At 71.0% G+C, this 97,637-nt stretch carries 91 protein-coding genes and 3 pseudogenes (1 of these 94 cut by a window edge); 48 read left to right on the top strand and 46 right to left on the bottom strand.

What is annotated here, in order from left to right:
• Nucleotides 1–206: pseudogene (locus tag CRP55_RS56220) on the bottom strand (helix-turn-helix domain-containing protein); the annotation flags it as partial.
• A 281-nt stretch (nucleotides 207–487) separates the two neighbouring features.
• On the opposite strand from CRP55_RS56220, the gene CRP55_RS53035 reads away from it, so the two are divergent.
• Both CRP55_RS53035 and CRP55_RS15930 read left to right on the top strand, forming a co-directional pair.
• Nucleotides 488–1,198 (top strand): hypothetical protein, encoded by a 711-nt coding sequence (locus tag CRP55_RS53035; RefSeq protein ID WP_179855162.1) that lies wholly within the window; start codon nucleotides 488–490, stop codon nucleotides 1,196–1,198.
• Between the two features lie 70 nt (nucleotides 1,199–1,268).
• On the top strand, nucleotides 1,269–2,378 hold the full coding sequence (locus CRP55_RS15930) for a GDSL-type esterase/lipase family protein (RefSeq protein ID WP_179855190.1): 1,110 nt from the start codon (nucleotides 1,269–1,271) through the stop codon (nucleotides 2,376–2,378).
• Here the strand turns inward: CRP55_RS15930 and CRP55_RS15925 are convergent.
• Nucleotides 2,342–3,289, bottom strand: coding sequence for a hypothetical protein (locus CRP55_RS15925; protein WP_143234641.1), 948 nt, complete (start codon nucleotides 3,287–3,289; stop codon nucleotides 2,342–2,344). The two genes, CRP55_RS15930 and CRP55_RS15925, sit on opposite strands and share 37 nt — an antisense overlap.
• A gap of 66 nt (nucleotides 3,290–3,355) precedes the next feature.
• Here CRP55_RS15925 and CRP55_RS52120 point away from each other — a divergent pair, with 66 nt between their 5' ends.
• Both CRP55_RS52120 and CRP55_RS15915 read left to right on the top strand, forming a co-directional pair.
• Entirely contained in the window at nucleotides 3,356–3,667 is a 312-nt protein-coding gene (locus tag CRP55_RS52120; RefSeq protein ID WP_143234639.1) for a hypothetical protein, read from the top strand.
• A gap of 81 nt (nucleotides 3,668–3,748) precedes the next feature.
• Nucleotides 3,749–4,543 carry a ThuA domain-containing protein gene (locus CRP55_RS15915; protein WP_097320700.1) on the top strand — a complete coding sequence of 265 codons (795 nt, stop codon included), beginning with the start codon at nucleotides 3,749–3,751 and terminating at the stop codon, nucleotides 4,541–4,543.
• Here CRP55_RS15915 and CRP55_RS15910 read toward each other — a convergent pair.
• The 5 genes from CRP55_RS15910 to ppk2 form a co-directional block, all read right to left on the bottom strand.
• A complete protein-coding gene (locus tag CRP55_RS15910) occupies nucleotides 4,533–5,732 on the bottom strand; it encodes an ABC transporter ATP-binding protein (RefSeq protein ID WP_097320699.1) in 1,200 nt (399 codons plus the stop codon). The genes CRP55_RS15915 and CRP55_RS15910 overlap by 11 nt on opposite strands.
• Nucleotides 5,733–5,749: 17 nt before the next feature.
• Nucleotides 5,750–6,586 carry a carbohydrate ABC transporter permease gene (locus tag CRP55_RS15905; RefSeq protein ID WP_097320698.1) on the bottom strand — a complete coding sequence of 279 codons (837 nt, stop codon included), beginning with the start codon at nucleotides 6,584–6,586 and terminating at the stop codon, nucleotides 5,750–5,752.
• The gene (locus CRP55_RS15900; protein ID WP_097320697.1) at nucleotides 6,586–7,518 is read right to left on the bottom strand and encodes a carbohydrate ABC transporter permease; all 933 of its coding nucleotides are present in this window, start codon (nucleotides 7,516–7,518) and stop codon (nucleotides 6,586–6,588) included. The genes CRP55_RS15905 and CRP55_RS15900 overlap by 1 nt, the downstream gene beginning before the upstream one ends.
• Before the next feature lie 18 nt (nucleotides 7,519–7,536).
• Complete coding sequence (locus CRP55_RS15895) at nucleotides 7,537–8,844, bottom strand: extracellular solute-binding protein (protein WP_097320695.1); 1,308 nt, start codon at nucleotides 8,842–8,844, stop codon at nucleotides 7,537–7,539.
• Nucleotides 8,845–8,922: 78 nt separating this feature from the next.
• The gene (gene ppk2, locus CRP55_RS15890; protein WP_097320694.1) at nucleotides 8,923–9,732 is read right to left on the bottom strand and encodes a polyphosphate kinase 2; all 810 of its coding nucleotides are present in this window, start codon (nucleotides 9,730–9,732) and stop codon (nucleotides 8,923–8,925) included.
• 216 nt (nucleotides 9,733–9,948) lie between these two features.
• Between ppk2 and CRP55_RS15885 the strand changes: the two genes are divergently transcribed.
• Nucleotides 9,949–10,812 carry a WD40 repeat domain-containing protein gene (locus CRP55_RS15885; protein WP_143234637.1) on the top strand — a complete coding sequence of 288 codons (864 nt, stop codon included), beginning with the start codon at nucleotides 9,949–9,951 and terminating at the stop codon, nucleotides 10,810–10,812.
• Here CRP55_RS15885 and CRP55_RS15880 read toward each other — a convergent pair.
• Both CRP55_RS15880 and CRP55_RS15875 read right to left on the bottom strand, forming a co-directional pair.
• Entirely contained in the window at nucleotides 10,809–11,276 is a 468-nt protein-coding gene (locus CRP55_RS15880; protein ID WP_097320690.1) for a hypothetical protein, read from the bottom strand. The genes CRP55_RS15885 and CRP55_RS15880 overlap by 4 nt on opposite strands.
• 105 nt (nucleotides 11,277–11,381) lie before the next feature.
• Nucleotides 11,382–12,473: a Fic family protein gene (locus CRP55_RS15875; protein ID WP_097320688.1), complete on the bottom strand. Its 1,092-nt coding sequence runs from the start codon at nucleotides 12,471–12,473 to the stop codon at nucleotides 11,382–11,384.
• Between the two features lie 100 nt (nucleotides 12,474–12,573).
• Here CRP55_RS15875 and hemF point away from each other — a divergent pair, with 100 nt between their 5' ends.
• Both hemF and CRP55_RS15865 read left to right on the top strand, forming a co-directional pair.
• The gene (gene hemF / locus CRP55_RS15870; protein WP_097320687.1) at nucleotides 12,574–13,488 is read left to right on the top strand and encodes an oxygen-dependent coproporphyrinogen oxidase; all 915 of its coding nucleotides are present in this window, start codon (nucleotides 12,574–12,576) and stop codon (nucleotides 13,486–13,488) included.
• The gene (locus CRP55_RS15865; RefSeq protein ID WP_097320685.1) at nucleotides 13,481–14,227 is read left to right on the top strand and encodes a phosphotransferase family protein; all 747 of its coding nucleotides are present in this window, start codon (nucleotides 13,481–13,483) and stop codon (nucleotides 14,225–14,227) included. The genes hemF and CRP55_RS15865 overlap by 8 nt, the downstream gene beginning before the upstream one ends.
• On the opposite strand, the gene CRP55_RS15860 is transcribed toward CRP55_RS15865, so the two are convergent.
• On the bottom strand, nucleotides 14,132–14,887 hold the full coding sequence (locus CRP55_RS15860; protein ID WP_097320683.1) for a GntR family transcriptional regulator: 756 nt from the start codon (nucleotides 14,885–14,887) through the stop codon (nucleotides 14,132–14,134). The genes CRP55_RS15865 and CRP55_RS15860 overlap by 96 nt on opposite strands.
• Before the next feature lie 87 nt (nucleotides 14,888–14,974).
• On the opposite strand from CRP55_RS15860, the gene CRP55_RS15855 reads away from it, so the two are divergent.
• The 12 genes from CRP55_RS15855 to CRP55_RS15800 all read left to right on the top strand — a co-directional run bounded on the left by CRP55_RS15855 (nucleotide 14,975) and on the right by CRP55_RS15800 (nucleotide 23,830).
• Nucleotides 14,975–15,742 carry an FAD binding domain-containing protein gene (locus CRP55_RS15855; RefSeq protein WP_097320682.1) on the top strand — a complete coding sequence of 256 codons (768 nt, stop codon included), beginning with the start codon at nucleotides 14,975–14,977 and terminating at the stop codon, nucleotides 15,740–15,742.
• Nucleotides 15,743–15,759: 17 nt separating this feature from the next.
• Nucleotides 15,760–16,227, top strand: coding sequence for a (2Fe-2S)-binding protein (locus CRP55_RS15850; protein ID WP_218854503.1), 468 nt, complete (start codon nucleotides 15,760–15,762; stop codon nucleotides 16,225–16,227).
• Nucleotides 16,227–17,609 (top strand): xanthine dehydrogenase family protein molybdopterin-binding subunit, encoded by a 1,383-nt coding sequence (locus tag CRP55_RS55630; RefSeq protein WP_097320679.1) that lies wholly within the window; start codon nucleotides 16,227–16,229, stop codon nucleotides 17,607–17,609. The genes CRP55_RS15850 and CRP55_RS55630 overlap by 1 nt, the downstream gene beginning before the upstream one ends.
• Nucleotides 17,610–17,611: 2 nt before the next feature.
• A complete protein-coding gene (locus tag CRP55_RS55625) occupies nucleotides 17,612–18,616 on the top strand; it encodes a xanthine dehydrogenase family protein molybdopterin-binding subunit (protein ID WP_097320677.1) in 1,005 nt (334 codons plus the stop codon).
• Nucleotides 18,613–19,479: an AAA family ATPase gene (locus CRP55_RS15835; protein ID WP_097320675.1), complete on the top strand. Its 867-nt coding sequence runs from the start codon at nucleotides 18,613–18,615 to the stop codon at nucleotides 19,477–19,479. The genes CRP55_RS55625 and CRP55_RS15835 overlap by 4 nt, the downstream gene beginning before the upstream one ends.
• On the top strand, nucleotides 19,466–20,548 hold the full coding sequence (locus CRP55_RS15830; protein ID WP_097320674.1) for a vWA domain-containing protein: 1,083 nt from the start codon (nucleotides 19,466–19,468) through the stop codon (nucleotides 20,546–20,548). Before CRP55_RS15835 ends, CRP55_RS15830 begins: the two co-directional genes overlap by 14 nt.
• Nucleotides 20,535–21,449, top strand: a complete 915-nt coding sequence (locus tag CRP55_RS15825; RefSeq protein ID WP_097320673.1) for an amidohydrolase family protein — start codon at nucleotides 20,535–20,537, stop codon at nucleotides 21,447–21,449. The genes CRP55_RS15830 and CRP55_RS15825 overlap by 14 nt, the downstream gene beginning before the upstream one ends.
• Nucleotides 21,446–21,718 carry a YciI family protein gene (locus tag CRP55_RS15820; RefSeq protein WP_097320671.1) on the top strand — a complete coding sequence of 91 codons (273 nt, stop codon included), beginning with the start codon at nucleotides 21,446–21,448 and terminating at the stop codon, nucleotides 21,716–21,718. Before CRP55_RS15825 ends, CRP55_RS15820 begins: the two co-directional genes overlap by 4 nt.
• Nucleotides 21,719–21,782: 64 nt before the next feature.
• Entirely contained in the window at nucleotides 21,783–22,430 is a 648-nt protein-coding gene (locus CRP55_RS15815) for a PilZ domain-containing protein (protein WP_097320669.1), read from the top strand.
• A gap of 20 nt (nucleotides 22,431–22,450) precedes the next feature.
• Nucleotides 22,451–22,708, top strand: coding sequence for a type II toxin-antitoxin system Phd/YefM family antitoxin (locus CRP55_RS15810; RefSeq protein ID WP_218854500.1), 258 nt, complete (start codon nucleotides 22,451–22,453; stop codon nucleotides 22,706–22,708).
• Nucleotides 22,709–23,240: 532 nt separating this feature from the next.
• The gene (locus CRP55_RS55620; RefSeq protein WP_281260788.1) at nucleotides 23,241–23,375 is read left to right on the top strand and encodes a hypothetical protein; all 135 of its coding nucleotides are present in this window, start codon (nucleotides 23,241–23,243) and stop codon (nucleotides 23,373–23,375) included.
• Between the two features lie 26 nt (nucleotides 23,376–23,401).
• Nucleotides 23,402–23,830: a hypothetical protein gene (locus tag CRP55_RS15800; protein WP_179855189.1), complete on the top strand. Its 429-nt coding sequence runs from the start codon at nucleotides 23,402–23,404 to the stop codon at nucleotides 23,828–23,830.
• 24 nt (nucleotides 23,831–23,854) lie between these two features.
• On the opposite strand, the gene CRP55_RS55615 is transcribed toward CRP55_RS15800, so the two are convergent.
• The 7 genes from CRP55_RS55615 to CRP55_RS54565 all read right to left on the bottom strand — a co-directional run bounded on the left by CRP55_RS55615 (nucleotide 23,855) and on the right by CRP55_RS54565 (nucleotide 32,370).
• The gene (locus tag CRP55_RS55615) at nucleotides 23,855–23,980 is read right to left on the bottom strand and encodes a hypothetical protein (RefSeq protein WP_281260787.1); all 126 of its coding nucleotides are present in this window, start codon (nucleotides 23,978–23,980) and stop codon (nucleotides 23,855–23,857) included.
• A gap of 84 nt (nucleotides 23,981–24,064) precedes the next feature.
• The gene (gene fmdA / locus CRP55_RS15795) at nucleotides 24,065–25,318 is read right to left on the bottom strand and encodes a formamidase (RefSeq protein WP_097320665.1); all 1,254 of its coding nucleotides are present in this window, start codon (nucleotides 25,316–25,318) and stop codon (nucleotides 24,065–24,067) included.
• 9 nt (nucleotides 25,319–25,327) lie between these two features.
• Complete coding sequence (locus tag CRP55_RS52115; RefSeq protein WP_143234635.1) at nucleotides 25,328–25,552, bottom strand: FmdB family zinc ribbon protein; 225 nt, start codon at nucleotides 25,550–25,552, stop codon at nucleotides 25,328–25,330.
• Nucleotides 25,553–25,569: 17 nt separating this feature from the next.
• Nucleotides 25,570–26,865 carry an outer membrane protein assembly factor BamB family protein gene (locus tag CRP55_RS15790; RefSeq protein ID WP_097320663.1) on the bottom strand — a complete coding sequence of 432 codons (1,296 nt, stop codon included), beginning with the start codon at nucleotides 26,863–26,865 and terminating at the stop codon, nucleotides 25,570–25,572.
• A gap of 27 nt (nucleotides 26,866–26,892) precedes the next feature.
• On the bottom strand, nucleotides 26,893–29,166 hold the full coding sequence (locus tag CRP55_RS15785) for a putative bifunctional diguanylate cyclase/phosphodiesterase (RefSeq protein ID WP_097320661.1): 2,274 nt from the start codon (nucleotides 29,164–29,166) through the stop codon (nucleotides 26,893–26,895).
• Nucleotides 29,167–29,232: 66 nt separating this feature from the next.
• Nucleotides 29,233–31,101: a thiol-activated cytolysin family protein gene (locus tag CRP55_RS15780; RefSeq protein WP_097320659.1), complete on the bottom strand. Its 1,869-nt coding sequence runs from the start codon at nucleotides 31,099–31,101 to the stop codon at nucleotides 29,233–29,235.
• Nucleotides 31,102–31,185: 84 nt separating this feature from the next.
• Nucleotides 31,186–32,370, bottom strand: a complete 1,185-nt coding sequence (locus CRP55_RS54565) for a serine/threonine-protein kinase (RefSeq protein ID WP_245923014.1) — start codon at nucleotides 32,368–32,370, stop codon at nucleotides 31,186–31,188.
• Between the two features lie 46 nt (nucleotides 32,371–32,416).
• Here CRP55_RS54565 and CRP55_RS15770 point away from each other — a divergent pair, with 46 nt between their 5' ends.
• Entirely contained in the window at nucleotides 32,417–32,767 is a 351-nt protein-coding gene (locus CRP55_RS15770; RefSeq protein ID WP_097320657.1) for a sigma-70 family RNA polymerase sigma factor, read from the top strand.
• Nucleotides 32,760–33,509, top strand: a complete 750-nt coding sequence (locus tag CRP55_RS15765) for a hypothetical protein (RefSeq protein WP_097320655.1) — start codon at nucleotides 32,760–32,762, stop codon at nucleotides 33,507–33,509. The genes CRP55_RS15770 and CRP55_RS15765 overlap by 8 nt, the downstream gene beginning before the upstream one ends.
• A 27-nt stretch (nucleotides 33,510–33,536) precedes the next feature.
• On the opposite strand, the gene CRP55_RS53025 is transcribed toward CRP55_RS15765, so the two are convergent.
• The 3 genes from CRP55_RS53025 to CRP55_RS15755 are packed head-to-tail and all read right to left on the bottom strand — an operon-like array spanning nucleotide 33,537 to nucleotide 40,072.
• A complete protein-coding gene (locus tag CRP55_RS53025; protein WP_179855187.1) occupies nucleotides 33,537–33,689 on the bottom strand; it encodes a hypothetical protein in 153 nt (50 codons plus the stop codon).
• A 56-nt stretch (nucleotides 33,690–33,745) separates the two neighbouring features.
• The gene (locus CRP55_RS15760) at nucleotides 33,746–37,066 is read right to left on the bottom strand and encodes a CHAT domain-containing protein (RefSeq protein WP_097320653.1); all 3,321 of its coding nucleotides are present in this window, start codon (nucleotides 37,064–37,066) and stop codon (nucleotides 33,746–33,748) included.
• A 48-nt stretch (nucleotides 37,067–37,114) separates the two neighbouring features.
• Nucleotides 37,115–40,072, bottom strand: coding sequence for a helix-turn-helix transcriptional regulator (locus CRP55_RS15755; protein ID WP_179855186.1), 2,958 nt, complete (start codon nucleotides 40,070–40,072; stop codon nucleotides 37,115–37,117).
• A 163-nt stretch (nucleotides 40,073–40,235) separates the two neighbouring features.
• Here CRP55_RS15755 and CRP55_RS15750 point away from each other — a divergent pair, with 163 nt between their 5' ends.
• Entirely contained in the window at nucleotides 40,236–40,502 is a 267-nt protein-coding gene (locus CRP55_RS15750) for a hypothetical protein (RefSeq protein ID WP_097320651.1), read from the top strand.
• Here the strand turns inward: CRP55_RS15750 and CRP55_RS15745 are convergent.
• Nucleotides 40,475–43,792, bottom strand: a complete 3,318-nt coding sequence (locus tag CRP55_RS15745; protein WP_097320649.1) for a caspase family protein — start codon at nucleotides 43,790–43,792, stop codon at nucleotides 40,475–40,477. The genes CRP55_RS15750 and CRP55_RS15745 overlap by 28 nt on opposite strands.
• Before the next feature lie 250 nt (nucleotides 43,793–44,042).
• On the opposite strand from CRP55_RS15745, the gene CRP55_RS15740 reads away from it, so the two are divergent.
• Nucleotides 44,043–45,182: a helix-turn-helix transcriptional regulator gene (locus tag CRP55_RS15740; RefSeq protein ID WP_097320647.1), complete on the top strand. Its 1,140-nt coding sequence runs from the start codon at nucleotides 44,043–44,045 to the stop codon at nucleotides 45,180–45,182.
• Nucleotides 45,183–45,189: 7 nt separating this feature from the next.
• Here CRP55_RS15740 and CRP55_RS15735 read toward each other — a convergent pair whose 3' ends face one another.
• From CRP55_RS15735 to CRP55_RS15725, 4 genes are all read right to left on the bottom strand, one after another.
• Nucleotides 45,190–45,873, bottom strand: coding sequence for a cysteine peptidase family C39 domain-containing protein (locus CRP55_RS15735; RefSeq protein WP_143234633.1), 684 nt, complete (start codon nucleotides 45,871–45,873; stop codon nucleotides 45,190–45,192).
• Nucleotides 45,874–45,916: 43 nt separating this feature from the next.
• The gene (locus tag CRP55_RS53020; protein WP_179855185.1) at nucleotides 45,917–46,081 is read right to left on the bottom strand and encodes a hypothetical protein; all 165 of its coding nucleotides are present in this window, start codon (nucleotides 46,079–46,081) and stop codon (nucleotides 45,917–45,919) included.
• Nucleotides 46,048–46,386 carry a hypothetical protein gene (locus CRP55_RS15730; protein ID WP_097320644.1) on the bottom strand — a complete coding sequence of 113 codons (339 nt, stop codon included), beginning with the start codon at nucleotides 46,384–46,386 and terminating at the stop codon, nucleotides 46,048–46,050. Before CRP55_RS15730 ends, CRP55_RS53020 begins: the two co-directional genes overlap by 34 nt.
• 179 nt (nucleotides 46,387–46,565) lie before the next feature.
• The gene (locus tag CRP55_RS15725; RefSeq protein WP_097320642.1) at nucleotides 46,566–47,837 is read right to left on the bottom strand and encodes an alpha-hydroxy-acid oxidizing protein; all 1,272 of its coding nucleotides are present in this window, start codon (nucleotides 47,835–47,837) and stop codon (nucleotides 46,566–46,568) included.
• A gap of 65 nt (nucleotides 47,838–47,902) precedes the next feature.
• Between CRP55_RS15725 and CRP55_RS53015 the strand changes: the two genes are divergently transcribed.
• From CRP55_RS53015 to CRP55_RS15710, 4 genes are all read left to right on the top strand, one after another.
• Entirely contained in the window at nucleotides 47,903–48,076 is a 174-nt protein-coding gene (locus CRP55_RS53015) for a hypothetical protein (protein ID WP_179855184.1), read from the top strand.
• Nucleotides 48,077–48,223: 147 nt separating this feature from the next.
• Nucleotides 48,224–48,745 (top strand): GNAT family N-acetyltransferase, encoded by a 522-nt coding sequence (locus CRP55_RS15720; RefSeq protein ID WP_097320639.1) that lies wholly within the window; start codon nucleotides 48,224–48,226, stop codon nucleotides 48,743–48,745.
• 64 nt (nucleotides 48,746–48,809) lie between these two features.
• Nucleotides 48,810–49,784, top strand: a complete 975-nt coding sequence (locus CRP55_RS15715) for an RNA polymerase subunit sigma-70 (RefSeq protein ID WP_097320636.1) — start codon at nucleotides 48,810–48,812, stop codon at nucleotides 49,782–49,784.
• A 5-nt stretch (nucleotides 49,785–49,789) separates the two neighbouring features.
• Entirely contained in the window at nucleotides 49,790–50,179 is a 390-nt protein-coding gene (locus tag CRP55_RS15710) for a DUF6069 family protein (RefSeq protein ID WP_245923013.1), read from the top strand.
• Here CRP55_RS15710 and CRP55_RS15705 read toward each other — a convergent pair.
• On the bottom strand, nucleotides 50,142–50,597 hold the full coding sequence (locus CRP55_RS15705) for a hypothetical protein (protein ID WP_097320633.1): 456 nt from the start codon (nucleotides 50,595–50,597) through the stop codon (nucleotides 50,142–50,144). The two genes, CRP55_RS15710 and CRP55_RS15705, sit on opposite strands and share 38 nt — an antisense overlap.
• 272 nt (nucleotides 50,598–50,869) lie before the next feature.
• Here CRP55_RS15705 and CRP55_RS15695 point away from each other — a divergent pair, with 272 nt between their 5' ends.
• Complete coding sequence (locus CRP55_RS15695; RefSeq protein WP_097320631.1) at nucleotides 50,870–51,082, top strand: hypothetical protein; 213 nt, start codon at nucleotides 50,870–50,872, stop codon at nucleotides 51,080–51,082.
• Here CRP55_RS15695 and CRP55_RS15690 read toward each other — a convergent pair.
• Nucleotides 51,079–52,452, bottom strand: coding sequence for an alpha/beta hydrolase family protein (locus tag CRP55_RS15690; RefSeq protein ID WP_097320630.1), 1,374 nt, complete (start codon nucleotides 52,450–52,452; stop codon nucleotides 51,079–51,081). The two genes, CRP55_RS15695 and CRP55_RS15690, sit on opposite strands and share 4 nt — an antisense overlap.
• Nucleotides 52,453–52,579: 127 nt before the next feature.
• On the opposite strand from CRP55_RS15690, the gene CRP55_RS15685 reads away from it, so the two are divergent.
• Both CRP55_RS15685 and CRP55_RS15680 read left to right on the top strand, forming a co-directional pair.
• Nucleotides 52,580–54,271: a long-chain-fatty-acid--CoA ligase gene (locus tag CRP55_RS15685; RefSeq protein WP_097320629.1), complete on the top strand. Its 1,692-nt coding sequence runs from the start codon at nucleotides 52,580–52,582 to the stop codon at nucleotides 54,269–54,271.
• Between the two features lie 11 nt (nucleotides 54,272–54,282).
• Nucleotides 54,283–55,350, top strand: a complete 1,068-nt coding sequence (locus CRP55_RS15680) for a magnesium and cobalt transport protein CorA (RefSeq protein ID WP_097320627.1) — start codon at nucleotides 54,283–54,285, stop codon at nucleotides 55,348–55,350.
• On the opposite strand, the gene CRP55_RS53905 is transcribed toward CRP55_RS15680, so the two are convergent.
• On the bottom strand, nucleotides 55,301–56,743 hold the full coding sequence (locus CRP55_RS53905; RefSeq protein ID WP_218854497.1) for an Lrp/AsnC family transcriptional regulator: 1,443 nt from the start codon (nucleotides 56,741–56,743) through the stop codon (nucleotides 55,301–55,303). The genes CRP55_RS15680 and CRP55_RS53905 overlap by 50 nt on opposite strands.
• A gap of 56 nt (nucleotides 56,744–56,799) precedes the next feature.
• On the opposite strand from CRP55_RS53905, the gene CRP55_RS15670 reads away from it, so the two are divergent.
• Nucleotides 56,800–57,795: an amidohydrolase family protein gene (locus CRP55_RS15670; protein WP_097320625.1), complete on the top strand. Its 996-nt coding sequence runs from the start codon at nucleotides 56,800–56,802 to the stop codon at nucleotides 57,793–57,795.
• Between the two features lie 422 nt (nucleotides 57,796–58,217).
• A complete protein-coding gene (locus tag CRP55_RS15665; protein ID WP_097320623.1) occupies nucleotides 58,218–58,535 on the top strand; it encodes a helix-turn-helix domain-containing protein in 318 nt (105 codons plus the stop codon).
• A gap of 5 nt (nucleotides 58,536–58,540) precedes the next feature.
• On the opposite strand, the gene CRP55_RS15660 is transcribed toward CRP55_RS15665, so the two are convergent.
• Nucleotides 58,541–58,792, bottom strand: coding sequence for a hypothetical protein (locus CRP55_RS15660; protein WP_097320771.1), 252 nt, complete (start codon nucleotides 58,790–58,792; stop codon nucleotides 58,541–58,543).
• A 58-nt stretch (nucleotides 58,793–58,850) separates the two neighbouring features.
• Complete coding sequence (locus tag CRP55_RS15655) at nucleotides 58,851–59,957, bottom strand: endonuclease (RefSeq protein ID WP_097320770.1); 1,107 nt, start codon at nucleotides 59,955–59,957, stop codon at nucleotides 58,851–58,853.
• A 178-nt stretch (nucleotides 59,958–60,135) separates the two neighbouring features.
• Between CRP55_RS15655 and CRP55_RS15650 the strand changes: the two genes are divergently transcribed.
• A complete protein-coding gene (locus CRP55_RS15650) occupies nucleotides 60,136–60,444 on the top strand; it encodes a hypothetical protein (protein ID WP_097320622.1) in 309 nt (102 codons plus the stop codon).
• Here CRP55_RS15650 and CRP55_RS15645 read toward each other — a convergent pair.
• Together CRP55_RS15645 and CRP55_RS15640 are read right to left on the bottom strand one after the other, a co-directional pair.
• Nucleotides 60,438–60,656 carry a sigma factor-like helix-turn-helix DNA-binding protein gene (locus CRP55_RS15645; protein ID WP_097320620.1) on the bottom strand — a complete coding sequence of 73 codons (219 nt, stop codon included), beginning with the start codon at nucleotides 60,654–60,656 and terminating at the stop codon, nucleotides 60,438–60,440. The two genes, CRP55_RS15650 and CRP55_RS15645, sit on opposite strands and share 7 nt — an antisense overlap.
• A gap of 63 nt (nucleotides 60,657–60,719) precedes the next feature.
• Entirely contained in the window at nucleotides 60,720–64,010 is a 3,291-nt protein-coding gene (locus CRP55_RS15640) for a TIR domain-containing protein (protein ID WP_179855183.1), read from the bottom strand.
• A 126-nt stretch (nucleotides 64,011–64,136) separates the two neighbouring features.
• On the opposite strand from CRP55_RS15640, the gene CRP55_RS15635 reads away from it, so the two are divergent.
• The gene (locus CRP55_RS15635) at nucleotides 64,137–64,610 is read left to right on the top strand and encodes a TIR domain-containing protein (protein ID WP_245923012.1); all 474 of its coding nucleotides are present in this window, start codon (nucleotides 64,137–64,139) and stop codon (nucleotides 64,608–64,610) included.
• On the opposite strand, the gene CRP55_RS15630 is transcribed toward CRP55_RS15635, so the two are convergent.
• The 10 genes from CRP55_RS15630 to CRP55_RS15585 all read right to left on the bottom strand — a co-directional run bounded on the left by CRP55_RS15630 (nucleotide 64,611) and on the right by CRP55_RS15585 (nucleotide 76,783).
• Nucleotides 64,611–67,454: an AfsR/SARP family transcriptional regulator gene (locus CRP55_RS15630; RefSeq protein WP_097320616.1), complete on the bottom strand. Its 2,844-nt coding sequence runs from the start codon at nucleotides 67,452–67,454 to the stop codon at nucleotides 64,611–64,613.
• 202 nt (nucleotides 67,455–67,656) lie between these two features.
• The gene (locus CRP55_RS15625) at nucleotides 67,657–68,718 is read right to left on the bottom strand and encodes an LLM class flavin-dependent oxidoreductase (protein ID WP_097320613.1); all 1,062 of its coding nucleotides are present in this window, start codon (nucleotides 68,716–68,718) and stop codon (nucleotides 67,657–67,659) included.
• Nucleotides 68,715–69,746: an aldo/keto reductase gene (locus CRP55_RS15620; RefSeq protein ID WP_438865793.1), complete on the bottom strand. Its 1,032-nt coding sequence runs from the start codon at nucleotides 69,744–69,746 to the stop codon at nucleotides 68,715–68,717. The genes CRP55_RS15625 and CRP55_RS15620 overlap by 4 nt, the downstream gene beginning before the upstream one ends.
• Before the next feature lie 2 nt (nucleotides 69,747–69,748).
• Nucleotides 69,749–71,077, bottom strand: a complete 1,329-nt coding sequence (locus CRP55_RS15615; protein WP_097320609.1) for an LLM class flavin-dependent oxidoreductase — start codon at nucleotides 71,075–71,077, stop codon at nucleotides 69,749–69,751.
• Nucleotides 71,074–72,306: an LLM class flavin-dependent oxidoreductase gene (locus CRP55_RS15610; RefSeq protein WP_097320608.1), complete on the bottom strand. Its 1,233-nt coding sequence runs from the start codon at nucleotides 72,304–72,306 to the stop codon at nucleotides 71,074–71,076. The genes CRP55_RS15615 and CRP55_RS15610 overlap by 4 nt, the downstream gene beginning before the upstream one ends.
• Nucleotides 72,303–73,043, bottom strand: a complete 741-nt coding sequence (locus tag CRP55_RS15605) for an ABC transporter ATP-binding protein (protein ID WP_097320607.1) — start codon at nucleotides 73,041–73,043, stop codon at nucleotides 72,303–72,305. Before CRP55_RS15605 ends, CRP55_RS15610 begins: the two co-directional genes overlap by 4 nt.
• Nucleotides 73,019–73,858 (bottom strand): ABC transporter permease, encoded by an 840-nt coding sequence (locus tag CRP55_RS15600; RefSeq protein WP_097320606.1) that lies wholly within the window; start codon nucleotides 73,856–73,858, stop codon nucleotides 73,019–73,021. Before CRP55_RS15600 ends, CRP55_RS15605 begins: the two co-directional genes overlap by 25 nt.
• Complete coding sequence (locus CRP55_RS15595) at nucleotides 73,855–74,961, bottom strand: ABC transporter substrate-binding protein (protein WP_245923011.1); 1,107 nt, start codon at nucleotides 74,959–74,961, stop codon at nucleotides 73,855–73,857. Before CRP55_RS15595 ends, CRP55_RS15600 begins: the two co-directional genes overlap by 4 nt.
• An 8-nt stretch (nucleotides 74,962–74,969) precedes the next feature.
• Nucleotides 74,970–75,464 (bottom strand): flavin reductase family protein, encoded by a 495-nt coding sequence (locus CRP55_RS15590; protein ID WP_097320604.1) that lies wholly within the window; start codon nucleotides 75,462–75,464, stop codon nucleotides 74,970–74,972.
• 113 nt (nucleotides 75,465–75,577) lie between these two features.
• Entirely contained in the window at nucleotides 75,578–76,783 is a 1,206-nt protein-coding gene (locus CRP55_RS15585; protein ID WP_101536192.1) for an ROK family transcriptional regulator, read from the bottom strand.
• Between the two features lie 178 nt (nucleotides 76,784–76,961).
• Here CRP55_RS15585 and CRP55_RS15580 point away from each other — a divergent pair, with 178 nt between their 5' ends.
• Together CRP55_RS15580 and CRP55_RS15575 are read left to right on the top strand one after the other, a co-directional pair.
• The gene (locus CRP55_RS15580) at nucleotides 76,962–78,146 is read left to right on the top strand and encodes a spore photoproduct lyase family protein (protein ID WP_218854494.1); all 1,185 of its coding nucleotides are present in this window, start codon (nucleotides 76,962–76,964) and stop codon (nucleotides 78,144–78,146) included.
• 54 nt (nucleotides 78,147–78,200) lie between these two features.
• Nucleotides 78,201–78,620 carry a helix-turn-helix domain-containing protein gene (locus tag CRP55_RS15575; protein WP_097320603.1) on the top strand — a complete coding sequence of 140 codons (420 nt, stop codon included), beginning with the start codon at nucleotides 78,201–78,203 and terminating at the stop codon, nucleotides 78,618–78,620.
• A 7-nt stretch (nucleotides 78,621–78,627) separates the two neighbouring features.
• Here the strand turns inward: CRP55_RS15575 and CRP55_RS15570 are convergent, their stop codons facing one another.
• Nucleotides 78,628–79,131, bottom strand: a complete 504-nt coding sequence (locus tag CRP55_RS15570; RefSeq protein ID WP_218854491.1) for a hypothetical protein — start codon at nucleotides 79,129–79,131, stop codon at nucleotides 78,628–78,630.
• A 629-nt stretch (nucleotides 79,132–79,760) separates the two neighbouring features.
• On the opposite strand from CRP55_RS15570, the gene CRP55_RS15560 reads away from it, so the two are divergent.
• The gene (locus CRP55_RS15560; protein WP_143234631.1) at nucleotides 79,761–80,669 is read left to right on the top strand and encodes a TIGR03619 family F420-dependent LLM class oxidoreductase; all 909 of its coding nucleotides are present in this window, start codon (nucleotides 79,761–79,763) and stop codon (nucleotides 80,667–80,669) included.
• On the opposite strand, the gene CRP55_RS15555 is transcribed toward CRP55_RS15560, so the two are convergent.
• The gene (locus tag CRP55_RS15555) at nucleotides 80,659–81,555 is read right to left on the bottom strand and encodes an N-acetylglucosamine kinase (RefSeq protein ID WP_097320600.1); all 897 of its coding nucleotides are present in this window, start codon (nucleotides 81,553–81,555) and stop codon (nucleotides 80,659–80,661) included. The genes CRP55_RS15560 and CRP55_RS15555 overlap by 11 nt on opposite strands.
• An 86-nt stretch (nucleotides 81,556–81,641) precedes the next feature.
• Between CRP55_RS15555 and CRP55_RS15550 the strand changes: the two genes are divergently transcribed.
• The 10 genes and pseudogenes from CRP55_RS15550 to CRP55_RS15500 all read left to right on the top strand — a co-directional run bounded on the left by CRP55_RS15550 (nucleotide 81,642) and on the right by CRP55_RS15500 (nucleotide 91,657).
• Nucleotides 81,642–82,562, top strand: a complete 921-nt coding sequence (locus CRP55_RS15550) for a MurR/RpiR family transcriptional regulator (protein WP_245923010.1) — start codon at nucleotides 81,642–81,644, stop codon at nucleotides 82,560–82,562.
• Nucleotides 82,563–82,578: 16 nt separating this feature from the next.
• Entirely contained in the window at nucleotides 82,579–83,910 is a 1,332-nt protein-coding gene (locus CRP55_RS15545; RefSeq protein WP_097320599.1) for an extracellular solute-binding protein, read from the top strand.
• Entirely contained in the window at nucleotides 83,907–84,872 is a 966-nt protein-coding gene (locus tag CRP55_RS15540) for a carbohydrate ABC transporter permease (RefSeq protein WP_097320598.1), read from the top strand. The genes CRP55_RS15545 and CRP55_RS15540 overlap by 4 nt, the downstream gene beginning before the upstream one ends.
• Nucleotides 84,869–85,687, top strand: coding sequence for a carbohydrate ABC transporter permease (locus CRP55_RS15535; RefSeq protein ID WP_245923009.1), 819 nt, complete (start codon nucleotides 84,869–84,871; stop codon nucleotides 85,685–85,687). The genes CRP55_RS15540 and CRP55_RS15535 overlap by 4 nt, the downstream gene beginning before the upstream one ends.
• Before the next feature lie 3 nt (nucleotides 85,688–85,690).
• Nucleotides 85,691–87,286, top strand: a complete 1,596-nt coding sequence (locus CRP55_RS15530; protein WP_097320597.1) for a beta-N-acetylhexosaminidase — start codon at nucleotides 85,691–85,693, stop codon at nucleotides 87,284–87,286.
• 9 nt (nucleotides 87,287–87,295) lie between these two features.
• Nucleotides 87,296–88,504, top strand: coding sequence for a hypothetical protein (locus CRP55_RS15525; RefSeq protein ID WP_097320596.1), 1,209 nt, complete (start codon nucleotides 87,296–87,298; stop codon nucleotides 88,502–88,504).
• A gap of 611 nt (nucleotides 88,505–89,115) precedes the next feature.
• Nucleotides 89,116–89,577 carry a sensor histidine kinase gene (locus tag CRP55_RS15515; RefSeq protein ID WP_179855182.1) on the top strand — a complete coding sequence of 154 codons (462 nt, stop codon included), beginning with the start codon at nucleotides 89,116–89,118 and terminating at the stop codon, nucleotides 89,575–89,577.
• Nucleotides 89,496–89,891: pseudogene (locus CRP55_RS15510) on the top strand (response regulator transcription factor); the annotation flags it as partial. The gene CRP55_RS15515 and the pseudogene CRP55_RS15510, both read left to right, overlap by 82 nt.
• 37 nt (nucleotides 89,892–89,928) lie before the next feature.
• Nucleotides 89,929–91,176 carry an FAD-dependent oxidoreductase gene (locus CRP55_RS15505; protein ID WP_097320593.1) on the top strand — a complete coding sequence of 416 codons (1,248 nt, stop codon included), beginning with the start codon at nucleotides 89,929–89,931 and terminating at the stop codon, nucleotides 91,174–91,176.
• 7 nt (nucleotides 91,177–91,183) lie between these two features.
• Complete coding sequence (locus tag CRP55_RS15500; RefSeq protein WP_097320758.1) at nucleotides 91,184–91,657, top strand: MarR family transcriptional regulator; 474 nt, start codon at nucleotides 91,184–91,186, stop codon at nucleotides 91,655–91,657.
• A gap of 24 nt (nucleotides 91,658–91,681) precedes the next feature.
• Here the strand turns inward: CRP55_RS15500 and gntF are convergent.
• Nucleotides 91,682–92,902: pseudogene (gene gntF, locus CRP55_RS15495) on the bottom strand (guanitoxin biosynthesis pre-guanitoxin forming N-methyltransferase GntF); the annotation flags it as partial.
• Nucleotides 92,903–93,060: 158 nt separating this feature from the next.
• A complete protein-coding gene (locus tag CRP55_RS15490) occupies nucleotides 93,061–95,301 on the bottom strand; it encodes a pectate lyase-like domain-containing protein (protein ID WP_097320592.1) in 2,241 nt (746 codons plus the stop codon).
• 185 nt (nucleotides 95,302–95,486) lie between these two features.
• Here CRP55_RS15490 and CRP55_RS15485 point away from each other — a divergent pair, with 185 nt between their 5' ends.
• Nucleotides 95,487–97,637 carry the 5' portion of an ATP-binding protein gene (locus tag CRP55_RS15485; RefSeq protein ID WP_097320591.1) on the top strand. It continues 759 nt past the right edge of the window, so the window shows 2,151 of its 2,910 coding nt (coding positions 1–2,151); the start codon lies at nucleotides 95,487–95,489; the stop codon falls past the right edge of the window.

Below are 97,637 nucleotides of genomic sequence, written 5' to 3'. Positions count from 1 at the left end.
CCCTCACGCAGCAGATCCGCGATCATCAGCCGTTCCTGCTCGGACAAGAACCGCGCCGCGACCGGTCCCGGCGTAGCGGTCAAAGGCGGATACGTATAAACCCGGCCGCCGGCATGAATGGTGTATCCATGACGCCACCGCCGACCCGTCGCCGGGGAGATACCGACCTCCCGACACGCCTGCCCGTTACTCCACCCTTGCCCCATCAGCCGAAGATAACGATCCTGACGAGCTGTCGTCGGCCGACGCCACTCCCGCTCCCCTGATGACTGACCCACCCTGACCCCAACCCGTCAGGTGTTGCAACCACCGCAAGAACCCAAGGTTCTTTTCGAGGTCTGTTATCGCTGCTATGCGGGATTGGTCAGGGGTGCCGAGTCATTCGCCGGAGATGGTGGAATTGCGGCGTGACCATGCGGATCGGCGACGATGGGGACTTAAACGACGCCATGCGTTGAAGTTGTGCCAGTTACATGGTTGTTCGCGGGTGTGCGGTGAGCTGGGTCTGCATGATCCGTTCGAGCGGATACCGCCGCTGGTCTGGGAAGACGACGTCGAGTGGGTGCTCCGGCCGTGTCCGTCCGGGACCGTTGGCGAGGCGGTGGCTCCTGGTCACTCGGACGGCGTGCAGGAGGCCGCGCCTGTTGGCCCCGCGGCCGAGCCGGTCGAGGTCGAGGCGGGGGCGCTGACGGAGTCGACGACCCGGGCCGAGATGACAGGGCAGGCCGAGGCGGCGACACCGCCCGAGCCGGCGGCCGAGGTGGGGACGGTGGTTCAGGTCGCGGCGGCGACGTCGCCTGAGCCGGCGGCCGAGGTGGGGACGGTGGTTCAGGTCGCGGCGGCGATGCGGCCTGAAGCGGTGGCCGCGGCCGAGGTGGCAGCTCGGGCCGTGGCGGTGCCGCCGAAGGCCGCCGTGCGGGCCGGGCTCGCCGGGCAGTGCGGATTTGCGGGGTCCGCCGTGGGGCTCGGCCGTCGGCGGTGGGTGCGCCATTCGGAATCGACCGTTCTTGTCCGGTCCCGGCAGGCGCGTCACGCCATTGTCGGCGACGCCGGAATTGCGGGCGTGGTGATTTTGCCGCCGCCTGATGCAAGCCGTAGGCGCTTCGTTCGATGGTTCCATTCGGGGTATTTCTGGATTTATGTGTGGAGGTCACGACAGCTCGGCCGTCCGCCGCGCCGTCTATTCGTTGGCATTTGATCAAGGGGGCTCAAGATTTGCCGAGTGGGAGCGGGGCCATATGCCGGTGAATGCACTTACAGTGGCCGGTATGGAGGGGATCCTGCGTCGCGGGCTGTCCGTACTGCTGGCGGCCGTGACCGGTCTGGTGCTGGCGCAGTCGCCCGCGGAGGCGGCGGTGCTGCGGGTCATGGTGGTGGGTGACTCCGTGTCGCACGGGTCGGCCGGGGACTACACCTGGCGGTACCGGCTGTGGAAGCACCTGACGGGCAGCGGGGTCGCCGTTGATTTCGTGGGGCCGCGCAGCGGGTTGTTCGATCCGGTGCGGTCGCCGGCCGGTGACGTCGTCGAGACCGGGACCTACGCCGATCCGGCCTTCGACCGCGACCACAACGCCCGGTGGGGGAGGGCCCTCGCCAGTTGGCCGGGTGCCTACGCCGGCGCGGTCGACACCATCCAGGCCGACGTACGGACCTATCAGCCCGACTACGTGCTGGTGTTGCTCGGCATCAACGACCTGGTCTGGTTCGGCGCCGATCCGGTCGGCCTGGCCGGGCAGATGGCCGCCTTCATCGATCGCGCGAGAACCGGCAAGCCGGGCGTGCGCGTCGTGGTGGCCGGGGTGCCGCCGACGTACGGCACCGAGCACGACAGTGCTCTGGCCGCGCGATTCGCCGAGTACAACCGGTGGCTGGGCGCCGTTGTCTGGGGTAAGGCCACCGACGGCGGTCCGCCGGTCGCGTATGTGCCGCCGCCGGCCGGATATGAGGCCGACTACGGTGTGACGCCCCACGACTCGTACGACGGAACCCACCCGAACGCCCGCGGCGAGATCCGGATCGCGGACGCCGTCGGGGACGTGCTCTCCTCGGCGTTCGGCCTCGGGCCGCCCTATCCGCTGTCGCTCACTGTGCCGGTGGGCCCGGTGCTGCCGTTCACCCTGCGCTGCGCCCCGGGCGACGGCAAGGTGACGCTGACCTGGACCGAGTCACCCGGCGCGACCGGGTACTGGTATCAGCTCCGCTTCGCCGGCGGCGCCTGGGTGCCCGATCCGGCCGTCTACCAGTACCCGATGAGCGCCCAGCCCGTCACCAGCGCCGGCCTGGCCAACGGCACCGCCTACGAGTTCCGCATGCAGGCCGCCAAGTGGTACGACAAGGGCGTCTACTCCAACGTCTGCCGGGCGACCCCGGGCAGATAAAGGAACCGCGGGTAGTAGTCCGCCTCATTTCCGTTCACGTTGTACGACACCAGGACCTGCCCGGCCGGTGCGGTCTGCTCGGGGTGCACTGCCACGGCGTACGTGATCGTGCCCGGGGGACTCGGCGCGTCCCACAGGCCGTTGACCGTCCAGGTGCCGAGGACGGTCCGGGCCGTCAGCCGCTCGATCTGGGTGCCGCCGTACGCGTCGCCGCGCTTGGTGAAGATCTCCCAGCCGGTGGCGGTCCGGTGCAGCGCCAGGACCACGCCGATCTCCGTGCTGGACGGGATGACGTTGTCGTGGACGGTCCACCGCGTTCCGTCGGCCAGTCGGCCGAACGGCACGAACGCCATGTCACCGACCGATTTGCCGGCCACCGGATGCGTGCCGGTGAGCCACCAGCCGGTGGCCGTCCGGGCGACACCGCCCCACATCGTCGTGCCGGTCGCGCCGGCCGGCAGCGCCACGATCCGCTGGAAGGCCAGCGTGGAGGCGTCGAACACCGCGACGTACGGCCCCACGACGGTGAACGGGCTGACGCCCCGGATCCGCTCGCCGATGACATACAGGGTGCCGTTGTCGACGATCGGCGTGGACATCCAGAAATAGGTGCCGTCGGACCAGTTGGGCACCTGCTGCCATCCGTACCCGTAAGGCCCCGGTATTGCTGTGAAGTTCAGCGTGCCGGCCGTCTGCCGGGCGAACGCGCTGTGCGGATAGCCCCACGGGCCGACGGTCGACACGCCGTTGACCCGCGTCGTGTCGCCGAAGACCCACAGCACGTCCCCGCCGGGCAGCGTCACCGACTGCGTCACGTCGGCGTGAACGACCTTCTCCAGCGCCGTGGTCCAATCGCCCGGCGGCGCCGGAGCGCTCACCAGCATGGACGTCGCGACCAGCGCACGAACCAAGATTTCGGCAATCATAAGGACCCCCGTCCCACGCTTTTCAAATGAGCTTTCCGCTTATTTCGCGGAATGTCGCTGACAGATCTTCGACAGAAGAGTGAAGCGTTCCGGCCGGCGGTGATCGAATGGAATGACAATGCCGGGGCGGCGGCGCTCGGAGCGTGTCTGGCTCCGGCCAATAATCCGCTTCATGAATCGCGAATGTACGCGATGGTCCACCTCGCCATTCACGATGCGGTGAACGCCATCGACCCGCGATCGCGTCCCTATGCGTTCCACGGCCGGGCCCCGGGCGCTTCTCCCACGGCCGCCGTGGCCGCCGTGGCTCGTGGTGTGCTCGTGCCGCTCCTCGCGATCCGCGCACGGCGAGAGGGTCGGTGACTGGGCGGTGGACAGGTATCTCCAGCGCCTTCCCCGCGGTCGCTAGGAAGTCATAGGCTTCGATCGACGACGGGAGGAATCATGAGGTTTCTGATCAGATTCGCAGTCGCGCTGCTGGTCGTGGCCGGGTTCGCGAGCCCAGCCGCGGCGTCCGGCGGGCATCAGCGGTTCAGCGCGCTGGTCTTCTCCAAGACGGCGGCGTTCCGGCACGACTCGATTCCGGCCGGGGTGGCCGCGATCAAGCAGCTGGGCGCCCGCAACCACTTCCGGGTCGACGCGACCGAGGACGCGGCCGCGTTCACCGACCGCAACCTGGCCCGCTACGACGTGGTGGTGTGGCTGAGCACCACCGGCGACGTGCTGAACGACGCCCAGCAGGCCGCCTTCGAGCGCTACATCCGGCACGGCGGCGGCTACGCCGGCATCCACGCCGCCTCCGACACCGAGTACGACTGGGCCTGGTACGGCGGCCTGGTCGGCGCCTACTTCCGCGACCACCCGGGCGGCGTCAACGACCAGTTCCAGACCGCCACCCTGCACGTGCTCGGCCACGACACCGCTGCCACCAAGCCGCTGCCGCGCCGGTGGGTGCGCGAGGAGGAGTGGTACAACTTCCGGACCAACCCCTGGGGCACCGTACGGGTCCTGACCGAGGTCGACGAGCGCACGTACGACCCGCGCGGCTACAGCGAGCCCGAGGGCTCACCGGGCATGGGCCGGCACCACCCCATCTCGTGGTGCCACCGGTACGACGGCGGCCGTGCCTTCTACACCGCCATGGGCCACAAGGCCGAGTACTACAACGACCCGCTGCTGCTGGCCCACATCCTCGGCGGGCTGAAGATGGCCGCCGGGGCGGCCAGCTTCAACTGCTGACCGGCTCGTCCTGCTCGAAGACGCGATCGGGGTCGCGGGTCAGATTCTCCCCGGTCGCGGCGTCGAAGACGTGCATCCGCTCCGGATCGAACCACAGCTGAGCCTTCGATCCGGAGCGGATCCGGCTGCCCGCGTCCAGGGCGACGACGAGCTGGGTGCGCATCTGCTCGCTGTCGAGCTCCCGCTCCAGTTCCTCGAGCTGCTGGGTGACCTCGGGCGGCGCCTCGTACGGGACGTACGCGTAAAGCTCGTGGCCCAGCCATTCGGTCACGTCGACCTCGGCGGTGAAGATCTGGCCGTGGGGCCGTTTCTCGGCCGGCACCAGCGAGGAGTCCTCAAAATGCTCGGGGCGCAGGCCGATGATGACCAGCTCCCGGTCGCCGACCTTGCGCAGTCGCTCGCTGGACGCGGAGACCGTGCCGAACGGGGTCTCGATCTCGCCGCCCCGGAACCGGCCGGGCACGAAGTTCATCGGCGGCGACCCGATGAAACCGGCCACGAACAGGTTGGCCGGTTCCTCGTACAGCTGCCGGGCCGATCCGACCTGTTGCAGCACGCCCTTGCGCAGCACCGCGATGCGGTCGCCGAGGGTCATGGCTTCGGTCTGGTCGTGGGTGACGTAGACGGTGGTCGTGCCGAGCCGGCGCTGCATGCGGGAGATCTCCGTGCGCATCTGCCCGCGCAGTTTGGCGTCGAGGTTGGACAGTGGCTCGTCGAACAGGAACGCGTCGGCCTGCCGCACGATCGCCCGGCCCATGGCGACGCGCTGCCGCTGCCCGCCGGAGAGGTGCGCCGGCCGGCGGTCGAGGTGCTCGGTGAGCTGGAGCAGCTCGGCGGCCCGGTTGACCTGTTCGGTGACCTCCGCGTCGGGCGTCTTTTTGAGCCGCAGCGGGAAGGCGATGTTCTCGAAGACGGTCAGGTGCGGGTAGAGGGCGTAGTTCTGGAACACCATCGCGAGGTTGCGGTCACGGGGCGCCTTCTTGTTGACCCGGGTGCCGCCGATGATCATGTCGCCCGAGGTGATGTCCTCGAGGCCGACGATCATGCGCAGCAGTGTCGATTTGCCGCAGCCCGACGGGCCGACGAGGATGATGAACTCGCCGTCGGCGATGTCCAGGCTGACGTTGTCGACGGCCTGGAAGCCGTCGCCGTAACGCTTGACGATGTTCCGCATTTCGATGGCGGCCATGGCGGCGTCCTCCCAGTTCAGCCCTTGACGGCGCCGGCGGTCAGGCCGGCCATGATCCGGCGCTGGAACAGCAGCACCAGGATGACGACGGGGATCGTCACGACCACCGAGGCGGCCATGATGTACGTGATGGGCGACTCGAACTGCGAGGCGCCGGTGAAGAACGACAGGGCGGCCGGCACGGTCCGGGCCCGGTCGGTCGAGGTCAGCGAGATGGCCAGCAGGAACTCGTTCCAGCAGAAGAAGAACGTCAGGATGGCCGTGGTGAACACGCCCGGCGCGGCCAGCGGCACGATCACCCGGCGGAACGCCTGCCACGCGGTGGCCCCGTCGACCTGGGCCGCCTGCTCCATCTCCCACGGGATCTGCCGGAAGAACGCCGACATGGTCCAGATCGACAGCGGCAGCGCGAACGTCAGATACGGGATGATCAGGCCGAGCCAGGTGTCGTAGATGCCGAGGTTGCGCCACATGTTGAACAGCGGGCCGACGAGCGCCGCCTGCGGGAACATCGCGATGGCCAGGGCCATGCCGAGCAGGAACTTCTTACCGGGGAAGTCCATCCGGGCGATCGCGTACGCGGCGAACATCGCGACGATCACGGCGAGCAGCGTGGCGATCAGCGCGATGCCGACCGAGTTGCGCAGCGCGCTGGTGAACAGCGAGTCGGTGAAGACGGTCCGGTAGTTGTCCCACACCCAGTCCTTGGGGAAGAACGTCGGCTCCCCGCTGCGGAACGTGTCGGGGTCCTTGAAGGACAGCGACACCATCCACAACAGCGGGAACAGCGCCCAGACCAGGATCAGCAGACCCCAGACGGTCCACCAGTTGCTGACCTTGCGATCCGTCGCCATCACCGATCACCCCGAACTTGCGACAGGTCCGTGCGGAATCCCTTGACGAAGATGAACGCGATGATCACGACGGTGAGGAACAGCAGCACGGAGACGGCCGAGCCGGTGCCCAGGTTCACCAGCGTGACGTTCTGCCGGTAGGCCAGGAAGGAGAGCGTCTCGGTGTTGTTGGCGCCGCGGGTCATGATGAACGGGTTGTCGAAGATGCGCCACGCATCCAGGGTGCGGAAGAGCAGCGCGACCATGATGGCCGCCTTCATGTTGGGCAGGGTCACCCGCCAGAGCCGCTGCCAGGGTGTGGCGCCGTCGACCCGGGCCGCCTCCTGATATTCCTCCGGCACCTGCACCAGCCCGGCCAGCAGGAGCAGCGAGATGAACGGCGTGGTCTTCCAGATCTCCGACAGGATGATGACGAACAGGGCCGACCATCGCTGGCCGAAGAAGTTGAAGTCGCCGAGCCCGAACCACTGGTTCACGAATCCCGAGTCCAGCTGGAAGGCGAATTGCCAGATGTACGCCGAGACGACGGTGACGATGCCGTACGGGATCAGGATGCCCGTGCGGACCAGCGAGCGGCCCTGGATGATCCGGTACATCACGAAGGCGAAGGCGAAGCCCAGCACCAGTTCGATCGCGACGCTGGCCACCGTGATGATCAGCGTGGTGACGAAGTCGGACCACCACACCGAGTCGGTCAGCACGGTGGCGTAGTTGCGCAGCCCGACGAACTCGCGCCCCTCCGGGTCGGTCAGCCGGTAGTTGTACAGCGACAGCACGACCGCGTAGATCAGCGGGTAGGCGGTCACGAACACCATCACGAGGAACGCGGGCGCCGACAACGTCAGCCCCAGCCGCCGCTCGTGGCGTGCGCGGTCGGTGACCTCTTCGGGTTCCGGCGCCGGCGGAGCGACCCGGACATCGGTCATGGTCATGCGGATGTCCCTCTCAGCTCACAGGAGTCGCTTGCCCAGCAGGACGTCGGACATGAAGGTGGCCGCCTCCTCCGGGGTCGCGGGCGCGGTGACATCGGTCGCCGGGTGCCAGGTGATCTGCACCGACGTGGAGACGTCGTTGTAGTACGGGGTGATCGGCCGCGGCCCGGCGTCGTTGATGGACTGCCGGATCACCTCGGCCATCGGGTACGCCTCGCGCACCTTGGGATCGTCGTAGGCGGGACCGCGGGCGGCCGGGTTGCCGGCGTCGAGCATGTAGGCGACGTTGTTCGGCAGCGAGGTCGCGCACTTCACCAGGTCGAGGGCCTGCTCGGGGTGCTTGGAGAAGGCGCCGATGGTGAGGTTGATGCCGCCCAGCGGTGGCTTGCTCGGCTTGTCGGCGGCCATCCGCGGGTAGCGGGCCCAGGCGATGTCGTCGAAGACCTGCTGGGTGATGCCGCCGCCGGCCACCGACTCCTTGGCGGCACTGTAGACGTACGGCCAATTGACCATGAAGCCGCCGGCGTCGCTCTGGAAGGCCGATCGCGCCTCCTCCTCGCCCATCGTGGACATGGCCGGCGGTGCCGCCGCCGACCGGGCGAGATCACCGATGACCCGGGCCGCGTCGTCACCGGCCGGTGAGTTGATCTCGGGCTTGGCGTCCTTGCCGGCCTCGACGTCGCCGATGATCTCCCCGCCGGCCGACGCGACCAGCGCGTTGATCCAGACCATGTAGCCCTCGTAGCGGTTGGCCTGCACGCCGATGACCTTCTTCTGGCTTTCGGCCGTACGGATCATCTCGTCCCAGGTGAAGTTCGCCGCGGCGGGATCGACGCCCGCCGCCTGGGCCACCGACTTGCGGTACCAGAGCAGCTGCGTGTTCGCCCAGAACGGCGCCGCGACGAGCTGGTCTTTCCAGTACGCGGTCTGCAGCGGCCCCTTCAGCACGTCTTTCGTCAGCGCGGCGGCGTCGGCGTCGTCGAACGGCCGCAGGAACTCGGCGTTGGCGAACTCGGCCACGAACGGCGGATCGAGGCTCATCACGTCGATCGAGCTGTCCTTGGCCGCGAGCCGCCGCACCAGCTGCTCCCGCTGCTGGGAGGCGTCGTTCGGCAGCACCTGGACGTCGACCTTGTAGGTGTTGCCGGCTTCGGCCGCGCACCGCTCGGCGAGCCGTCCCTGCCCGCCGTTGTCCGGGTTGATGTACCACGTGATGACCGGCAGGCCGCTGTCGTCGCCGCAGGCGGTCAGCAGGCCGGCCGACAAGGCGAGGACCGTCGCCGCGGCGAGGCGGCGCCGGGCGGAACCCTTTCCCAAGCTGTTCACACGCGCCTCCAAGGACGAGCCCAGGTGTTCTCACCCTGTGACCGTCCGCGCGCGCGGCGCATCATCCCCGGAGAATGATTACCCCAGGGTCGCGGCGTGGTCGGGCACGCTCGTCTGGAGCTCCCGGGGCGACCGCTGATATCCGGAGCCCTCCGGCCGGTGCGGCAGCTTGATCTTCGGCAGTTCGACCTCGGTGTACGGGATGCTGGCGATCAGATGCGCGATCATGTTGATCCGGGCCCGCCGCTTGTCCTCGGCGTCGACGACGTTCCACGGCGCCTCCGGGATGTCCGTGTGCACGAACATCTCGTCCTTGGCCCGGGAGTACTCCTCCCACCGGCTGATCGACTCGACGTCCATCGGCGACAGTTTCCACCGGCGCATCGGATCGTCCAGCCGGGACCGGAACCGGCGCTCCTGCTCGTGGTCGCTCACCGAGAACCAGTACTTGCGCAGCAGGATGCCGTCCTCGACGAGAAGGCGCTCGAAGATCGGGCACTGGTGCAGGAAACGCACATACTCCTGCTTGGTGCAGAAGCCCATGACCCGCTCCACTCCGGCACGGTTGTACCAGCTGCGGTCGAACAGCACGATCTCACCGGCCGACGGCAGGTGCTCGACGTACCGCTGGAAATACCAGCGGGTGCGCTGCCGCTCCGAGGGGGCCGGCAGCGCGACGATGCGCGCGACACGAGGGTTCAGATATTCGGTGACCCGCTTGATCGTGCCGCCCTTGCCGGCCGCGTCCCGCCCCTCGAACAGCGCCACCACCCGCGCTCCGGTGGCCCGCACCCACTCCTGCACTTTGACCAGCTCGGCCTGCAACCGGGCCAGCTCGGCCTCGTACAACTCCCGGTCCAGCCGTTTCGGTTCACTCTTCTTGGCCATGGAAATCTCCTCGGCGCCGCTCTTAATCAACTCTTGCACTTCGCCAATCCATATAGAAGCATGTCTGTGTACTCGTTCACAGTTCAATGCCGTGGCGGCGGCTTGATTCGCGAATGGCCTGGTCGGAGGCCCGTTCGCACACGTTCGGCGCGTACTCCCTGGTATCTATTCACGCGCCGGAGAAATTGCCCCCCTCAGCAGACCAGGGACACATAAGTGAGGAATTCCCCGTACGGGGCGATGGCGTTCCGCCCGGACGCCGGCCGTCTCGCCATCAGCGCGCCCAGCGGCGAGCTCACGCTGTGGAACACCGCCGATCCCGCGCGCCCCAAGGCGGCCGGGCGGCTCCGGCAGGGCCGGGGCATCGTCGCCGCCGCGTGGAACCCGGCCGTCACCGACATGCTCGCCACCACCTCGTCCGACGGCTCGGGCGCCGTGTGGTGGCTGCGCGACGACCGCCCGCCGGAGCTGTTCGCCAGCTGGGCGGCCCTGCCGGAAAGGCCACGGCACGTGGGCTGGGTGGCCGGCGGCGCGTGGGTCTTCAGCATGACCGCCAACGGCGCCACCTCGGTGTGGGACGTCCGCAGCGGCGCCTGCGTCGGCCGGGTCAACGTGAGCGGCGGCCGCCGCGTCCTGGCCGCCCACTACCGGGGCGAGGAGGTCGTCGTCATCACCGACAGCGGGTGGGCGCGGCTCTGGCATCCCCGGCGGCAACCGGGGGAGTGGATCAGCCTCACGGCCCGGCCGGTCAGCGCCTGCGCCTGGTCGGCGTCACTGCTGGTGCTGGCCGGCCCGGACGGGCGGCTCGACTGCTTCGACGCCGACTTCCAGCAGGTCGACGCGGTGTCCGGGGCGCGGGAGCACACCCGCGCGCTGGCCTGCTCGGACGACAGCCGCCTGTTCGTCGCGTTCGGCGAGGACCGGGCCGTCGCGGTCGGCCGCGACGGCGCCGTCCGGTGGAAGATTCCGCTGGACCCGGCCGCCACCCGGTCGGCCCAGATCGCCGGCGACCTCGTCGCGGTCAGCGGACGGCCGCTGCGGCCGACCCTGCTCGCCCTGGCCACCGGCGAGGCGCACTAGGAGACCGCGGCCCGCCGGCGGGCGCGGACGGCCAGGACCAGGCCGGCGATGGAGAGCAGGGCCGCGATCGTCTCGGCCACGGCCGAGCCGGCCTTGCCCGGAGCGTGCCAGGTGTTCTCGTACAGGTCGGGCACCGGGCCGAGGGCGCCCACGTTGACATACGTGTAGAGGGTCACCGCGGCGGCCGCGCTGCCCGCCACCAGCAGCGAGAGGACCCAGGTGAGCACGCCCGGCCGGATCAGCAGGGCGAGGGCGACCACGATGGCGACGATGGCCTGGATCTCGAAGAGCGTGCCCTCACTCATCACGGACGTGCGGAACTGGTCGTACTGGGCGGCGTCGTGCAGGTGCACGAAGGCGTCGACACCGAGCAGCGCCGCCGTCAGCACGCTGAGCACCCGTTGCGCCACGGAGACGTCGCGCCAGGCTACGTGCCGCCCAGCGGGCAGGACATGATCGGTCATGGGACCGCTCCCTTCGGGGGAATTCGTCACTGCCCACGCTCGTCCTCCCGAGCCCGGCCGGCATCACCGCCACCCTGCAATCAGCTCTACCGGCCAGCCGGTACGTCACTTCGCGTAGGGCGCGGCCAGCGTGAACGGCGTCCGCGCCAGCTCCAGCACCGGCTCGGGAAAACGAGGCCCTTCGGTGTAGTAGCGCACCCGAGCGCGGCCGTCCGGTGCGAGCAGCCCGGCGGCGGCCAGATCGCGCAGGTCGCGCCGAGCCTGCTTGTCCCGCCCACGGCGGACCCGGCGGTCGATCGCGACGTCGTACAGCGGGGAGACGAGACCGGCGTCGCCCACGAAATCGGTGAGCCGATCCCACACGGCGACGGCCTGTTCGATCCGGCGAAGAACAAACTGCGCCTGGTGGTGATAGGCGGTCAGGTTGAGCCGAATCCACCCGTTAACGTCCTGATCGGGCCGATAGATCGCGCCGCGATGCTGGAGCTCCTGGTAGTACGTCCACGTATTGAACGAGCGCCCGAGCCACGGCTCGATCGCGGAGAACTCCGGCGCGAGTGTGCCTTCTCGGGCGATCATCAGAGTCTGCAGCGACCGCGACATTCGGCCGTTGCCGTCCGGCCACGGATGGATCGACACGAGGTGCAGGTGGGCCATGGCCGCCCGGATCAGTGGGTGGGTGTCGTCGTCGGTGTTGAGCCAGTCGACCAGTTCGGTCATCAGCCCGGGGACGTCGGCCGTGTCCGGGGCCGTGTACACCGGCACTCTCCGGTCGCTGGAGTCGATGACGTAAACCGGTCCGGCTCGCCACTGACCGGCCGGCCGCGGACGATGTCCTTGCAACATCCAATGGAGTGCGTTCAGCAGCCCTTTGCTGTATTCGAAGTCGGCGACGTCGTGCAGCGACTGCATGTAGGCCATCATCCGGTGGTAGGCGAGGGTCTCCTCGCGGTTCTCCTCGGACACGTCGACGTCGCGCTCGCCGTCCATCACGTCGCGGGCGTCCACCGTGTTCACACGGAAGCCCTCGATCCAGTTCGACGAGGCGATGACGTCGGCCGTCAGGAAGCGACGGAGCCCGGGCATCGGCGCGCCCGGGCGGGTCTGCACCTCGTGCCGGATCTGGTCGCGCAGCTCGTCGATGGCGGCCAGGACCGCCCGGTCAGCGGCCGTCAGGGGCGGCGTCGGATACAGCACGGCCGGACATTACGCCGCTGCGGGACAGCGCGGAGCGGCGGTCGTTGCTAGGTTTCGGCTCGGGATGATCGTCGATCTTTGAGTGGCGAGGGGTGAGGCGATGAGCGCCCGCCGCGACCGGGTGGTCGAGCTGATGCGGGCCGGGCAGGAGGCGTTCGGCTCGGCCCTCGAGGAGTGTGACGGGCTCGGGCGTCTTGTGCCGCACGGCTGGAGCCGGCCCGGTGGGGGCGGCGGTGAGGCGCGGATCCTCGAGGACGGCCGGGTCTTCGAGCGGGCCGGTGTCAACGTGTCGGCCGTGCACGGTGATCAGGCGCCGCCGTCGATCGCGGCCCAGCACGGGGTGGATCTGTCCGCCGGGTATTTCGCGACCGGCCTGTCGATCGTGGTGCATCCGCGCAATCCGCACGCGCCGTCTTTCCACGCCAACTTCCGCTACTTCGAGATGGGCGACCACGTCTGGTGGTTCGGCGGCGGCGCCGACCTCACCCCCTCCTACGGCTACGACGAGGACGCCGAGCACTTCCACCGGACGCTCAAGGACTACTGCGACGGCTACGATCCCGCCTTCTACCCGGCCGCCAAGCGCGCCTGCGACGATTACTTCTACCTGCCCCACCGGCGGGAGACGCGCGGCGTCGGCGGCATCTTCTTCGACGACCTTCACCTCGCGGGTCCGGAGGGCTGGGAGAGGGCTTTCGATGTGGTCGTACGGGGTGTGAGCACCCTCGCCACCGCCTATCTACCGATCGTTCGCCGCCGCATGGACCAGCCGTACGGCGAACGGGAACGGCAGTGGCAGCTGTACCGCCGCGGCCGCTACGTGGAGTTCAACCTGGTCTACGACCGCGGCACCAAGTTCGGCCTGCAGACCGGCGGCAACATCGAGGCCATCCTCATGTCCCTGCCACCGCTGGCGGGCTGGGCGTTCGACGTCCAGCCCGAGCCGAGCAGCCCCGAGGCCCAGATGCGCGAACGGTTCCTGACCCCGCGCGACTGGGTGGCCGGTCATGGATGAGGTCGAGGTCGTCATCGCACACTCCGAGCGCGTGACCCTGCGTGTCGGCGACGTGTTTCTGAAGGTGGACAGCGATCAGGGGCGGATCGACGCTGAGGTCGAGGCGATGGCGCTCGCGCCGGTGCCGACGCCGGAGGTGTTGTGGTGCCGGCCGCCCGTGCTCGCGCTGGCCGCGGTTCGGGGTACGACTCTGGGGCGCCTCGGCGGGCCGGCGGCCGGGTCGTCCGCGGCGTGGGCCGCCGCCGGTGCCGCCATCCGGAAGCTGCACGACGCGCCGCTGCCGGAGCGGACCGGGCAGGCCGGGCGCAGCGTCGCCACGCTGACGGCTCTGCTCGACGAAGAGTGCGAGGCGCTCGTGGCGGACGGGCTTCTGCCGGCCGAGCTGGTGACCCGCAACCGTGAGGTCGCCGAGGCCGCGCTCCGGCCCTGGAGCCCGGCTTTCACGCACGGCGACCTGCACCTGGCGCACGTCTTCGTCGACGGCGACGAGGTCACCGGCATCATCGACTGGTCCGAGGCGGGCCGGGGCGACGCCCTGTACGACCTCGCCACCTTCACTCTCGGGAACGAGCAGCGCCTCGGCGACGTCATCGCCGGCTACGGCGGCGGCGTCGACCTCGACGTGGTCCGCGCGTGGTGGTCGTTACGGAGCCTGCTCGCGGTCCGCTGGCTGGCCGGGCACGGCTTCGACCCGTTCGCGCCCGGTTGCGAGGTCGACGTCCTCCGAGCCCGCATGTGACGAGGGGAAGCGCAGGGCGCGGGCGGCGCCGTGCATGTCGTGGGGGAGGTCGGCGTACGCCCACTGGTGTGAGCGGGTGTGCAGGCAGGCCGCCTCGACGTCGCCCGACTCGAGGACGGCCAGCAGCTCGGCGTGCTCGGCGGCCACGTGGTGCAGATCGGGGTTGGTCACCACCAGGGTGATGGCCGTGCGGGCCTCGATCTGCAGGCCCTCCCAGGCCCGCTCGAGCAGGAAGTTGCTGCTGGCCAGGACGACCCGGCGGTGGAAGCGGGCGCTGGCCAGCCCGATGCCGTGGACGTCGGCGGCGGTGGCGTGGCGGTACATCTCGTCGACGTCGCCGCGCATCTCCTCCAGGGGCAGCTTGCCGTTGAGCATGGCCAGGCGGGTCGCCGCTTCTTCCAGGGCGGCGCGGACGACGTACGCCTCCCGGATGGTCTGCTCGACGAACGGGAGGACATGCCGCCCGCGCCGGGGCCGGCTCTCGACGAGCCCCAGGCCTTCGAGCTCGCGCAGGGCCTCGCGCACGGGGGCCTGGCTCGTGCCGAAGTCGGCCGCGATCTTGGTCTCGATCAGGCGCTCGCCGGTCTTGATCCGGCCCGACACGATCAGCTCGACCAGGCCGTCCCGGATGCCCTCGCTCAAGGTCGGCCGTGACGCCAACTCGTCCTCCCAGGGTCGCGCGATCTCTTGACCAGCATAGTCATCAATCGTTACGTTGGATTATCGATATCGATAAAAGGATCTCGCATGTTGACTGAGGTTCATGTCCCCGAGGACGTGCCCGCGGCTGTGAGTCTGGTCGCGGCGGGCGCGACGATCATCGGCGGCGGCACGAGCTTGATGCCGCGGCTCAACGACTACGCATCACCGCCGACCGAGCTGGTGAGCCTGCGCCGGGCGGGCCTGGCCGGCGTCCACGTCGACGGCGACACGGTGACCATCGGCGCGATGACGACGCTGGCCCAGATCGAGCACGACCCGCGGCTGGCCCTCCTGCACCCGGTCGTGCGCTCGATCGCCTCGGTCCCGGTGCGCACCCTGGCCACGGTCGGCGGCAACCTGTTCGCCCGCCAGCCGCACGGCGACCTCACCGTGGCCCTGGTCGCCCTGAACGCCCGCGCCACCCTCGCCGGCCGGAGCGAGAGCGAGTTGCCGCTGACGGAGGCAGGCCTCGTCACGGCTATCACGGCAAAAATCCCGAAAAAAGGGGCATTCAGATACCTCAAGGCGGCCCGCCGCCGCTACAACTCCGCATCGCTGGTCACCGTCGCCGCAACGATCCACGATGAGAGCGGCGAGGTGACGATCGCGCTTGGCGGCGTCAGCGACCGTGTGGTCCGGGCCCACGCCGCCGAGGCGGTTCTGAGTGGCCGCCCGCTGACCGAGGAGACAGTGCACGCCGCCGCGGAGGCGGAACTCGCCCATCTGACGCCGGCCGACGACGCGTACGCCTCGGCCTGGTATCGCAAGCGCGTCTTCCCTGTCCACCTGCGGCGAGCGCTGCTCGGCCGCTGAGGAGAACGAGGCTGCCGGTGAAGATCGTAAATCTCAAGGTCAATGGGGTCGGCAAGGCGTTCATCGCGAAACCGGAGACGACGCTGCTGCTGGCGCTGCGCGAGCAACTCGGGCTGACCGGCGCCAAGCGGGGCTGCGCCCAGGGCGCCTGCGGCTCGTGCACCGTCCTGCTCGACGGCGAACCCGTGGTGTCCTGCCTGGTGCCCGCGGTGACCGTCGACGGGTCCGACGTCGCCACGGTCGAAGGGCTGGCCGACGGCGACAAGCTCAGCCACGTGCAGCAGGCCTTCCTCGACGGGTTCGCCACCCAGTGCGGGTTCTGCACGCCCGGGATGATCATGTCGGCCGAGGCGCTGCTCGACCGCAACCCGAACCCGACGCGGGACGAGGTGGCCGAGGCGATCAGCGGGAACGTGTGCCGGTGCACCGGCTACGAGCCGATCATCAGCGCCGTCCTCGACGCGGCCGAGCGGGCGAGGCTCTGATGCCGCGGGTCAACCCGATCGACACCGACTACTTCAAGGACGAGCGCAAGTCCGCGGACTTCACCGTCATCGGCAAGACCGTGCAGCGCTCCGACGCGCTCGGGCACGTCACCGGCCGTACCGAATTCTTCGAGGACCGGAGTTTCCCCGACCTCGCCCATGTCAAGATTCACCGTTCCGCCCACCACCACGCGCGGATCGACAGCGTCGACTGCTCCGAGGCGTTGCGGGTGCCCGGCGTGCTGCGGGTGATCACCCACGCCGACGTGCCCTCGAATTGGTACGTCGTGCTGCGGCTGATCGGCATCGAGCCCAACGACGAGCCGGTCCTGGCCGAGGACCGCGTCCTCTACAAGGGCGAGCCGATCGTGGCCGTGGTGGCCGACTCCGAGGCGGCCGCGCTCGAGGGCGCCCGCCGGGTGAAGGTGACCTACACCGAGCTGCCCGCGGTCCTCGACGTCGAGGAGGCCCTCGCCGAGGGCGCGCCGGTCATCAAGCAGGCCGGCACGAACTATTTCGTGTACGAGGGTCACCACGCGCGCCGGCTGCGATTCGGCGACGTCGAGCAGGGTTTCGCCCAGGCCGACCACGTCTTCGAATGGCGATACAGCTCGGCCCCGATCGAGCACGCGCCGACCGAGACCACCGGTTGCATCGTCGTGCCGCAGAGCAGCGGCCGGCTGCTGATTCACAGCAATACGCAGGCCGCGTTCTTCACCCTCGACAACACGGCCCTCATTCTCGACCGCCCGTTCACCGACCTTCAGGTCAAGGGCGGCACCGTCGGCGGCGGATTCGGCGGAAAGGTCGACGTCATGGTCGAGCCGCTCGCGTGCATCGCGGCCATGCTCACCAACCGGCCGGTCAAATTCGTCTACACGCGTGAGGAGGAGATGCAGGTCTCGTCGCCGCGGGCGGCCGAGCGCATCTACATCAAGGACGGCGTCATGAACGACGGCCGCATCGTCGCGCGCAAGGTGATGCTCTACGTCGACGCCGGGGCCTATTCACGCCATTCGCCGTACGGAACGACGAAGGCCTGCGCCCACCTGCCCGGCCCGTACACGATTCCGAACGTCTACGCCGACTGCCACTGCGTCTACACCAATCGGACGCCGTCGAGCGCGATGCGCGGCTTCGGCGTCACCATCGCCGATTTCGCCCTCGAGTCGCAGATGGACCGGCTGGCCCGGGCGCTCGACATCGACCCGCTGCAATTCCGGCTCATCAACGCCTATCGCGACGGCGACATGAAGGCCCATCGGAAGGTGGCCGAGGGAACCGCCCTCATCGAGGTCATTCAGCGGGCGGCGGCGCTGGTCGGTCACGAGCTTCCCGACGAGTTCCGCGTCCTGTCCTCTTCCACCCCGAGAGAGGCATGAAAATGACGCTTCTGTACGGGCGGGGGTACGCCTCCGTCAATTACCCGACCGGCATGAACCTCGGCGGTGACCCGTCCCAGGCGCTGATTCACGCCACCACCATGGGCGGTTTCGTGGTGAGCCTGTCGTCGGTCGACCTCGGGCAGGGGCTCAAGACCGTGGTGGCCCAGTGCGCGGCCGAGACCCTGGGCATGCCGATGGAGAACATCATCATCGACACCGCCGACACCGACACCGGGCCGCATTGCATGGGCACCTTCGCCAGCCGCGGCACCCACCGCGTCGGCAACGCGGTCATCATGGCCGCCCGCGAGGCCCGCGACGTGATGTTGCAGGTGGCGGGGGACGAGCTGGAGGTCGACGCGGGCGACCTGGAGACCGACGGCACCGGCTTCGTCCGGCTCAAGGGCAGCCCCGAAACGAAGATCCACATCTCGGACGTGGCGCTGGCCGCCCACTTCAAGCAGGGCCGGACGATCTCCGGGCGGGGCATCTTCCTCAAGGAGCGCAACTATCCGGTGCCCGAGACCGGCGAGATGGACCCGGACTCGTGCCAGGCCCACGCGTGCAGCGTGGCCGAGGTCGAGGTGGACGACGAGACCGGCGTGGTCACCGTGCTGAGCCTGCACAACGCGTACGAGATCGGCCGTGCTCTCAATCCGGCGATGGCCACCCAGCAGGTCGAGGGCGGCGCGTGGATGGGTGTCTCGCACGCCGTCTTCGAGTCGACCGAGCCGTATTATCCGGCCTCCCGCGACCATGGTCCGATCGATTTCAACGAATATCTGATGCCCGGGCCGGGCGAGATCCCCGTACAGACGAGTGTGATTCTGGAAAGGCCGGCCTCGAACGGGCCGTTCGGCGCGAAGGGCATCGGCGAGATGACGGCCAACGCCCCGATCCCGGCCATCGCGAACGCCATCTTCGACGCCTGCGGCGTGCGCCTGACCACGATGCCGTTCACGCCGGAGTCGATTCTGCGCGGGCTCGACGCGCTGCGCGCATGACGCCGGATCGTGACGCCCTCAGCCGGCAACTGGCGGAGCGGAAGTATTTCGCCGACGAGGGGCTGCTCACCGCCGTACGGCTGGCCATCGCTCTGGAAAAGCCTTTGCTTCTGGAGGGGGAGCCCGGGGTCGGAAAGACGCAGATCTCGCACGTGCTGGCCGGCGCGCTCGGGCGTGAGCTGATCCGGTTGCAGTGCTACGAGGGCATCGACGTGTCGCAGGTGCTCTACGAGTGGGATTATCCGAAACAGCTTCTGAGCCTGCGCGCGGCCGAGGTTCAGGGCACACCGGTAGCCGATCTGTACGCGAGCGAGTTCCTCCTCGAACGGCCGCTGTTGAGGGCGCTGCGCAGCCGTACGGGCGCCGTGCTCCTCCTCGATGAGATCGACCGGGCCGACAGCGAGTTCGAGGCGTTCCTCCTGGAATTCCTCGACGGTTTTCAGATCACCATCCCGGAGATCGGCACCGTCACCGCCGCCGTTCCGCCGCTCGTCGTGCTCACCTCCAATCGGACGCGGGAATTGCACGACGCCCTGAAAAGACGCTGCCTCTATCACTGGATCCCGTTTCCCGATCCGGAACGCGAGCGAACGATCGTCGAGGCCCAGGCGCCCGGGCTCAGCGCGCGGGCGGCGGCCCGGCTGGTGCGCTCGGTCAACGTCATCCGGTCGCTGGGGCCGCTGAAACGGCCCGGCATCGCCGAGTCGATCGCGTGGGCGCAGGGCTCGCTCGCGCTGACGGCCGAGGGCGCGTCGCCGGTCGACGCCCTGCGCGCGTCGCTCGGGCTCGTGCTGAAGAACGAGGAGGACGTCGCCCTGATCACCGCGCACGCCGGCGAGGTCTTCACCGATGACGCCCGTTGACGTCCTGTTCGCCTTCCTCCGCGAGCTGCGGTCGCGGGGGCTCGCCGTGCCGGTCGACAAACAGCGGGACTTCTTCGCCGCCGTCGAGTTGATGCCGTCGCAGTTCTACTGGGCCGGCGCGACGACGCTCGTCACGTCCGAGGCCGAGCTGCGGATCTACGACGAGGTGTTCTCCTCCTCGTTTTCGAAAATGATCATGGAAGGCTTTCCTGAGATCGGCGAGGAACCGACAGGTGTCCCCGGCTCCCGCGAGGCCGGCGACCTCGTGCTCGAACAGGGTGGCAGCGAAGGGCTCGCGGCCGGCCGGATCAGCCCGGAGTCGACCGTCCGGTTCCCGGCCACCGAGCCCGATGCCTTCGAGCTCCTGCACCAGATCCGCCGATCGTTGCCCCGGGCGGTGCCCACCACCCGCTCTCGGCGGAGTCAGCCCGGCGGCCGCCGCCGGCGCGTCGATCTGCGCTCCACCTACCACGATTCGCGGCGCACCTACGGCGAGGTCATGCGGTTGCACTGGCGTCACCGGCCGCCTGAGGAACGGCGCGTGCTGGTGCTCGTCGACGTGTCCGGCTCGATGAAGCAGTACAGCGCCGACTACCTCCGCTTCGCGCACGCGGTCGTCGCCACCTGCCCCCGGGCCGAGGTCTTCACCTTCGGCACGCGCCTCACCCGGGTGACCGCGGCGCTGCGCGTGCCCTCGGTCGATGCCGCGCTCGCCGGGCTGGCCGAGGTCGTGCTGGACGCCGAGGGCGGAACGCAGATCGGCGAGAGCCTGCAGACGTTCCTGGGCAACGCGCACTACGTGACCATGGCCCGCGGCGCGCTCGTGCTGGTCCTCTCCGACGGCCTCGAACGAGGCGACTGCACGGCCATGACCGCGGCCACCGGCCGCCTCTCGCGGCTCGCCCACCGGCTGAGCTGGTGGTCGCCGCTGGCCTGCGACCCCGCCTATCGGCCGCTGACCCGGGCCATGGCCGCGGTGCGGGCCGACCTCGACTCGCTGACCGGGGTCCGTGACCTCGCGACCGCGCTCACCGCCGTACGAGAAGGGTTTGCCCATGTATACGGGTGACATCGTCGACTCGCACCACCACGTCTGGCGCCAGGCCGACATGCCGTGGCTGTCCGGACCGATGGTCCCGAGGATCTTCGGGCCGTACGAGCCGATCCGGCGCGACTACCTCATCGAGGAGTACCGCAACGACGCGATCTCGGCCGGCATCAGCTCCTCGGTCTACGTCCAGCCGAACTGGCCCATGGACAAGGTCGTCGACGAGATCCACTGGATCGCCGGGGTGCACGAGCGCTCCGGCTGGCCGATGGCCGTCGTCGGCTGCGCCGACCTGTTCGCCGAGGACGCGGTCGAGGTCATGCGCACGCAACAGTCGATCAGCCCGCTCGTGGTCGGCACCCGCCTCCAGTTGCACTGGCACGAGCGCCCGGAGTTCCGCTTCGCCGACGCCCCCGACCGGATGAAGGACCCGGTGTTCCGCTCGAACATCGCCGCCCTGCCGGAGCTGGGCTGGCTGTTCGAGCTCCAGGTCTTCTCGGGGCAGATGCACGACGCGGCCGCCCTCGTCGCCGACCACCCGGGCGTGACGTTCGTGCTGGTCCACGCCGGGATGCTCACCGACCACACCGATCCGGCCGTGGTCGCCGAGTGGCGCACCGGCCTGCGGTCGCTGGCCGCACTGCCGAACGTGGTGGTCAAGCTGACCGGCCAGGGCACCTTCGTCCACCGCGTCGACCCGGCCCTGCTGCGGCTGGTGACCGACGAGGTGCTCGACCTGTTCGGCTCGGACCGGGCCATGTTCGGCACGAACCTGCCGGTCGAAACCCTGTGGACCACCGCCGCCGAGCTGACCGAAGCCTGGAAGCAGGCCCTCGCCCACCGCACTGACGACGAGCAGGCGGACGTCTTCTCCCGTACGGCCCGCCGGGTCTACGGCCTCCCCGAAAGGAAAGAGCCATGAGCCACTTCATTCTCACGTACGGATACAACGACACCCCATCGCGCGCCGAGCGCCGCCCGGAGCATCTGGAACACCTGGCCAAGCTCCAGGCTTCGGGCTCGCTCCTGCTGGCCGGGCCGCTGGCCGACCTGAGCGGCGGCATCATCGTGCTCGACGCCCCCGACCTGGAGGCGGCGCAGGCGCTGGTCGACCAGGACCCGTACACCCGGCATGGGGTCACCAAGGACCGCGAACTGAAGGAATGGAAGATCACGGTCGGGCTGCCCTGACAGATCACACCCGATTGGCAACCGAAAAGCTCAGGTCCCCGCACCCCCGGCCGATCCAAGGGCCATGATCGCTTCGGCCTCCACCACCACCGAGATGCCCGCCGTCGGCACGCCGATGTTCCTCGCCCTGGGCGGGGGAGCGAACGCCCGCTCCCGCCTGGTCGCGGCCGACGGCGACACGTTCACGGTCACCGCCCCGCTCGAGGTGGCCGGCCAGACGGCGGGCATTCCGGACGGTCAGTTCGACGTCTTCTGGGCGTCCCCGCGCTCCCGGATCGTGCTGCCCAGCCGCGTGGTGGCGGTCTCCGGCGAGGCCCCGCACCGCTGGACCCTGACCGCGGCCGCCCCCGCACACCACAGCAACCGCCGCGAATACGTCCGGGGCGGAGGCGGCGCCGCCGTCCACCTGACCGCCGACGACCACGAGATGCAGGCGGCCCTGCTCGACATCAGCGAGGGCGGCCTGCGCTGCTGGATCGACGAGCCGGCCCCGCTGACCCCCGGCGCACACCTGCACGCCGCGATGAACCTGCCCGGCGCACACAGCCTGACCGTGAACGGCACGATCCTGACGGTCCGCAACGCCCCACACGGCGACCCGGGCCAGCACATCGTCCTCACGTTCACCACGGAGGAGCAGACCGCCCAGACCATCCGCTCCTACGTAATGACCTGGGAAATCAACGAACGCCGGCGCAGCACGTATAGCTAAGCTGCCTTATGGCTGATCCGATGCGCCACGAGATCACTCAGCGCGATCTTCGTAACGACTCCGGCGCGGTCATGCGCGGGCTCGAGCGAGGCGAGTCCTACACGATCACGCGAAACGGAACTCCGATCGTTCGCCTGATCCCGCTTCGGCGGCCAACCTACGTGCCCCGTGAGCAAGTGATGGCAACGTTCGCAGCCACTGCGGTCGTCGACCGTGACCGGCTGCGCGCTGACCTTGACGCCGCCGTCGAACAGGATCCGTCCGACCGTGAGTGGTGATGCCACGTGCGGCGGGATCGACACTTGATCCCGCCCAGTTAGCCGACCGGACGTCCCCAGCGCAGTGACTCTGGCCGAGTTGTCCGCCGGTCCACATCACGCCGACGATCCCGGCGAGCCAGGCGGACCAGCGTCCTTCAGCACACCGAGGCGACTTTCGACCCGCTGCCCTTCGATGCCGAGGCGGCCCGGACCTACGGCCTGGTGTGTGCCGCCGTCCTGGCCGTCGGGCGGACGCCTCGTCGGCGTGTCGCGGACTTGATGATCGCTTCCGTTGCGGCCGCTCACCGGCTTCCGCTCTACACCACCAATCCTGGCGACTTCGTCGGACTCGATCAGCTCGTCACGGTGGTGGCCGTTCCGCGGCCAACCGGCCGCTGACCGGGCGGCCGACGCAGATCGGGTCGGTTGATCGGGTTCTCGTGCTGGTCGAGGAGCCCTCGGTGGAGGCCTGCTCAAGGGATGGGGGGCGTTCGCCCGCGGTGTGATAGTGGCGGTCGTGAATCACTTGGTGAGGCGGATCGTGGGTGTGGTGACCGCCGTCGCGCTGGGAGGCGGCACGTCGGCCTGTATGTCCGCGGAGGGCAACGGCAGTGTTGACGCCGCGCTGCAGAGTCCGTTCGCGCCGGTGGTGATCAAGGTGCTCAACTGCGGAAGGAAAGCCTGAGGAGGGCGAACTCCACCTTCCTCGTGGTGCGACAGCAGCTCGGCGGCCGGACGAAGGCGTCCGTCTTCCGCTTCGCGTCGGGGCACAAGGTGCGCGTCGCCATGAACGGCAAGTTCGACGAGGTCATCGACAAGAACGTCGTCACCCTCACCGCCGATCCGGCCGTGGACTCGACGATCGTGGTCACCGACGCCACGACGGGTGACACCGTCGAGCGGAGCGGGTCGTTCAACCTGGGCCTGGCCCAGGCGAAGGCCTACACCGGCGTCGACTTCGACTCCGGGGACCAACTGCGCGGCGACGACGGCAGCATGGACTACAGCTACTACAAGATGAAGTTCACCAACGGCGCCCGCCTGCACAAATGGGAGGGCGAGGGCGACCCCACGACAGCACCACCTACACGATCTGGCCCGCACTCGCTCCATGACGAGGCGCCGCCCGCCGGGAAGTGAAGGCACGCCCCGGCGGGCGGGATCTCAGCCGACGTAGATTTTTGTTGCCATTGCGGGATCGGCGGTGGGATCGGCCAGGAGGTACAGCGCGACGAGCGCGATGACCGCGGCCAGGACAGCCAGTCTCAGGAACAGCGACGGCATGGTCATGGTGGTTCCCCTTCCCCGTGGTGTGGCGTCACGATAGGGCGGCTGACCGCTTCCGGCTGCCGGATCTCGGACTGCCGCTGAGAATCAGAACGAGGAGCGCGGGACGCCCTGGCCCGGGTTGATGCGGGCCGGGCCGTTGGCGGACGGGCGGATGTCGAAGTCGAAGATGGCGGTGGGCAGGTAGACCGTGGCGCACGCGTTCGGGATGTCCACGACGCCGGACAGGCGGCCCTCGATCGGGGCGGCGCCCAAAATCATGTAGGCCTGTTCGGGGGTGTAGCCGAACGTCGTCAAATAATCGATCGCGTGCAGGCAGGCCCTCTGGTACGACAGGTGCGAGTCCAGGTAGCGCTGTTCGCCGTCCAGCGTCACCGATGTGCCGGAGAAGGCCAGCCATTCGCTGTAGCGCGGTTCCACGTTGCCCGGCATGAAAATCGCGTTCTCCGTGACCCCGTACGTCGTCATGCCGTTTTTCAGCACCTCGACCCGCAGATCGATGAAGCCGCCCATCTCGATCGCGCCGCAGAACGTTATCTCGCCGTCGCCTTGGGAGAAGTGCAGGTCGCCGACCGAAAGGTTCGCGCCGGGGACGAAGACCGGGTAGAAGACGCGCGTGCCTTTCGAGAAGTTTTTGATGTCCTGGTTGCCGCCGTTCTCCCGCGGCGGGGCGGTCCTCGCCGCCTCGGCCGCCACCCGCGCGTATTCGCTGCTCGGGAGGCTGCCCAGCACGGCGTCGTTCGGTTCCGGGGGCAGTGCCAGCGGCGGCACCCGGTTGGGGTCGGTGGCTATCAGCGCGCCTTCGCGCTGGTTCCATTTCTGGAGCAGGCCGGCCGATGGGGCCGTACCCATCAATCCCGGATGCACGATGCCGGTGAAGGAGACGTTCGGAATGTGGCGCGAGGTCGCGGTCTGCCCGGCGAAATCCCAAATTACCTTGTACGCGTCGGGGAACTGCTCGGTCAGGAATCCGCCGCCGTTCTGGGTGGCGAAGATTCCGGTATAGCCCCAGCCCTGGCCGGCCAGCGGCCCCGAATCCTCCTGCGGGATCGGGCCCACGTCGAGAATGTCGACCACCAACAGGTCGCCCGGCTCGGCTCCCTCGACCGCTATCGGGCCGCTCAGCACATGCACCGTCGACAATGGCGCGTCCCTGATGTCGTCGGCCGAGTCGTCGTTGTGGATGGCGCCGTCGAACCATTCGCGGCAGTGGACGCGGAAGCTGTCGCCCGGCCTGACCCGGACGGCGGCGGGAATCTCGGGATGCCAGCGGTTGTGCCCGATCAGCGCCTGATCGGTGAATCGCTTGGTGGAGTCGAGGGGAAACACTAGTTCCGGCATGCGAGCCTCCTACGGCAACCGGTTGACGACAGTGGGTTCCGCCCTTGTTCGCTCGATTCGGTCAATTTCCCGTTTGTACGCGGCCTGGACGCGCCGACCGAGAAGCGCGGCCGACCAGACACGCCGGCAATCGTCGCCGCACTCGGGGCAGGGGTGTTTTTCCGGCGCCTGCCCGAGCGGCGCCTCGATGTCGGCCGGTCCGTGGCGTTCACAGTGGAACTGATAGATGACCATCAGTCGCCCACCTCCTCTCAGGAGGGTAAGCCGACCGCGGTGACCGTCAAAGTGTTCGCGCTCGTGCAGAGCAGGTGGCCGGGCGCTCCGCGGCAGTCGTCGGCGGCGGGCAGGACGACGGTGCCGAGCACGGTCTGCCGCCCGGTGGCCAGGTCGAGCCGGGCCACAGCGGTCCGGCCGTCCGGTGTCGCGGCCGCGCGCAGCAGGAGCATCGAGCCGGTCGCGCCGCTCAGCAACGAGGTTCGCGCGTCGTACGGCCCGCCGATGGTCCGGCCCGTGGCGGTGTCGGCCAGCACCATCGAGGTGACGTCGTCGGCCGAGAGCAGCAGGCGCCCGGCGCCGAGGTCCCAGGCGTAGTTCACGTCGTCGCGCCGCCAGATCTCCCGGCCGGTGCCGGCGTCGTAGGCGGCCACGCCGCGGACGCCGGCCGCGCAGATCAGCGGGCCGCATCCGGCGACCGAGCCGATCAGCTCGCCGGTCCGCCAGAGCGGCCGCAGGTCGCCCGGACTGTAGACGGTGGCCACGGTCTGTGCGGAGGCCGTCCGGACCACGATCAGGTGCGGGCCGGCGGGGGCGAGGCCGGCCGAGTACACGCCGTTCCAGGGGATCCGGTCGCGGTGCAGCACCGTGCCGTCCGCGTAGCGGTAGACGGTGGCGTCGCCCTGGCCGGTCACGGCGACGATCGCCGACGGCCGGCCGTTCTCGGTGACCGTCGTCCATTCCTCGGCCGGCGGGACCGAGTGTCTCCACACCTCGTGCCCGTCGCGCAGCCGGACCAGGCGCAGCGCCGTGGTGATGCCGTTCTGACCGGTCTCGGCGAGCAGCACGTCGCCGGTTGCCGCCGAGGGCACGGCATCGCCGTACGACCGCCAGAGCTCCGCGCCGGTGGCCGCGTCGAGCACGATCACACCCGGGCCCGCCGTGGTTGTTCCCGGCGCGAACAACGAGGTGGGCACCAGCAGCACGTCACCGACCGGGTTGACGCTGCGGTCGGCCGGACCGGCGCCGGCCGGCCCCGACCACCGGGACCGGCCGGTGGCCAGGTCGTAGGCGGTCACCGCGGTCGGACCGGAGTCGTCGCCGCGATGCACGTAGACCGTCCCGTCGTCCACCGCCATGGTGTCGCCCGACCGGAACGCCGTCGTCCAGAGCGTCCGCACCGGCGACGGCGTGGGCGCCGCCGACGCACCCGCCACCAGCACGCCCAGCACGGACAATCCGGCCAGCACCAGCCGCCGTAGGCGCGACAGGTTCACCGGGGCGGCCGCCGGCGGCGCCGCCTCGGTGGTGTCGCCGAGGTCGATCAGAGTCATCTCGCTCGGCAATGTAACCCGGCGGCGCTATGAAACAGAGCGGCTGACCTCGGCCGTCTCGAAGAGCAGGGCCACGTCCTCGCCCGGCATCGGCCGGGCGAAGTGGAAGCCCTGCGCCAGCCGGTAGCCGAGCTGGTGCAGCCGAGCCGCCTGCTCGGCCGTCTCGACGCCCTCGGCCACGGCCTCGAGCCGCAGGCCCCCGGTGATCCGGATGAGGTTGTCCACGATCACCGCCTGCGGGCTGGCCGTGGTCACCCCGTCGACGAACGATTTGTCGACCTTGAGGATCTGTGCGGGGCAGTCGACCAGCAGGCTCAGCGACGACGCCCCGGTGCCGAAGTCGTCCAGCGCGATCCGCAGCCCGAGGGCGTTGAGTGCCTTCACCGTGTCCAGCGCGGTCCCGGTGCCGAGCACCGCCGTCTCGGTCACCTCGGCCACCAGCCGGGCCGGGTCCACACCTTCGCGGGCCAGCAGCGCCGCCACCTCCCCGGCGAAGCCCGGCTCCTGGAGCTGGCGGGCCGAGATGTTGAAGCTCACCTTGGCCGGCGCGCGCTCGCCGTACTCCCGTTGCCAGGCCGCCGCCTGCCGCACCACCTGTTCCAGCACCCACCGGCCGACCTCGACGATGGAGCCGGTGCGCTCGGCCAGCGGGATGAAGACGCCCGGCGAGACCAGCCCGTGCTCGGGGTGCCGCCAGCGCACCAGCGCCTCGACGCCGGCGAACCGGCCGTCCGGCAGCTCGACGATGGGCTGGTAGAGCATGAACAGCTCGTCCCGGCCGACCGCCTGCTGCAGTTGAGCGCCGAGCACGGCCTCGGTGGCGGCCAGCTCGTCCATCAGCGGGTCGAACCAGGTTCGGCGGTCGCCACCGGCGCTCTTGGCCGCGTACATCGCCACGTCGCCGCGGCGCAGCAGCTCCTCCGGGGTGTCGCCGTCGACGGCGGCCGTCGCACCCATGCTGACCCGCGGGGTCATCTCGAAACGGCCGACGACCAGAGGTTGGCGTACGACATCAAGCAGTTCCGTCAGTAGATTTTCGGCCTCGTCGTGGGTCCGGCCGGTCAGCAGCACGGTGAACTCGTCGCCGCCGAGCCGGGCCGCCACGTCGCCCGGCCCGATCGCGGCCGACAGCCGGTCCCCGATGGTCCGCAGCATCTGGTCGCCGGTGCTGTGGCCGAGCCGGTCGTTGATCACCTTGAAGTCGTCGATGTCCAGCAGCGCCACGTGGAACGAGCCGCCCGCGGCGAGGGCCGAGGTGAACAGGGTCCGGTTCGGCATGCCGGTCAGCGGGTCGTGGGTCACCTCGTGGTCGAGCTTCTCCTGATAGTCACGCAGCTGCCGCAGGTGGGCGTCGACCGTGTCGAGCAGCCGGGTGTTCTCGCGCAGCGCCGACACCTGGCGCGACGCCACGAGCCCGCCCAGCACCACCGTGCAGACGGCCAGCAGGAGCAGCTCGCCGCCGGTGGTGGCGGCCGTGGCGAGCAGGGTGACGTCGATGGCCGCGAGGGCCGCGTAGGGCAGCACGGTGAAGCGGCGGGCCGACGTGCGGTCCTTCGGGCCCGGCGCCGGCGCGCGGCGCTGCCGTTCGGCCGCGAGCTGGGCGGTCAGCGCGACCACGGCGGCGGCCAGCATGGTCCCGGACAGATAGGGGCGGTCCCGCAGGTGGGGCGCCAGGCTGCCGCTGGCCGCGGCGAGCGCCACACCGACGGTGATGATGCTCAGCGACATCCGGTCGAGATGCCCGGAGCCGGCGAAGGACAGCTTGATCATGGCCAGCGCCGAGATGAGCACGAGCAGGACGACGGCGACGAAGGGCAGCGCCGACGACCCGTTGTCGCTGTCGGCCCACATGTGGCGCAGCGAGTAGTGCCAGAAGAGCACGCCCACGGTGATCAGGACGATGACCGCGTCGACGCCGAACCGGAACCATTCCGGGCGTGTGCGGTGCCACGAGGTGAGCCGGAACATCGCGGCCAGGGCGAAGAACAACAGGCCGAGCAGCAGTACGGAGGTGAGCGGGCTGACGTAGCGGGACGGCGCGTCCGGCCCGGTGGTGGCGTCGACCGCGTTGCTGACGAGCCCGGCCGTGAACACGGCGCAGGCCAGCCCGATCCGCCGCCAGAAGGCGCGGGCCGGGCCGGTCAGGTCGGTCCGCCGTCCCACCCGCAGGCAGGACCGGGCGGCCAGCGCCGCCATGACCGGCAGCGCCGCCCAGCCCACGATCGGGTGGGCCCAGACATGGCCCAGCCCGATCAGGAACCAGCCGGCGCTGAACGCGAACAGCGCCGCGCCGAGCATCATCGACCCGCTTTTTGGCACGGTCTCCTAGGTCGGGAGCCCACCGGAGAACTTGAGGTTTCGCCGTCCTCAGCCTGCCGCGTTGATGACGGGCATGCGGCGGCGCAGGCTCACGTTGATGTCGAACCGGCCGTTGCCGTTGGTCATGTTGTCGTCGTTGAGGCGGAACCAGAGCTCGCCGTCCTCGCGCTCGGCCGGAACGGTGAAGCGGCGGCCCCCGCCGACCGGGAACCAGTTGGTGTTGTCGAATCCGCCGATCAGCATCGAGCCGCGGACCCCGTCGCCGTCGGGTAGCGGATACCAGGGCTTGGGCGGCCCGTCGAGGCCCTCGGGGCCGTTGCGGCCGATGAAGACCCAGCCGGCCCAGATGGAGCCGGTGGCCGTCACGGTGACGTCGTCGCCGCGGTTCATCCGCAGGCCGGTGCCGACCGGACCGCAGCCCGGCCCCTCGCCCACCGCGCCCGACCAGGCGGCCTCGCGCCCGCCGTAGACGTTGGCGTCGACGATGCGCACCGGGTCGGTGGTGCGGCTGACCTTCACCAGGTGGTGCGGCGCGGCCATGTAGCGCACCGTGTACTGGATCGGCGTGACCGGCAGATCGGCGGTGATCGTCAGCTGCTTCTTGACCCAGCCGAGCAGGTTGTTGGCCGGGTCCTCGATGATGTCGCCGGCCGCACCGGACGATCCGCCGATCACCACCGCCGTCACCGAGCTGCGGGCCAGCGTGTTCTTGTACTCGGCGGAGAGGCTGGCCGCCCCGCTCACGGCGGCCGTCCACGCACCGGACAGCGCCGCCTTGATCTCCAGGCTGCTCGCCTCGCCGTCGACCAGCAGGATCACCATCCGGCCGTAGGTCACCGAGGACAGGTAGCACGGCGGGTTGTTCGGCCCGGCGTACGCCTTGACCTCGTCGAGGGTGACATCGTCGGCGAAGAACTGCGGCGGCGAGCCCTCGGGCGTGAACGCCACCTGGTAGTACGCCTGCGAGAACATCCCGAACACGGTGCTGTGGGTCAGGTTGCCGTTCAGCGAGGCCTTGGCGTCGACGTTCCAGCCGGAGCCCTTGAGGTTGAGGCCGAAGCTGACCATGCCCTGCTCGAGCGTGTTGATCTTTTCCAGCCGGTACGACATGGCGGCCGCGCTGTCGGTCGGCTTGAGCTCGTCGAGGAGCTCGTTGAGCGCGTCGACGTAGCTCGGCAGGTCCGGCCGCTCCAGCCGCTTCGACTGCGAGCGCACGGCGGGCAGGGTCAGATCGGTGGTGACGGTGATCTGCCCCGGCGCCCGGGTCAGCGCGATCGGGGCCAGCGCCCCGCCCGGCACCGAGACTCCGGCGACGGCCGACCCGGCGTACATGACGTCCGGGATCGGGCTGATCTCCACGAAGTCGGAGACCTGCCGGCTCATCCGTACGCGCTGCTCGGTGACCTCCACGTCGACGCCGTCGACCTCGGTGACGCCGGGCCGCTTGACGAGGGGACCGGGCGTGTCCGAGTCGGGCTCGTACGGCAGCGGGGCCAGCGACCGGATGTAGGCGTCGATGGCGGCGACACTGGCGCTGGTGTCGGTGACGCTCGGCAGCGGGTCGCCGATGGCCGCCTTGAGCAGCACGAAGTCGTCGGTGAGGGTGGACGCGACGTGGTCGCGGGGCAGCGAGGCCAGCGTCTCGGCGTCCGGCACGAGATGGAACTGCCCACCTCGGGCGAAATAGGATGGCCCGCCCGGGCAGATGGAGAGGCTGCCGTCGTTCAACGCCGGTAGGGGCACGCCGGCGGGCACGGCCAGCAGGTCGGCCTGCGGCACCCGCTGCACCGCGCCCCAGCTCCGCGGGTCCACGGCCTGAAGGGTGAGCGGGTCGGGTACCCAGCGCCGGGTGCCGTTCTGGACGTAGTAGACCTCGGGCCCGTCGCCGATGATGAGAGATCCCTCGGGAAAAGACATTGCTGCTCCTTAGCGGTGGAGGAATGTCTTGTGAGGGTCATCCACCACGGCCCGGCGCCGCGCCGGGAGAATCCCTGGAGTCGGTCAGAGCTTGCGGATCTCCACATCGCGGAAGGCCACGCTGCCGCGCTCGCCCCGGCCGTCGATCTCCAGCCCCAGCTCTATCCGGCCGGTCAGCAGGCGCCGGTCGCCGACCGGACCGGTGCCGAGGCGTACCCCGTCCACGGAGAAGGTGGCCACGCCCTTCTCGAGGCGCAGCTCGATCCGGTGGTCGCCGCCGGTGAAGATCGCGGAGCGCACGGTGGTCACGGTGTTGCGGGTGTCGCCGGCGTCCACCGAGAGGGTCACCCGGTCCGGGCAGAGGAAGAGGTTGTAGCCCAGGGCGTCGCTGAGCCGGCGGAAGCCGATCCAGGCGCAGCTGCGCGGTTCGAGCAGGGTCGCGGTGACCGCGACGGACTGGTCCCCGGCGACCCTGTCCTCGGGGCCGGGACAGGAGTTCGCGCCGCCGGCGCCGGCCGTCACCACCATCCGGCCGCCCGCGAACGAGCACGTGCCCAGCTCGTCCTCGGCGGCCTCCCAGCGGCCGGGCCGGTCCAGCCGGTCACTGATCAGCACTCGCCCCTCCGCCTGCCGCACGGTCGGGGCCGGCTTCCCGCTCCCGGCCGGCTTCAAGCTGGTCACCGGGCCGCTGGCGTCTGGGCCGCGTTCGGGGGAATCGGCGGCGATCCAGGCGCCGGCGCCGCCGAGCGCCGCCACCGCGGCGACCAGAGTGGCCAGAACCCGGCGTCGGCCGACCCGGCGGGCGCCCTGGACTCGGGCGTCGCGAGCTTGGGCGTCGCGAGCTTGGGCGTCGCGAGCTTGGGCGTCGCGCGCTTGGGGGTCGCGGGTTTGGGGGTTGCGGGCTTGGGGGTCGCGGGGGCGAGGGTCGCGGGCTTGGGCGTTCTCGGCGGCTTGGCGCAGGTCCGGGTGGCCGGTCAACTCGGCCGCGCCGTGTGAGCCGGTGTCGAGCAGCAGGTCGAGGAGCTGGGCCGCGGTGGGCCGGTCGGACGGGTCCTTCGCGAGCGTACGGGCCACGATCTCGCGCAACGGCGACGGCAGGCGGCCCAGCGCGGGCGGCTGGGTGAGGATGCGGGCGGCGGTCGCGGCGGGGGAATCGGCGGCGAACGGGGTGCTTCCGGTTCCGGCGTACGTGATCAGCACGCCCCAGGCGAAGATGTCCGCGGCCGGCCCCACGGCCGGTTCGTGAGCCTCGAACCTCTCCGGCGCCATGTAGGCGACCGTCCCGACCATCTGACATTGGCGGCGGGTCTCGGCGATGGACGACCCGGACAGCTACATGCGCCGGGTGTTGCTGCGCTGCCTGCTCGACGAACGGCGCCGGCCGTGGCGGCGCGAGGTCTCCTGGGACCAGCTGCCGGAGCAACCCCGGGCCGACACGGAGGGCCCGGCCGTCGAACGCGCGGCGATCGTCGCGGCTCTGGCCCAGCTGCCGCCGCGCCGCCGGGCGGTGGTGGTGCTGCGGTATTTCTGCGACCTGTCGGTCGAGCAGACCGCCATCGAGCTCGACTGCACGCCCGGCACCGTGAAGAGCCAGACCGCACGCGCGTTGCTGACCCTCCGCGAGACCTTGGGCGCCTCCAGCGAAGGGATGACCAGCCATGGATGACCTGTCGGCCATGCTGCGCGGCGCGACTGACAACCCGCCACCCTCGAGCATCGATCTCGACCGGATGATCCGGGGCGAACGCCGCCGCAAGACCCGGCGGGCCGCCGCTGTCGGCAGCATGCTGGCCGTCGTCACCGTGATGGCCGGCGTGGCGTGGGTGGTGCGGTCGCCGCAGCGACCCGCTCCGGCCACGGCCACACCACCTGCTCCGGCCCCGACATCGTGCCTTCATCCCACGAACGGAATCGGCGGAGCCGCCCGCACGGCCCGGCCGGTGCGGCCCCTGCCGGAGGCCCACGACGTCGCGGCCCGGCGCCTGACCGCCGCGCTGACGCCGCTGCTCCCGGACGGCGCTCACCCCGAGCCCGGATCGGGTTGTGACCGCGTGGAGTTCTTCTGGAACCGGCAGGCCGCGGTCTACCAGGCGACGGCCTGGCAGGGCGCGGGTGAGAAGCAGGTCTCCACGGTGATTCTCGTACGCGCCGCGGAACCGTCCGACGCGACACCACGCTGCCTCGGCTCTGACGGGCCGGAGTGCACGCGTACGGACCTGGACGGCGAACGGACAGCCATGTCCGATCTCAACCCCGTGTCCGAGGGGACCTACCAGCGCAGCGTGACCCTCTACCGCCCCGACGACACCCGCGTCAGCGTCGTCGTGATCGGCCGCCCGGCCGTCCTGCCGTCCGTGGAGCAATTGACCGTCATAGCCGGATCCGCCGACCTCACTCTGTACCCATGAGGCGCCGGAAGCTTTACGCGGCCCACGTCAGTAGCGACGTCGACTCTGCAGCCGATCGAACAGCCCGCGCAGCCGGCGCTGATTCTCGGGCTTGGCCAACTGCCGGCGTCCCTGGTCGACCAACCGCCGGCCCTGCGGGCTCTGCAGGAACGAACGGACGCGCTGGGCGAGTTTCGCCATCGTGATGCCTCCTCGAATCGCGAGCCCGGTACATACCCGCCCACCGGGCCCGGCAATCAAGATCCGACGTGGATGAACGGGGCCCAGAAGAACGGATGGTCGATGCCGGGGACCTGAGGGTCGTCGGTGTCGGGGCCGATGTGGCGGGTGCGCAGGGACGCCGGGCCGTCGTCGCGGCCGGCCTCGGTCTCCAGGCTGTGGTAAAGGTCGTTCGCCTCGGGCTCGGTCATCGCCCTGGTCTCGCGCTGGGCCCGGGCCAGCGCGACGGCGGTCGGCTCACCGGCCAGCAGGTGACGGTGCAGGGCGACCATGGTCAGGCAGGCGATCCGGTCGTGTACCGGCCACAGGGAGACGATCAGTTCGCGTACGCCAGCGCCCAGGAAGGCCCTGGTCAGGCCGACCACGTCGCCGGCCGAACCGACTCGGCCCCGGCCGCTGTCGCAGGCGCTCAGCACGGCCAGGTCGATGGTGGTGCCCAGGCCCATCAGGTCGGGCACCGTGAGGCTGTCGGCGCCGGCCAGGGCGAGCTCGGCACTGTACGGCGCGCCCTCGGCCAGGGAGCCGTGTGTGGCCAGGTGCACCACGCGGGCGGTGACCATGCGGTCGAGCACGGCCTTGCCGGTCGCCTCCTCGCCGCGCAGCACCTCCTGGCCGCGGAGGCGGGCGATGGTCACCGCCTCGACCTCGGCGCCGGGCAGCCGCATCAGGTCGCGGTCGGGGGCGTAGGCCGGGTTGCCCACGATCAGCGAGCCGGCTCCCGCGCTCGGCGCCGGGGACGCCAGCAGGGACGAGGAGGGCAGGTAGGACACGTCGTGCCCGGTGGTCAGCAGGTCGCCGCCGAAGGGCAGGACATGCACGGGCAGGACCGAGAGGCCGCCGTACGGGACCACGACCACCCGGCCGTTGCCGGCGAGCTCGGCCGCGAACGGGCCGAGCAGCAACTCGGCCAGCGGCCGCCCGAGGTCGTCGCGCAGACCCGGGGGAGTGGTCCTGTCCTCGACGGCCCGGTGGAACCGGCGGACGGCCGCGGTCAGCTCCGGGGTCGGCGCGTCCCGCTGGACGACGCGGGCCGTGTCGGCCGTGACGGCCCAGCAGGTCAGCACGTCGTCGAAGGCGTGGCACTCGATGAGCAGCGTGCCGGGGCGGAGCCGGGCCTGGATCTCCGGCAGTGACGGCGTCTCGGGCAGCACGTGGCGATGCCGCAGCTCGGGAGCCACGGTGATCATGCGGACCTCGGCCCGGTCGAGCTCCCGTTCGGCCGCCACCATGTCGTTCCGGGTCACCGCCGGCTCGCCGTCCTTGCGGGACCGGGCCAGGCGTTCGACCGTACGGCCGAAGGAAGCACCGGCCCGATGCCATTCCCGGACCGCCGCGGCGACCTCCTCGCCGGCCGTGGCGCTCGGGGTGAGCAGGTCGAGCAGCGAGGCCCCTCGGCAGCGGTCGGCGAGCCGGAAACTCTCGGCCGTACGGCCCGCGGCGGCGTGCGCCCGCACCCCGGTGGCGTACAGACCCGCCACCGTGTTGTCGTCGGTCGCCATGACCCGCAGGACGTCCCGCGCCAGCAGACCGAGGTGCTCCTCGAACCGGGCGATGGCGGCGGTGGCGAGCTCGGCCGCCGGCGCGGCCCGGCCCACGCCGAGCAGCGCCTCGGCGTGCCGGGCGGCCGGCTCCCACGGCCGTTCCGGCGACGCCAGCTCCTCGGGCGGGGTCCGCTCGATGATCTCGAGGGCCTGCTCGTAGCGGTGCAGCCGGATCAGGAAGTTGGCCGCGATGTCGGGCGTGAAGCTGTCGAGGAAGGGCTCGATGACGGCCGCGGCCTCGTCCCGGCGGTGCATGGTCCCCAGCACCACGGCCTGCAACAGCGGGTTGCCGAGCCGTTGCGCCTCGGCCAGCGCCGCGGCGAAGTGGCCGGCCGCCTCGGGCAGGTCGCCGCCGAGCCGGGCGATCACGCCCTGATAGAGCGGCACCAGCACGGCCGCCTCGGTGATGGTGTCGCGCACCGGCGCGAGCACCCCGTCGGCCGGCTCCGGAAGCACGGCCGGCGTGCGGGTGAGGAGCCACTCCAGCTGTTCGCGGACCTCGGTCAGGACACCGGGGTCGCCGGCCGCGTTGGCGTCGCGGTTGGCGCGCAGCAGGCGCTCGGCCAGGCGGGCCCAGTCGAGCACGGTGAGCTCGCCGGTCGCCGCGGCCCGGGCCTCGGCGACCGCCATCATCGTCCAGACCAGGGCGGCCGGACGGTAGTTGGCGCCGACGTAGAGCTCGCCGCGCTCGCGGTCGAACGCGGCCGACTCGGCCGTGGCTCCGATGCGCCCGCCGATGGCCTCGGCGACGGCCAGGGCACGCTGGCCCCGCACCACGTCCTCGGCACGCCAGCGCCCGGCCTTGGTGTAGGCCAGCCGGCACAGGCCGCGGGCGAACGACGAGCTGCCCACTGTCGCCGCCCAGTCGGCGACCCGGCCCGCGACGCGGTCGGCGTCGACCTGGCCGCCGTCGCTGATGGTGGCCAGCGCGTGCTGGACCAGGACGAGCGCGCGCAGCGCACCGTCGCCGGCCGCCTCGGCCAGCTCGCCGGCCGAGTCCAGAAGGGACACGGCCCGGCCCGCGTCGCCCTCGGCCAGGGCGATCCGGGCCCGGCGCAGCGCGACCGCGGCCGCGCCCCGGCCGGAGCCGGCCGCGGCGTAGAGCTGCTCGGCGGCGGCGTAGCGCTCCTCGGCCCCCGCCGGGTCGAGCAGGGCCGTTGACTGGCCGGCGGTGCGCGGCTCCAGGTCTTCGTCGAGCAGCTCCGGATGGCGGGACGGGTGTGCCCGCCAGTCGCCCTCGGCCAGCACACAGGCGGCCTCGCCGGCCTGGTCGCCGGCGATCTGATAGGCCGTGCGGGCCAGGTCGAGCGCGCCGCCGGGCTGGCCCTGGAGGCTGGCCAGGACGTAGGCGGCCGGGGCGATCGCCTCCGGCTCGCCGGTCTCCTGCACCCGCATGAGCACGTCGATGGCCTCGGCCTCCATCTGCGGGGCGAGGCCGTCCCGGGCGATGCTGCGGCGGCTCGGCAGCTCGGCCGCCACGTGCACGAGCACGTACGCGGCGAGGTCGCTGGCCGGCGTGGCCTCGGCCGCCTCGGCCGGCACGACCAGGTGGGAGAAGTCCACGTCGCCGAGGCCGGCCGCGCCGGCGCCGCCCGGGAACCAGTTCAGGTCCTGCACGCGGGCCAGATGCCACAGCGCGCCGGCGACCGGACCGGGCTCGGCCGCCTCGAGCAGCGCGAGCGCCCGCTTCGGCTCGCCGGCGCTGATCGCGGCGGCGGCCAGCACGAGCAGGTCGTCCGAGGCCTCGAAGGGCGTCAGGTCGCGCCAGTCCTCGCGCAGAGCCAATCGCAGCAGCATCGCAGCCTCCAGGGAGCGTCAGTCGTCGCGGGGGACGAACGAAGAGCGTCAGCCGTCGCGGGGGACGAGCCCGGCGCGGTAGGCCATCGCCGCGGCCTCGCCCCGGCTGGCCACGCCGAGCTTGGTCAGGATGTTGGACACGTGCACGCTCGCCGTCTTCTCGGCGATGAACAGCTGCCGGGCGATCTGCCGGTTGCTCGAGCCCTTGCCGAGCTCTTGCAACACCTGGAGCTCGCGCCGGGTGAGGCGGAACGGGATCGGCTCGGACCCGCCCGCGGCCGGGCCGTCGTCCGGCCCGCCCGGATCGATCCGGGCCCGTTGGGCCAGGGCGTCGAGCTCGCGCAGCAGGCAGAAGGCGCCGAGCCCGGAGGCGATGCGGTGGCCGGCCCGCAGCGCCCCGGCGGCCGCCGCCCGGTCGGGAACGGCGGTGGCCAGCAGCGCGTCGGCCCGGCGCCAATGGCCGTAGGCGGCCGGGTAGGGACGGTCGAGGCCTTCCCAGCCCTCGGCGATCCAGGCCCACTCGCCGGGGTCGTCGGCGCCCTCGGCCCGCAGCCGCTCGGCCTGGCAGAGCCGGGCCAGCAGCGGCACGTCGGGCAGCAGCGGCCCGGCGCCGCCGTCCGGCGCCAGCTTCGCCGCCCGGGCGGCCAGGTCGCCGGCCGCCTCCCGCACCGCCGAGACGTCCCGGCCGAGCGCGGCCAGCCGTTGCGCCTCGTCCGCCTCGGCCCGCAGCCCCAGCCCGTACAACCGCAATTGCTGAAGTTGATCCTCGGAGTCCTGAACCGCGCGCAGGCCGTCGGCGACCGCGCGCCGGGCCCCGTGATGGTCCCGCCGCCAGATCGCGATCTCGGCCAGGCAGGTGTGGATGTCGGTGCTGTACTCCGACTCGTCGAGGCGCCGCATGGTTTCCTGCGCCGAGCCGATGAGATGCTCGGCGCGGTCGAACCGGCCCCGGGCGATCTCCAGACCGGCCAGCAGCAGGCGCAGATAGAGCGTCGAGCGGGTCGGCAGGTCGTGGTCGAGCGCCTCGACGGCCGTCCGCTCGGCCTCGTCCCACCGGCCCAGCTCGGCCTGCAACGTCGCCGCGTTCGAGACCAGCACCCCGCCCGCCGTCCACTCCAGACCGAGGCGGCGCACGTGGACTATGCCGTGCTGGGCCACCTCGAGCGCGTCGGCCCGGCGGCCCACGTTGGCCAGCACGAAGGTCAGATTGACGTACGCCCGGTGCAGGTCGTCGAGGTGCCCGCCGGCCCGCGCGATCTCGACCGCCCGCCGGATGGCCGCCACCCCGCCGTCCGGGTCGCCGGTCATGGTCAAGCCGATGCCCAGCGGGTTGAGGGCCTGCCCCTCCTCGGCCACGGCATCCACCGCCCGCGCCATCGCGACGGCCTCGGCGCCCAGCCGCCGGCCCAGCGCGTACCGCCCGTTGCGCAGGTGGGTGGTGGCCAGGTCGGCGTGGACGCGGGCCCGCAGCGGCGACGGCGGCCCGTCCGCGAGCAGGGCGTCGGCCTCGGCGTAGGCCCGCAGCGTGCCCTCGCTGTCGCCGGTCTCCCAGCGGTAGCGGCCCAGCCGCTCGAGCAGGGCGGCGCGGCCGGCCGGGTCGGCCTCCTCGTCGAGCGCCGCCCCGGCCCGGGACAGCGCGCGGGCCAGGTCGCCGGCCCAGCGCGCCGCGTCGGCCGCCCGGCGCAGCACCTCGGCGTGCGCCGCGCCGCCCAGCGCCTCGGGGTCGCCGACCTCGCCCCACAGCTGGAGGGCGCGCTCGTAGAGCCGGTCGCTCTCGGCGAAGGCGCAGGCGGTGGCCGCCTCGGCCGCGGCCCGCAGCGACGTGGTGAAGGCCCGCTCGCGGTCGCCGGCCTGGAACCAGTGGTGGGCCAGCTCGCCGGCCGCCGCCTGCTCGCCGCTGAGCGCGGTGGCGATCGCGGCGTGCAGGCGCATCCGCTCGCCGGGCAGCAGATCGCCGTAGACGGCCTCGCGCACGAGGGCGTGCCGGAACGCGTACGAGTACGGCTGCGGCCCCTCGGTCAGCAGCTGCCGGGTGGTGCACTCGCGCAGCGCGGTCAGCAGCGAGCGCTCGGGCAGGTCGCAGGCGGTGGCCAGCAGCCGGTGGCCGACGTAGCGCCCGGCGGCCGCGGCCGCCCGCAGCACCTCCTGCGCCTCGGCGCTCAGCGGTTCGACCCGGGTCAGCACCATGTCGCTGAGCGAGGCCGGCAGCCGGTCGCCGGGCTCGGTGGCGGCGGCGCCGGAAACCACCATTTCCTCCAGGAAGAACGCGTTTCCTTCGGCGAGGGAAATGGTGCGTTCCAGCTGTACGGGAGTCAGTGATCCGACACTTCGGCCGATCACGAATTGCACGGACTCGTCGTGATCGAAAGGCCGGAGACGTAGGTGATCCACTCGGCGGGACCGCTCGAATTCCACGATCAACGGGCGCAGGGGATGACGCGGTTCGAGATCATTGCTGCGATAGGTGATCAGCAGCAGGAGCCGTTCGTCGGTGATCATGCGGACCAGGAAGGCGAGCAGGTCGAGCGTCGAGCGGTCGGCCCAGTGCAGGTCCTCGCAGATCAGGACCACCGGCCGCTCCTGGCCGAGCCGGCGCAGCAGCTCCAGGATCGCCTCGAACATGTGCACCCGCGCGTCGGCCCCGCCGGCAGTGCCCTCCTCCGGCTCGCCCAGGAAGGGCGCCATCCGGGCCAGCGAGGACCAGCCGGGGCCGGCCAGCCGGCGAACATCCTGCTCACCGGCGTCGCGGACCAGCGATCGCAGGGCCTCGACCACCGGGACGTACGGCAGATCGCCCGACGAGAGATCGACGCAGGCGCCGGTCAGGACCCGGGCGCCGGAGGCCTCGGCGCCGTCGGCGAAGGCACGCAGGAGGGCCGTCTTGCCGACACCGGCCTCGCCGCTCAGCAGCACCGTGGACGGACGGCCGCCGGCCGCGGCGGCCAGGGCGTCGACGAGCCGGGCCGACTCGGCCCGGCGGCCCACGAGATCGTCACGTGAGGTCATGGGACCTCCCATTAGCAGCGCCTTTGCCGGAGGCGAGCATATCGCTTTCCGGTGATCTAAGGCGTTCACGCGTCCGCACTCGGGAATTCTCCCGATGTGCCGAACGGCGTTGTTCTGCGAATGTGTTTACCGGTTCCCGTCAATCGATCAGGAGGAAGATCTCATGGCCGTGATTCGCGTCAACGGGTGCGACGAGCCGGTGAAGGTCGCCGTCGATCCCGACGATCTGATCCACCGGCTCAACAGCGCCGCCGAACTCGGCACCACGTACATCGTGCTGCCGGTCCTCAACAAGGAGGACAAGGTGATCGGGCAGTACATCATCCGGCCCGAGGCCGTCACGACCATCCTCATCGTCGAGGATGGCCGCAGCGTGCACATGGACACCCCGCAGGAGCCGCCTCAGGGCGGGGGCGCCATCCCGGGATAGGTGAGCCCGGGATAGGTCAGATGGTCGCAGTCCGCCCGCAGCGCCACCGGCACCGGCTGGCGTCCGTCCGGCAGCCGGGTGGCGCTGTCCTCGCTGACCAGCAGGTCGTTGGGGGCGCGCAGGAACGCGAGGGCGGCGATGTCGCTGACACCGGGCAGGCGCAGGCGGTCGAGCAACCGGCCCACTGTGGTGCTGCCGTCGTCCTGCTTGTCGACGGCGCCGGCCAGGGTGGACGCGGTGCCGGCCACGGCGAGGTAGGGAACGCCCGGGTCGGGGCTCGCGGCCAGCTCCCGCAGCAGCTCCGAGTCGGGCCGCAACTGGTGGCCCGCCTTGGGATCCTCGCGGCGGCCCAGCGCCAGCAGGGCCGACAGCGCTTCCGGCGGCCAGGTCATCGTGGTGAGCCGGTTGAGGCCGAGGGCCAGGGCCAGGGTGGCCCATTCCGGCAACCGCGGCCAGGAGACGCCGGCGTTCGGGGTGCCGAGCATGGTCAGGCTGGTCACCACCTGGGCGCCGCCGGCCTTCTCGATGAACCAGCGGGCGATCAGGCCGCCGACCGAGTGGGCGACCACGTGCAGCGGGCGGCCGTGACCGGGTTCGAGCCCGGCGTCGGCCAGCGCGGCGGCCAGGGCCGTCGCGCACGTCTGCACCTCGACGTCGGGGCACGAATGGTCGAAGGTCAGCAGCAGCTCGCCCGCCTCCGCACCGGGCAGATCGCGGGAGTCGCCGACAAGCCCGGGTACGAAGAGGCGTATCGACGAAGCCGCGCCGACCCTCTGCCGGATCAGTCCGGGTTCCCGCTCGTACGTCACCACGCCGTCCGGCCCGCGCTCGGCGACCGCGAGGCCGCCCGGAGGCGCCGGGGTTCCGGTCAATCGCCGGAAGTAGACCCGGATCACGCCGTCCGGCCCCGCCGCGGGCAGCCGGACGAGCCGCACCTCGGCGCCGCCGTCCACCGGGCGGGCGTCGCCGAGCGGAAGCAACCGGCCGATCGGCAGCAGCTCCTCGCCCTCGGCCAGCGGAATCCCGGCCCGCAGCACGAGCGGCTCGTCGGCGGTGACGCCGCGATGGTCGAAGCCCGGGGGAACGGCGAGCTCGAGCACGCTCGGGCCGGCCATGCCGCTGCCGGTGACGAGGAACTCGACCAGATGGGCGGCCGGACTGTCGCGCAGCAGCGGCGGCAGCGCCGGACCGCGCACCTCCCGGGTGGCCAGATCCTCGGTGGTGAGCCGGGCGCTCGCCCCCGCGAGGGCGTTATGTCCGATGAGGACCACCGCCGGGGCCAGCTCGGCCTCGCCGCCGGCCGCCGGCACCGGCACCGCCTCACGCGGCCGGACCACGGTCACCTTGATCTCGCCGGCCGCCCAGTCCGCGATCGGCTCCCTCGCCTCGGGCTCGAAGTGGCGCAGCTGGACCCGGCGCAGGAGCCGGTCGAGCGTGCTCAGCGGCGGGTCGAGCGCCCGGTTGAGCACCGGCCGCTCCAACTGGCTCAGGTCGGACTGGTCGAGCACGGTCATGTCGGCGTCGCCGGTGCTCACCACCAGCTTCACGATGTGGTCGAGGGTCACCACGCCGAGCCGGGCGAACTCGTCGGGCACGCTGACCCGAAGTGGCAGGTCGTCGTTGGCCCACGCGCGCTCGCCCGGTGCCAGGCGCACCCGTCCGGACGGGTAGAGACCGGACACGATGGAGTACGTCTCCGGCATGACCAGCACGCTGCAATAGAGCGCCTGACTTCCGGTGTTCTCCAGGGAGATCTTGATGCGCGGCGGCCGCCACGCGCCCTGCCGGAACTCGTAGGCCAGCCGGAGCTCCCCGTCGACCGGCAGCTCGGGCGGGTCGCCGCCGAGCGCCGCGATCTCGTCGTTCCACGCGTGGATGCGGAGCTTCACGTTGGTGGTGGCCAGGGCGCTGCGGTTGCCGAGGTCGGCCACCCGGCGCCAGCGCGCGATGTGCTCGAGCGAGCCGACCGCGGCGTCGGCGCCGGTCAGGCGGGGCGCGACCGGTTGCCCGTCGGGCAGGCGCCGGATCTCGTAGCCGCCGCCGGTGGCGGTCAGCCCGTACTCGGCCTCGCCGTCCGCCGCCTCCCGCACGAACAGCGACGGCGTCAGGAGATCGCGCGCGGCTTGCAGCAGCGCGGCGTCGCCGTCGAGCACGACCGGCATTCGGACCAGCGGTGACGTCGTCACCACGGCCGTCCAGGTCTGGGTGCGGTCGGGTTGGGTGGGCTTCAGATCGACCGCGCTGAAACCGGGCTGGACACGGCGCACGACTGCCCGTCCGCTCGCCCCCGCGAGGTCGTGCAACTCGTCCTCCGGTGTGCCCGGCGGGAAGAGCGCGAAGGCGGTCGTCTCGGCGCCGTCCGGAGCCGGGATGCCGTGCACCGCGCCCGCGTCCACCACCCAGCCGAAGTCGTCGTTCCAGGTGACCGAGAAATGCGGCGAGCGGTTGCCGGCGCCGCCCAGGAAGATCTGGTCGAAGTCGGCCACCCGGACCGCCTCGAGTTGCGGGTTCTGATCGCGGACCCGGGTGCGGACCAGGGCGGCCGTACGGGTGAAGACCTCCCGGTAGGTGAGATCGCGCGCCGCCTCGGACAGCGTCTTGGCCAGGTAGTACGAGAAGACGCCGCACTTGCGGGCGTTGACCCAGATCTCCTTGGCCTCCTCGTCGGCTCGGCAGGCCGCGAGCAGCAGGTGGCGTCCCGGCGTCCAGCCGGACGGGCCGGCCGCGCCCAGCTTCACAAGCTCGTCCGGGTCGACGATGAACGAGTCGAGCGGGCGGGGACTCTCGTCGACCGGGGCCCGGCGTACGCCCGGGCCGGGCTCCCGCGTGCCGTTGGCCGCGTGGCAGGCGTCGAGGATGACCACGACCGAGGCCCCCGACTGGGACACCTCGTGGATGAGCTTGGCCAGCTCCTTGTCGGCCAGATCGCGGACACCCGGGGTCCGGCTGTCGTGACAGACCAGGGTCTCCAGGAGCAGATCCTGCTCGATCCGCGCGAACTCGGGTGGGGCCACGCCCTGCGAGCCGTGGCCGGAGAAGGAGAACAAGGCGATGTCGTCCGGGCCGGCCTGCCCGAGATGGGCGCGGAAGGCGGCGATGATCTCGGCCCGGGTCGCCTCGGCGTCGCGCAGCGTCCGCAGCACCAGCTCGGTGCCGCCCGGCGGCGCCCCGCTCGACTGCAGAACCGCGGCCAGCCGGTCGATGTCGTTGACGCAGCCCGACAGGGTGGGCGCTTCGTTCGACAGGTAGTGGTCGATGCCGACCAGTAGCGCGAACAGCTTTCCTGCCATCTCCTCCTCCTAGGACTCCTGAGTCATCCTGACCCTCGGCGGGCCGGGCAGGAACACTGTCACCCGGCCGCGTCCCGGCCCGCACCGGGGAAATCCCCAGGTGAAAGGCCTAAGGCAGCCGGTACGGCGATATACGGCAACTGCCTGATGTGGCAAACCGCCGGGTGCCGGAGCGTCGAGGTCAGTCCTTGCCCGGGCGGCCTGCGAACCCACGCCCGCCCGGGCATCGGAGACTCGACGGAGGCCCGGGATGCGGACCGAGGAAAGGGGCGGGCAGCCGCCCGACCGACTGATGAGCGCGCTGGAGACGATCGCGGCCACGGCCCGGGACGGCGCCGGCCACCGGGCCGCCGCCCGCGCCCTGGTGCTGGCGGCCGACCTCACGGCCGACGACCGGCTGCGGGCCCGCCGGCTGCGCCGGGCCGCCGTCGACGCCCACCTGTCCGGCGACGAGCCCCTGGCCCGCGAGCTGCTCGCGCGTGCGGACGACAAAGAGCTGGACGAGGACGACACCGATCCCCGGCTGCACGCCTCCTACGCCTACGCGGCGGCCGGCCACACCGGGATCGCCCGGGTGGCAGTTTCATGTTCGCTGAGCGAGCTCCGCGCGCGGGGTTCGGTGCGCCACCTTCCGGCGGCGCTGGCCGTCGCGGCCTTCGTGGAGCTCCAGGAGGGTCGCCTCGACGCCGCCCTCCGGCTCGGCGGCGAAGGGCTGCTCCTCTCCGGCCTGGTCCAGGACGACGTGGCCGGTCAGCGCGCCCGGCACGTGCTGGCCACGGTGGAGGCGATCCGGAGTGGCACCGCCCTTTCGGACGCCGACGTGCTGGAGGCCCACGTGCGTACCGGGTGGCGTCCCTCCGAGGAAAAGATCGCGGAGTTGATGCGCCGGGCCCGCGCCGCCACGGATCCCCTGCCGGCCGCGGTGGCGGCCCGGAGCGTGGCCCTGGTCGTCGGCGAGGACCGGTACGCCGAATGGTTCGAGGCCGCGCTTCGTCACCACGCCGGGATCCGGTGCCCGTTCGAGCTGGGCCGCACCCGCCTCGCGTACGGCGAACGCCTCCGTCGCTCCGGCCTGCGGGTCCGGGCCCGGGCCCAGCTCCTGGCCGCCCTCGACATCTTCGGCGGCCTGGCCGCCGCGCCCTGGTCGGCCCGGGCCGAGGCCGAGCTCTCCGCCACCGCCGCCGAACCCGGCCGCGACGCCGGGCACGGCCTCACCCCGCAGGAGTCGCATGTGGCCCGGGCCGTGGCCACCGGCCAGACGAACCGGGAGGTGGCGGCCGCACTGTTCCTCAGCAGCAAGACGGTCGAGTTCCACCTCGGCAACATCTACCGCAAGCTCGGCGTGCGCAACCGCACCCAGCTCGCCCAGCGTTACCGCCGGGCGAGCTGAACCCCGGTCAGTAGGCGTAGACGGCGCAGTGGTTGAAGCCGTACGGCAGGAACCAGCAGTGCCAGGCCCTCAGGAACGTGGCCTCGTCGACCACCGCCGACCCGGCCGCCGCGGCCATGTACACCTGACCGTCGGCGATGCGGTAGACCACCGGCCAGTGCGCGGTCCACCAGGAGCCGCCGAGGGCGCCGACGTCGACCAGCACGGGCACGGGCAGGCGATACGAGACGTACGCCTTGAGCGTGGCCCACTGGTCCTGCCAGCCTGCCGAGGCGAAACCGGAGTAGCCGACCGAGGCGGTCAGCCCGTAGCTCTGCAACGCGTCCCGGATGCGGCCGCCGCTGCTGCCCAGCCCGAACACCACGTCCGGACCGAAGCCGCCGGCGATCACCGCGTCGATGGCCTGGCCGTCGTCCCAGTGACCGTTGCCCTGGCGGGGCAGCTGGTAGGGGTCGCGGCCGTGGAAGTCGGCGATCGTGGCGATCGCGGCCTGGCCGCACGTGTTCCAGTCGACGCCGGCCCGATAGTTCCGATAGGCGAACAGGGAGGTCAGCTGGTCGGCCCGGGCGGCGGCGCCGTCACCGGGCGGCCGTACCGCCGCGGCGCCGGCCTGAGCCGCCACCAGATCACTGCTCCACTGCCGGAAATCAGCCTCGAACGGGTCGACGGCAGTGGTCTGAACATCGGTCATGATGGTGCCTTTCCGTGGTGTGACAACGAACCGCGGTGAGGCGTCACCGCGGCAGAACACGGTCCATGGCGTCGGGGCAGAAGGTGAAGGCCGCTTCCATGGCGATGGTGACGAAGAAGTTGGCTCTGGCCGCGCGGACGCGTTTGGCGATCCAGCCGGTGAGGCCCTCGTTCATCACGCCGCAGATGGCGCTGAAGGTGGCCTGCATGAGTCGCAGGTGCGCTGAATAAGGCTGAGCGTTTGATTGAGGGCGGGCAGGGCGCGCAGATCGGCGCCGGGAATGGTGGCGAACATGCGCCCGACCGAATGGCTGACGCCGACGTGGCACCAGTCGTCGAGGAACTGCTCGATCGCCGACGGGGTGACACCCCAGGCCGGATTGATCGCGTCGAGCTGCTCGGCCACCGACTTGATGCAGCAGGCCAGGCTGGGCAGTTCCGACTCCAGCTCACTGAACTGAGCCGAGGTCAGCACCGAAGTATCGGCCGAGCCGCCCCGCTGCGCGTCCGCCACGAAGGCGTCAACCCAGCCGGTGTTCGCTGGCGTCTCACTCGGGGAAGAACAGCCGGATACGCCCGCCGCGATGACGAGAACGACAAGGGATATTCGAAGGGATCGCACCGGGGCCGCCTTTCGTCTGGATCGACTGCCAGAATGCGGGCGATCCGGAAAGGCCGGCGACGGGAGAATCCCTAGGTGTGTGTCAGCCGGTCCCGGGTGATCGAGGCGATGTCCGGGGTGCCGGCCAGGGCCATCGTCAGGTCGAGCTCGGCGATCACATTTCGGATGACGTCCTCCACGCCGCGTTGGCCGTCGAGCGCCAGCCCGTACATGTAGGGGCGGCCGAGCAGCACGGCGTTCGCGCCGAGGGCGAGCGCGGTGAACACGTCGGCGCCGGAGCGGATGCCGCTGTCGAGCAGCAGGGCCGGCCCCGGGCCGACCGCCTCGCGGATGCCGGCCAGCGCGCCGAGCGAGGCGACGGCGTTGTCGACCTGGCGGCCGCCGTGGTTGGAGACCACTATCGCGTCGGCGCCCAGGTCGAAGGCGCGCCGGGCGTCGTCCGGGTGCAGGATGCCCTTGAGCACGATGGGCAGGCGGGTGCGTTCGCGCAGCGTGGCCAGGTGGTCCCAGCTGAGCCCCGGGTTGGAGTAGATGTCGAGGAACGTCTCGACCGACGCCCGCGGCACGGGCGACCGCAGATTGGCCAGGAACCGCCCCGGATGGTTGCGCGACATCGCGAGCAGCGTGCGGAGCGCGCCCAGCGTCACCTGCGGGCGGGCCGCCGGCCGGCCGAGCCGTTCGGCCACGATCTGCCGGAAACGAGGGTCGGACGTGTACTGCGCGATGCCCACCCCTCGGCTGAACGGCAGCGAGCCGAGGTTGAGATCCTGCGGCCGCCAGCCGAGCACAGTCGTGTCGAGGGTGACGACCAGGGCGCCCGCCCCGGCCGCCTCGGCCCGCCCGATCAGGCTGTCGACCAGGCCTTCGTCCTTGCTCCAGTAGAGCTGGAACCAGCGCGAGGCGTCACCCATGGCGGCCGCGCAGTCCTCCATCGGATTGCAGCCCTGATTGGACAGGACGTACGTCGTCCCGGTCGCGGCCGCGGCCCGCGCGATGTGCAGATCGCTGTCGTCGCCCATGAGCGCCCCCGCACCGACCGGCGCCAGCAGCAGGGGCGTGGCGTGCCGCTGCCCGAGCAGCTCGACGGAGAGGTCACGCTCGACGGCGCCCGACGCCATCCGGGGCACGATCGCCCACCGCTCGAACGCCTCCCGGTTGCGGCGCATGGTCCGACCCTCACCGGCCCCACCGGCGACATACGCCCAGGCCACCGCGCTGCTGGCCCGCCGGGCCAGCCGCTCCAGCTCACCGAAGTCAGCCGGCACACGAGGCCGCCGCCCGAGAACTCCGGCCCGATAGATGGCATTGAGCCGGCTCAGCCCGGCGCCTGGGGTGGTGGACATGGCTGGCATGTTAATGCTTGAACTAATTGGCTATTCACGCCCCGGAATGCCCTAGCCTGGAGGCGATGGGACGTCGATCGTTGCCGAAAGGGCGGTTCTCCCTTCGCCGGGGGTGGCGTTTCGAGCCTCTCGAGGCGGCGATCGCCCTCGTATCGTTCGCCGTCTTCGCCCTTGGTCTGCTGGTCAGCCTGAGCGAGGTGAAGGCGATCGCCGCGATTACGCTCTGCATCCCGACTTGACTATTGAGAAATTCGCGACGGATAACGGCGAGGTCAGTGGCGACTCGACATCGCTCTGGCTGCGGGGTTGTCGGTGTCATCGTGCTCGTGCTCGTGGTCGCGAAGCACCAGTGGCGCTTCCACGGACCACCTGTCGATGATGGACGCATGGAGATCACGCTGCTGGGGCCGGAACCCGATGAAGCGACCGCGGAGCGGCTGGCCGGGATCGTCAATGAGGCGTACGCCGAAGGGGAGAAAGGTCTTTGGCGCGACGGTGCGCTCCGGACCTCGGCCGGTGAAATGAGGGAACTCGCGGCGGCGGGGAAGCTTGCGGTGGCGCGGCGGGGGGATCGCATTCTTGGTTGCGTACGGGTTCAGATGCTCTCGCCCGGGGTCGGTCAACTGGGGATGCTGGCGGCGGATCCCGCCGAGCGCGGCGGCGGTGTCGGGCGGGAACTCGTGCGGTTCGCCGAGGAGCACGCGCGGGCGGCCGGGGCGCCGGTGATGCAGCTCGAGCTTCTCGTGCCGCTCGACGGGGAGCATCCGGTCAAGGAGTTCCTGCGCGGCTGGTACACGCGGATCGGCTATCGGCAGACCGGCACCGAGTCGCTGGCCGACGACTATCCCGAGCTGTCGCCGCTGCTGGCCGTGCCGTGCCAGTTGGTGGTCTTCCGCAAACAGCTGTGATGAGTTCCCGCGCCCGCGGCCGTCATACCTACGACAGGACGCGATGAGGCGGAAGGATGACGTGATGAGTACGCAGATGCGGCTGGAGGAGCTCAGCGAGCCGGCCTTCACGGGGCTGGCCGAGCGGCACCGCCGGGAGCTGCACGTGCACTGCTACCGGATGCTCGGGTCGTTCGAGGACGCCGAGGACACCGTGCAGGAGACGTTCCTGCGGGCCTGGCGGCGTCGGGAGACCTTCGAGGGGCGGTCGACGTTCCGGGCCTGGCTCTACCGGATCGCCACCAACGCCTGCCTCGACCTGCTGGCCAAGGCGCGCCCCGAGCCGGCCAGCGGCGGCGAGGTGCTGTGGTTGCAGCCCTACCCGGACCGGCTGCTCGACGAGCTGCCCGCCGCCGACGCGGAGGCGCCCGAGGCCCTCGCCGTGGCCCGGGAGACCATCGAGCTGGCGTACCTGATCGCCGTTCAGCATCTGGCGCCGCGCCCGCGGGCCGTGCTGATCCTGCGCGACGTGCTCGGCTGGCCGGCCAAGGACGTCGCCGAGCTTCTGGGCGACTCGGTCAACTCGGTGAACAGCGCCCTGCAACGGGCCCGGGCCGGCATGCGGGAGCACCTGCCGGCCGAACGGCAGGACTGGACCGGCGGGGAGGAAAGTCCGGAGACGCTTGATTTGGTACGCCGATACACCGAGGCCAGCGTCACCACCAACATCCCGGTGCTCGCCTCGATGGTGCGCGACGACATCCGCAGCGCGATGCCGCCCACGCCGGGCCTGTACGTCGGCCGCGACACGGTGGTGAAGTACTGGGTCGAGAGCGGCTTCGAGGGCATGACCGGCCTGCGGGCCGTGCCGACCACGGCCAACCGGCAGCCCGCGATCGCCTACTACCACTGGCGGAAGTCCGAGGGCGCGTACTTGCCGCTGACGATGGACGTCCTGCGCGTCACCGGCGGGGCGATAGCCGAGATCTACACGTTCCACGCCGACCGGTTCCCGCGGTTCGGGCTGCCCGAGCGCCTGCCGGCCGAGGGAACGGAGTGACACCGATGGCTTTCGTCGCCACGCTCGTCACGGTGGCCGCCACCACGCTGGCCGCTGCGCTCGCCCGTGCTCTGGGCGTCGACTTCGAGGTGCCCGATGGCGGCGAGACGATCCCGCTGTCCGGCATCGCCGTCGTGACCGGCTTCTTCTCGCTCGTGGGGGTCGTCATGGCCTTCGCTTTCCGCCGGTGGAGCGCCCGCCCGGCCGAGCGGTTCGGGTGGACGGCTGGGGCGCTGACCGCGATCTCGCTGATCCCGCCGTTCCTCTCCGGTGCCGGCGCCGCCACTGTCGCCACCCTGGTCGTGCTCCATCTGATCGCGGCGGCGGTGATGATTCCGGCTCTTGTGGTGTACGTGGTCAGGAGAGCCCCAGCGTGGCCAGTACCGGTGGGCTGAGCTCGACCGGGTTGTCGGCCGTGGGGACGAGCCGCCGCTGCTCGACGGTGTAGTAGCCCTGGGTGGTGTTGACCAGGTTCCACGAGGTGGCGTCGCGGGCCTGCAGGAGCAGGACGTGGTCGCCGCCCTCGTGGAGCCCGCCGGCCTGCTCCGGCCCGGCGGCGGAGAAGATGATCCGGATCGACGAGCCCGCCTGGGGGATGCCCGTGGCCACCCGGTTCACGGCGACAGTGGCCACGGTCTCGCCCGCCTTGTCTCGAGTCGCGGTGACCGTGCCCCGGACGATGGCCTCGGCGCTCGCCTCCAGCTCGGCGGTGGTCGGGTAGAACGGCTGGTCCGCCGTCGACGACGAGGGCGGCGCCGACTCACGGAGCACCACCGCGCCCACCCCGGCGACGACGACCACCGCGGCCGTCACCCAGATCAGAGCTCGGCGCCGCGATACGACCCTCGACGCCGGGGGCCGGCGCCCAGCAGCTCGGCGACCAGGTCGGCGGTCCGCCCGTCGGCCCGTGGACCGGTGACCGCCGCCTTGCGGTAGGCGGTACAGCTCGGTGAATTTCTGCTCAGGTGGAGCGTCGCCCATCGGTCCCTCCTCGACCGGTTCATGTCGGCCGGAGCCCCGATCCTTACCGCCTTGGCTCCTCGGCCCGGGCGATCCCGATGGCGGCCGTCGGTCACACTACGGCCATGGACATCCTTCTCGCGTCCGCGGCGGCCATCGTGATCGTCGTGCTCGCGGTCGCCCTCGTGATCGGCGTCCGCCGGGGCTTCGACGACGGCTACCGCCGCGGCATCGGCCCGACCCGCAAGCGGGCCAAGAGCGGGACCTGGCTGAGCGCCTCCCACAACAGCTCCTACGACAGCAGCGACAGCAGCAGCAGCGGTAGCGGCGGCGACTAGGGGCAGGCCGGGGCGACGAAGCCGGGGTGGGTGCCCCGGGTCCAGCGGCAGCCGAAGGTGGGGGCGGCTACGGCCTTGCGGTTGAGGATGGGGTCGCCGGCGGGGCGGTGGCCTGTGCGCAGCCAGGTGGTCAGGTCGTCGAAGCCCTCGGTCAGCTCGGGGGCGGTGAAGTCGCAGTGGCCCACGCCGCGGATGGCGCGGGAGACGAACAGGCGCGACTTGCCGTTGTGGGCGGCCCGGGAGGCGTACACCTGCTCCATCTTGAAAGGCACGAAAAGGTCGCCGATGTCGTGCAGGGACAGGACCGGCACCCGGGGGTTTCCGTCGACGCGGGGGATGCCGGCCAGGCCGGGGTCGGCGGTCGCGGTGCGGCGCACGCGCAGGACGTCGCGGTTGAGGCGCAGTTCCTCGGCGGTCGGCCACAAGCGGTCGGTGCTGCGGTAGAAGGTGCGCCGGTTGTCGGTGACGTTGCCGGGGGCTATTCCGCCCGTACCACCCTGAAGGCCCGGGTAAAGACCGAAGAGGAAGGGCAGGTCGGCCAGCGGGGGCAGGGAGGAGGCGGAGTTCCAGTACGCGAACGCGCCGTCGAAGCCGGGCCGGTCCCCGCCGCTGGCGCGTTCGAGGACGGCCGACCAGGTGCGCCCGGCCGGCGTGGAGCCGGTGGGCAGGCCGAGCTTGGGCACGATCTGGCCCACCTGCGAGCGCCACACCTGCTGGTAGTCGGCGCCCGGCTGGAGCGGGAACTCGATGTCGACGCCGGTGAGCGCGGCCGCCGTGACGTTCGCGTCGAGGAAGTAGTCGTAGAGCGTGGTGTCGCCGAGGACCCCGCAGTAGGGCATGGCGCCGGCGAAGGCCCGCGGGTGTTCCTCGATCGCCACCGCGGTGATGTGCCCGCCCATCGACGCCCCGGACATGATCACCTGCTTGGCCCGGGCGCCGGTGACCTTGCGGAACACGTCGATCAGGGCGACCGAGTCGCGCACACCCTGGCCGACGTCGTAGCCGTTGGTGGCGTAGCTGGAGGCGGCCCACGCGTAGCCCTGGGACACGTAGTGCTGCCGCAGGTCGGGATTGTTGACGAACACCGTGGTTCCGGTCCCGCGGTAGCCGTGGGCCCAGACGACGAGCCCGCCGTTCCACTTGCGCGGCACCTCGATGCGGTAGGCGGCGCCGCCGGTGATGCCCGTGCTGACCCGGGCCCCGGGCAGCGCGGTGAAGGGTGTCCCGTCGAGGTCGCAGTCGGGGTCGGCCACGAGGTAGCCGGGCTGGGTCGTGCTCGGCGCCGGCGCGGTGCAGGCGGCGGCCGGCGTGGTCCCGGTGGGTGCCGGCGGGATCAGCAGGGCGAGGGCGAGAGCGGCGTGACCGAGCATGGTGTTACCTCCCGGTAACACTTCACGCCGTTCATCGACGGGTGTCAAGGTCGCGGCCCTGATGATCTTGCCAGGGAGCGAGGGGTAGCCTCGGTGAGGTTACGCAACCGTAGGTAAGGAGGCCGGCATGGCGGACGAGCGGCCCTGGCTGGCGGCCTATCCCGAAGGCGTGCCGGCCGACATCGACGAGCCCGCGCGGGCGCTCACCGCGAACCTGGAGGGGGCGGTCGAGCGCTTCCCCGACCGGATCGCCCTCGACTTCCTCGGCGCCACCACCACGTACGCCCAGCTCGGTGACCAAGTCGCGCGGGCCGCCGAGGCGTTGCGCCTGTCCGGGGTCGGCCCGGGGGACCGGGTGGCGCTGATCCTGCCCAACTGCCCGCAGCATGTGGTCGCCTTCTACGCCGTGCTGCGCCTCGGCGCCGTCGTCGTCGAACACAACCCGCTCTACACCGCCGACGAGCTGGCCCACCAGCTCGCCGACCACGGCGCCACCGTCGCCGTCTGCTGGGAGAAGGCCGCCGCCACGGTGGCCGCCACCGCCGAGCGCACCTCGATCACCACCATCATCGGCGTCGACCTGACCGCCGCCCTGCCGCTGATCAAGCGGCTCGCGCTCAAGCTGCCCCTGCCCGCCGCCCGCAAGATGCGCGACGAGATGCGCGGGACGCTGCCGGGCGGCACCCTGCTCTGGGAGACGATGACCGCCGAGGCGCCGCCCATCGACGCCTCCATCCCGGGGCCGGGCGTCGACGACACCGCCCTGCTGCAATACACCGGCGGCACCAGCGGCACCCCCAAGGGCGCCGTCCTCAGCCACCGCAACCTGGTCGCCAACGCCGAGCAGAGCCGCGTCTGGGTGCCCGGCCTGCGCGACGGCGGGGAGACGTTCTACGCGGTTCTGCCGCTCTTCCACGCGTACGGCCTGACCCTCTGCCTGACCACCGCCGTCCGCATCGCCGCGACGATCGTCCTGATGCCGCGCTTCGACGCCGGCATGGTGCTCGACGCCGTGAAGCGGCGGCCGCCGACGTTCTTCCCGGGCGTTCCCCCGATGTACGACCGGCTGGCCGCGGCCGCCCGCGAGCGCGGCACCGACCTCAGCTCGATCAGGTTCTCGTTCAGCGGGGCCATGCCGCTGCCGGCCAAGACCGTGGAGACCTGGGAGGCCCTGACCGGAGGGCTTTTGATTGAGGGGTACGGGATGACGGAGACCTCACCGATCACGGTGGGCAACCCGATGTCCGAGCGGCGGCGGGCCGGCTCGATCGGTGTCCCGTACCCGTCGACGTACGTCCGGATCGCCGACCGGGACGACGTCACGCGCGACATGCCCGCCGGCGAGCCGGGCGAGCTTCTGCTCAAGGGCCCGCAGGTGTTCTCGGGATATTGGAACCTGCCCGAGGAGACCGAGGCGGTGCTGCTGCCGGACGGCTGGATCCGCACCGGCGACGTCGCGGTGATGAGCGACGACGGCTTCCTGTCGATCGTGGACCGGGTCAAAGAACTGATCATCACGGGCGGCTTCAACGTCTATCCGTCGGAGGTCGAGGACGTGGTCCGCGACCACCCCGACGTGGCGGATGTCGCGGTCGTCGGGCTGCCGTCGGAGCGTACGGGGGAAGAGGTCGTCGCCGTTGTCGTCGCCGCCGAAGGCGCGACCGTCGACCGGGAGGCCCTGGTGAAATGGGCGCGCGAGCGGCTCTCCGGCTACAAGGCGCCGCGCCGCTGCGAGGTCGTGGACGAGCTGCCGCGCAGCCAGATCGGCAAGGTGCTGCGCCGGCAGGTGCGGGACGACCTGCTCGCCAAAGCGCAGTAGGCTCGGGTTTCGTGGAGGACCGGCGCACCTGGCAACCGCCGAGGCCGGCCGCTCGTGGGCGCGCCGACCACACCGCGATCGTCGGTTGCAGCCTGTTCGTCGACGGCGTGGCCGTGGAGAGTCCCGGCTCGGCGGCCGACCTCGCGCGGCTCTACGAGACGGCCCGCGAGCGGGAGGGCGCCTTCGTGTGGCTCGGGCTGCACGAGCCGACCGAGGCCGCCCTCACCCACGTCGCCGAGGTGTTCGGGCTCCACCCCCTGGCGGTCGAGGACATTCTGCATCGGGAGCAGAGGGTCAAAATTGAGAGGTACGACGATGTGCTGTTCCTCGTCGTGCGTGCCGCCCGATATGTGGAGCACGAGCGGATCACCGCCACCAGCGAGATCGTCAGCACCGGCTTCGTGCGGCTCTTCGTCGGGCCACACTTCGTCATCACCGTGCGGCAGGGCCGGGTCATGGAGCTGGGCTCGCTGCGGGACGACCTGAGCGCCGACCCGGAGGCGCTGGCCGAGGGCGGCCCGTGGGCGGTCGTGCACGCCATCCTGGACCGCCTGGTCGACGGCTACGTCGACATCGCGGCGGCCGTGCAGACCGACCTCGACCTGACCGAGGCGGCCGTCTTCGACCCGCGCGCCCCGGTCACGATCGAGCAGATCTACCAGCTCAAACGGCAGCTGATGAAGTTCAAGTCGGCCGTGCTCCCGCTGCAGCGGCCGCTGGCGGCGCTGGCCGGCAAGCAGTTCACCGACCTGCCCAAGGAGATCCGCCGCTACTTCAGCGACGTGGCCGACCACCACACCGCCGCGGTGGAGCAGGTGATGGCCTTCGACGACGTGCTGAACGCCCTGCTGCAGGCCCGCCTGACCCAGCTGACGGTCGACCAGAACAACGACATGCGCAAAATCGCGTCCTGGGCGGCCATCGCCGCGCTGCCGACGGCCATAGCCGGCGTCTACGGCATGAACTTCACCCACATGCCCGAGCTGGCCTGGCGCTACAGCTACCCGACCCTGATGCTCATCATGCTGCTCAGCGCGGGCGTCCTCTACCGTCTGCTGCGCCGGGCCGGCTGGTTGTAAGACGCTCGCCGTCAACCCGGGCGACGATCTGCTTGACCTGACGCGTGATCGGGCTGACCTCGAGCCCGTCCACCCCGGGCAGCGCGCCGATCCGCCCGGTGGTGAGCTCGAACAGCTCATCCAGATCACGGCAGTGCACAACGGCGTGCAGATTGTCCGGCCCGGAAATCGCCGCCGCGAACGCCACTTCAGGCATGGAGGCCAGAGCCCGCCCCACTTCCACAACCCGCCCCGGATGCACACGCAGATGCAGCCCAGCCCGCGCGTGATACCCCAGAGCCGCCGGCACAACCTCCACGTCGAAGTAGAGCACGCCGCCTTCTCTCGCACTCGCGCTTTGCCTCGCGCCCGCGCCTTCCCGCGCGCCCGAGCCGCCCCTGGCGTCCGGGTCCGAGCCTTCCCTTGTGCCTTCTCTCGCGTCCGGGTCCGCGCTTTCTCTCGCGCCCGGTCCCGCGTCTTCCCGCGCACCAGGATCCGTGCCTTCCTTCGCGCCTGTGCTCGTTTCCTCGCCGAGCAGGGACTGGAGGCGCCGCGAGACCTGGCCCGGCGTGAGGCCGGTCGCGGCGGCGAGGTCGACGAGGCTGGCCCGCCCGTCTTCGGCCAGAGCGGCGATCAGCTTCTCCTCCGCGGCGGTCAGCGTCCTTGCGGCGCTGACGGATTTGGTGCCGCGTGATGCTCGGCTGAGGGAAGTGGCGCTGAGGGGTGTGGCGCCGTGCGATGCCGCGCTGAGGGGAGCAGCGCTGAGGGGTGTGGCGCTGGGGGGAGTAGCGCTGAGAGGTGTGGCGTCGAGCGAGGCTGCGCTGAGGGATGTGCTGCCGCGCGAGGCTGCGCTGACGGATGTGGGGCCGAGGGAGGCGCGGCCGCTGCGGGTGATGGGACGTTCGGCGTAAGGGCTTTTGCCGGTGGAGCCCAGGGCGGCCTCCTGCTCGGCCGTCAGCACGCCGTTGAGTGCGTTCCAGTAGTGCCCGCGCCCACCGGTGAATTTGCGTAACTGCACTGCTGCCCGCACGCCCAGCACGGCCGCGGCCCGGGGCAGGCGGCGGCCGAGCAGGTCGTCCCTCTCCTCCTGGGAGCGGGAATGGACGGCGCAGGTGACCTCGGAACCGGCCGCGGTCAGCGCCACCCAGCTGACGTCGTCGCGCTGGGCCAGTGACTCGGCGATGGCGGTGACACTGCCGGGCCGGCAGCTCAGCCGCACCAGCCACTGGCTCTGCCCGAGCGCGCCCGGGTCGACGACGCCGACCACCCGCACCCATCCGGCCCGGTGCATGCGGCGGTAGCGGCGGGCCACGGTCAACTCCGACACCCCGAGCACGCCCGCCGCCGTGGCGAAGGAAACGCGTGGATCGATCTGGAGTGCGCGAAGGATCCGTACATCCTCGGCCTCTAACATGACGGAATCCTACGTCCAGCAAAGGTGACGGTCGGGCCGCGACCAATGCTTCACCGGTGACTCTGATCGCCATCGAAGAACACTGGATGCTGCCGGAACTCGCCTCCGCCCTCGCCGGCCGGGACGAAAGCCTCGCCTTCAACGAGCTCGGCGACCATCGCGAACGCCTCGCGGATCTGTCGGCCGGCCGGATCGCCGCCATGGACGCCCAGGGCATCGACGTCTCCGTGCTCGCCTTGACCCCGCCGGGAACCCAAGCCCTTGACCCCGATTCGGCCGTACGGCTGAGCCGCGCCGCCAACGACCTGGCCGCGTCCGCCGTCGCCGCCCACCCGTCGCGGCTCCGGGCGATGGCGGCGCTGCCCATGTCGGCGCCTGGCGAGGTCGCGGCCGAGCTGGAACGCGCGGCCGGCCTGGGTCACGTGGGCGCGATGGTCTACGGCCGCAGCGGTGACCGGTTCCTGGACGACCCGGCCTATGACGACTTCCTCGCGGCGGCGGCCCGGCTCCGGCAGCCGGTCTTCCTGCACCCGCAGCTGCCGTCACCGGCGGTGCGTGACGCCTCGTACCGCGGCTTCGGCCCGCAAACCGACCTCGCCTTGGCGACCTTCGGCTGGGGCTGGCATCTCGACGCCGCCACCGCGGCTCTGCGCCTGATCCTGCGGGGCAACTTCGACCGGCATCCCGGCCTCCAGGTCGTGCTGGGCCACTGGGGCGAGATGCTGCTGTTCTGGCTGGACCGGGCGGACAGCCTGGCCCGGGTGGCCGGGCTGCCGCGCCGGGTCTCCGACTACATCCGCGCGAACTTCCACATCACCGCGTCCGGCATGCTCAGCCCGGCTCTGCTGCGCCACGCCTTGACGGTCACCACCCCCGACCGTCTGCTCTTCTCCACGGACTACCCGTTTCAGCAGCCCACCCGCGAGGACATCGCCGCGTTCCTGTCCGAGTTCCCGTCGCCGGAGGACGGGCAGCGCTTCGCCGCCGGGAACGCGGCCGGCCTCTACGGCATCGACCTCGGCGACACGCCGAGAAAATCTATGATCCGGTGACTAGATTTTCTCGGCGGTGTCCACTAATGTTCCTGGTGTCGAACAAAGAGATCGTGAAAGACGCCGACGAAATGACCGAGCGTCAAGCAGGGCCCGGACCCATGTCGTGGGCTCGCTCGGCATAAGCGGCCACGCCGCACGGAAAGAGCTCGTCGCACGTGTTGGGGCCAGGGATTTGCGTGGGGCTCCGGCGCCGGCGGGCAGCACGACAGCATGGCAAGTGAAGGAAACAGAGGAAAGGGAGGGCTGAACGCCGTTGGATCGCCGCCTTCAGGGGCGGTCACCGCAGTTTCCATCGAACGAGAGGTGGTCTCCGGTCACGCATTTGCGATCCTCGCACCCCAGTGGTGCGGATACGTTCATCCCGTAAACCCTGGGCCCCGGCGATCCGCCGGGGCCCTCGTCATGGAGAAGAGATGTCTATGGCCCAACCCGACGACATGTTCGGCGACGAGGACTACCCCGCCTACACGATGGGCCGCGCCGCGGAGATCACCGGCGCCTCACAGGACTTCCTGCGCCGCCTCGGCGAGGCGAAACTGATCACCCCGTTGCGTTCGTCCGGCGGGCACCGCCGGTACTCCCGATATCAGCTGCGCCTGGCCGCGCGGGCCCGGGAGATGGTCGAGCAGGGCACCGCCCTGGAGGCGGCCTGCCGCATCATCATCCTCGAGGACCAGCTCGAGGAGGCCCTGAGGCAGAACGAGAACTACCGGCGCCAGCAGGAGGCCGGCGCCTGAGAGGCTCAGCTCAGGTTCTTGAGCTGGGCCTCGACCCGCTCGCGGCGCTGCACCAGCACGTCGATGACGGCCTCGGTCTCGTTGATCCCGGTCAGCTCGGTGGCGATGTCCTCCGGCTCCTGGAACCCCTCGGAGGTGTCGCCGTCCTCACCCCGGCGCCCCTGCGCGTCCCCCACAACCCGCCGAAGCTCGGCCAGCTCGGCATCGATGTCCTTGAGTTCCTGCCGCAGCTGCTCGGGTGTCGCTTGATCAGTCATGCCCGCCATCATACGAACGACACCGTCCGAAGCCTGATCACCGTGGCTCACGCCACCTTCACCCGAAGATCGAGGCGGCCCACTCGGGGTGGTCGATGAACGGGTTTCGGTTGTGTTGGTACGAGGTGTAGATGATCTGGTTGCGGTTGCGCTCGGCGGCGTCCGGCGGGTCCTGGGTGTTCCACTGGAGCAGGGCCGAGAGCTTGCCCAGGCGTGGGGCGCTGCCGCCGGTGGTGGCGTTGTCGACCTCGAGGTCGGGCCACGCGTCGTCGCCCTCGTAGCGGACGGCCATGTAGAAGATCATGCGGGCCACGTCGCCCTTGACGGCGTTGCGGGGCTCCCACGAGTCGGCGTCGGTGTAGTTGCCGGGGGCTCCGGTGGCGGCGCTGCCGCCGGTGTCGAAGTCTTTGTTGTCGCGCAGGGCGTTGACCGCGACGTCCTCGGGGCGCAGGTGGTGCAGGTCGGTGCCGGGGCCGGTGGCGGTGCCGAAGTCGCCGTGTGACTTGGCCCAGACGTGTTCGCGGTTCCAGTTGCCGGCGTTGCCGCCGTTGAGGGTCTTGGCCCGGCTGGCGCCGGAGTAGAGCAGGATCACGTTGGCCGCGTTCGCCGGGTCCTGGTCGGTGACCTTCAGGGCGTTCCACACCGCGTCGTACGACAGCTTGGTCATCCCGTTCGAGATGATCGTGTGCAGGGAGCTTTTCAACGCGGCGCCCGACTTGCCGGCGGCGGCCGCGTAGTAGTCATCCGCAGGGGGAGTGGTCGTCCCCTTGCTCATCGCGGTTGGCGACTTCAGTCCCGGGTGGGAGAAGTAGGCGGTCAACGTCCCGGTCACGGTGATCGCGGTCCGCATCAGCCCGGGGTTGGTCCGCAGTCCGAAGGCGCTGCGGTACGAGGTGGTGATCTGGACGTACAGCATGTTGGCGGTGTTCGTCTCGGTGCTGCTGTCGGCCAGGGCGAGCGCGGTGTCGCCGGTGAAACCGCTCGTCCGTACGGTCGAGGTGGCCGTCGGCTCGCCGACCACGTAGCCCCGGACCGTTCCGGTGCCGCTCTGGCCGCTGATCGCCTGGGCGACGGTCAGGGTGGTGGCCGACATCGCGGCCGGGGCCCAGAGCAGCGTGATTCCCAGGGCCAGCAGGGCCGTCACCGCGCGCGCCGTTCTCAGCATGGACACTCCCTCGCATCGATGCCGATCAGCATAAGGATCGGGGCTCGCCGGGAGGGTCATATCAGCTTCGCCATAATCCGGACATGACCGTAATTCGGGCAAAAAGACTAGCCGATCGACCGTGACCGGCGGGTTCTCCGAGGATCATGCTTCGGCTAAGAGGCAAAGGAGTCGGATCATGTTGCTGCAAGGGACCAAGGCGACCGAACGGCCGCAGCGCACAACCGGCGTCATCGTCACCCCGGTCGAGCCGGAGAAAACCACAGCGCCGGAGCCGGAGAAGGTCGAGGCCCACGTCTATCCGCCCCTCACCTGGCCCAAGCCCACCGTCGGCCAGGTGCTGGCCGAGGGGCTCGGCGGGATGAGCAAGGCCGTGCTGATCATGGTGATCGTCGGTGCCGTGCTGATCGGCGTCGCCATGGGCGCCGCCATCGTTTTGTCGGGCGTCGTGCACGGTCTGGGGTTCGACCCCTCGGGCGGTTACTGAGCCCGGGAGACCACCGCCGACAGGGTGCGCATGGCCTCGTACAACCTGGCCCTGACCTCGGCCTGAGGCAGACCCAGAGCCTTCGCCGCCTCCTGGGGCGTGCGGCGGCGGAAGTACGTCGCGACGAGGATCTCCCGGTGGGGCTCCGGGAGATCCCGCAACAGCGACTCCATGGGGGGCCGCCGGGTCGCGTCGGCCTGAGTGGTCGGCATGACCGGTACTCTGCTCAACCCGGGCGGCCTACTCCAGTGCGCAGATGCGGCGTAATCGTCGCGTCACCCGCCGCAGGTGCGCCGGTATTTCAGCTCGGGGACGAAGCGGGCCCACTCGGCCGACGTCAGGCCCCGCCCGGTGATCGCGCAGGCGTACCCGGCCGGGTCGGCGCGCAGGCTGTTGAGCTTGCTGTAGCTCCACAGCGTGACCGTCGCCGGCTCACGGACCGACTGGCTGGTTACCGCCAGCGTGCGCCCGTCGCCGCCGAAGGTCACCTGCCGCACCTCGGCGCCCTTGCTGGAGCGCACCGTGCCGAGCTGGATCGGCGCGGCCGGGACGGCGGTGTCCCACAGGGTCGTCGTGTAGCCGGCCTCGCCCGTGGCCAGGGTGCGCCCGTTGGGGCTGAAGGCCACCGAGCGTACCCACCCGCCCTTGCTGGGCAGGCTGGCCAGCCGCAGCGGACGGGCCCGGTCGGTGACGTCCCACAGCAGCGTGGTCTTGTCGAAGCCGCCGCTGGCCAGCGTGTGGCCGTCGGGGGTGAACGCGATCGACTGGACCGCGTCGCTGTGCCCGGTCAGGGCCGCGAGCCGGGCCGGCGCGGCGCGGTCGGCCAGGCTCCACAGCGTGACCGACGGGTCGCTGTCGCCGCCGGTGGCCAGGGCGGTCCCGTCGGGGCTGAACGCCACGGCCGTGCCGAAGCTGCCGGTGAGCCGCGCCCGCAGGACCGGGCGGGCCCGGTTGGACACGTCCCACAGCATCATCGTGGTGGAGTCGGCGACCACGGCCAGGGTGCGCCCGTCGGGGCTGAACGCCATCGCGTTGGTTCCCCGCACCTCATCGGGCAGGGTGGTCAGCGTGGTCGCGCCCACCCGCAGCGTCCCGCTCTTGGCGGTGACGGTCGCGACCGTGCGGCGGTCGGGCCCGAAGGCCACCGCCCGGACCGATTCGTCGCGCAGGGTCCGGTCGGCGCCGCGGACCGGGCGGCTCGGGTTGGCGGTGTTCCACGTGCTGGCCGTGCCGTTGGAGCCGGCCGCGACCAGCGACCGCCCGTCCGGGCCGAACACCGTGGCCTCGGCGTTCCCGCCCGGCACGGCCAGGGTGGCCAGCGAGGTGGGCGCGCCGGGCGGCGTCACCTTCCACAGGGTGCCCGTGCCCGAGGCGTCGGCGGTGACCAGCGTGCCGGCGCCCGGGGCGAGTGACACCGCGGTGACCGGGCCGTGCGCTTTCACGGTGGCGATGGCGCCGGGGCTGCGCGTGGCCGACTCGTCCCACAGGGCCGCCGTGCCGTTCTGGTCGCCGGCGGCCAGCAGGCTGCCGTCGGCGCTGTACGCGAGCGAGGTGACCTGTCCGGACAGGCCGGTCCGCGTGTCGTACGGGTCGTCGTCCTCGTCGGGCATGTCCGGGAAGCCCGGGGGAGGGCTGCTGTCCGCGGGATCGTCGTCCTCACCCGGACCCGGCGGGACCCCCTGGACGGCCATCTTCGGAGTGCGGTTCTTCATGTTCCACAGAGCCACCGAGCCCTCGTCGAGGCCGACGGCCAGGGTGGCGCCGTCCGGGCTGAACGCCATCGGCGACGCCCCGAAGCTGAGGAAGCCGTCGAGATCGGCCGGGTCGGCCGGCTCGCTCAGGTCGAAGACGGGAACGAACCGCGCCTTGTCCACGATCAGCAGGCGTCCGTTCGGGCTGAGCGCGAGGTGCAGCACCGGATAGGTGTCCTGATCGGTGGGCTTGGACTGCAGGGCCGGCTGCGCGCGGTCGGTCAGGTCCCAGACGGCCGTGCCGCCCGCGGCGTCACCCGTGACCAGCAGCCCGCCGCCGAACACCAGGGCGGTGACCGTGCGATCGGTCGGCAGGGTGGCCAGCCGGGCCGGCTTGGACCGCTTGGTGACGTCCCACAGGACGGCCTTGCCCTGCGCGTTCACCACGGCCAGGGTGCGCCCGTCCGGGCCGAGGGCCAGGATTCGGCCGCTCGCCTTCTCCGGCAGCGTGGCGATTCGGGCCGGCTTGCGCGGGTCGGCGACGTTCCACAGCGCCACCCGCCCGTCGCTGCCGAGAGACACCAGGACCCCATCCGGTCCGTACGCCGAGGCGACGGCCCCGCCGAGCGTGCCCGCGTAACTGGTCGACGTGACGACGCCGGTCAGCTGGCGCCGGGTGGCCGCGTCCGGGTTGAGCCTCTGGGCCGCCGCGCCCAGCATGAGGGCCGTCTTCGGGTCGTCGACGATCGTCGTGGTGGCCTGGTTCATCAGCCGCCGGCTGACCGCGACGCGCTGCTGCTGGTCGGCCTTGGCCTGCTGGGCCTTGGCCTCGGTGGCCGCCTGCCGGGCCAGTCGCTGCTGCTCGGCCGCGATCTTCGCCTGCCGCTGCGCCTCCTCCTTGAGCCCCAGCGCCTCCTGCTGGAGCTGCCGCGCCAGCTCGGACGCCTGGGCCGCCAGCCGCTGCTGCTGCTCGGTGCGGACCGCGGCCTGGGCGGCCAGCTGCCGCTGGCGCGCGGCCAGGGCGGTGGCCTCGTCGGCCAGCTCCTGCTGCTCCTGGGCCATCCGCTCGGAGGCCTCGGCCGCGGCGCCGGCCCGGGCCGCGCGGGCCTGCTGGTCCTTGGCCAGGTCCTGCTGGCGCCGGGCCTCGGCCGCCGACTGCTCGGCCAGGGCGCGCTGGTCGCCGGCCAGCTGCTGCTGCCGCAGCGACTCGGCCGCCGCCGCCCGCGCCCGCTCGCCGTTGCGCACGGCCGACAGCCCGGTGACCGAGGCCAGCACGGCCAGCACGACCAGGGTCACCGCCGCCCCGGAGAGCAGCCGCCGGGCCCGCCGGTGCTGCCGGACGTCCTCACCCTCCAGCTCGTCCTTGCTGACCCCATGCATCGGGGCGGCGAGCTGGGCGATGGCGTCGCGGAAACGGGAGTGCCGCAGGCTCAGGTGCTCGGTGCCGCGGGCCCACCGCAGGTCGAGGAAGAACGGCTCCTCGCTGAAGACGCCCCGCAGCGCCGGCGGCACGGCCGTCGAGCCCTCGGTGAAGTCGCCGCGCTTCTCGTCCCAGTCCCACTCGCCGTCGGTGACCACCGGCAGGATCCGGTCGGCCGACTTGGTGGCGATCCAGTGCTCGATCTCCTTGTTCACCCACGGCGACTGCGCCGCCTCGGGCGAGGCCATCAGCAGGAAGTGCTCGGAACCGTCGAGGGCGGTCTGGATCGACGACCACAGACCCGGCGTCACGGCCAGGCCGGTCTGGTCCCGGAAGATCCACAGCGCGCGCCGTCGATGCCACGGCTTGGCCAGGCGGTGCAGGCCACGCTGGACGGCCGGAGCCAGCCGTCCGTCACCGGAGTGGCTGTACGAGATAAACCCATCGAAGGTCATTGCGGGTCCCCCGGTGATCGGCACGTGCTGCGGCGACAGATTCTGCCTGGCACCGGCCCCATGAGCAAAGGCGGGAGGCCGTATCGTTCTTCTGCGTTCATCAGCGGGGGCGAGACGGAGGCCGATTTGCGGTTCGGTGTGACGGGCCATCGCATTCTGCCGCCGGGCATCGCCGAGCGCGCGGTGCGGCATTGGCGCCGGGTGCTGCCCGAGGGCTCCCTGCCGTACGGGGTGTCGAGCCTGGCCGACGGGGCCGACCAGCTGTTCGCGTGCCACGTCCTTCAGGCCGGCGGCACCCTCGAGGCGGTGCTGCCGTGCGAGGGATACGCGGCCTCCCTGATCACCGACGACAGCCGGACCCGCCTGGCCGAGCTGTGCCGCGCGGCGGCCAAGGTGACCACGATGCCCTATCCGGAGCCCAGCGAGCAGGCCTACCTCGCCGCCGGCCAGGCCATGGTCGACCGCTGCGACCACCTGTTCGCCGTGTGGGACGGCCGCCCGGCCCGCGGGGTGGGCGGCACGGCCGACATCGTCCGGTACGCCCGGGCCCAGGGCCGTCCGGTAACCGTGCTGTGGGTCGAGGGCGTGGTCCGGGTCTGACTACAGGCCCTCGCCGGCCCGCTCCTGCTCGTAGCGGTCGCCGATCTCGCGGGCCAGGATCAGCGCCTGCTCGTGCTGGGCGCGGGCCTCGCCGGTCTCGCCGATGGCCCGCAGGGCCTGGCCGAGGTCGTTGAGCGCCTCGGCCTCGCTGGCCCGGTCGCCGATCCGCCGGTGCAGCACCAGGGCCCGGCGCAGGTGGGCCGTGGCCTCGGCGTGCCGTCCGCCGCGGGCGTGGACCGCCGCCAGGTCGGTCAGCACGTACGCCTCGGCCGTCCGGTCGCCGTTCCGCCGGGCCACCGCCAGGCTCCGCTCCAGGTGGGCGGCGGCCCGGTCGAGCTCGGCCGGCTCGCCCGAGAGCCGGGCCAGCAGCGAGATCACGTACGCCTCGCTGAACTTGTCGCCGGTCCGGCCGGCCAGCTCGAGGGCGGCCTGGAACCGCTTGGTGGCCTGGGCCTCGTCGCCGAGCCGGGCGTCGACCAGGCCGAGCCGCACCGACACGTCGGCCTGCCCGGCGTCGTCGCCCAGCCGTTCGTACAGCGCCCAGGCCCGCTCGTAGTGATCGGCCGCCTGCCGGTAGTCGCCGAGCCGCCAGTGGACGCTGCCCAGGTTGCGCAGCACCACCGCCTCGGCCGCCGGGTCGTCCAGTCCGGCGTACAGGGCCAGGGCCTGCCCGTACGTGCCGGCCGACTCGCTCAGACGCCCCTGCCGGCGGTGCAGCCGGCCCAGGTCGGACAGCGCCCGGGCCTGTGCTCTGCGGTCGCCGAGGGCCCGGGCGGCCGACACGGCCGACGAGGTGACGGTGACGGCCTCGGCCACCGGGCCGCCGGCGTCGAGGTAGCGGAACAGCGTGCCCGCGAGGTCGATGGCGAGGCGGTGCCGGCCGTGGGCGGCCGCGTACGTGCAGACGGCGGCCAGGGTGGGCCGCTCGGCCTCGATCCAGCCCCGGGCGGCCTCGGCGTCACCGGCGGCGCCGGGAACGGCCGGGTACAGCGTGGCCATCGCCGACACGGAACCGGCCAGATAGTGGTCGAACAGCCGGGTCAGCGCGGCCTCACGCTCGATCGAAGGATCGTGCTCGGCGGCGAGCTCGGCCGCGTACGCCCGCAGCAGGTCGTGCATGCCGTAGCGGCCACCGCGGGCGGCCTGGGCCAGGCTGGCCCGGACTAGCACGCCGAGCAGCCGCCGGGCTTCGCCCACGCCGGTGCCGGTCAGCGCGGCCACCGCCTCGACGTGCGCGGTCTCGCCCGGATGCAGGCCGAGCAGCCGGAACACCCGCGCCGCGTCGGCCGGCAGGTTTTGGTACGACCACGAGAACACGGCCCGGACCTCGGCCCGGGGGTCACCCGCGTCGAGCAGGTCGAGCCGCATGCGGTGGTCGCTGAGCTCGCCGACCAGCTCCTCGAGGGAGACGTCGGTGCGGGCGGCGGCCAGCTCGGCCGCGATCCGCAGGGCCAGCGGCAGCCGGGCGCAGGCCGCGGCCAGATCCTCGGCGACCCGGACCTCGCGGTCGACGCGGTCGCCGATCAGCCGGCGCAGCAGCCCGACCGCGTCGGCCACCGGCAGCAGGTCCAGGTTGATGCGCTCGGCCCCGTGGAGGGCCACCATGCCCGGCAGCGCGTCCCGGCTGGTGATCAGAACCAGACACGACCCCGTGCCCGGCAGCAGCGGCCGCACCTGCTCGACCGAGGAGGCGTTGTCGAGCAGCACGAGCATGCGGCGGCCGGTCAGCTCCGAGCGGTACCGGCCGGCCCGTTCCTCGACACCGGGCGGGATCTCCTGACCCCGTACCCCCAGAGCAGTCAGAAACCCCGACAGAGCATCACCGACGGCGACCGGTTGCTCGGCGTCGTAGCCGCGCAGGTTTACGTAGAGCTGCCCGTCGGGGAAGGCCTCGCGGACCCGGTGGGCCCACCGGACGGCCAGGGCGGACTTGCCCACGCCGGCCGTGCCGGAGAGCAGCACGACGGTCAGCGGAGGCTCATCGCCCTGGCTCAGCGAACGGTCGAGCGCCGCGAGTTCGCTGTCCCGCCCGGTGAAGGCGCGCACATCGGCCGGTAGCTGAGCCGGCACCGACCGGGGCGCGGCGACCTGAACCGTCGTGATGGCGGCGGTGAGAGTCGGATCGGCGGCCAGGATGCGCTCGTGCAACCGGCGCAGGCCCGGGCCGGGATCGCTGCCCAGCTCCTCGGCCAGGCTGTGCCGGATCCGCCGGTACTGCTCGTCGGCGTCGGCCTGCCGCCCGCAGCGGTAGAGGGCGAGCATGAACTGCTCGGCCAGGCGCTCGTCGAGCGGATGCTCGGCCACGGCGGCGGTCAGCCTCGGCAGCAGCTCACTGTGCCGGCCGAGCCGCAGAAGCACGTCGTGGTGGTCGAGCTCGGCCGCGAACAGCTCGCCCAGCAGCAGCTCGCGGGTGGAGGAGAGCCAGGGGGTGTCGAGGCCGGCGAACGGCTCACCCCGCCACAGCTGGAGCGCCTCCGTGATCTGCTCGGCGGCCGACCGGTCCGGTGCGCCCCGGGCCAGCGCCACGAGACGGCGAAAACGGTGCAGATCGACCGCTTCCGGGTCGGCCGTCAAGGCGTACCCACCAGGCCGTCTCTCGATTTTGATGTCGGCTTCGGTCAGGGCCGTGCGCAGGCGCGAGAGATAGCTGTAGAGCGCGGCGGCGGCCCGCTGCGGCGGATCGTCACCCCAGACCCGGTCGATCAGCTGATCCACCGTGACCGGCCGTCCGACCTCGACGAGCAGCGCCGCGAGCACGCTGCGCTGGCGCGCATGCCCGAGCCCGACCGGCTGCCCGGCGATCCGGGCCTCAACCACGCCGAGCACGCCGAACTCCGCCGTCAAGTGCCCTCCGCTGGGGATTCAAGATATCCGCAAGGTGAGCGACAAGTCTTGCACGCTTCATACAAGGTCCAGCCACGACCATGGAGCCAGTACGGGGGATGCAGGTCGCCCGCCCTGGCCCGACGGCGCGCAAGCGTACGGGGGAATCGGGACGGGACGGGCGACCTGCCTCGCGTGCCGCGCACCGCCGGCGCGCGCCGGTTCAGACGACCGGGAGCGGTTCACGGAGGCGGTGGATCAGGGCGTCGCCGACCCGGGCCGTCTCGCGTTGGTAAGGGGTGTCGGAGAGGACGAAGTGCGTGATGCCCAGGCCGGCGTAGGCGCGCAGGGCGGCCGCCACGTCATCGGCGGAGCCAACCAGCCAGGTTGTGCCGGCGCCGCCTCCGCCGTAGCGGCCGGGCGCGGTGTAGAGGCAGGAGTCCAGCACATCACCCCGGGCGGCCAGGTCGAGCAGGCGTTGCTGGCCGACCGCGGGACCGCGCAGCAGCTCGGGTGAGGCCGAGCGGGCGGCCATGTCGGCGACCTTCGCCTCGGCGTCTCGCCACGCCTCTTCCGTGGTGTCGCGGACCAGGGTGGTGATGCGCAGGCCGAACTCCAGCGGCGGCAGGTCCCGGTCGAGGTCGCTGCTCAACTCGCGGAGGCGGCCGATGCGGTCGGCCACGCCTTCCAGGGGCTCACCCCAGAAGAGCTGCACGTCGGCCTCGGTCGCGGCGACCTTTTCGGCGGCGGGGGAGGCGCCTCCGAAATAAAGACGAGGACCTTTGCCGTACGGCCGGGGCGCCACCGTGGAATCGGTGACGCTGAAGTGCTCTCCCTCGTACGTCACCAGCTCCTCCGTCCACAGGCGGCGCGTGATGCGCATGAATTCCCTGGTGCGCGCGTATCGCTGGGCCTGATCGCCTTCGACGTCGCCGTAGGCGGCCAGGTTGTCCTTTCCGCTCACGATGTTGATCAGTAGCCGGCCGCCCGAGAGCCGGTCGAGTGTGGCCGCGGCGCTCGCGAAGTGCGCGGGCTGCCAGTAGCCGGGCCGGATGGCGGCGAGCGGCTGGAACGTGGTGGTCCGGGCGGCGAGCGCGGTGGCGACAGTGAACGTGTCGGGCCGGCCCCAGCCGGTGCCGATCAACGCCCCTGACCAGCCGTGCCTCTCGGCGGTCAGGGCGAGCTCGGCGCTGTGGTCGAGGGTCCCGTAGCCGTCGACGGCGTCGTCGCCGCGGTGGCCGGGCTCGACCGTGTTCGGGATGTACCACAGGAAGGTGGGGCTCATGCGGCGCTCCGGCGACGGCGGGACAGGTCGGTGAGGGCCGGCGGGTGGTAGCCCTGGTCCCGCGACGACAGGGTGACGCCGGGTGGCACGATCTTGTCGATCTCGTCGAGGACGTCACGCGACAGCCGGATCTGAGCGGCACCGAGCTGGCCTTCGAGCTGTTCGAACGTCCGCGGGCCGATGATCGGGGCGGTGACGGCCGGGTGTTCGAGGACGAATCCGAGCGCCAGGTGGATCAGGGAGAGACCGGACTGTTCGGCCAGCAGGGCCAGGGCTTCGACGGCGGCGAGTTTGCCCGCGTTGGACGGTTCGCCGATCTCGAACCGGCCGGGTTGGCGGCCACCGCGGCTGGTGGACGGCTGGGCGGCGCCGACGCGGTACTTCCCGGTCAGCCAGCCACCCGCGAGAGGGCTCCACGGGATGACGGCCAGGCCGTACTTCGCGGCGATGGGCAGGACTTCGCGTTCGATGCCGCGGGCCAGGATGGAGTACGGCGGCTGCTCGGCGACGACCCGTTCCCGGCCGCGACGCTCCGCGATCCACTGGCCTTCGACGATCGCGGACGGCTCGAACGTGGACGTACCGATGTAGCGGATCTTGCCTTGGTGAACGAGATCGGAGAGCGCGCCGAGAGTGTCGTCGAAGTCGGTGTCCTCCTCCGGCCGGTGCACCTGGTACAGGTCGATGTGGTCGGTCTGGAGCCGGCGCAGGCTGTCCTCGACCGCGCGGACGATCCAGCGCCGCGAGTTGCCGAAGTGGTTCGGATTCTCGCCGATCTGCCCGTGGAACTTCGTCGCCAGGAAGACGTCGTCGCGGCGGCCGAGCAGGGCCTTGCCGACGATCTCCTCGGACTCACCCTGGCTGTAGACGTCGGCGGTGTCGACCAGGTTGATTCCGGCGTCGAGGGCGCGGTGGACGATCCGAATGCTGTCGTCGTGGTCGGTGTTGCCGCGCGAGCCGAACATCATGGTGCCGAGCGCGAGGGCGCTGACCTTGACACCGGTACGACCGAACGGGCGAAGCGGAATGCTCATCGGGATGCCAGTTCCAGACTGTTGGCGGGGCGGGGGAGTCCGTAGTGCTCACGCAACGTGGTGCCGGTGTATTCAGTGCGGAACAGGCCGCGTTCTTGAAGGATGGGCACGACCTTGGCGGCGAACGCCTCGATGCCGGACGGCAGGACCGCGGGCATGATGTTGAAGCCGTCGGCCGCGCCGTTCTCGAAGTACTCCTGGATCGTGTCGGCGACCTGCACGGGGGTGCCGGTGAACGTCCGATGCCCACGACCCCCTCCGAGCTTGCCGATCAGCTGCCGCACGGTCAGGTTGTCCCGCCGGGCCCAGTCCACGATCAACGTCCGCCGGCTCTTATGCCCTTCGATCTCCTCCTCGGCGGGCAGATCGATGGGCAGCGGCTCGTCCAGTTTCAGCCGCTCGGCGTCCACGCCGAGAACCGTCGCCAGGGTCCCGATCGCGTGTTCGGGCGCGATCAGGCGTTCCAGTTCGGCGTCGAGCTCACGGGCCTGCGCCGCGGTGTCGCCGACGACCGGCACGATCCCGGGCAGGATGACCACCTGGTCGGGGTTGCGGCCGGCCGCGACGGCCCGGCGCTTCAGGTCGGCGTAGAAAGCCTGGCTCTCGGCCAGCGTCGGCTGTGCCACGAAGACCGCCTCAGCCCACTTGGCGGCGAACTCCTTGCCGTTCTCCGACGAGCCGGCCTGCACGAGCAGCGGATATCCCTGTGGTGAGCGCGGCACGTCGAGCGGCCCGTCGACCCGGAAATACTCGCCATGGTGGCCGACGGCACGCACCCGGTCCCGCAGCGCGTGCACCCCCCGTTGCTTGTCGGCGATCACCGCGTCGTCAGTCCAGCTGTCCCACAGTTTCGTCGAGACCCGCAGGAACTCGTCGGCCCGCTCGTACCGGGTCTTGTGCAGCGGCTGATCGTCGAGCCCGAAGTTGCGGGCGGCCGCGTCCCCGGCGGTGGTCACGATGTTCCATCCCGCGCGGCCTTTCGACAGGTGGTCCAGTGAGGCGAACCGGCGGGCGAGATTGAAAGGCTCGTTGTACGAGGTGGAAGCCGTCGCGATCAGCCCGATGCGCCGGGTCGACGCGGCGAGCGCGGCCAGAAGCAGGGTCGGCTCCAGCTTGCCGGACGGACGGCGCGCAGGATCGCTCCACAGCACCGGGCTGTCGGCCAGGAACACCGAGTCGAACTTGGCGTCCTCGGCCACCCGGGTCAGGTGCTGGTGGGCTTCGAGCGACAGGTTGGCGTGCGGGTCCGACTCGGGTAGCCGCCACGAAGCCTCGTGGTGCCCGGTGTCGTGCAGGAACAGGTTGAAGTGCAGTTGCCGCGTCATACCGGACTCAGCTCCAGGCTGTTGGCGGGACGGGTCAGGCCGTAGTGGTCGCGCAGGGTCGTGCCGGTGTACTCGGTCCGGAAGCGGCCGCGTTCCCGCAGGATCGGGACCACTTTGTCGACGAAGGCGACCAGGCCGGAGGGCAGAACGGCGGGCATGATGTTGAAGCCGTCGGCCGCGCCGCCGTCGAACCACTCCTCGATGGCGTCGGCGACCTGGACCGGGGTGCCGGTGAACGTACGGTGACCACGGCCACCACCGAGACGGCCGATCAACTGGCGTACGGTCAGGTTCTCCCGTTTCGCCAGGTCGACGATCAGGGTGAACCGGCTCTTCGCGCCTTCTATCTCGTCCTCGGCTGGCAGCAGCTCCACGGGCAGCGGCTCGTCGAGTCTCAGCAGTTCCGGGTCGAGGCCGAACCGTTCGGCGAGCTGCCGGCGGGCGTACTCCGGGTCACGGCCCAGTTCGGCGGTACGCCGCTTGAGGTCTTGATAGAACGTCTGCCCTTCCGTCAGCGTCTGCTGTGCGGTGAAGACCGCCTCCGCCCAGCGGGCGGCGAACTCCCGGCCGTCCTGGGACGAACCGGCCTGCACGAGCAGCGAATAGCCCTGCGGAGAACGGGGCACGTTCAGTGGTCCGTCGACCCGGAAGTAGCGTCCGTGGTGGTTGATCGCCCGCACCTTGCCGGCGTCGGCGTGGACGCCCGCCTCCTTGTCGCCCAGGACCGCGTCGTCAGCCCAGCTGTCCCACAGTTTCGTGGCGACTTCGACGAACTCGGCCGCCCGCTCGTAGCGGTCCCGATGCGCGGGCACGTCGTCGAGGCCGAAGTTGCGAGCCGCGTCGGCGCCCGCGGTGGTGACGATGTTCCATCCCGCCCGGCCCCCGGACACATGGTCGATCGAGGCGAAACGGCGGGCCAGGTTGTACGGCTCGTTGTACGACGTCGAAGCCGTGGCGATGAGCCCGATCCGTTCGGTCACCACGGCCAGCGCCGTGAGCAGCACCGTCGGCTCCAGCTTGCCGGCCGGCCGTCGCCCGGGATGGCCTTGCAGCACCGGGCTGTCGGCGAAGAAGATCGAGTCGAGTTTCCCCCGTTCGGCGATCCTCGCCAGCTCCTGGAAGTGCTTCACGTCCCAGCTGGCGTACGGGTCCGACTCGGGCAGCCGCCAGGATGCCTCGTGGTGGCCGACGCCCATCAGAAAAGCGTTGAGGTGCATCTTCCGGGTCATCGCCGGCCCTCCTCGTCGACGCCGAGCCGGTCCAGCAGCAGGGTCCGCAGCGCGGCGAACCCCGCGTCCGAACGGGACCGGTTCGCCAGGTCCACCCGCACGTCGGTGTCGACGACGCCGGCGTCCAGGAGGATCACCCGGTCGGCCAGCACGATCGCCTCGTCGACGTCGTGCGTGACCAGCAGCACCGCGGGCCGGTGCGTCTCGCACAGCTTGCGCAGCAGGGCGTGCATCCGGATCCGGGTGAGCGCGTCGAGAGCGCCGAACGGCTCGTCGGCCAGCAGCAGCTGCGGCTCCCGGACCAGCGACCGGGCCAGCGCGGCCCGTTGCTGCTCGCCGCCGGACAGCTGATGGGGCCAGGCCCGTTCCCGGCCGGCCAGCCCGACCTCGGCCAGGGCTTGCGCTCCGCGTTCCCGGGCGTCGGCGCCCCGCAGCCCGAAGATCACGTTGTCCAGGACCCGCTTCCACGGCAGCAGCCGGGAATCCTGGAACACCACCGACACCGCGCCGGGCACGGTGATCTGCCCGTACCCGTCGACGTCGCGGTCCAGGCCGGCCAGCGCCCGCAGCAGAGTGCTCTTGCCGGTGCCGGAACGACCGATCAGCGCCACGAACTCGCCGGGGGCGATGTCCAGGTCCAGCCCGTTGAGGACGCCACCGTCCTTGGTGAAGGAACGGTGCAGATTTCGGACGCGGACCGCCTGTTCCGTGCTCAGCCCTCGAGTGTCTGTCGCCATGCCAGCACCTTCCTTGCCGTGAGCCGGACCGCGCTGTCGGCGCAGTATCCGAAGACGCCGTAGATGACGAGGCCGACCACGATCACGTCGGTCTGGCCGTACTGTTCGGCGAGGGTGATCATGTGGCCGATGCCGGCGACCGCGTTGTACTGCTCGACGACCACCAGGCCCAGCAGCGCCGACGTGACCGCGAACCGCATGCCGAGCAGGAAGCCGGGCAGTGCCCCCGGCAACACCACGTGCCGGATGAAGTCGCCGCGGCTGATCCCGATCGTCTCGGCCAGCTCGGCGTACTTGCCGTCGATGCCCCGGAGTCCGTTGTGCGTGTGGATGTAGATCGGGACCAGGCTGATCAGCGCGATCGTGACGATCTTCATCTCCTGGCCGATGCCGAACCAGGCGATGAACAGGGGAATGATCGCCAGTGTCGGCACCGACCGCTTGATCTGGATCGGGCCGTCGATCACCGACTCACCAGCCCGCGACAACCCGGAGATCACCGCCAGGACCGCGCCGGTCACCACGCCGAGGGTGAGGCCGATGACCGCGCGTTCCAACGAGGACAGAATATTGCCGGGCAGGTCGTGGTTGGACCACTGGTCCTCGAACGCCACCGCCACGTCCCACGGGGCCGACAGGATCGCCGGTTTGATCACGCCGGTCGCGGAGCCCACCGACCAGACCGCCAGGGCGAGCAGCGGGCCGATCCAGAACGCGAAACGGATGCGCCGGCCGGGTCCCAGCCTGCGGCGTACGACCCGGGCGTCGGTCTTGTCGTCGCTCTTCGGTGTCGTGGCGTGCAGGGCGGCGGTCATGCGGCGTCACCGGTGACCACCTGAGAGCCCGCGGCCTCCGCCTGCACCTTCTCGAACCGGCGGTCGACCAGCGTGTTCACGTCCAGCTTGTCGTGATTCTGCTCCTGGGACAGCAGATTGGCGGTCTCTTGGAGCCGGACGATCGCCGCGTCCCAGGTGGACGGGATGGCCTTGTCGCCGGTGATCTCGACGACGGCCTTCGCGTCCGCCTCGCTGAGTCCCTGGGTGTCCACGTAATAGGCCTTCGCGACCTCGGCCTCATGGTCGTTGGCCCACAACAGAGCCTTCGTGCGTACCCGGACATAGACCTTGAGCGCCGCCGCCTTCTCCGCGTTCGAGACGGCCGAGGTGAGGCAGTACAGCGTCGACGCGTCGTCGCGGATGCCGGTGCCGATCGAGGTGGCGCCCGGATACTTCGCTTCATAGATCTTGATGTTCTGGGCGCCGATCGGCGCGACATCGACGGACTTGCTGCCGAGCGCGGTCACGTAGGAGTCGCCCGTGCTGGTCAGCTCGACCAGCTGCACGTCCTTCTGGCTCAGGCCCGCCTTCTGCAGCACCCGCAGCACCAGCGCGCCTTGCGCCTGCCCCGCACTGTAGGCGATCTTCTTACCCTTCAGATCGGCCAGTGAACTCACGCTCACGCCAGGGGCGACACCCAGCTTGTAGATCGGGTGCTCCAGCGGATCCACAGTGACCGACTGGAACACGATCTTCGTCGAGGTGCCCGTCCACGCGGCGAACAGCGACGGGATGTCCGCGACCGAACTGCAGTCGAGCTTGTCGGCGCGGAACGCCTGGATGCTCTGCGGCCCGCCGCTGATGTTGGCCCACTCGACCTTCACCCCGGCGTCGGTCAGCTCCTTGTCCAGGCCGGCCGCGCCGATGATCGCCTGTAGCTGCGGGTCGCCGAGGCGCAGGGTGGTCCCGTTGGGAACCTTGTCGGGCAGGGCGCCGCTCAGTTCCAGGGTCGCCTTCGGCTCGTCGGCGCCGCACGCCGCCACCGCCAGGGCCAGCACCGCGACGGGGACCGTTCTCCAGAATTTGGTCATGGCTTCCTTCTTCACAGGGCGCTTCACCTTCACAGGGCGCTTCACCTTCACAGGGCGCTTCAGAGAACGTGGAATTTGCCGGCGTGATACAGCAACGGGGCGCTTTCGCCGGCCAGTTCGGCCTCTTCGACCCGGCCGATGATCAGGTGAGATCCGCCGGCCGGGTGGCGGTGCTCGATCGAGATCCGCAGCCAGGCCGCCGCGTCGTCCAGGACAGGCTCGCCGGTCGGCAGCCGGCGCCAGCGGGTCGCTCCGCCGAACCGGTCGATGCCGCTGGTGGCGAACGTCCGCGCCAGCTCGGTGTGCCCAGCGCCCAGCAGATGCACGACGGCACTCTCCGCATCCCGCAGGTGTGGCCATACCGACGCGGTCGCCACGATGCTGAACGACAGCAGTGGCGGCTCGGCGGAGAGCGAGGCGAGCGACGTGACGGTGACACCGGCCGCGCCGCGCCCCGCGTCGGCCGTCACCACGGCCACACCCGCGGCGTGACGCCGGAATGCCTGACGGAAGATCGCTGCGTCGAACGTGGACCGGGAGGCGATGACAGTCATGGACGTCTCCGTTCAAGTGCGGCGTCATCGACCCGCAACGCCGTCCTGGAATTCATACTATGCCGCTAGGTTTAAAAGGCCACTATGCACCCGAGTAAATTAAGTAATGCCTGCTAGATCAGGGGAGAGGTGTACACCTGATCAAGCGCAACGGCGCCGCCCGCGACCGCCAGGACGTTGTCAGGGAAGCTCGACGCATAGACTGTGGTCACCATGTTGGCTCCGCACGACGACGCGTCGGCGGCCTCCGTGCGCAACGCCTCGAGACACTCCGGCAGCCGGTTGGCGCCCGCTTCGGCCACCACGAGCACCTCGGGGTCGAACAGATCGAGCAACAGGGCGGCGGCGCGGCCCACGAGGCGGGCGCGCTCCCGCAGCATCCCGAGAGCCGCGGCGCCGCCCGCCGCGGCCGCGTCCACCAGCGTGTGGATGTCCGGTTGGTGGATCAACCCGGCGGCGTACGCCCGACGCACCAGGGCCCGCTCACCGACAGCCGCCTGCAGGCAGCCCACGCGACCGCAGGAGCACGGCTCGGCGCAGCCCTCGACCGGCAGGTGGGCAACCGCGCCGGCCGCCGACCGGGGACCCTGGTGGACGACGCCACCGGTGGCGAACGCGACATCCACGACGTTGCCCGCAAACAGCTGCACCGCGCTCTGGCGTGCCCGCCCGGACACCCGTCCGAGCAGCTGTTCGGCCCGCAGCAAAGCCCGGGAGTTGCTGTCCACCCACACCGGCAGGCCGGTAGCCCCGGCGAGGGCAGCGCCGGCGCGGACGTCACGCCAGCCCAGGACCGGATGCTCGACGACCGTGCCCTTGGCGGCGTCGACCCAGCCGCCGGTGGCCAGTCCCAGGCCCAGGATCCGGCGGCGGCGGCCGTGCTCTCGCCGTACGGCGGCGATGGCGGTGGCGAGCGCGGTGAGGACGCTGTCCGGATCACGGCGGCCGTGCGGGTACTGCCGCTGGGCGATCACCCGCCCGCGCAGGTCGAGCAGGGCGACCGTGAGGCGGGGAACCGCGATGTGGACGCCGATGACGCCGACCGCGTCGGACTCGACGTCCAGCGGGACGTGTGGCCGGCCGATACCCGGCGGCCCGACCGCCTCCGGCGCCTCACGGACCAGGCCCCGGTGCAGCAGAGATGTCGCCACGCCGGTCACCGTCGCGGCGGACAGTCTGGTCGCCCGGGCAATCGAACTCCGCGCGATCGGCCCGTGGTCGAGAACGGCGCGCAGCACCGTCGCTGCCGTGTCCGGCGACCGGCGCGACGCGGGCGGCGGCAGGTCGTTGCGGCGGGTGGCGCGTTGTGCGCCGATCACGGACCACCCGGGGGAGAGTGGATCATCTTTCGAGGCTATCCCGGCGACCACCCGAAAACGGCATTACGTCACCAGTTGTTTGACGGTCAGTAATATCGGGTCCGCCGGCCGCAACCTGGGTTACGGACAAGACCTCTAGCCAGGTGCTTAAAGGGCCAGCTCAGGGTATGTACAGGCGGTGTCCTTCGACTCGGTTGACCTGACCCGGACGCTGGCGCCGGAAACGCCGGCGGCGCCGCACAGCGCCAGCGGCGAGGCGGTCGCCACCCATGACCTCAGTGATGTCGCCCCGCCCGCGCGGCCGGCGCGGCGGTGGACGCCGAAGCGGGTCGTGGCCACGCCGGCCGCCTACGACCACGCGCACGGCCTGCGGATCCTTTCGCTGGTCGAGGCGCAGGGCATCGAGGTTGAACGGCTGCGGAGCAATCGGCTGACCGGTCTGCGCGGGGAGAGCGACCGCGAGACGTACGCCCGGGCCAAAGCCACCATGGCGATCGTGGTGAGCCCGCCGTCGCGCCGCAAGCTGCAGCCGATCGCGCCCAGCGCCGACTGGCGTTTCGACCTGGCCGAGGGCTGCCCCGCACACTGCCAGTACTGCTATCTGGCCGGTTCACTCTCCGGCCCGCCGGTGACCCGTGTCTACGCCGACCTGGACGACATCCTGGCCGGCCTCACGGACTACGTGGGGCGCGGCACGATCACGAGCCGCCGCGAGGCCCGGCGCGACGAGGGCACCACGTTCGAGGCGTCGTGTTACACCGATCCGCTGGCCTTGGACCATCTCACCGGCAGCTGGCGCCGCGCGGTGGAGCATTTCGGCGCCTGGGACGCGCCGGTCCAGCTGCGCTGGACCACCAAGTTCGACGACGTGGGTGGCTTCGTGGGGCTTGCGCATCAGGGCCGTACGAGGGTGCGCCTGAGCGTCAACTGCCGCCCGGTCACCACGAGGGTCGAGGGCGGCACCAGTCGCCTGGAGGACAGGTTGGCCGCGTTGCGCCGTCTCGCCCTGGACGGCTACCCGGTGGGTGTCACCATCGCGCCGATCATCGCCGTCCCGGATTGGCGCTCTCATTACGGCGAGCTGCTCGACGGCATCGCGGCCGCGGTGGGCGACGTGCCGGGCCTGGACCTGACGGCCGAGCTCATCACGCACCGGTTCACGCCCGGCAGCAAGGAGGTGCTGCTGAGCTGGTACCCGCGAACGAAGCTGGAGATGGACGAGGACTCCCGCACCCGCAAACACGGCAAGTTCGGCGCGGTGAAATACGTCTACCCACCCGAGACGATGACCGAGCTGCGCTCCTGGTTCTACGAGGAGATCGCTGCCCGGCTTCCGGCAGGCCGCATCCTCTACTGGACGTAATCCACCGTGACATTTATGCTACGGTTCAGAGGTCAGGGAGCCGAAGGGACGGACATGACGACCGGTGACGGCGCCTTCTGGGACGACCTCGTTGAAGACCTCAAAGACCCCGATTTCCTGCGCGCGTACGTCGTTGAGTCGGTCCGGATCGCGACGATCGACAACGTGGTCAATGCCCTCGACGAGGCGCGCGCGGCGGCCGGGCTGTCCAAAGCCGCCCTCGCGCGGGCCATCGGCGCCAACCCGGACGCGATCCGGCGGTTGTTCACCAACGGGTCGGTCAATCCGACTCTTAGTACCGTCGCGGAGATCGCCGCGGCCCTCGGCATGCGACTCACCCTCGAGCCGTTGCCAGACTCGGACCGCCAGCAGATCACCGAGCCGTTGGTCAGTGGTGAGCACGGGGATACGGCGGCCCTCGCCAACCACTTGCAGGCGCTGCGCCAAACGAAACGCCGCCCGGCCGCCGCCTAGCGTGCCGTCACAGCAACGATCTCGGGTTGCGGGCGCGATACTCATCGCCGAGCGCGCGGACGTCTTTGTAGTCGGCCTCCGACAGCGTTGTGCGGAACGGCTTGTCCAAGCCGGTGATCACGACGAGTACAGGCTTGGGGCGATCGGCCGCGTCGTAGTCCAACAGGCAGTACAGGCGATAGTGATGACGGCGCGGGCCATCGACCCGTACTTCGAACCAACCAGTCATGTCACCGTGCATCGCTTCCCAGTAGCCGCCACCCGCGAAGCGTTTCGGTGGTGCTGTCGCCACGGCGATGAGTACGGCGGCGAACTTGGCCCGCACCGTAGGCGGGCACGCCCTGAGGAATTCCCGGCCAGGTACCGCCTCGGTGGGATCGTCTTTGCGGTGCCGGCGGAAGTAGACGATGTCGTGCTCGTCATCCGGCGAGGGCCCGGTTCGGACATTTATGATCGGCTGGCTCGACCTGGATGCCTTTCGGCGTCGACGAGGCGCGGGATCGGGGGCCACGGAGCTTGATGGTACTGAGGGCCGAATCTGGAGCAACGGACAAAATGTACCTGGCGCGTAGTTACATTTCAGCCAAGGCGGTTACATTTACTTGACCTGGCCTTTTGTGGCCGCTGGGCAGTCGGGAGGCGATATTGCGCGGTCCGATTCCCACCCTTCCGACACAGTCGCTGTGTCTGATCCTTGAGAACACGCTGCGGGTGCGGGCGTAGTCGCTGACGGGCCGGCCATTGCCGGCAGGTGGATGTTGCGCTGTCTGAAGTTGGGTTCTGAGCGGTCTCGGGAGCTGCTTGAGCAAGTCGGTGAGCTGGGTGTGGCGCCCGCTGCGGATCTCGCTGTCTCGGTTGTGGAGGATGTGCGGGAGCCTGTCGACGATCACGTTCGGAACAACGCCTACCTCGTCGGGTTTCCGGAATTAAGCCCAACACTGTGGACCTCAGGGCAGAGCGTCGCCGCGTTCTTCCGGCTCGAGCTGGTGATCAGCCTTGCTTGCTGATATGACCGCGACTCCGGGGAATCCGCCGAACGGGCCGTCCGATCTGGCATCGGCGCTCACGCTCTTCTCAGGGTCGGCGTTCTAAAGTGACGAACGGTGGCGCCAAGGCCGCCCGGGAGTACGAGGAGCGCGCGTGGAACTGGGGATGGCACTGCCGACGTCCGGGCCGCTGGCCTCCAAGGCCAACATCCTGCGGGTGGCGCGGGAGGCGGAACAGCTCGGCTATGCGGCATTGTGGACGTACGAGCGTTTGCTGCGGCCGCTGGCGCCGCTCATGCCCGGAGCGGACGGGGAGCTTGTTCGCATTCCGGAGGACTACCGGCTCACGTACGACCCGATCGAGACGCTGTCGTTCGTCTCCGCCGTGACCGAGCGGATCAAGCTGGGCACGAGCATCGTCGACGCCCTGTTCCACCCGCCGGTGGTGCTGGCCCGGCGGTTCGCCACGCTCGACCAGTTCAGCGAGGGCCGGGTCATCGCCGGCCTCGGGCAGGGGTGGATGCCGCAGGAATTCGCCACGGCCAACGTCCCGCTCAAGCGCCGCGGCGCCGGCCTGGACGAGGTGGTCGAGGCCATGCGCGCCTGCTGGGGCCCCGACCCGGTGGAGTACGAGGGCCGGTTCTACCAGATCGAGGCGTCCGAGGTGAACCCCAAGCCGGTGCAGGCCCACGTGCCGATCATCATCGGCGCCGCCACCCCGGCCGGCCAGCTGCGGGCGGCGCGCATCGCCGACGGCGTCAACCCCAACGCTTTCTCGTACGAGCAACTCACCGAGGCCGCCCGCACGTTCCGCGAGGCCGCCCGCGAGCACGGCCGCGACGCCACCACTTTGACCGTGACGGCCCGCGCCAACGTCCCGATCACCGCCGACCCGCTGGGCGGCGCCCGCCCGTTCCTGGGCGGTTCCCCTCACGAGATCGCCGACGACCTGAAGCGCCTCGAGGGCACCGGCGTCGACCACGTCCTGTTCTACAACCTCGCCCCGGACGGCATCGACAGCCACCTCCGCCTGATCGCCGAGCTGAAGTCCCTCATGGGCTGAGCAGCGCCTCGTGCAGGGCCGCCGGCGTCAGCGGGCTCAGGGGGCGGGCGGCCAGCCAGGCGGCGCCGGCGGCGGGGTCTCGGCCTGTTCGGGGGTGCAGGCCGCGGGTGCGTAAGACCTTCAGGACCCCGTCTCGTACGGGGGTGTCGCCGGCCAGCAGGCCGCCGCCGAGGACGACCGGGCCGTCGGCGCCCAGGTCGTCGAGGGTGGCCACCAGGTGGGCCACCGCCTCGTCGACTATGGCTGTGGCGTGGGGGTCGCCGGAGCGGGCGGCCTCGCACACCAGCGGGGCCAGGTCGCCGATCTCGTTCCACGGCAGGGCCTGGGCCCAGTAGACCATCTCGTCGGCCGTGGCCACGCCCACGCGCGAGGCGATGCTGGCCGCGAACGGGGTCGACCACGTGCGCACCGCCGTGCGTACCGCTCGCAGACCCAGCCAGCGGCCCGAGCCCTCGTCGCCCAGGAGCCATCCCAGGCCGTCCGAGGTGCGTTCGACCGCGTCCGCCCGCACCGATGCCGCTATCGCCCCGGTGCCGGCTATCAGCACCGCGCCGGCCGGGGCCGGCGTGCCCGAGGCGAAGGCCGTCACCACGTCGCCCACGACCGTGACCTGGGCGTTCACTCCCAGCGCGGCCAGCGCCGGCGCGAACTGGGCGGCCGTGGCCGGGCCGGCTATGCCCAGGGTGGCCGCCTCGATCAGTGCCGGCTCGTGCGAGCCCAAGGCTGTCCGCACCGCCGCCGCCACGGCCGCGGCGGCGCAGTCGGGGCCGGCCGTCAGCGGGTTGCCGGGGCCGGCCAGGCCTCGCCCCAGCAAGCGGCCGCCGGTTGTCGCGACCACCGCCCGGGAGGACGTGCCGCCCGCGTCGACTCCGACCACCAAGTTCATGAGGCTGATAGAAGCACAGACAAAAGTTGTTGACTAGTTCACTCTTCGGTCGTAATTTTCATCGGCAACAGCGAACGATGAAAAGGATGACCGACGTGACCGGTGAGAGCGGAGGCCTTCTCGGCCGCCTGCGGATCGAGGGGCCCGGCATGCCGGAGGCCCTGGCCCGGATCGCCGAGACGATCCTGGCCGACCCCGAGTCGGCCGCCAACGCGAGCATCGTCGACCTGGCCGAGCGATCCGGCACGTCGACCGCGACCGTCACCCGGTTCAGCCGCACGCTGGGTTTCAAGGGCTACGCCAACCTGCGCGTGGCCGTCGCGACCGAGACCGGCCGGGCCGAGCAGGCCCGGTGGGAGACCGACATCAGCGGCGACATCGCGCCCAGCGATCCGCTGACCGACGTGCTGGGGGTCGTCACCGCCGCCGACACCCGCGCCATCCACGACACCGCCGCCGCCCTCGACATGGCCGCCATCGACCGGGTCGCGGCCGAGATCGCCGGCGCGAAACGGGTCGAGCTGTTCGGCCTGGGCAGCAGCGGCACCTCGGCGCGCGAGATGGCCTTCCGCCTCGAGCGCATCCGGGTGCCGGTGTGGCACCGGCTCGACAGTCACACCGCGCTCACCAACGCCGCCCTTCTGCTCCCGGGTGACGTGGCGATCGGGCTGTCCCACTCGGGCCGCACCCGCGAGGTCATCGAGACCCTGGCCGAGGCCGCCGACCACGGCGCGCTCACGGTCGCGGTCACCAGTTACAGCCGGTCGCCACTGGCCGAGGTCGCCGACGTCGTCTTCACCACGGCGGTGCAGGAGACCACGTTCCGGTTGGCGGCGCTCGCGGCTCTGCATTCGCAACTGCTCGTGCTCGACATGATCTACGTGGCCGTCGCCCAGCGCACGTACGAGCGTACGGCCGAAGCCCTGGAATTGACCGTTCGCGCGGTCGACGCCCATCGGCTCCCCGAGAAGAACCCCACCCGCAATCGCGGGCGTAGCAAGTCCTGACCCCTGAGGAGTCATCATGCGGTCCCACCGCTATATCGCGGCCGTTGCCCTGAGCACCGCCGCCATTTTGACAGTGAGCGCCTGTAGCAGCGACGGCAACGGCGGTGACAGCGGCGGCGGCGCCTCCGGCGCCGTGCCGGCCGCCCGCGGCGAGGGCAAGACCCTGACCGTCTGGGTCATGACCGACGACTACACCGACGAGACCCTCGACGCCATCAACGCCAAGTTCACCGAGGCCACCGGCGCGAAGGTCGACCTGCAGATCCAGCAGTGGGAGGGCATCACCACCAAGATCAGCACGGCGCTGTCCACCTCGGGAACACCGGACATCCTCGACCTCGGCAACACTCAGGTGCCCGGCTTCGCGGCCAACGGCGGACTGCTCGATCTGACCAAGTACAAGGACGACTTGAAGCAGGGCCGCACCTGGCTGGCCGGCCTCGAGGAGCCGGCCACTGTGGACGGCTCGCTCTACGCTGTGCCCGGCTTCGCCGGCGCCCGCGCGGTCATCTACAACAAGAAGACGTGGGCCGCCGCCGGTGTCACGGCCGCGCCCGCCACGTACGCCGAGCTCACCGCCGCCCTCGACAAGGTCAAGGCCAAGAACCCGGCCGCCGACTTCTCGCCCTTCTACATGCCCGGCCAGTACTGGTACGCGGGCCTGCAGTTCCTGTGGGACGCGGGCGGCGACATCGCGACCAACGAGGGCGGCAACTGGAAGGGTGGCTTCTCCACCCCGGCCGGGCAGAAGGGCCTGACCGACTTCATGACCTTCCAGAACGCGTACTCCACCGAGGCCTCGCGCACCCTCGACACCGACAAGCCCGACCAGGTCCAGCTGTTCGCCGACGGCAAGACCTCGGCCATCCTGGCCTCCGGCGGCGCGGTCGGCCTGATCCAGAAGACCAACCCGGACATCAAGGCCGAGGACATCGGCACGTTCCCGCTGCCCGGCGTCTCGGGCAAGAACCAGCCGGTGATGCTGGGCGGCTCGGTCTGGGGCATCGCCACCAAGAGCGACGACCAGGACCTGGCCCTGCAGTGGACGAAGATCGCCGGCAGCCCCGAGGTGCAGGACAAGTGGGTCTTCGGCAAGGACGGCTGGATCCCGAACAGCACCGAGGCCATCAAGGCGGCCGAGCCGGCCCTGAAGGAGCAGCAGAAGGCCTTCTTCACCGCGGCCCTGGTCTCCAAGGCGACGCCGGCCGCCGCGCAGTGGCCGACCCTGGAGGGCGACAAGAGCGTCAACCAGGTCTTCTCCGCCGTCGCCTCCGGCGCCAAGACGCCCGAGGTGGCCGGCAAGGAATTCGACGCTCACCTCGGCGAGACTCTCGCCGGCGGTAAGTGACCACCGTGATCACCGACGCGGCCGGCGCCCCGCCGGCCGCGCCGGCCCCGCCCGCTTCTCATCAAAGACGCAGAAGGCGCGACCTCGCCCCGCTGGTCCTGCTCAGCCCGGCCGGCCTGGTCCTCGCGCTGGTCACGCTGGCGCCGATCGGCTTCCTGGTCTTCACCTCGTTCACCGACTACAACCAGCGGAGCCTGTTCACCGGCGCCTACCGCTCGGTCGGCCTCGACCAGTACACCGACCTGCTCAGCAGCGGCGCAGTCTGGGCCTCGCTGGTCCGCACGGTGCTGTTCACCGCGGCCATGGTGGCCGGCAGCGTGCTGATCGGCATGGGCGTCTCGCATCTGCTGACCCGGCTCGGCCGGCGGTGGCGTTACACGGTCACGGTGGTGCTCATCGTCGCCTGGGCCATGCCGAACGTGGCCTCGTCGCTGGTGTGGAACTGGCTCTTCCAGCCCGGTTACGGAGTGGTCAACTGGGGTCTCGATCAGCTGAAGATCTTCGGCGACACCACGAACATCGACTGGACGCAGGACCCCACCCGGGCGTACGCCGTCATCTGGCTCCTGATCGTCTGGCAGGCCGTGCCGTTCATCGCGCTGACCCTGAACGCGGCCGAGACGCAGGTCCCGCGCGAATATCTCGAGGCGGCGCGGATGGACGGCGCCACCGAGCTCACCGTCTACCGGATCATCACGCTCAACCACCTGCGGCCGACCCTGCTGCTGGTGACGATCCTGTCGGTGATCTGGGACTACAACGTCTTCAACCAGATCTGGCTGATCTCGCGCGGCGGGCCGGGCGACGCCACGTCGACGCTCGGCGTCTACACGTACAAGACCGCGTTCGTCGGTTTCCAGATCGGGCACGGCGCGGCCATCTCGGTCGTCACCACCCTGCTGCTGCTCGGGCTGACCGCCCTCTACATCCGCAGACTGCTCAAGTCGGGGGAGGACCTGTGAAGCACAAGGTGGCCAACACCATCGCGGCGATCTTCTGCCTGGTCTGGGCCTTCCCGGTCTACTGGATGGTGAACACGGCGTTCAAGCCGCGCCCGGAGGTGATGACGCCGACGCCGCACTTCGTGCCGGAGCACCCGACCTTCGACAACTTCCTCAACGCGGTCAGGCAGGAGCATTTCCTGACCAACCTGCGCAACAGCGTGATCGTGGTCGTCCTGACGGTGATGGTCTCGATCGTGCTGGGCATCTTCGCGGCGGCCGCGTTGTCCCGATTCCGCTTCCGGGGCCGGCGGCTGCTCATGGTGGTCATCCTCGCCGTGCAGATGCTGCCGGGCACGGCCCTGCTCATTCCGATGTTCGTCATGTTCAACCAATTGGACCTTCTGGGCACGTACGCGGCCCTGGTGCTGGCCTATGTGGCAACGGTCCTGCCGTTCTCGATCTGGGTGATGCGCGGCTTCTTCGTCACCATCCCGGCCGAGATCGAGGAGGCGGCCCGGATGGACGGCGCCAGCACCTGGCGTGTGCTCACCAGCGTCCTTTTCCCGCTGGTGGCGCCGGGCGTCATCTCCACCGGCATCTTCGCCTTCATCGCGGCCTGGAACGACTACCTGTTCGCGTACACGTTCATGCAGGACCAGAGTCATTACACCCTGCCGGTCTGGCTGGCCTCGTTCACCAACCCGCACACCGGCACCGACTTCGGCGGTCAGATGGCGGCCTCCGTCCTCTTCTCCGTGCCCGTCGTCGTGTTCTTCCTGATCATCCAGCGCAATCTGGTGGCCGGTATGTCCGCCGGCGCCGTGAAGGGCTAGACCTTGTTGATCCCCGCTCCACTCTCGTTCGTCCCCGGTCAGGGTTCGCTCGCCCTCGACCACGGCACCACCATTTCCGCCCCCGCGTCGCTGAGCGGGGTTCTGGCCTGGCTGCGGCAAGCGCTCCGGCTCCCCTTGCGGGAGACGGCCACCGGCACCATCACGCTCGACGTCGACGACGATCTCGCGACGGAGGAGTTCCGGCTGGACGTCACGAGCGACGGCGTCATGATCGTCGGCGGCGGCGCGGCGGGCGTGTTCTACGGCGGCCAGGCCCTGCTGCAGCTGCTGCCGCCTTCGGTCTACCGGCGGAGTCCGGCGGCTGAGAGCTGGACCGTTCCGGCCGCCCGGATCCATGACAAACCCCGCTTCGCCTGGCGAGGGGCGATGCTTGATGTCGTACGCCATTTCATGCCCAAGCACGACGTCATGCGCTTCATCGACCTGATGGCCATGCACCGGCTCAACACGCTGCACTGGCACCTCACCGACGACCAGGGCTGGCGGCTGGAGATCAAGCGCTATCCGCTGCTGACCGAGGTCGGCGCGTGGCGGCGCGAGAGTCAGGTCGGCGCGGGCAAGGACGCGCCCGGCGACGGCCGTCCGCACGGCGGGTTCTACACGCAGGAGGACGTACGCGAGATCGTCGCCTATGCCGCGGAACGGTTCATCACCGTCGTCCCCGAGGTGGAGTCTCCCGGGCATGTGCAGGCGGCCCTCGCGGCGTACCCCCAATTGGGTGTCGAAGGTCAGCCGGTGGAGGTCTGGACGCGCTGGGGCATCAGCGAGAACATCCTGAACGCCGAGGAGTCCACCGTGGACTTCTTCCGCGGTGTGCTGGACGAGGTGCTCGAGCTGTTCCCGTCGCGCTACATCGGCGTGGGCGGCGACGAATGCCCGAAGACCCAGTGGCGGGCCGACCCGCGCACCCAGCAGCGGATGGCCGAGCTGGGCGTGGCCACCGAGGAGGGCCTGCAGGCCTGGTTCATCGGACGGCTCGGTGAGCACCTGAACGCGGCCGGCCGTCGGCTGTTCGGCTGGGACGAGATCCTGGAAGGTGACCTGGCGCCGGGGGCGGCCATCGCCTCGTGGCGCGGATTGACGGGCGCGCTGGCCGCGGCCCGGCGCGGCTACGACGTGGTGGCCTGCCCGGACGACATGGCCTACCTCGACTACCGGCAGTCCGAGCTGCCGGACGAGCCGATCCCGGTGTCGATCCCGCTGACCCTGCGCGACGTGTACGCCCTCGACCCGGTCCCGGCCGGCCTGACCGAGGACGAGGCGAAGCACGTGCTGGGCGGGCAGGCCAACATCTGGACGGAGCACGCGGACTCACCCCGTACGGTCGACTATCTGGTGTTCCCGCGTCTCTGCGCGATCGCGGAAGCGTTGTGGGGCCCGGCCGGCCGCGACTTCGACGACTTCGAACGACGCCTGCGGCAGCACCTGCCGCGGCTGGACGCCCTCGGCGTCGAATACCGCCGGGCCGACGGCCCGCTTCCCTGGCAGCGGCGGCCCGGCATTCCCGGCCGGCCGGACACGCGCGAGCAGCGGGCCGCCCACATCGCGCAGCTGGTCGCCAACATCAGCGTCTCCTGAGGAGCCCCCATGTATGCCTCTCGTCGCACCGTTCTCGGCACCCTTACCGCTGTCCTGACCGGCTCCCTCGTGCCGTCGCCGGCCTCGGCCTCCGCCTCGTCCTGGACCGCGGGCGCCACTCCGGCGTCGGTCAAGGCCGCTTTCGCCTTTCTCAACAGCAAATTCGATGAGTACGGGTCGGAAAGCGCGCCGCGGTTGCCGCGCAGCTACACCGGCGGCTTCTTCGAAACGCCGACGTGGACCTTCGTCTCGTCCTTCGCCTACGACGACGCGCTGGTCATCATGGCCTGGCTCGCGCACGGGGACGTCCGCCGGGCCGTCATTCTCGGCGACGCCCTGCTGTACGCGCAGAAGAACGACCCGATCGGTGACGGGCGCACCCGGGCGTCCTATCAGGCCGACTCCTTTCCGGCGCTCGACATCGGCTCTCCGGCTGCTTTCACCGGCAATCAGGCCTGGGTGGGCATGGCCTTCGCCCACCTGTACGCCCGTACCCGCCTTCCTCGCTTCCTGGAAGGCGCCCTGCGCGAGGCCACCTGGATCCAGGACAAGACGTGGGACGGCACGCGGGCGCCTTTCGGTTACACCGGCGGCCGTACGGCCGACGACCAGCCCAACACGTTCAAGGCGACCGAGCACAACATCGATGTCGGCGCGTTCTTCACGATGCTGGCTCAGCTGACCGGCAAGCGCGTCTGGCAGACCCGGGCCCGGGCGGCGTTCGCGTTCGTGGCCGCGATGCAGGACCGCGTGGGCGGCCACGTGTGGACCGGAACCGACCCCGACGGCACCACGACGAACCGGGTCCCGATCCCCGAGGACGTCCAGACGTGGGCCCGGCTGGCCACGGGCGACCGCCGCTACGACCGCTCGGTCTCGTGGGTGCTCGACCGGTTGGCCGCCTTCGACGCCGACGTCTACGGCGTCAGTTACAGCGACACCGACACGAGCAAGGTCTGGCTGGAGGGCACCGCACACACCGCCCTGGCCCTCCAGGCCCGAAACGGCCGCGGCGACGCCCTGCTGAGCCGCAAGCTGCTGTGGAACATCGGCCGGGCCCAGGCCACCACCCCGCACGGCGACGGCCGGGGCATCCCCGCCGCCTCCAGCGACGGCCTGGACACGGGCTTCGGCGACCTCTACTACGCCAGCCTCCACACCGGCGCCACCGCCTGGTACTTACTGGCCGCCTTGGGCCGCAACCCGTTCCGCCTGTGAGCTTTTTCGGCCACGCCCAGGCGGTCCGGGCGATGGCCAGTAGGAGCGCGATCTCGATCAGGGTGCCGGCGATGTAGTAGATCCAGGGTCGTGAGCGCGAGGACGTCTGTCCGATGGCGACACGGGTTCCGGACACCTCGCCGGCGAGCACCCCGTTGATCACGTCAGCGCGGTGGAAGCCGAAGATCTCGACGTAGGCGAACACGAGCAGCGTGGTGACCCAGAGGCCGCAGAGCACGACCTTGACGTCGACCTTGGTGTCAACTTCGTTCATGCTCCGAGTCTCGGCCGTGCGGGTGGTGGAGCGCCCGAGTCCGGTGGCCGGTGCTTCCCTGGCCTAATGGCCAGGGGAGCGGGGACTCCCGAATCGTCAGTGTGGCGGTTGTGCCGAACACAACCTGGCGCGACTGGGCCCCTCGCCGGGCTCGTGCTGACCGTGCTCGGGTTCGACGCGGCGTTGAAGGACCTGGCCTGGCCGCCGGTGGCCGTCGCGTTCGGATGCGGGCTGGCGTTGGCGGTCCTGGTCCGGCGAATCCATCCGCTGGCCGCGGTGGTGTACGCGTTCGGCGGGTTCCGGCCGCGACGTGGCCATCGGGACGGCGGTCGTGGCGGTGAGCTTGACCGCCATCATCGGCGTCGACTTCCCCGGGATCGCCGAGGCGACCGCCGGGATCGCCATCCAGGCCCAGGCCGGTCTGGTCCTGGCCCGGTCCTCATCGCTGAGCGGTGCCACGGAGGCCCTCGAAGTCATCGACCGCGAGGCGGCCCGGACGCTCACGGAGTTGCGCACCGTGCTCGGCGCGCTGCGCGACCGCCATCAGCTCGCCGACATCGAAGACCTGGCCGCCGAGTCCCTGCGCATCGACGTCGAGTTCCGCGGCGACCTGACGAACCTCCCACCCGCCGTCGAGGGCGCCCTCTACCGTGTGACGCAGGAATCGATCACCAACGCCCAGCGCCACGCCCGGCGGGCGACCCGGGTCAGGGTCGAAGGATGCCGATCCTGGACGGCATCGAGGCCACCCGCCTGCTCGCCGGACCGGACGCGCCCGACCCGATCGCCGTCGTCGTGATCACCACGTTCGACACCGACGAGCACGTCTACGACGCGCTCATCGACCCGGCCGTCACCGGCCGGCTGCTGGCCGCGTTCGCCGCCGGTGGCCCGGCCACCAGACCGAGCCGGCCCGTGCACCCCCTGACCGGCCGGGAGGAGGACGTGCTGGTCCGGGTCGCGCGAGGCCGGACGAACGCCGAGATCGCCCGGGATCTGCACATCAGCCTGAGTACGGTCAAGTTCCACCTCGCCGGCCTCACGACCAAGCTCGGGGCCCGCAACCGCGTCGAGCTGGCCCTGTGGGCCTACCAGACCAACCGCCTCACGTGAGCCTTGCCCAAATCATCTTAGTCATTAAGATAACCGGATGGCCATATCGAGCGACTTCTCTGTGGCGATCTCCGGCGCCGGGCTCTCCGGGCTCTGCCTCGCCCAATATCTGATGCGCGCCGGCATCGACGTGCACGTCTACGAGCGGGATCCAGGTCCGTTCGTCCGGCAGCAGGGTTACCGGATCATCCTCGACCGGTACGGGCTGGAGGCGCTGCGCGAGAGCCTGTCCCGCCCGCTGTACCGGCTGGCGCTGGCCACCGGTGACCAGCCCGGCGGGCACCTGCACTTCACCGACAGCCGGCTGCGGGACGCGTTCACCATCACCTTCAAGGACGAGCCGCACGCGACCCGCCAGGTCGACCGGCTGACCCTGCGGTCGATCCTGATGTCGGGGCTGGACGGGCGCATCCACTACGGCAAGGCCGCCGTCGCGGTGGACGACGGCGGCCCGGCCGGGCTGCGCCTGCGGTTCGCCGACGGCGGGGCGGTCGCCGCGTCCGTCGTCGTGGGCGCGGACGGCGTCGGCTCGTCGCTGCGGGCGCAGCTCATGCCCGACGCGGGCCCGGCGAGCACCCCGATGGTGGGCGTGTACGGCCGGTCGCCGCTGCGGCTCGGCGGCCGGAGCGTCATCCCGGACGCGCTGAGCACCAGCGGGGTCCTGGCCATCGCCGACCGGCCGGGCCGCGCCTTCTTCTTCACCTCCATGCGGTTCGGCGAGGACCCGCGCGAGGCGTTCGCGCGGCTGGCCCCGGGCAGCTATGCGCCCATCGGCGAGGACTACGTCATGTGGGGGCTGCTGCTGCGCCGCGAGGAAGTGCCTCCCGGCCTTCGCGGCGACCTGTTGGCGCTGCGTGATCTGGCGGCCCGAATGAGCGCGGACTTCCATCCGCTCATCGGGCGGCTGGTCGACACCGCCGAGCTCGACGCCACGGTGCTCAACCCCTTCGCCAGCGGCCGTCGCCCGCAGCGGTGGGCGGTGCCGCGGGCCACGATGATGGGCGACGCCGTGCATGTCATGCCGCCGTTCGGCGCCCACGGCGGCAACACCGCGCTTCGCGACGCCGTCCTGCTCGGCGGCAAGCTGGTCGACGCCCGGGCCAACGGCACGCCGGTGGAGGAGGCGATCGCGGCCTACCAGGCGGAGATGGTGCCCTACGCCTTCCGCGCCGTGGACACCGCCGCCCGGCTGATGCACCGCCTCACCGGGGGCGCGGCCGCGCCGCATTGGGTGCTGACCCGCGTGCTACCTCGGCTGCATCGGGTCACCGTGCCGGAGGCATGATGGCGGCATGCCCGACGAGCCGGCCCCCGCGTCCGCGATCACCGACCTCATGCGCGCCGGACGGGAGATGTCGCGGCTGTCCATGGTGTTCCGGTACGCCATCGCGGACCGGCTGGGCCTGACCGTCAGCGACCTGGAGTGCCTGGACTTCCTGGCCGACGCCGGGCCCGCCACCGCGGGGCAGGTCGCCGAGCGGACCAACCTCACCACCGGGGCCGTGACCAGCATGCTGCGCCGGCTCCAGCAGGCCGGATATGTCACGGCCGACCGCGATCCGGCCGACCGGCGGCGGGTGATCGTCACCCTGCGGCCCGAGCGGGCCGCCGATCTGGAGCGGCCGTACGAGCGGTTCGCCGGCCGGGCGCAACGGCTCGTCGAGGGCTACAGCGCCGACGAGCTCATGCTCCTGGTCCGCCACTACGGGCGCATGCAGGCGATGTACCTCGACGAGCTGGACCGGCTGCGCGACCCTGCTCGGTAAGGGCGGGCGCCGGCGCGCCTGGCAGAGCAGGACCGCCGAGTATCCATGAGCGGCGTCCTGCGATGTCTCCCGGACTTCGATCGCGCCGGGTTCGAACTCGGGCCTCAGCGCCGCGCGGAGGTCGTGCTCGTCGACGTCGGCGCCGGGGAAGGTCTTCCCGGCGACGGTGTAACCGCGGCAGCGGCGCAGGGCGGCGGTGATGAACAGGCCTCCCGGCTCGACCAGGCCGGTGATGTGGCGCATGAACATCAGCCAGGTCGTGCGGTCGGAGGTGGCCGAGTCGGCGCAGTACGGACTGATCACCATCGGGTAGTGACGGTCGACCGGGCGCGGATGCCGGGCGTCGACCTGGACCAGCTTCGTGATCTTCGACCGGGTGAGGTCCTCGCGGGCCGCGATCTGCTCGTCGGTCGGGCCGCTGATGCCCTCGCACTGCAGGGTGTAGCGGACGAACGGGCGCCAGTCGTGTGCTCCCGGTTCACGGCGGATCCACCGGCGGATCTCGGCCAGGTTGGCCGGGAGGTAGTCGCCCAGGTGGATCTCGGAGGCGGTCTCGGCCGCCGCGAACACGTGGTGCAGGGTGGGCCCGACGCCGAAGAACAGCACCGGCCGGCCGGATTCGGCCTGCCGCATGGCGCCGACGAGGAAGGCGACGGTGGCCACCTCGTCCGGTTCCACCGAGCGGTAGTAACCGGCGAGGTATTCGGCCGGTTCCCAGTCGGTGTCGAACGACGCGTACCGCCGCCAGCGGCGCAGCAGGCCGGTGGTGATCCGGGCGAGCCCGTACTCGTACAGCGCGGCGGCCAGGTTGGCCCCCGCGAGGAAGCCGAGCGCCTCGGTGCTGGTGACGCTGTCGCTGAAGGCCGCGGCGCCGAAGGCACCGGCGTAGTAGATCGCCTCCCCGGCCACCTGGGTGCCGGCGTAGCCGGCCGCCGCGGCCAGTCGTGCCACGCGGGCGCTGCGCGACGTGCGGCGGGCGAGGTCGTACGCCCCCTTGGAAAGTACGTTGGTGCTGGTCCCGGTGCGCAGCAGCAGGGTCCAGTTGGCGTGCAAGGCCGCCCGCAGCCCGACGGCCCAGGCCACGTAGCTGACCGCCAGAATCAACAGCAGCCAGGGCACGCCGAGGCCGGCGATCAGCCCCGAGGCGACCAGGGCGACCCCGGCCGCCGCCGCGAAGGCGTCCAGCGCGTAGTTCGACGCCACGGTGGCGGCGATGCTGACGATCCAGTTCCTGAGCCCGGTCATGGGGCTGAGGATCGGGCCGCCGGTTGCTCAAAGTCCAGGTCAGATAGTGGTCAATCGCTGTCCACCTGCGCGGCGGACTGGCCGATCTCCGACGATGCGGTGCGAAGGCGGCCACCGGTGCGGGTCGCACCGATGGCCGCCGTGTCACGCCATGGGGGTCAGGGGAAGTTCACGACCTGGCGCGGGGTGGTGTTGCCGGCCGGGTTGGGAACGGCGCCGCCGGTGTCGTTGACGACGTTGGCGATGGTGCCCACGTCGCCGAGCGAGACGGTGAGGACGCTGTGCAGCCGGACGCCGGACCGGACGGGCACCTCGAAGGCGCGGTCCACCCGGACGCTGGGGTTGACGTTGAAGTAGGCGTACGAACCGCCGCCCCACAGCTCGTGGTCGGTCACGGTGTCGGCGACCTTGTAGGCGGCGTAGCCGTTGCCTCGCGGCCCGATCCAGGCCGCCTGGTTGGGTACGTCGTACGGCTTCTCGTTCTGGAAGAAGATCGTACGTCCGCGGTTGCCGTTCCAGACCACCTCGTACTTCTGGTAGTGCTCGACGAACAGGCCGGTGGCGAGGACGTCGTCGCCGTTCACCAGCAGGCCGGTGTCGCCGGTGTTGACCGTCCAGCCGGTGGGCGCGCCGCCGTGGTCGGCCCGCCAGGCCCAGATGTGGTCGATGAGCGTGTCGTCGCTGTGCACGGCGAGGGTGGTCGTGGCCTTGCCCTGGACGCTGCTGCCGATGCGGAAGAAGACGTCCTGGAGGCTGATCGGGTTGGCGGAGTGGTCGGTGTGGACGCCGGCCCGGCCGACGGTCATCAGCGTCGGGCTGTTCGTCGTCCCGGCGTCGAAGGTCAGGCCGCTGACCTTGACACCGTCGACGTCGGCGATGTTCAGGGCCTCGACGCCGTTGTTCGGGATCAGCGTCGGATATCCGATGCCGGTCACCACGGTGTTCGGGCGGGTGACCCGGATGGTCTCGTTCAGGGCGTACGTGCCGGGCGTGAAGAACAGGTTCAGGCCCTGAGCGAGGGCGGAGTTGATCCGGGCGGCGCTGTCACCGGGCTTGGCGACGTAGAACTCCCGCATCGGAATCGAGGTGCCGGCGGTGTTGGGCCAGCTGGCGCCGGACGAGGCGCGCCGCAGGGCGGGCACGAAGACGCGGTAGAGGCCGGCGCTGTCGACGTACAGGAAAGGCTTCTCCCGGGTGACCGGGGTGGTCGCCAGGGTGGTGTGCGGCGGGTTCGGGAACGCGTTGGCCGGGCCGCCCTGGACGCCGGAGAAGACCATGTTCCAGACGCCGCCGTCCCAGCGGCCGATCCGGCTGTCGCGGGTGTACCACTGCTGCTGCGAGCCCGAGGACACGACGCCGTCGACCACGGAGTCGGCCAGGTAGCCGCCGCTGGAGTAGCCCTGCCCGTTGTCCTGGTTGGAGGGGGCCAGGGTCAGGTTGCCCTTGATGTGCACGCGGCGCATCGGTGCGGCCTGGGAGACGGCCCACCGGTTGGTGCCGCCCTCGGGCACGATGGACAGGTTCTCCATGCTGCGCCAGAAGTTCTGGGTGGCGTTCTTCTCGTCGCCGTAGTTCCACCCGGAGTCGACGTTGACCGCGCCGTTGATCGTCACGTCGTCCGGGTTGAGGCCGAGGCCGGCGACCGTCGTGTAGAAGCCGACGTTGGCCCACACCCGCCCGTACGTGCCGGGCTTGAACAGGAACACGTGGCGCTGGGTGCCGAACTGCGCGGTCGGGCTGCGCAGCTGCGCGTTGAACGCCTGGTCCACCGCCGACTGGATGGTCGCGGCCGGCGTGGACGGGTCGAAGATCCGCACGTTCGCACCCAGGTCAGGGGTGTCGGACGTGGGCAGAGACGGCCCGCTCGGGGTCGGCGTGGGCGTCGTCGGGGTGACAGCGGTGCCGAAGACCTGGAACTCCCAGAGCGAGTAGCCGTACGGGGTGGCGCGGATGGTGCCGTTCATCCGCACATAGCGCCCGCTGCCGGAGACGTTCAGGGTCTGCTCGCCGGCCCGGCCGGTCGTCACCGGGGAGATGGTCGTCCAGGTGGAGCCGTTCGGCGAGGTCTGGATGGTGAACGCCGAGGCGTAGGCCGCCTCCCAGTTCAGCACGACGCGGCTGATCGTCTGCGTGCTGCCGAGGTCGACCTGCAACCACTGCGGATCGGCGAACGTGCTGGACCAGCGGGTGCCGGTGTTGCCGTCGACCGCGGCCGAGGCGGGGTAGGCGGCGCTCTCGACGGACGAGGCGGTGGCCGGCTTGCCCTGCGACAGCGGCACTTCCGCAGCACTGGCATCGGTGGCGACGGTGACGACGGTGGTGGCGAGAGCTCCGGCGAGAACCGCACTGAGCGCAACCAGCCCGCGGCGCCTGCGGACCAGCGGTGGTGGGGATGTCATAACGCCTGCTTTCTTGGGGGAGAGAGCGCTTTCCGGATTGTTACCACCGTGTTGCGACGCGTCAATGTGTTGGCAACAAAGGGCGGCCTGGACTGCCCTTTCTGGTCATGGCGAAATAGTCGGCGAAAAAATGGTTATCGCCACTGTGTCTTGTGCTCCGGCGCCGAAAAGCGAGATCATCGCGCATGCTCGACCCCGCCCCCGTCTTCACGCCACGTTTCGTCGGCCGCGATCGGGAGATGGCGGCGCTGCGCGGTGCCCTGGACCGGCCTCCGGCGATCGTGCTGGTGGAGGGCGAGGCCGGGATCGGCAAGAGCCGGCTGCTGCGCGAGTGGCTGGCCGCGCCGGACCAGCGCACCGCTCTGGTGTCGGTGTGCCCGCCGCTGCGCGAGTCGCTGACCCTGGGGCCGATCGTCGACGCGTTCCTCGGTGTCGAGCGCCCGGTGCCGCGCCCGCGGCTCAGCGAGCTCGCGGGCGCGTTACGGCCCCTGTTCCCCGAATGGTCGGAGGACCTGCCGCCCGCGTTGCCGCCCTTGGACGATGCGAAGGCGGCCCGGCATCGTCTGTTCCGGGCCCTCGACGAGTTGCTGCGCGCTCTGCGCGTCGATGTTCTCGTGCTCGAGGACGCGCACTGGGCCGACGAGGTGACCCTCGAGTTCCTGCTGTTCGTCATCTCCCGGCAGCGGGCGGACGGCCTCAGCCTCGTGATCTCCTATCGGCCGGAGGAGGTGGACGACGGATCGCTCCTGCTGCGGCTGACGTCCCGGTTGCCCGCGGGCGTGACCCAGCTGAGGATCGCCCTGGCGCCCATGCGGCCGGACGACACGGCGGCGCTGGTGTCCTCGATGCTGGACGGCAACCCGATCTCGCCGGAGTTCACGACGTTCATGCACGACCGGACCGGCGGCGTTCCACTGGCCGTGGAGGAGTCGGTCCGCCTCATGTGCGACCGGGCCGAACTCGTCTTCCGCGATGGACAGTGGGTCCGGCTGAAGCTGCGCGAGCTTCAGGTCCCGCCGACGGTGCGCGACTCCACCCGGGAGCGGGTGAGCCGTCTGTCGCCCGCGGCGCAGCAGGCACTGCGGGCCGCGGCCACGTTGGCCGAGCGCTCCTCGGTGGCGACGGTCGCGATGACCGCCGGCCTGACGCCGGACGAGTGCCGGGCCGCCATCGCGGAGGCGGCCGGCGCCGGTGTCCTGGACGGGGACGACCGTGGCCGGTGGCGGTTCCGGCACGTGCTGGCCGCCGCCGCGGTCTACGAAGCGATCCCCTTGACCGACCGCAGGCACTTCCACCTGCTGGCCGGCCGGGCCCTGGAGCACCTCCAGCCGCCGCCCGTGGCCCGCCTGGCCCACCACTTCCGCGAGGCCGGCGAGAAGCCGTCCTGGGCGCGGTACGCCGAGCAGGGCGCCGAGCTGGCCATGGCCTCGGGTGACCACACCAAGGCGGTCGGCCTGCTGGTCGACCTGCTGTCGCGGGCCGTGCTGCCGCCGGTGGACCGGGCACGTGTCGCCCGCATCGCCGGAGTCGCCGCGCTGCGCCGCCGTGAACCGGTCGACGAGGTCTACCACCGGGTGGTCCGTACCCTGCGCTCGGTTTTGGAGACGCCGGGGCTCTCCGCCCGCGAGCAGGCCGAGATCCGCAACCCCCTGGGCCGGCTCCTGATCACCGGGGGCGAGGCCCAGGCCGCGCTCGGCGAGCTGGAGCAGGCGGTGGCCAACCTCGGCCACGACCCGGTCGAGGCGGCCCGGGCGATGACCTACCTCGGCTGGGCGTACGCGGGACCGTGGCCGGCCTCGACCCATCGGCGCTGGCTGGATCGCGCGGCCGAGCTGACCGCCCGGATCGAGTCGCCCGCGCAGCGGCTGAACCTGGCCGGGAACCGGGCCGCGGCGTTGCTCATGCTGGGCGAGGAGGAAGCCTGGGACGTCGTCGCCGGCCTGCCCGTCGACGGCACCACGGCGGGGGAGCGGCTCGACGTGGCCCGCATCCACGTGAACGTCGGCACCGGGGCGCTGATCTGGGGCCGCTACGCCGACGCCGGGGAACACCTCACCGTGGCCATGCGCCTCGCCGAGGCCGAGCAGGCGTCCCGGTTGCAGCACAACGTCCGGCTGGAACAGGCCAACCTGGCCTGGAACACCGGCCGGTGGGACGGTCTGGCCGAGACGAGCGCGGCCCTCGCCGACGCCGACCGCGACCGGCCTGCGCATTACCTGGGCAGCATCCGCCTCGCGGCCCGGCTGGCGGCCGCGGCCGGACGGCGGCGAGCCGCGGAGGAGCAGTTCCGGCTGGTTCTCGAGGAGTCGGCCCGCCTCGGCGCGGCCGACGACACG

Source organism: Paractinoplanes atraurantiacus (assembly GCF_900215205.1).
Taxonomy (GTDB): Bacteria; Actinomycetota; Actinomycetes; order Mycobacteriales; family Micromonosporaceae; genus Actinoplanes; species Actinoplanes atraurantiacus.
This window is presented reverse-complemented; position numbering and strand designations above follow the sequence as displayed.

Bases quoted from the DNA above. Each gene is read 5' to 3' on its own strand.
- CRP55_RS15915 (WP_097320700.1), top strand. From the start codon at position 3,749: ATGAGGTTTCTGATCAGATTCGCAGTCGCGCTGCTGGTCGTGGCCGGG.
- CRP55_RS15650 (WP_097320622.1), top strand. From the start codon at position 60,136: ATGTTGCTGCAAGGGACCAAGGCGACCGAACGGCCGCAGCGCACAACC.
- fmdA (WP_097320665.1), bottom strand. From the start codon at position 25,318: ATGCCGGAACTAGTGTTTCCCCTCGACTCCACCAAGCGATTCACCGAT.
- CRP55_RS15910 (WP_097320699.1), bottom strand. From the start codon at position 5,732: ATGGCCGCCATCGAAATGCGGAACATCGTCAAGCGTTACGGCGACGGC.
- CRP55_RS15715 (WP_097320636.1), top strand. From the start codon at position 48,810: ATGAGTACGCAGATGCGGCTGGAGGAGCTCAGCGAGCCGGCCTTCACG.
- CRP55_RS15880 (WP_097320690.1), bottom strand. From the start codon at position 11,276: ATGACCGATCATGTCCTGCCCGCTGGGCGGCACGTAGCCTGGCGCGAC.
- CRP55_RS15905 (WP_097320698.1), bottom strand. From the start codon at position 6,586: ATGGCGACGGATCGCAAGGTCAGCAACTGGTGGACCGTCTGGGGTCTG.
- CRP55_RS55630 (WP_097320679.1), top strand. From the start codon at position 16,227: ATGCCGCGGGTCAACCCGATCGACACCGACTACTTCAAGGACGAGCGC.
- CRP55_RS15820 (WP_097320671.1), top strand. From the start codon at position 21,446: ATGAGCCACTTCATTCTCACGTACGGATACAACGACACCCCATCGCGC.
- CRP55_RS15750 (WP_097320651.1), top strand. From the start codon at position 40,236: ATGGCCGTGATTCGCGTCAACGGGTGCGACGAGCCGGTGAAGGTCGCC.
- CRP55_RS15810 (WP_218854500.1), top strand. From the start codon at position 22,451: ATGCGCCACGAGATCACTCAGCGCGATCTTCGTAACGACTCCGGCGCG.
- CRP55_RS15825 (WP_097320673.1), top strand. From the start codon at position 20,535: ATGTATACGGGTGACATCGTCGACTCGCACCACCACGTCTGGCGCCAG.
- CRP55_RS55615 (WP_281260787.1), bottom strand. From the start codon at position 23,980: ATGACCATGCCGTCGCTGTTCCTGAGACTGGCTGTCCTGGCCGCGGTC.
- CRP55_RS15685 (WP_097320629.1), top strand. From the start codon at position 52,580: ATGGCGGACGAGCGGCCCTGGCTGGCGGCCTATCCCGAAGGCGTGCCG.
- CRP55_RS15765 (WP_097320655.1), top strand. From the start codon at position 32,760: ATGGATGACCTGTCGGCCATGCTGCGCGGCGCGACTGACAACCCGCCA.
- CRP55_RS15605 (WP_097320607.1), bottom strand. From the start codon at position 73,043: ATGGCGACAGACACTCGAGGGCTGAGCACGGAACAGGCGGTCCGCGTC.
- CRP55_RS15690 (WP_097320630.1), bottom strand. From the start codon at position 52,452: ATGCTCGGTCACGCCGCTCTCGCCCTCGCCCTGCTGATCCCGCCGGCA.
- CRP55_RS15785 (WP_097320661.1), bottom strand. From the start codon at position 29,166: ATGATGCTCGGCGCGGCGCTGTTCGCGTTCAGCGCCGGCTGGTTCCTG.
- CRP55_RS15835 (WP_097320675.1), top strand. From the start codon at position 18,613: ATGACGCCGGATCGTGACGCCCTCAGCCGGCAACTGGCGGAGCGGAAG.
- CRP55_RS15760 (WP_097320653.1), bottom strand. From the start codon at position 37,066: ATGCTGCTGCGATTGGCTCTGCGCGAGGACTGGCGCGACCTGACGCCC.
- CRP55_RS15655 (WP_097320770.1), bottom strand. From the start codon at position 59,957: ATGCTGAGAACGGCGCGCGCGGTGACGGCCCTGCTGGCCCTGGGAATC.
- CRP55_RS15815 (WP_097320669.1), top strand. From the start codon at position 21,783: ATGATCGCTTCGGCCTCCACCACCACCGAGATGCCCGCCGTCGGCACG.
- CRP55_RS15740 (WP_097320647.1), top strand. From the start codon at position 44,043: ATGCGGACCGAGGAAAGGGGCGGGCAGCCGCCCGACCGACTGATGAGC.
- CRP55_RS15855 (WP_097320682.1), top strand. From the start codon at position 14,975: ATGTTGACTGAGGTTCATGTCCCCGAGGACGTGCCCGCGGCTGTGAGT.
- CRP55_RS15575 (WP_097320603.1), top strand. From the start codon at position 78,201: ATGACGACCGGTGACGGCGCCTTCTGGGACGACCTCGTTGAAGACCTC.
- CRP55_RS15755 (WP_179855186.1), bottom strand. From the start codon at position 40,072: ATGACCTCACGTGACGATCTCGTGGGCCGCCGGGCCGAGTCGGCCCGG.
- CRP55_RS15830 (WP_097320674.1), top strand. From the start codon at position 19,466: ATGACGCCCGTTGACGTCCTGTTCGCCTTCCTCCGCGAGCTGCGGTCG.
- CRP55_RS54565 (WP_245923014.1), bottom strand. From the start codon at position 32,370: ATGGCGCCGGAGAGGTTCGAGGCTCACGAACCGGCCGTGGGGCCGGCC.
- CRP55_RS53015 (WP_179855184.1), top strand. From the start codon at position 47,903: ATGGGACGTCGATCGTTGCCGAAAGGGCGGTTCTCCCTTCGCCGGGGG.
- CRP55_RS15545 (WP_097320599.1), top strand. From the start codon at position 82,579: ATGCGGTCCCACCGCTATATCGCGGCCGTTGCCCTGAGCACCGCCGCC.
- CRP55_RS55625 (WP_097320677.1), top strand. From the start codon at position 17,612: ATGACGCTTCTGTACGGGCGGGGGTACGCCTCCGTCAATTACCCGACC.
- CRP55_RS15695 (WP_097320631.1), top strand. From the start codon at position 50,870: ATGGACATCCTTCTCGCGTCCGCGGCGGCCATCGTGATCGTCGTGCTC.
- CRP55_RS15525 (WP_097320596.1), top strand. From the start codon at position 87,296: ATGTATGCCTCTCGTCGCACCGTTCTCGGCACCCTTACCGCTGTCCTG.
- CRP55_RS15745 (WP_097320649.1), bottom strand. From the start codon at position 43,792: ATGGCAGGAAAGCTGTTCGCGCTACTGGTCGGCATCGACCACTACCTG.
- CRP55_RS15900 (WP_097320697.1), bottom strand. From the start codon at position 7,518: ATGACCATGACCGATGTCCGGGTCGCTCCGCCGGCGCCGGAACCCGAA.
- CRP55_RS53025 (WP_179855187.1), bottom strand. From the start codon at position 33,689: ATGGCGAAACTCGCCCAGCGCGTCCGTTCGTTCCTGCAGAGCCCGCAG.
- CRP55_RS53020 (WP_179855185.1), bottom strand. From the start codon at position 46,081: ATGCAGGCCACCTTCAGCGCCATCTGCGGCGTGATGAACGAGGGCCTC.
- CRP55_RS15770 (WP_097320657.1), top strand. From the start codon at position 32,417: ATGGACGACCCGGACAGCTACATGCGCCGGGTGTTGCTGCGCTGCCTG.
- CRP55_RS15725 (WP_097320642.1), bottom strand. From the start codon at position 47,837: ATGTCCACCACCCCAGGCGCCGGGCTGAGCCGGCTCAATGCCATCTAT.
- CRP55_RS15660 (WP_097320771.1), bottom strand. From the start codon at position 58,792: ATGACTGATCAAGCGACACCCGAGCAGCTGCGGCAGGAACTCAAGGAC.
- CRP55_RS15865 (WP_097320685.1), top strand. From the start codon at position 13,481: ATGGATGAGGTCGAGGTCGTCATCGCACACTCCGAGCGCGTGACCCTG.
- CRP55_RS15665 (WP_097320623.1), top strand. From the start codon at position 58,218: ATGGCCCAACCCGACGACATGTTCGGCGACGAGGACTACCCCGCCTAC.
- CRP55_RS15505 (WP_097320593.1), top strand. From the start codon at position 89,929: ATGGCCATATCGAGCGACTTCTCTGTGGCGATCTCCGGCGCCGGGCTC.
- hemF (WP_097320687.1), top strand. From the start codon at position 12,574: ATGAGCGCCCGCCGCGACCGGGTGGTCGAGCTGATGCGGGCCGGGCAG.
- CRP55_RS15780 (WP_097320659.1), bottom strand. From the start codon at position 31,101: ATGTCTTTTCCCGAGGGATCTCTCATCATCGGCGACGGGCCCGAGGTC.
- CRP55_RS15930 (WP_179855190.1), top strand. From the start codon at position 1,269: ATGGAGGGGATCCTGCGTCGCGGGCTGTCCGTACTGCTGGCGGCCGTG.
- ppk2 (WP_097320694.1), bottom strand. From the start codon at position 9,732: ATGGCCAAGAAGAGTGAACCGAAACGGCTGGACCGGGAGTTGTACGAG.
- CRP55_RS15600 (WP_097320606.1), bottom strand. From the start codon at position 73,858: ATGACCGCCGCCCTGCACGCCACGACACCGAAGAGCGACGACAAGACC.
- CRP55_RS15555 (WP_097320600.1), bottom strand. From the start codon at position 81,555: ATGAACTTGGTGGTCGGAGTCGACGCGGGCGGCACGTCCTCCCGGGCG.
- CRP55_RS15550 (WP_245923010.1), top strand. From the start codon at position 81,642: ATGACCGACGTGACCGGTGAGAGCGGAGGCCTTCTCGGCCGCCTGCGG.
- CRP55_RS15720 (WP_097320639.1), top strand. From the start codon at position 48,224: ATGGAGATCACGCTGCTGGGGCCGGAACCCGATGAAGCGACCGCGGAG.
- CRP55_RS15640 (WP_179855183.1), bottom strand. From the start codon at position 64,010: ATGACCTTCGATGGGTTTATCTCGTACAGCCACTCCGGTGACGGACGG.
- CRP55_RS15645 (WP_097320620.1), bottom strand. From the start codon at position 60,656: ATGCCGACCACTCAGGCCGACGCGACCCGGCGGCCCCCCATGGAGTCG.
- CRP55_RS15500 (WP_097320758.1), top strand. From the start codon at position 91,184: ATGCCCGACGAGCCGGCCCCCGCGTCCGCGATCACCGACCTCATGCGC.
- CRP55_RS53905 (WP_218854497.1), bottom strand. From the start codon at position 56,743: ATGTTAGAGGCCGAGGATGTACGGATCCTTCGCGCACTCCAGATCGAT.
- CRP55_RS15610 (WP_097320608.1), bottom strand. From the start codon at position 72,306: ATGACCCGGAAGATGCACCTCAACGCTTTTCTGATGGGCGTCGGCCAC.
- CRP55_RS52120 (WP_143234639.1), top strand. From the start codon at position 3,356: ATGTCGCTGACAGATCTTCGACAGAAGAGTGAAGCGTTCCGGCCGGCG.
- CRP55_RS15735 (WP_143234633.1), bottom strand. From the start codon at position 45,873: ATGACCGATGTTCAGACCACTGCCGTCGACCCGTTCGAGGCTGATTTC.
- CRP55_RS15625 (WP_097320613.1), bottom strand. From the start codon at position 68,718: ATGAGCCCCACCTTCCTGTGGTACATCCCGAACACGGTCGAGCCCGGC.
- CRP55_RS15490 (WP_097320592.1), bottom strand. From the start codon at position 95,301: ATGACATCCCCACCACCGCTGGTCCGCAGGCGCCGCGGGCTGGTTGCG.
- CRP55_RS52115 (WP_143234635.1), bottom strand. From the start codon at position 25,552: ATGGTCATCTATCAGTTCCACTGTGAACGCCACGGACCGGCCGACATC.
- CRP55_RS15790 (WP_097320663.1), bottom strand. From the start codon at position 26,865: ATGACTCTGATCGACCTCGGCGACACCACCGAGGCGGCGCCGCCGGCG.
- CRP55_RS15590 (WP_097320604.1), bottom strand. From the start codon at position 75,464: ATGACTGTCATCGCCTCCCGGTCCACGTTCGACGCAGCGATCTTCCGT.
- CRP55_RS15615 (WP_097320609.1), bottom strand. From the start codon at position 71,077: ATGACGCGGCAACTGCACTTCAACCTGTTCCTGCACGACACCGGGCAC.
- CRP55_RS15710 (WP_245923013.1), top strand. From the start codon at position 49,790: ATGGCTTTCGTCGCCACGCTCGTCACGGTGGCCGCCACCACGCTGGCC.